Origin of the sequence: Faecalibacterium sp. Marseille-Q4896, assembly GCF_017377615.1 — a bacterium.
In the GTDB taxonomy this organism is placed as follows: domain Bacteria; phylum Bacillota; class Clostridia; order Oscillospirales; family Ruminococcaceae; genus Faecalibacterium; species Faecalibacterium taiwanense.
This window is the reverse complement of the sequence record NZ_JAFREG010000003.1, coordinates 227946-343288: the sequence shown is the minus strand read 5'-3', so window position 1 is coordinate 343288 and position 115343 is coordinate 227946. Positions and strand designations below refer to the sequence as shown.

The 115343-nt window shown below is 56.8% G+C and carries 107 protein-coding genes, 2 tRNA genes, 2 pseudogenes and 2 other annotated features (2 of these 113 cut by a window edge); of the genes and pseudogenes, 69 read left to right on the top strand and 42 right to left on the bottom strand.

Going from position 1 to position 115343, the window contains the following annotated elements; genetic code table 11:
• From feoB to J3348_RS07815, 5 genes are all read left to right on the top strand, one after another.
• Positions 1-1886, top strand: the 3' portion of a protein-coding gene (gene feoB, locus J3348_RS07835) for a ferrous iron transport protein B (protein WP_207698705.1). Its footprint begins 301 nt before the window's first position; only the last 1886 of its 2187 coding nucleotides appear in the window; its start codon lies beyond the left edge, outside the window; its stop codon occupies positions 1884-1886.
• A 36-nt stretch (positions 1887-1922) separates the two neighbouring features.
• The gene (locus tag J3348_RS07830) at positions 1923-2105 is read left to right on the top strand and encodes a FeoB-associated Cys-rich membrane protein (RefSeq protein WP_044954063.1); all 183 of its coding nucleotides are present in this window, start codon (positions 1923-1925) and stop codon (positions 2103-2105) included.
• A 118-nt stretch (positions 2106-2223) separates the two neighbouring features.
• The gene (locus J3348_RS07825) at positions 2224-2628 is read left to right on the top strand and encodes a MarR family transcriptional regulator (protein ID WP_097781549.1); all 405 of its coding nucleotides are present in this window, start codon (positions 2224-2226) and stop codon (positions 2626-2628) included.
• Complete coding sequence (locus tag J3348_RS07820) at positions 2625-4355, top strand: ABC transporter ATP-binding protein/permease (protein WP_207698704.1); 1731 nt, start codon at positions 2625-2627, stop codon at positions 4353-4355. Before J3348_RS07825 ends, J3348_RS07820 begins: the two co-directional genes overlap by 4 nt.
• A gap of 2 nt (positions 4356-4357) precedes the next feature.
• Positions 4358-6028, top strand: coding sequence for an ABC transporter ATP-binding protein (locus tag J3348_RS07815; protein WP_207698703.1), 1671 nt, complete (start codon positions 4358-4360; stop codon positions 6026-6028).
• Between the two features lie 63 nt (positions 6029-6091).
• On the opposite strand, the gene J3348_RS07810 is transcribed toward J3348_RS07815, so the two are convergent.
• From J3348_RS07810 to glgB, 11 genes are all read right to left on the bottom strand, one after another.
• Positions 6092-7129, bottom strand: a complete 1038-nt coding sequence (locus J3348_RS07810) for a GDSL-type esterase/lipase family protein (RefSeq protein ID WP_207698702.1) — start codon at positions 7127-7129, stop codon at positions 6092-6094.
• Positions 7130-7334: 205 nt separating this feature from the next.
• Positions 7335-9071, bottom strand: a complete 1737-nt coding sequence (locus J3348_RS07805) for a class I adenylate-forming enzyme family protein (RefSeq protein ID WP_207698701.1) — start codon at positions 9069-9071, stop codon at positions 7335-7337.
• A gap of 221 nt (positions 9072-9292) precedes the next feature.
• Positions 9293-10222 carry an ATP-binding cassette domain-containing protein gene (locus J3348_RS07800; RefSeq protein WP_207698700.1) on the bottom strand — a complete coding sequence of 310 codons (930 nt, stop codon included), beginning with the start codon at positions 10220-10222 and terminating at the stop codon, positions 9293-9295.
• 1 nt (position 10223) lies between these two features.
• Positions 10224-11276: an ABC transporter ATP-binding protein gene (locus J3348_RS07795; protein ID WP_207698699.1), complete on the bottom strand. Its 1053-nt coding sequence runs from the start codon at positions 11274-11276 to the stop codon at positions 10224-10226.
• A gap of 12 nt (positions 11277-11288) precedes the next feature.
• Positions 11289-12320 (bottom strand): ABC transporter permease, encoded by a 1032-nt coding sequence (locus J3348_RS07790; protein WP_005944541.1) that lies wholly within the window; start codon positions 12318-12320, stop codon positions 11289-11291.
• Positions 12320-13261, bottom strand: a complete 942-nt coding sequence (locus J3348_RS07785; protein WP_207698698.1) for an ABC transporter permease — start codon at positions 13259-13261, stop codon at positions 12320-12322. Before J3348_RS07785 ends, J3348_RS07790 begins: the two co-directional genes overlap by 1 nt.
• A 256-nt stretch (positions 13262-13517) precedes the next feature.
• A complete protein-coding gene (locus tag J3348_RS07780) occupies positions 13518-15551 on the bottom strand; it encodes an ABC transporter substrate-binding protein (RefSeq protein ID WP_242702915.1) in 2034 nt (677 codons plus the stop codon).
• Positions 15552-15705: 154 nt separating this feature from the next.
• The gene (locus J3348_RS14385) at positions 15706-17055 is read right to left on the bottom strand and encodes a 4Fe-4S dicluster domain-containing protein (protein ID WP_207698696.1); all 1350 of its coding nucleotides are present in this window, start codon (positions 17053-17055) and stop codon (positions 15706-15708) included.
• A gap of 3 nt (positions 17056-17058) precedes the next feature.
• Positions 17059-18033 carry a trigger factor gene (tig, locus tag J3348_RS07770; protein ID WP_005944537.1) on the bottom strand — a complete coding sequence of 325 codons (975 nt, stop codon included), beginning with the start codon at positions 18031-18033 and terminating at the stop codon, positions 17059-17061.
• Between the two features lie 36 nt (positions 18034-18069).
• Entirely contained in the window at positions 18070-19989 is a 1920-nt protein-coding gene (locus J3348_RS07765) for a mechanosensitive ion channel family protein (protein ID WP_207698695.1), read from the bottom strand.
• A 135-nt stretch (positions 19990-20124) separates the two neighbouring features.
• Positions 20125-22074: a 1,4-alpha-glucan branching protein GlgB gene (gene glgB, locus J3348_RS07760; protein WP_207698694.1), complete on the bottom strand. Its 1950-nt coding sequence runs from the start codon at positions 22072-22074 to the stop codon at positions 20125-20127.
• A 235-nt stretch (positions 22075-22309) separates the two neighbouring features.
• Here glgB and J3348_RS07755 point away from each other — a divergent pair, with 235 nt between their 5' ends.
• The 3 genes from J3348_RS07755 (at position 22310) to J3348_RS07745 (ending at position 24914) form a co-directional block, all read left to right on the top strand.
• Positions 22310-23668 carry an alpha-amylase family glycosyl hydrolase gene (locus tag J3348_RS07755; protein WP_154255608.1) on the top strand — a complete coding sequence of 453 codons (1359 nt, stop codon included), beginning with the start codon at positions 22310-22312 and terminating at the stop codon, positions 23666-23668.
• Between the two features lie 79 nt (positions 23669-23747).
• Positions 23748-24266: a transcription repressor NadR gene (locus tag J3348_RS07750; RefSeq protein WP_005944532.1), complete on the top strand. Its 519-nt coding sequence runs from the start codon at positions 23748-23750 to the stop codon at positions 24264-24266.
• Positions 24267-24362: 96 nt separating this feature from the next.
• Positions 24363-24914 carry a TetR family transcriptional regulator gene (locus tag J3348_RS07745; protein ID WP_097776457.1) on the top strand — a complete coding sequence of 184 codons (552 nt, stop codon included), beginning with the start codon at positions 24363-24365 and terminating at the stop codon, positions 24912-24914.
• Positions 24915-25464: 550 nt separating this feature from the next.
• Here J3348_RS07745 and asnB read toward each other — a convergent pair.
• Positions 25465-27039, bottom strand: a complete 1575-nt coding sequence (asnB, locus tag J3348_RS07740) for an asparagine synthase B (protein WP_207698727.1) — start codon at positions 27037-27039, stop codon at positions 25465-25467.
• Between the two features lie 64 nt (positions 27040-27103).
• Positions 27104-27366: a binding site (T-box leader), on the bottom strand.
• A gap of 14 nt (positions 27367-27380) precedes the next feature.
• Positions 27381-27866: a transcriptional repressor gene (locus tag J3348_RS07735; RefSeq protein WP_207698693.1), complete on the bottom strand. Its 486-nt coding sequence runs from the start codon at positions 27864-27866 to the stop codon at positions 27381-27383.
• A 344-nt stretch (positions 27867-28210) separates the two neighbouring features.
• Here J3348_RS07735 and J3348_RS07730 point away from each other — a divergent pair, with 344 nt between their 5' ends.
• Positions 28211-28870 (top strand): GntR family transcriptional regulator, encoded by a 660-nt coding sequence (locus tag J3348_RS07730; RefSeq protein ID WP_207698692.1) that lies wholly within the window; start codon positions 28211-28213, stop codon positions 28868-28870.
• Positions 28871-29026: 156 nt separating this feature from the next.
• Here the strand turns inward: J3348_RS07730 and J3348_RS07725 are convergent, their stop codons facing one another.
• The 8 genes from J3348_RS07725 to rpmG all read right to left on the bottom strand — a co-directional run bounded on the left by J3348_RS07725 (position 29027) and on the right by rpmG (position 34147).
• A complete protein-coding gene (locus tag J3348_RS07725; protein WP_097775184.1) occupies positions 29027-30163 on the bottom strand; it encodes an aldo/keto reductase in 1137 nt (378 codons plus the stop codon).
• Positions 30164-30612: 449 nt separating this feature from the next.
• On the bottom strand, positions 30613-30987 hold the full coding sequence (rplL, locus tag J3348_RS07720; protein WP_005944525.1) for a 50S ribosomal protein L7/L12: 375 nt from the start codon (positions 30985-30987) through the stop codon (positions 30613-30615).
• A 73-nt stretch (positions 30988-31060) separates the two neighbouring features.
• Entirely contained in the window at positions 31061-31576 is a 516-nt protein-coding gene (gene rplJ / locus J3348_RS07715) for a 50S ribosomal protein L10 (RefSeq protein WP_005944524.1), read from the bottom strand.
• A gap of 277 nt (positions 31577-31853) precedes the next feature.
• Positions 31854-32546, bottom strand: a complete 693-nt coding sequence (gene rplA / locus J3348_RS07710; protein WP_005920494.1) for a 50S ribosomal protein L1 — start codon at positions 32544-32546, stop codon at positions 31854-31856.
• Between the two features lie 57 nt (positions 32547-32603).
• On the bottom strand, positions 32604-33029 hold the full coding sequence (gene rplK / locus J3348_RS07705; protein WP_005920496.1) for a 50S ribosomal protein L11: 426 nt from the start codon (positions 33027-33029) through the stop codon (positions 32604-32606).
• A gap of 136 nt (positions 33030-33165) precedes the next feature.
• Positions 33166-33699 (bottom strand): transcription termination/antitermination protein NusG, encoded by a 534-nt coding sequence (gene nusG / locus J3348_RS07700; protein ID WP_005944521.1) that lies wholly within the window; start codon positions 33697-33699, stop codon positions 33166-33168.
• Between the two features lie 30 nt (positions 33700-33729).
• Positions 33730-33981: a preprotein translocase subunit SecE gene (gene secE / locus J3348_RS07695; protein WP_097776462.1), complete on the bottom strand. Its 252-nt coding sequence runs from the start codon at positions 33979-33981 to the stop codon at positions 33730-33732.
• Between the two features lie 16 nt (positions 33982-33997).
• The gene (gene rpmG / locus J3348_RS07690) at positions 33998-34147 is read right to left on the bottom strand and encodes a 50S ribosomal protein L33 (protein ID WP_005920501.1); all 150 of its coding nucleotides are present in this window, start codon (positions 34145-34147) and stop codon (positions 33998-34000) included.
• 308 nt (positions 34148-34455) lie between these two features.
• Here rpmG and J3348_RS07685 point away from each other — a divergent pair, with 308 nt between their 5' ends.
• The 5 genes from J3348_RS07685 to dusB all read left to right on the top strand — a co-directional run bounded on the left by J3348_RS07685 (position 34456) and on the right by dusB (position 39966).
• Positions 34456-35547: a D-alanine--D-alanine ligase family protein gene (locus J3348_RS07685; protein ID WP_097775185.1), complete on the top strand. Its 1092-nt coding sequence runs from the start codon at positions 34456-34458 to the stop codon at positions 35545-35547.
• Positions 35540-36367 (top strand): glutamate racemase, encoded by an 828-nt coding sequence (murI, locus tag J3348_RS07680; protein ID WP_097775186.1) that lies wholly within the window; start codon positions 35540-35542, stop codon positions 36365-36367. Before J3348_RS07685 ends, murI begins: the two co-directional genes overlap by 8 nt.
• Before the next feature lie 15 nt (positions 36368-36382).
• Positions 36383-36859 (top strand): DUF1934 domain-containing protein, encoded by a 477-nt coding sequence (locus J3348_RS07675; RefSeq protein ID WP_097775187.1) that lies wholly within the window; start codon positions 36383-36385, stop codon positions 36857-36859.
• Between the two features lie 33 nt (positions 36860-36892).
• The gene (argS, locus tag J3348_RS07670) at positions 36893-38707 is read left to right on the top strand and encodes an arginine--tRNA ligase (protein WP_207698691.1); all 1815 of its coding nucleotides are present in this window, start codon (positions 36893-36895) and stop codon (positions 38705-38707) included.
• A gap of 239 nt (positions 38708-38946) precedes the next feature.
• Positions 38947-39966 (top strand): tRNA dihydrouridine synthase DusB, encoded by a 1020-nt coding sequence (gene dusB / locus J3348_RS07665; RefSeq protein ID WP_044954051.1) that lies wholly within the window; start codon positions 38947-38949, stop codon positions 39964-39966.
• Between the two features lie 8 nt (positions 39967-39974).
• On the opposite strand, the gene yfbR is transcribed toward dusB, so the two are convergent.
• On the bottom strand, positions 39975-40565 hold the full coding sequence (gene yfbR, locus J3348_RS07660) for a 5'-deoxynucleotidase (protein ID WP_005944511.1): 591 nt from the start codon (positions 40563-40565) through the stop codon (positions 39975-39977).
• A 131-nt stretch (positions 40566-40696) separates the two neighbouring features.
• Between yfbR and J3348_RS07655 the strand changes: the two genes are divergently transcribed.
• From J3348_RS07655 to J3348_RS07640, 4 genes are all read left to right on the top strand, one after another.
• Positions 40697-43084 carry a YfhO family protein gene (locus J3348_RS07655; RefSeq protein ID WP_207698690.1) on the top strand — a complete coding sequence of 796 codons (2388 nt, stop codon included), beginning with the start codon at positions 40697-40699 and terminating at the stop codon, positions 43082-43084.
• 446 nt (positions 43085-43530) lie between these two features.
• Positions 43531-44628: an ABC transporter substrate-binding protein gene (locus J3348_RS07650; RefSeq protein ID WP_097775189.1), complete on the top strand. Its 1098-nt coding sequence runs from the start codon at positions 43531-43533 to the stop codon at positions 44626-44628.
• Between the two features lie 453 nt (positions 44629-45081).
• Positions 45082-46026, top strand: coding sequence for an ABC transporter permease (locus tag J3348_RS07645; protein ID WP_005944507.1), 945 nt, complete (start codon positions 45082-45084; stop codon positions 46024-46026).
• Positions 46027-46033: 7 nt separating this feature from the next.
• Positions 46034-46846, top strand: coding sequence for an ATP-binding cassette domain-containing protein (locus J3348_RS07640; protein ID WP_347565375.1), 813 nt, complete (start codon positions 46034-46036; stop codon positions 46844-46846).
• A 146-nt stretch (positions 46847-46992) separates the two neighbouring features.
• Here J3348_RS07640 and J3348_RS07635 read toward each other — a convergent pair whose 3' ends face one another.
• From J3348_RS07635 to J3348_RS07600, 8 genes are all read right to left on the bottom strand, one after another.
• Positions 46993-47226 (bottom strand): hypothetical protein, encoded by a 234-nt coding sequence (locus J3348_RS07635; RefSeq protein WP_005944505.1) that lies wholly within the window; start codon positions 47224-47226, stop codon positions 46993-46995.
• A gap of 88 nt (positions 47227-47314) precedes the next feature.
• Positions 47315-48130, bottom strand: coding sequence for a TatD family hydrolase (locus J3348_RS07630; RefSeq protein ID WP_207698688.1), 816 nt, complete (start codon positions 48128-48130; stop codon positions 47315-47317).
• Positions 48127-49089 (bottom strand): EamA family transporter, encoded by a 963-nt coding sequence (locus J3348_RS07625; protein ID WP_207698687.1) that lies wholly within the window; start codon positions 49087-49089, stop codon positions 48127-48129. The genes J3348_RS07630 and J3348_RS07625 overlap by 4 nt, the downstream gene beginning before the upstream one ends.
• A 6-nt stretch (positions 49090-49095) precedes the next feature.
• The gene (gene metG, locus J3348_RS07620) at positions 49096-51093 is read right to left on the bottom strand and encodes a methionine--tRNA ligase (protein ID WP_154259075.1); all 1998 of its coding nucleotides are present in this window, start codon (positions 51091-51093) and stop codon (positions 49096-49098) included.
• Positions 51094-51162: 69 nt separating this feature from the next.
• Positions 51163-51404, bottom strand: a binding site (T-box leader).
• A 45-nt stretch (positions 51405-51449) separates the two neighbouring features.
• Complete coding sequence (locus J3348_RS07615; protein WP_207698686.1) at positions 51450-51752, bottom strand: Dabb family protein; 303 nt, start codon at positions 51750-51752, stop codon at positions 51450-51452.
• Positions 51753-51828: 76 nt separating this feature from the next.
• Entirely contained in the window at positions 51829-52050 is a 222-nt protein-coding gene (locus J3348_RS07610) for a hypothetical protein (protein WP_207698685.1), read from the bottom strand.
• 9 nt (positions 52051-52059) lie between these two features.
• Entirely contained in the window at positions 52060-52371 is a 312-nt protein-coding gene (locus J3348_RS07605) for a hypothetical protein (RefSeq protein ID WP_207698684.1), read from the bottom strand.
• 19 nt (positions 52372-52390) lie between these two features.
• Entirely contained in the window at positions 52391-52708 is a 318-nt protein-coding gene (locus J3348_RS07600) for a hypothetical protein (protein WP_207698683.1), read from the bottom strand.
• A 1164-nt stretch (positions 52709-53872) separates the two neighbouring features.
• Between J3348_RS07600 and J3348_RS07595 the strand changes: the two genes are divergently transcribed.
• The 9 genes and pseudogenes from J3348_RS07595 (at position 53873) to J3348_RS07555 (ending at position 61783) form a co-directional block, all read left to right on the top strand.
• The gene (locus J3348_RS07595) at positions 53873-54337 is read left to right on the top strand and encodes a hypothetical protein (RefSeq protein WP_005944492.1); all 465 of its coding nucleotides are present in this window, start codon (positions 53873-53875) and stop codon (positions 54335-54337) included.
• A gap of 504 nt (positions 54338-54841) precedes the next feature.
• Positions 54842-55525, top strand: coding sequence for a F0F1 ATP synthase subunit A (locus tag J3348_RS07590; RefSeq protein ID WP_180806657.1), 684 nt, complete (start codon positions 54842-54844; stop codon positions 55523-55525).
• Between the two features lie 39 nt (positions 55526-55564).
• Positions 55565-55791: pseudogene (atpE, locus tag J3348_RS07585) on the top strand (ATP synthase F0 subunit C).
• 15 nt (positions 55792-55806) lie between these two features.
• A complete protein-coding gene (locus tag J3348_RS07580) occupies positions 55807-56298 on the top strand; it encodes an ATP synthase F0 subunit B (RefSeq protein ID WP_005944489.1) in 492 nt (163 codons plus the stop codon).
• A complete protein-coding gene (atpA, locus tag J3348_RS07575) occupies positions 56288-58042 on the top strand; it encodes a F0F1 ATP synthase subunit alpha (protein WP_005944488.1) in 1755 nt (584 codons plus the stop codon). The genes J3348_RS07580 and atpA overlap by 11 nt, the downstream gene beginning before the upstream one ends.
• Entirely contained in the window at positions 58029-58910 is an 882-nt protein-coding gene (atpG, locus tag J3348_RS07570; RefSeq protein ID WP_097781573.1) for an ATP synthase F1 subunit gamma, read from the top strand. The genes atpA and atpG overlap by 14 nt, the downstream gene beginning before the upstream one ends.
• A gap of 33 nt (positions 58911-58943) precedes the next feature.
• Positions 58944-60356 carry a F0F1 ATP synthase subunit beta gene (gene atpD / locus J3348_RS07565; RefSeq protein ID WP_097775203.1) on the top strand — a complete coding sequence of 471 codons (1413 nt, stop codon included), beginning with the start codon at positions 58944-58946 and terminating at the stop codon, positions 60354-60356.
• Positions 60356-60763 carry an ATP synthase F1 subunit epsilon gene (gene atpC / locus J3348_RS07560; protein ID WP_154259085.1) on the top strand — a complete coding sequence of 136 codons (408 nt, stop codon included), beginning with the start codon at positions 60356-60358 and terminating at the stop codon, positions 60761-60763. The genes atpD and atpC overlap by 1 nt, the downstream gene beginning before the upstream one ends.
• A 171-nt stretch (positions 60764-60934) precedes the next feature.
• Positions 60935-61783 (top strand): sugar phosphate isomerase/epimerase family protein, encoded by an 849-nt coding sequence (locus J3348_RS07555; protein WP_207698682.1) that lies wholly within the window; start codon positions 60935-60937, stop codon positions 61781-61783.
• A 161-nt stretch (positions 61784-61944) separates the two neighbouring features.
• On the opposite strand, the gene J3348_RS07550 is transcribed toward J3348_RS07555, so the two are convergent.
• The 3 genes from J3348_RS07550 to J3348_RS07540 are packed head-to-tail and all read right to left on the bottom strand — an operon-like array spanning position 61945 to position 63822.
• Positions 61945-62757 (bottom strand): ABC-2 transporter permease, encoded by an 813-nt coding sequence (locus J3348_RS07550; protein ID WP_207698681.1) that lies wholly within the window; start codon positions 62755-62757, stop codon positions 61945-61947.
• Positions 62751-63452, bottom strand: coding sequence for an ABC transporter ATP-binding protein (locus tag J3348_RS07545; protein ID WP_207698680.1), 702 nt, complete (start codon positions 63450-63452; stop codon positions 62751-62753). The genes J3348_RS07550 and J3348_RS07545 overlap by 7 nt, the downstream gene beginning before the upstream one ends.
• Positions 63445-63822: a GntR family transcriptional regulator gene (locus J3348_RS07540; RefSeq protein WP_120081203.1), complete on the bottom strand. Its 378-nt coding sequence runs from the start codon at positions 63820-63822 to the stop codon at positions 63445-63447. The genes J3348_RS07545 and J3348_RS07540 overlap by 8 nt, the downstream gene beginning before the upstream one ends.
• 259 nt (positions 63823-64081) lie before the next feature.
• Here J3348_RS07540 and fucO point away from each other — a divergent pair, with 259 nt between their 5' ends.
• From fucO to J3348_RS07525, 3 genes are all read left to right on the top strand, one after another.
• Positions 64082-65230 carry a lactaldehyde reductase gene (fucO, locus tag J3348_RS07535; protein ID WP_112090254.1) on the top strand — a complete coding sequence of 383 codons (1149 nt, stop codon included), beginning with the start codon at positions 64082-64084 and terminating at the stop codon, positions 65228-65230.
• Positions 65231-65466: 236 nt separating this feature from the next.
• The gene (locus J3348_RS07530; RefSeq protein WP_207698679.1) at positions 65467-66774 is read left to right on the top strand and encodes a putative ABC transporter permease; all 1308 of its coding nucleotides are present in this window, start codon (positions 65467-65469) and stop codon (positions 66772-66774) included.
• Between the two features lie 239 nt (positions 66775-67013).
• Complete coding sequence (locus J3348_RS07525; RefSeq protein WP_207698678.1) at positions 67014-67976, top strand: calcium/sodium antiporter; 963 nt, start codon at positions 67014-67016, stop codon at positions 67974-67976.
• A gap of 54 nt (positions 67977-68030) precedes the next feature.
• On the opposite strand, the gene J3348_RS07520 is transcribed toward J3348_RS07525, so the two are convergent.
• Both J3348_RS07520 and J3348_RS07515 read right to left on the bottom strand, forming a co-directional pair.
• Positions 68031-69113: an FAD:protein FMN transferase gene (locus J3348_RS07520; RefSeq protein ID WP_005944473.1), complete on the bottom strand. Its 1083-nt coding sequence runs from the start codon at positions 69111-69113 to the stop codon at positions 68031-68033.
• Positions 69110-69532, bottom strand: coding sequence for a DUF3783 domain-containing protein (locus tag J3348_RS07515; RefSeq protein WP_207698677.1), 423 nt, complete (start codon positions 69530-69532; stop codon positions 69110-69112). The genes J3348_RS07520 and J3348_RS07515 overlap by 4 nt, the downstream gene beginning before the upstream one ends.
• A 412-nt stretch (positions 69533-69944) precedes the next feature.
• On the opposite strand from J3348_RS07515, the gene J3348_RS07510 reads away from it, so the two are divergent.
• Complete coding sequence (locus J3348_RS07510) at positions 69945-71759, top strand: carbohydrate-binding domain-containing protein (protein WP_207698676.1); 1815 nt, start codon at positions 69945-69947, stop codon at positions 71757-71759.
• Positions 71760-71937: 178 nt separating this feature from the next.
• Here J3348_RS07510 and aroF read toward each other — a convergent pair whose 3' ends face one another.
• Positions 71938-72951: a 3-deoxy-7-phosphoheptulonate synthase gene (aroF, locus tag J3348_RS07505; RefSeq protein ID WP_005944470.1), complete on the bottom strand. Its 1014-nt coding sequence runs from the start codon at positions 72949-72951 to the stop codon at positions 71938-71940.
• A gap of 397 nt (positions 72952-73348) precedes the next feature.
• Between aroF and ybaK the strand changes: the two genes are divergently transcribed.
• The 20 genes from ybaK to J3348_RS07405 all read left to right on the top strand — a co-directional run bounded on the left by ybaK (position 73349) and on the right by J3348_RS07405 (position 96145).
• Positions 73349-73831 (top strand): Cys-tRNA(Pro) deacylase, encoded by a 483-nt coding sequence (gene ybaK / locus J3348_RS07500; protein ID WP_005944468.1) that lies wholly within the window; start codon positions 73349-73351, stop codon positions 73829-73831.
• A 446-nt stretch (positions 73832-74277) separates the two neighbouring features.
• A complete protein-coding gene (gene purE / locus J3348_RS07495) occupies positions 74278-74778 on the top strand; it encodes a 5-(carboxyamino)imidazole ribonucleotide mutase (protein ID WP_097775213.1) in 501 nt (166 codons plus the stop codon).
• Between the two features lie 10 nt (positions 74779-74788).
• On the top strand, positions 74789-76267 hold the full coding sequence (purF, locus tag J3348_RS07490; protein WP_005944463.1) for an amidophosphoribosyltransferase: 1479 nt from the start codon (positions 74789-74791) through the stop codon (positions 76265-76267).
• Positions 76268-76271: 4 nt separating this feature from the next.
• Positions 76272-77318, top strand: a complete 1047-nt coding sequence (gene purM, locus J3348_RS07485; RefSeq protein ID WP_097775215.1) for a phosphoribosylformylglycinamidine cyclo-ligase — start codon at positions 76272-76274, stop codon at positions 77316-77318.
• Positions 77312-77908: a phosphoribosylglycinamide formyltransferase gene (gene purN / locus J3348_RS07480; RefSeq protein WP_207698675.1), complete on the top strand. Its 597-nt coding sequence runs from the start codon at positions 77312-77314 to the stop codon at positions 77906-77908. The genes purM and purN overlap by 7 nt, the downstream gene beginning before the upstream one ends.
• 120 nt (positions 77909-78028) lie before the next feature.
• Positions 78029-78835, top strand: a complete 807-nt coding sequence (locus J3348_RS07475; RefSeq protein ID WP_097775216.1) for an IMP cyclohydrolase — start codon at positions 78029-78031, stop codon at positions 78833-78835.
• Between the two features lie 29 nt (positions 78836-78864).
• A complete protein-coding gene (locus J3348_RS07470) occupies positions 78865-80046 on the top strand; it encodes a phosphoribosylaminoimidazolecarboxamide formyltransferase (protein WP_207698674.1) in 1182 nt (393 codons plus the stop codon).
• 146 nt (positions 80047-80192) lie between these two features.
• Positions 80193-81497 carry a phosphoribosylamine--glycine ligase gene (gene purD / locus J3348_RS07465; protein WP_207698673.1) on the top strand — a complete coding sequence of 435 codons (1305 nt, stop codon included), beginning with the start codon at positions 80193-80195 and terminating at the stop codon, positions 81495-81497.
• 202 nt (positions 81498-81699) lie between these two features.
• Positions 81700-85392: a phosphoribosylformylglycinamidine synthase gene (locus J3348_RS07460; RefSeq protein ID WP_207698672.1), complete on the top strand. Its 3693-nt coding sequence runs from the start codon at positions 81700-81702 to the stop codon at positions 85390-85392.
• 140 nt (positions 85393-85532) lie between these two features.
• On the top strand, positions 85533-86978 hold the full coding sequence (gene purB / locus J3348_RS07455; protein WP_097775220.1) for an adenylosuccinate lyase: 1446 nt from the start codon (positions 85533-85535) through the stop codon (positions 86976-86978).
• Between the two features lie 373 nt (positions 86979-87351).
• Entirely contained in the window at positions 87352-88053 is a 702-nt protein-coding gene (locus J3348_RS07450; RefSeq protein ID WP_207698671.1) for a pseudouridine synthase, read from the top strand.
• 264 nt (positions 88054-88317) lie between these two features.
• On the top strand, positions 88318-89403 hold the full coding sequence (locus J3348_RS07445) for a helix-turn-helix domain-containing protein (RefSeq protein WP_005944450.1): 1086 nt from the start codon (positions 88318-88320) through the stop codon (positions 89401-89403).
• Positions 89404-89511: 108 nt separating this feature from the next.
• Entirely contained in the window at positions 89512-90279 is a 768-nt protein-coding gene (gene ftsE, locus J3348_RS07440; RefSeq protein WP_097781588.1) for a cell division ATP-binding protein FtsE, read from the top strand.
• Positions 90276-91184, top strand: coding sequence for a permease-like cell division protein FtsX (locus J3348_RS07435; RefSeq protein ID WP_005944448.1), 909 nt, complete (start codon positions 90276-90278; stop codon positions 91182-91184). The genes ftsE and J3348_RS07435 overlap by 4 nt, the downstream gene beginning before the upstream one ends.
• Positions 91185-91200: 16 nt before the next feature.
• Positions 91201-92517, top strand: coding sequence for a M23 family metallopeptidase (locus J3348_RS07430; protein ID WP_097781589.1), 1317 nt, complete (start codon positions 91201-91203; stop codon positions 92515-92517).
• A 150-nt stretch (positions 92518-92667) separates the two neighbouring features.
• Positions 92668-94029 carry a S41 family peptidase gene (locus J3348_RS07425; protein ID WP_207698670.1) on the top strand — a complete coding sequence of 454 codons (1362 nt, stop codon included), beginning with the start codon at positions 92668-92670 and terminating at the stop codon, positions 94027-94029.
• 219 nt (positions 94030-94248) lie between these two features.
• Positions 94249-95103, top strand: coding sequence for a 16S rRNA (adenine(1518)-N(6)/adenine(1519)-N(6))-dimethyltransferase RsmA (gene rsmA, locus J3348_RS07420; RefSeq protein WP_207698669.1), 855 nt, complete (start codon positions 94249-94251; stop codon positions 95101-95103).
• A 324-nt stretch (positions 95104-95427) separates the two neighbouring features.
• Positions 95428-95502, top strand: a tRNA-Thr gene (locus J3348_RS07415).
• A 154-nt stretch (positions 95503-95656) separates the two neighbouring features.
• Positions 95657-95741: transfer RNA gene (locus J3348_RS07410), tRNA-Tyr, on the top strand.
• A 152-nt stretch (positions 95742-95893) separates the two neighbouring features.
• Positions 95894-96145, top strand: a complete 252-nt coding sequence (locus tag J3348_RS07405) for a DUF6061 family protein (RefSeq protein WP_097839680.1) — start codon at positions 95894-95896, stop codon at positions 96143-96145.
• A gap of 99 nt (positions 96146-96244) precedes the next feature.
• Here the strand turns inward: J3348_RS07405 and J3348_RS07400 are convergent, their stop codons facing one another.
• From J3348_RS07400 to J3348_RS07385, 4 genes are all read right to left on the bottom strand, one after another.
• Positions 96245-96421, bottom strand: a complete 177-nt coding sequence (locus J3348_RS07400; protein WP_223387700.1) for a hypothetical protein — start codon at positions 96419-96421, stop codon at positions 96245-96247.
• Between the two features lie 17 nt (positions 96422-96438).
• The gene (locus J3348_RS07395) at positions 96439-97704 is read right to left on the bottom strand and encodes a plasmid recombination protein (protein WP_207698668.1); all 1266 of its coding nucleotides are present in this window, start codon (positions 97702-97704) and stop codon (positions 96439-96441) included.
• A gap of 364 nt (positions 97705-98068) precedes the next feature.
• Positions 98069-99385: a phage/plasmid primase, P4 family gene (locus J3348_RS07390; protein WP_207698667.1), complete on the bottom strand. Its 1317-nt coding sequence runs from the start codon at positions 99383-99385 to the stop codon at positions 98069-98071.
• A gap of 73 nt (positions 99386-99458) precedes the next feature.
• A complete protein-coding gene (locus tag J3348_RS07385; protein ID WP_207698666.1) occupies positions 99459-100067 on the bottom strand; it encodes a CHC2 zinc finger domain-containing protein in 609 nt (202 codons plus the stop codon).
• 249 nt (positions 100068-100316) lie between these two features.
• On the opposite strand from J3348_RS07385, the gene J3348_RS07380 reads away from it, so the two are divergent.
• From J3348_RS07380 to J3348_RS07315, 15 genes and pseudogenes are all read left to right on the top strand, one after another.
• Positions 100317-101147 (top strand): helix-turn-helix transcriptional regulator, encoded by an 831-nt coding sequence (locus tag J3348_RS07380; protein WP_207698665.1) that lies wholly within the window; start codon positions 100317-100319, stop codon positions 101145-101147.
• Positions 101131-101499 carry a sigma factor gene (locus J3348_RS14230; RefSeq protein WP_242702914.1) on the top strand — a complete coding sequence of 123 codons (369 nt, stop codon included), beginning with the start codon at positions 101131-101133 and terminating at the stop codon, positions 101497-101499. Before J3348_RS07380 ends, J3348_RS14230 begins: the two co-directional genes overlap by 17 nt.
• Before the next feature lie 76 nt (positions 101500-101575).
• The gene (locus tag J3348_RS14225) at positions 101576-101797 is read left to right on the top strand and encodes a sigma factor-like helix-turn-helix DNA-binding protein (protein WP_242702913.1); all 222 of its coding nucleotides are present in this window, start codon (positions 101576-101578) and stop codon (positions 101795-101797) included.
• A gap of 180 nt (positions 101798-101977) precedes the next feature.
• Complete coding sequence (locus J3348_RS07370; protein ID WP_015538140.1) at positions 101978-102442, top strand: DUF3592 domain-containing protein; 465 nt, start codon at positions 101978-101980, stop codon at positions 102440-102442.
• 281 nt (positions 102443-102723) lie between these two features.
• Complete coding sequence (locus J3348_RS07365) at positions 102724-103113, top strand: hypothetical protein (protein WP_005923150.1); 390 nt, start codon at positions 102724-102726, stop codon at positions 103111-103113.
• A gap of 188 nt (positions 103114-103301) precedes the next feature.
• Entirely contained in the window at positions 103302-103712 is a 411-nt protein-coding gene (locus tag J3348_RS07360; protein ID WP_015564578.1) for a hypothetical protein, read from the top strand.
• A 438-nt stretch (positions 103713-104150) separates the two neighbouring features.
• On the top strand, positions 104151-104591 hold the full coding sequence (locus J3348_RS07355) for a hypothetical protein (RefSeq protein WP_005929376.1): 441 nt from the start codon (positions 104151-104153) through the stop codon (positions 104589-104591).
• 164 nt (positions 104592-104755) lie between these two features.
• Positions 104756-104890 (top strand): annotated as a pseudogene (locus J3348_RS14380) (DUF4367 domain-containing protein); the annotation flags it as partial.
• Between the two features lie 628 nt (positions 104891-105518).
• Positions 105519-105905, top strand: a complete 387-nt coding sequence (locus tag J3348_RS07345; RefSeq protein WP_223382614.1) for a hypothetical protein — start codon at positions 105519-105521, stop codon at positions 105903-105905.
• 9 nt (positions 105906-105914) lie between these two features.
• Complete coding sequence (locus J3348_RS07340; RefSeq protein WP_097775233.1) at positions 105915-106454, top strand: hypothetical protein; 540 nt, start codon at positions 105915-105917, stop codon at positions 106452-106454.
• A 90-nt stretch (positions 106455-106544) separates the two neighbouring features.
• Complete coding sequence (locus J3348_RS07335) at positions 106545-106883, top strand: hypothetical protein (protein WP_133300805.1); 339 nt, start codon at positions 106545-106547, stop codon at positions 106881-106883.
• 48 nt (positions 106884-106931) lie between these two features.
• The gene (locus tag J3348_RS07330; RefSeq protein WP_097775234.1) at positions 106932-107141 is read left to right on the top strand and encodes a hypothetical protein; all 210 of its coding nucleotides are present in this window, start codon (positions 106932-106934) and stop codon (positions 107139-107141) included.
• Positions 107142-107378: 237 nt separating this feature from the next.
• Positions 107379-107684 (top strand): type II toxin-antitoxin system RelB/DinJ family antitoxin, encoded by a 306-nt coding sequence (locus J3348_RS07325; protein ID WP_035393314.1) that lies wholly within the window; start codon positions 107379-107381, stop codon positions 107682-107684.
• On the top strand, positions 107681-108001 hold the full coding sequence (locus J3348_RS07320; protein ID WP_207698664.1) for a type II toxin-antitoxin system RelE/ParE family toxin: 321 nt from the start codon (positions 107681-107683) through the stop codon (positions 107999-108001). The genes J3348_RS07325 and J3348_RS07320 overlap by 4 nt, the downstream gene beginning before the upstream one ends.
• 13 nt (positions 108002-108014) lie before the next feature.
• Positions 108015-109511 (top strand): recombinase family protein, encoded by a 1497-nt coding sequence (locus J3348_RS07315; protein ID WP_207698663.1) that lies wholly within the window; start codon positions 108015-108017, stop codon positions 109509-109511.
• 624 nt (positions 109512-110135) lie between these two features.
• On the opposite strand, the gene J3348_RS07310 is transcribed toward J3348_RS07315, so the two are convergent.
• Complete coding sequence (locus J3348_RS07310; protein ID WP_005944439.1) at positions 110136-111005, bottom strand: patatin family protein; 870 nt, start codon at positions 111003-111005, stop codon at positions 110136-110138.
• Between the two features lie 228 nt (positions 111006-111233).
• Between J3348_RS07310 and J3348_RS07305 the strand changes: the two genes are divergently transcribed.
• Entirely contained in the window at positions 111234-111827 is a 594-nt protein-coding gene (locus J3348_RS07305; RefSeq protein WP_005944437.1) for a xanthine phosphoribosyltransferase, read from the top strand.
• 58 nt (positions 111828-111885) lie between these two features.
• Here the strand turns inward: J3348_RS07305 and J3348_RS07300 are convergent, their stop codons facing one another.
• Positions 111886-113775, bottom strand: coding sequence for a penicillin-binding transpeptidase domain-containing protein (locus J3348_RS07300; protein ID WP_207698662.1), 1890 nt, complete (start codon positions 113773-113775; stop codon positions 111886-111888).
• A 102-nt stretch (positions 113776-113877) separates the two neighbouring features.
• On the opposite strand from J3348_RS07300, the gene J3348_RS07295 reads away from it, so the two are divergent.
• Entirely contained in the window at positions 113878-115017 is a 1140-nt protein-coding gene (locus tag J3348_RS07295; RefSeq protein WP_207698661.1) for a putative peptidoglycan glycosyltransferase FtsW, read from the top strand.
• Between the two features lie 153 nt (positions 115018-115170).
• Positions 115171-115343 carry the start of a UDP-N-acetylglucosamine 1-carboxyvinyltransferase gene (locus J3348_RS07290; protein ID WP_207698660.1) on the top strand. The gene runs 1132 nt beyond the window's last position, so 173 of the gene's 1305 nt are visible here — the first part of the coding sequence; the start codon lies at positions 115171-115173; its stop codon lies beyond the right edge, outside the window.

Below are 115343 nucleotides of genomic sequence, written 5' to 3'. Positions count from 1 at the left end.
AGCTGATCGAGCTGGGTATCCCGGTGGTCATGGCTGTGAACATGATCGATCTGGTGCGTAAGAACGGTGATAAGATCGACCTGAAGAAGCTGAGCGCAGAGCTGGGCTGTCAGGCTGTTGAAATCAGCGCACTGAAGGGCGAGGGCACCGAGGCCGCTGCAAAGGCTGCTGTGGCTGCTGCAAAGGCTACCAAGGCTGCTGAGCTGCCCCATGTGTTCACCGGCAGCGTGGAGCACGCCATTGCCCACATCGAAGAGTCCATTCAGGGCAAGGTGGATGACCGCTTCCTGCGCTGGTATGCCGTCAAGCTGTTCGAGCGCGACGAGAAGGTCATGGACGAGCTGAAGCTCGACAAGAGCCTGACCGACCACATCGACCAGCACATCAAGGACTGCGAAGCTGAGATGGACGATGACGCTGAGAGCATCATCACCAACCAGCGCTATGCATATATCAACACCGTCGTGGGCAAAGCTGTTAAGAAAAAGGCCCGCGTGGAGCACCTGACCGTTTCCGATAAGATCGACCAGATCGTGACCAACCGTATTCTGGCTCTGCCCATCTTCGCACTGGTCATGTTCCTGATGTACTCCCTGTCCATGGGCACCTCCATTGCAGACGGCGGCTGGGCCATTGGTACCTTTGCCACCGACTGGACCAACGATGTCCTGTTCGGTGAGATCGTGCCGGGTGCTCTGGGCGGTTTTCTGGAGAGCATCGGCGTGGCAGGCTGGCTGTACGGTCTGATCATGGACGGCATCGTTGCCGGTGTCGGCGCAGTTCTGGGCTTCGTTCCCCAGATGCTGGTGTTGTTCTTCCTGCTGTCCATTCTGGAGGATGTGGGCTATATGTCCCGTGTCGCCTTCATCATGGACCGTATCTTCCGCAAGTTCGGCCTGTCCGGTAAGAGCTTCATCCCTGTTCTGGTGGGCACCGGCTGCGGCGTCCCGGGCGTCATGGCATCCCGTACCATCGAGAACGAGCGCGACCGCCGCATGACCATCATGACCACCTGCTTCATCCCCTGCGGCGCAAAGATGCCCATCATCGGCCTCATCGCAGGTGCGATGTTCGGCGGTTCTTCTCTGGTGGCTGTCTCTGCTTACTTCATTGGCATGGCTGCCATCATCTGCTCCGGCGTGATCCTGAAGAAGACCAAGCTCTTCGCAGGTGATCCCGCTCCCTTCGTGATGGAGCTGCCCGCTTACCATGTGCCTGCATGGGGCAACGTGTTCCGCGCAACCTGGGAGCGCGGCTGGTCCTTCATCAAGCGTGCTGGTTCCGTCATTCTGGCCGCTACCGTTGTGCTGTGGTTCCTGCAGGGCTTCGGCTTCGAGAACGGTGTCTTCGGCATGGTCGAGGATCAGGACAACTCCGTGCTGGCTGCGATCGCTACCAAGGTCGCATGGATCTTTGCACCTCTGGGCTTCGGCAACTGGCGTGCAACTGTCGCTTCCGTCTCCGGCCTGATCGCAAAGGAGAACGTGGTTGGTACCTTCGGTGTTCTGTATCACTTCGGCGGCGAGCTGTCTGAGAACGGCGATGAGATCTGGGCTGCTGTTGCGCAGGACTACACCGCTCTGTCGGCTTATGCTTTCATGATCTTCAACCTGCTGTGCGCTCCCTGCTTTGCTGCTATGGGCGCGATCAAGCGCGAGATGAACAACGGCAAGTGGACGGCCATCGCCATTGGCTATATGTGCGCACTGGCTTACTGCTCTGCTTTGGTCGTGTACCAGCTGGGCGGCCTGATCACCGGTGAGATTGGCTTCAACTTCTTCACCATCGTGGCTGCTGTTGTTCTGGTGGCCTTCATCTACCTGATGGTGCGTCCCAACAAGTACGCGGGCAACAACGAAGTCAAGATCGACGTGACCAAGATCTGATCGAACCGCATGACATTGTGAAAGGGTGTGTTTTGTATGATGGAATTCCTCGCTGCAAATTTTAATCTGCCCACGATCATTGTGGCAGTCATCGTGTTTGGCGGTGTGGGCTGGATCACATGGCACTCCCACAAGCATGGCGGCGGCTGCAGTGGGTGCAGCGGCTGCGGCGAAGGCGGCTGCAATGGCAGCTGCAGCGGTTGCAGCGGCTGTCACTGAGCATTGAAATGATCCGCAAAGGGCGCGGGCTGGAACATTCGGCTCGCGCCCTTTTTTCAAAAACAAAAAGTTAGCTTTGGATAACATTGGAAATTCAGAACGAAAGAGAGTGATCGGGATGGAACTTACGTCGGCGCATCTGCGCTATCTGCTGGCGATCTACGAAGTCTCACAGACCCATCTGGATATCAGCTCCCGCAGCATTGCCGAAAAGCTGGGGGTGACCAAACCCTCGGTGGTGCGTATCATGAATCTGCTCATGGAGCGCGGCATGATCGTAAAGGAGCACTACGGCAAGATCTATATGACAGACCGGGGCATCTGGGTGGCAAAACAGGTGGATCGGGAGCTGAAAACGATCCTGACCCATTTCCCGCCGGTCGGTGAGCCGCTGAGCGAAGAAGAGCGCTTTACCGCTGCCCTTGCCATGACCAGTGCACTGCCGGAGCGCATCTTTACCGGCGAATATGAGCGTCTGTTTGGCAGTGATGCAGAAAAAGCAGAAACGGAGAAAGCCCAGTGATCAATAAAAAATTGCTGTCCTTTGACCGCGGTGCGCTGCGGTATGTGGGAGCCAATGTGGCTTTCCAATGGCTGGGGATGCTGTGCAACGTGATCTTTGTGCGGGCCATTGCCCGGCTGGTGGGCGCAGCCTTTGCGGGCAGCCTGACCAGTGCACAGCTGTGGCAGAACCTTGTGCTCTGCCTTGCCACGGTGCCCATGCGCTTTGCCTTTACCATGCTGGCATCGGCCATGAGCGATCAGGCTTCCAAGGATGTCAAGCGCACCCTGCGCAGCAGCATCTACGCAAAGCTTGCCCGCCTTGGCCCCAACTACACCGAGACGGCGGCCACCAGCGAGGTGGTGATGCTGGCCAGCGAAGGGGTGGAGCAGATCGACACCTACTTTGCAAAATACCTGCCGCAGCTGTTTTACAGCCTGCTGGCACCCGTTACCCTGTTTGTGCTGCTGGTGGGTGTGCACGCACGGTCGGCCATCATCCTGCTGTGCTGCGTGCCGCTGATCCCCATGTCCATTGTGGCAGTGCAGAAGTTTGCCAAAAAGCTGCTGGCAAACTACTGGGGCGAATACACCACCCTTGGCGACAGCTTCCTTGAGAACATTCAGGGCCTGACCACCCTGAAAATTTATCAGGCCGACGGCTGGAAGCACGAGCAGATGAACGCGCAGGCTGAGCGCTTCCGCAGGATCACCATGAAGGTGCTCACCATGCAGCTGAACTCGGTGACACTGATGGACCTGATGGCTTACGGCGGTGCGGGCCTTGGCATCATCAGCGCGGTGGCTGCATTTGCGGAAGGCCGGCTGACCCTGACCGCCACATTGACCATCGTGCTGCTGGCGGCGGACTTTTTCCTGCCGCTGCGGCTGCTGGGCAGCTACTTCCACATTGCCATGAACGGTGCCGCTTCGGCAGAGAAGATCTTCAAGCTTCTGGCAGCGGAAGAGCCTGCCGATGGTGACCGCGTGCCCGGAGAGAATACGACTCTGAAGTTTGAGCATGTCACCTTTGGCTACGAGAAGGACCGCACCATCCTGAACGATGTCTCCTTTACCATTCCGCAGGGCAGCTTTGTCTCGCTGGTGGGTGAGAGCGGCTGCGGCAAAAGCACCATTGCGGCGCTGCTGTCCGGCAGCCGCACCGGCTATACCGGCAGCGTGACGCTGGGCGGCGTGCCGGTGCAGGAGCTGCAGCAGGAACAGCGTCTGCGCACCCTGACGCTGGTGCCCCACAACGCCGCCATCTTCAAGGGTACGGTGGAGAGCAACCTGCGCATGGCAAAGTCGGACGCGGACGAGGCACAGCTCTGGGCGGCATTGGAACAGGTGAATCTGGCCGATTTCTGCCGCAGCCAGAACGGCCTGCAGACCGCTCTGCATGAGGGCGGCAGCAATCTTTCCGGCGGCCAGCGCCAGCGCCTTGCCATGGCCCGCGCCCTGCTGCATGATACGCCCATCTACCTGTTTGACGAAGCCACTTCCAATGTGGATGCCGAGAGCGAGAACGATATCATGCAGGCCATCCACAGTCTGGCCGGAAAAAAGACGATCATCCTGATCTCCCACCGTCTGGCAAACGTGGTGCACAGCGACTGCATCTATGCAATGAGCAATGGCCGTGTGATCGAGCAGGGCACACACGCCGAGCTGCTGGCAAAGCAGGGGGCTTACAGCCGCCTGTATCTGGCACAGCGGCAGCTGGAAACACTGGAAGAGGAGGATGCCTGAGCATGAACAAGAGCAATCATCGCAGCCCCTTTGCCATTGTGAGACGGCTGATCGTGCTGGTAAAGCCCATGCTGCCCATCATGCTGGCAGCGATCGTGATGGGGGTGGCAGGCCATTTCTGCGCCACCTTCATTACCATCTTCGGCGGTTTTGGCATCCTGCGTGCGCTGGGCCTTGCCAGTCCGCTCAAAACCGTGAGCACAGCCTTTGCATGTATTCTGGTGTTTGCCCTGCTGCGCGGCGTTCTGCGTTACGCAGAGCAGGCGTCCAATCACTATATCGCCTTCAAGCTGCTGGCCCTGATCCGCGATAAGGTGTTCGGTGCCTTGCGCCGTCTGACCCCGGCAAAGCTGGAAGGCCGTGACCGCGGTGACCTGATCTCGCTCATCACCGCCGATATCGAAGCGCTGGAGGTGTTCTATGCCCACACCATTTCGCCCATCTGCATCGCGTGCATCTTCGTCATCGGCATGACGGGCTTTGTGGGCAGCTGGCACGTCCTGCCTGCGCTGGTGCTGCTGGCGGGCTATCTGCTGGTGGGCGTGGCCCTGCCGGTGTGGAGCGCAAAGCGCGGCGACCGTGCCGCCCGGGAGTACCGTCAGGCACTGGCCGATACCAACAGCTATGTGCTGGAAAGCCTGCGCGGCCTGAAGGATACCCTGCAGTATCAGGACACCGCAGCCCGCGCCGAGGGCATCACGGCCCACAGTGAGATGCTGGGCGAAAAGCAGAAGGCGATGAAATACCGCGAGGGCCTGACCGTGGCCATCACGAACACCTTGATCCTGCTCACGGTGCTGGCCGTGCTGGGTGTGAGCCTGAACCTTTACCAGAGCGGTAAAATGGGCGTGGAGGGCGTACTGGTGTGCACCCTTTCGGCCCTCAGCTCCTTTGGCCCGGTGGTGGCGCTGGCAAACCTTGGTGCCAGCCTGACGCAGGTGTTCGCCAGCGCAGACCGCGTGCTGGACCTGCTGGACGAACAGCCCGTCACCGCCGATGTGACCGACGGCACAGACACCGCATTTGCAGGTGCTGCGGCAGAGCATGTGAACTTTGCCTATGCCAATGAGGAGGTGCTGCATGACCTGAGCCTGACCATTCCGGAAAAGAAGATCGTGGGCATCACCGGCCGCTCCGGCAGCGGAAAGTCTACCTTCCTGCGGCTGCTGATGCGCTTCTGGGATGTATCCAGCGGCAGCATCCGCTTTGGCGCAGAGGATATCCGCCGCGTGAACACCGCCGCCCTGCGCGAACAGGAAAGCCTTGTGACGCAGGAGACCGAGCTGTTCGACGATACCATTGAGAACAACATCCGCATTGCAAAGCGGGATGCCACCCGGGAAGAGGTGGAAGCAGCCTGCAAAAAGGCTGCGCTGGACGGCTTTATCCACAGCCTGCCCAAGGGCTATGATACCCCGGTGGGTGAGCTGGGCGGTGCACTTTCCGGCGGCGAGCGCCAGCGCATCGGTGTGGCGCGTGCCTTCCTGCATGATGCACCCTTCCTGCTGCTGGACGAGCCTACCTCCAATCTGGACAGCCTGAATGAGGGCGTGATCCTCAAGGCTGTGCGGGCAGAGTGCAAAGACAAAACGGTGCTGTTGGTCTCCCACCGAAAGTCTACCATGGCTGCGGCAGATATCAGCTTTTCGGTGGAAAGCGGCCGGCTGAGCTGAAAACAGAACAACGCAAAAAAAGCCTGTCTCGCAAAAATGAGACAGGCTTTTTTGATGGAAAGCTCACTTCAGAGCATTCAAAATCTGGTTTGCAATGTACTGGTGGCCCTTAACGGTGGGGTGGCCGTCGGCAGCGGTCTGCGCACGGGGAATGTCCACATAGATCAAGCCTTCCTGTGTGGCAAGGTCTTTGGCAAAGCGGTTCAATTTGCTGAAATAGCGGTTCCATGCGGGCAGCAGAGGCACCGGATTGGTGTAACCCAGCAGCACGATTTTGGCATCCGGGTTCAGTGCACGGATACTGGCCACGATCTGCGGCAGGCTGGCGGTCACATTGGTATAGGCCTGATCGCAGATCTCATCCATGCCGCGGAACAGCAGGCGGTTGGTGGCGCGGCTCTCGTCAAAGGTAAGGGTCATACGGTTCAGCGCTTCGAGGAAGAGCCCCAGCTTCTGGAAGTTGAAATCACGCAGGGCACCGCTGACCATCAGTGCGGCAAGCTGCTCGCTCTTCCAGTTGGTGGCCTCGCCCAGACCCACGATGCAGGGCACCAGCGCGTCGTTGGAACCGATCTGGATGGAAATGATATCGGCCTTGCGCAGATACTCCTGATATTCCGGGTAGACGTAATATGCGCCGGAAGCCTGATTCATCTTGGGCATGGCGCTGTTCTGCACCATATCCAGCATGTCAGGGCTCATCAGGCCGGGCAGGCCCAGATTGATCGCGTGCTGGCGGTCCAGCCCAAGGCCCTTGCCCACAAGGGCGGTGTAGCATTGGGAAGGGTAGCCCTCAAAGTTCGGCTGCAGATCGTAGCCGATCTGGGCGATGTTGTATTTCATATCGGCAAGGCCGACACCGGAGGTGATGCTGTCGCCCAGCGCCACATAGGTGAGCTGCTGCTCCGGTTCGCCGGCTGTCTGGGCATCGGCGGGCAGGGCGGTCTCCTGCTCGGCAGGCGCTGCGGTCTGCTCCTGCTGCACCTCTGCTGCTTCGGCGGCAGGCAACTCCGTCTGTTCGTCGGCAGCAAATGCAGGCATGGCCAGCAGCACAAGCGCTGCCGCTGCGGCCAGAAAGCTGGCAAACTTTTTGTTTTTCATTGTAATTCCTTCTTTCTGGAATGACTGCACCTGTGCGGCACAGCTGTTGTCTCTATGATAAAATGGAAAGTAAAAATTGTCAACTGACAAAATTCAAAAAATTGCGGCCATCGCTGCGTCCGTATTCTGCGGTTCCTTCCATACAAAAAAGCTCTCCCTTTCGGGAGAGCTCAGTGTCTGAAAAATTACAGGGTGAAGTTCAGGATCAGTAATCGCGGGGAGTGATCTCTTCTTCCAGCTTGCGGTAGTCCACCTTGCCAACAGGGGTAAAGGGCATTTCGGAGATGAACTTGTAGCCCACCGGCTGCACATACTCCGGCAGCTCTTCATTGCACAGCTGGCGCAGTTCCCGCACGATCTGGCGCTTTTTCTTGTCGCCTTCCGGGTCCAGCACCACGTAGACGAAGGGCAGGCGGCCCTGCACATGGTCCTTATCGGTGCAGCCCACCACCGAGCACTGATGCACGGCCGGGTGGCGGCTGATGACGTTCTCGATCATGGACGGGAACACCTTGAAGCCATCGTGACGGATGATCATGCGCTTGATGCGGGAATCCAGATACACAAAGCCGTCCTCGTCCATGTAGCCGACATCGCCGGTGTGTGCCCAGATCTGGCCGTCTGCATGGCGGCGCAGGATCATGTCGGTCTCCTCGGGCTTATTGTAGTAGCCCTTCATGACGGTGGGGGTGCAGATGCAGATCTCGCCGCGCTCACCGATGGGCAGTTCGGTCTCGGTGCCAGGCTCAAAAATGGACACCACCGTGTTCAGCATGGGAATGCCCACGCTGCCGGGCTTGGTCACGTTGCCGGCGGCAACGGTAGCGGCAGAGGCAACCTCGGTCATGCCGTAGCCCTTGGCCAACGGATATTCCACGTTGTGCGCCTTCAGGAACTCGTTCACAGTCAGCTCAGCGCCCAGCGGCAGCGAGTCGCCGCCGGCGGCATAGTTGCGGATGAAGGAGAGATCCTTCTTCTTCTTGAGCAGCGGAGAAGCTGCCATCTGCTGGTAGTGGGCCGGAACGCCGAACATGTGCTCGGGCTTGTGCTTCCAGATCAGTGCGCCCAGCTTGTCGGGGTCCAGATTGGGGATGATGACGACGTGCAGGCCCATGACCAGCGGCATGTGCACGCCGCAGGCATAGCCGTAGGCAATGAACGGAGGCATGACGTTCATCAGCTTCTGGCCGCGGCAGAACAGGTTGCTCTGGGCGATGAATTCGTGGGCCAGAGAGTTAAAGCAGTCGTCGGTCAGCATAACGCCCTTGGGAGAACCGGTGGTGCCGCCGGTGTGCACCACCACGCAGGCGTGCTGCGGGTCGTAGGGTTCGGCGTTCATGCTCTGATCCTTGCCCTGTGCAATAAAGTCCTTCCAGTGGATCACATTGGACTTGTAGCGGTTCTTATCGGGGTTGGTCAGCTTGTAGCCGACGGCCAGATGCAGCGGCAGAGAGTCTGCGGGGCTGATGACCAGAACGCGCTCCACATTGGTGCGCTTTTCTGCCTTGTGGCAGCGCTCATAGGTCACATTCAGGCAGATCAGCAGGCGGGAATCCACCTCTTCGATGTACTCGTGGATGCCCTCAACGCTGTAGCGCGGGTCCACCAGATTCAGCGTTGCGCCGATCATATCGACAGCGTAGAAGGCATAGATCACCTCGGGGGTCATCACACTGACAACGGTGATGATGTCGCCCTTCTTCACGCCGAGAGCACGGAAGGCGGCCGCGGTTTTCTTGATATTCACAAAGAGGTCTGCAAAGGTGAATTTGCGGCCATAATACTCCAGAGCGGTCTCGCTCAGGTGGTTTTTGTTCTGATGGCAGAGATACTCAAAGGCGCTGCACTTGGGCAGGGGCATGTCGATGTATTTCTGGTCATAGTACTTCAGCCAGGGCTTCGCAGTGGACGCATAGAGCGGTTCACGCTGTTCAGTAGTCATAGAATAAAGTCCTCTTTTCTTTCTTCTTCTTTTCATTGCCAAAAGCCGACAACTTTGCAAAGAAGATGAAAGCCGCCGGTCAGAACACGCTAATAACTCAAAAATCAGAATCAATGATGCAGATTCTATTGTAGTGGAGCTGCCGGAGAATGTCAAGAAATAAACTTTGAATGTTGCGTAAAAGAGCCGTAAAACAACGATTCAGCCCGAAATGTCGGGGGTCAGCGCGGCAGCCACTGTTCGGCTTCGGCAGCGCTGCACAGTACAAAATGCTCAGGCCGCAGTTCGCGCCACTGGGGGGCCTCTCTGGAGTAGTCGTGCATGGCGGGGTCGTACACCAGCAGCTTTTTCTGCCGCTCCCTGCGGGGGTCCGGCATGGGAATGGCGGAAAGCAGGCTGCGGGTATAGGGGTGGATGGCGTGGGCTGTCAACTCTTCGGCCCCGGCCAGCTCCACGATGCGGCCCTTGTGGATGACGGCGATGCGGTCGGAGATGTAGCGCATCACGGAAAGATCGTGGGCGATGAACAGGTAGGTGATGCCGCGTTCCTTCTGCAGGCGGCGCAGCAGGTTCAGCACCTGTGCACGGATGGACATATCCAGTGCGCTGATGGGCTCATCGGCAACGATGAACTCCGGCTCCACGATCAGGGCCCGGGCAATGCCGATGCGCTGGCGCTGTCCGCCGGAAAATTCGTGGGGGAAGCGGGAGGCAAATTCCGGCAGCAGACCCACGTCCAGCAGAGCCTGACGCACCTTTTCCTCCTGCTGGGCGGTGGAAAGATCAGGCCGGACGTTCTGCAGGCCTTCGCCCACGATGTAGCTCACCTTGGCGCGCTCGTTCAGCGAGGACTGCGGGTCCTGAAAGATCATCTGGATCTCTTTGATGATCTGCCTGTCCAGCTGGCGGGAAATTCTGCCGTTGATCTTCTGGCCCTTATAGAGGATCTCGCCGCCGGAAGTTGGCAGGATGCGCAGGATGGCGCGGCCAATGGTAGTTTTGCCGCTGCCGCTTTCGCCTACAAGGCCGAAGGTCTCGCCCTTATAAATTTTAAAGTTGGCATCCTGCACAGCTTCATATGCTTTTTTGCCGGAGACGTAGGTTACGTTCAGGTGGTTCACTTCCAAAAGAACTTCGCGTTCATTTTCCATCTTACAGCCCCTCCTCTCGCAGCATTTTTACCGCAGCAGGCGGCTCGATCTTGGGTGCCCGGGGGTCCAGCAGCCATGTTTTGGCCTTGTGGGTGGGCGTTACCTCAAAGTAAGGCGGGCGCTTGACAAAATCGATCTTCAGCGCCTGCGGGTTGCGGGGTGCAAAAGCGTCGCCGCGAATTTCCGCAAACAGGTTTGGCGGTGTGCCCACGATGTTGAACAGGTCCTCGCCCTTCACGCCCATCTGCGGCATACTGGAAAGCAGCGCCCATGTGTAGGGGTGGCGGGGATCGTAATAAATTTCGTCAGCAGTGCCGATCTCCACAATGTCGCCTGCGTACATCACAGCTACGCGGTCTGCAATGTTTGCCACAACGCCCAGATCGTGGGTGATCATGACGATGGTCAGATCGTACTTGAACCGCATTTCCTTCAAAAGCTGCAAAATCTGGGCTTGAATGGTCACGTCCAGTGCGGTGGTAGGCTCGTCGCAGATCAGGATCTTGGGGCTGCAGGCCACCGCAATGGCAATGACCACACGCTGGCGCATGCCGCCGGAGAACTCGTGCGGGTACTGCTTAAAGCGCTTTTCCGGGTCAGAGATGCCCACATCCCGCAGGTATTCCAGCGTTTTTTCCTTGGCGGCAGCACCCTTTAAGCCCTGATGCAGGGCAACGGCTTCCATGATCTGTGCCCCGATGGTCTTCAGCGGGTTCAGGCTGGTCATGGGGTCCTGCATGACCATGGCGATCTCTCGGCCACGTACCCGTAGCCAGTCCTTTTCGGTTCTGAGGCCAGAAAGGCGCAGCGGCTTGCCGTCCGCCATGCCGTAGTAATCAATGGTGCCGCTGGTAATGGAGCCGTTGGCATCCAGCAGGCCCATGAAGCTCTTGGTAAAAACGCTCTTGCCGGAGCCGCTCTCGCCTACGATGGCAAGCACCTCTCCCTGATAGAGGTCAAGATCGATGCCACGGATGGCGTGCAGCACTTTTCCACGCAGGTTGAACTGGATGTTGACATCTTTTGCGGAGAGAATGAGCTGGTTGTGTTCCATGATGTCCCCTCCTTACTGCAGATGGTTCTTCGGATCGGCAGCATCCGAGAAGGCGTTGCCGATCAGATAGAACGCAATGGTAACAAAGCTCAGGATGAGGGTGGGGTACAGCAGCTGGTAGCGCAGCCCGGCTTGCATCATCACCTTGCGGCCGTCGTTGACCAGGTTGCCCAGCGAGGGGGTCTCCACGGACAGGCCCAGACCGATGTAGGTGATGAACACCTCGTTGCCAATGGCTTCCGGGATGGTGAGGGCCATGCGCAGCATGATGACCGAGACGAGGTAGGGCAGCAGGTTGCGCAGCACGATGCGGATGGTGGGCGTGCCGATGCAGCGGGAAGCCACATTATAATCCCGGTCGCGGATGATGAGGATCTGGTTGCGGATGAAGCGTGCCATTTCAATCCAGCCCTTGATGGCCATGCCAAGGACCATGGTCCAGATGCTGGGGGTGGCTACATAGGAAATGAGGATCAGCACGATGGCGGTGGGAATGTTATCGAAGATGTTGTACAGCTCGGTGAACACAAAGTCCAGCCCGCGCACATAGCCCCACAGCACACCGGCGGTAATGCCCACCACAGCTTCGATGAGGGCCACGAAGAAGGCGATAGTCAGACTGGTGCGTGCACCGGCCCAGATGCGTGCCCACAGGTCCTGACCGATGGAGTTGGAACCCCAGATAAAGCCGTCCTGCCCGGGGGCGATGTTGCGGTACTGGATGCCGGTCACAGGGTCCACGGCGCACAGGTTCGGGTCTGCCTGACCGGGCAGGTGGGGCTGGATGAAGGCAAAGGCAACCACGACCACCAGCGCGATCAGCAGGGCCACGGCGAACTTGTTCTTGAAAAAGGCACGGAAGGTGCTGCCCCAGTAGCTGTAGTTGGAGCTGGCGGTGGCTTCGGCCTGTTCCTCACTGAACCCGGCGGGGGTGAACAGCTCATCCTCCGGCAGATTTTCCCAGCCGGTGCGGCGCTGTGCCTGAGCAGCATTCAGCTGATCCTCCAGCTGCTTCGATTTTTCGCGTTTCAGAAAAGAGAGCATCAGCGTCCACCTTCTTTCTTGCCAAAGTTGATGCGGGGGTCAATGAGCACCATGAGCACATCGCCCAAAATCAGGCCGATGATGCCCACGCAGGCGTACAGCAGCACGATGCCCTGCACCATGGTGTTGTCGTGGCGCTGCACACAGGTGACCAGCAGGCCGCCCATGCCCGGGATGCTGTACAGGCTTTCGATGTAGATGGAGCCGACGACGGTGTTCAGGAATGCGGAGGGAATGTACTGCACCAGCGGCACCATGGCGTTGCGGAATACGTGGTGCAGGGCGATATTGTTCTCGCTCACGCCCTTGGCGCGGGCCAGCTTGACGTAGTCCTTGTTGCTCTCGTCCACCATATAGCGGCGCAGCCACATGGCGTAGAACGCAAGGTTTGCAAGGCTCATGCTGCACACCGGCAGCACCCAATAGCGCCAGTTGGCGGCATCGAACAGCAGGCCCACGCCCATGGCGGTGGTGCCGTACATCTGGATATACAAAAAGTACACTGCCGCAGGCACCGCCTGAATGAGCACGATGAATGCCGTGCCCAGCTTATCCGGCCAGCAGCCCTTATAACGGCCCATGACAAGGCCCAGCGGGATGCCCAGCACAAGGCTCAGCAGCATGGCCAGCACACCCATTTCGATGGAAATGGGCAGCTTCTGGGCAAGGATCCTGGTCACGGGAGCGTTGAGCTTATAAATGTGGCTCACGCCCAGATCACCGTGCAGCGCATCCCGCCAGAAATGGCCGATCTGCACCGGCAGCGGGTCCAGCAGGCCCATGGACTGCAGCCCGGCCTGGATCTGTGCCTCGGTCATTTTTTCGTAGTTTGCAAAGTAGCCTTCCACCGGCATGAGCCGCAGCAGGCAGAACACCAGCGTCACAATGACGAACAGGGTCAGAATGGAGCGCCCGATGCGTTTTGCGAGATATTGCACCATAGCCGTGCACCTCTCTTTTCTTTATAAATACAGATAAGTATAGAATAACGCAAAATCTTACGTTTGGAAAGTGATTTGTGAGTTTTTGCGGGAAAAATGAGGAGCAAACAAAAACTCCCTCAGCCTTTGCTGCGCAAAGCCAGCTCCCTCGGGGAGGGAGCCCTTGGCATGACGGGAAAGTTTCCGGTTTCGCCAGAGGCCCCATCCCAGAGGGGGCTGTCTGCGCAGCAGACTGGGGGAGTTTCCGATTCAGTTTTTACCGCGCATCCCGGTTGGCGTTATACTCCTCCATGGAAACGTAATGGTCGAGGATGTGCACGCCCTTCAGTCGGTTGGTGGAAAGGCCTGTGGGCGCGTACTGGCCCTCCCACAGGTTCAGACGGGTGGCAATGTAGGGCGGCACCGGCATCCCCAGCGGGATGACCAGTGCGTTCTCAATGAGGAAGGCTTCGGCATCCGCAAAGGCTTCGTACCGGGCATCCAGATCCTCGGTGATGGTCTTGGCGTTCTCCACCATGGACATGTACTGCATCACGAGGTCGGCGGTCTCGCCGGTCACGATGCCGTCCTCCACGCCGGTGCGCAGGAAGCTGTAGCAGGTGCCGCGGTCGCCGGCTTCCTGATAGAAGGGGTACACCTCGGTCTCGGGGTCGGAGTAATCGGCACCCCAGTAGTAGGACATCAGCTGGTAGGCACCCACCCGGCGCACCGCGTTCAGAAAGTTGTCGGACGGACCCTGCGTGATGATGATGCTGATGAAGTCGAAGCCGTCGTTCAGCACGGCTTCCACCTGCTGCTTGAACACCTGACACTGCTTGTCCCAGTCCACCACAGCGGGGTTGTACGGATACTGGATCTTGATGGGGAAGGTGACACCGGCGGCGGTCAGCTCTTCCGCGGCGGCATCACGGTACTCTTTGGCCTTGGCTTCGTCAAAGAAGTCAGAGAGGTTTGCAAGGCCGCCGCACTCAGTATAATCCACGCCTTTGCTGTTGGCACAGAAGGACGGCGGAGTGATGGTGTGCAGCTTGTAGTTATCGTAGCCTTCCGGCGCGGTGACGGCCAGCGTCACAGACGGATTGATGGCATACAGGAAAGCCCTGCGGAAGTTGGTGGAGTTGATGGCCTTGGCCCAATTGTCCGGCTCGTACTGGGCATCCACGCCGGTCACGGTCCAGTTGGAAAATTCGTGGCGGTAGGGCAGGAAGTTGAAGATGTAGAAGTAGCTCTTGCCGGTTTCCGGGCGCTCCATAGAAACCATGTCCTTGGTGGTGTCGTCGGCCAGCCAGCTGTCCAGAATGTCGGAGCTGATGGTAGCCTGATCGATCTCGCCGCGCTTGACCATCTCCGGGCCGCTGATCAGCTCTTCCTGATTGTAGATGTAGCGCACCGTGTCGATGTAAACGCTGTCGGCATCGTAGTTTTCGGGGTTCTTCTTCATCACCCAGTTTTCCAGCGGAGTGTACTCGGCCAGATAGAACGCGCCGCAGCTGCAGGCGGTCTCGGCACTGGTGCAGAACTGGTCGGCAAACTCCTCCAGCAGCGGGCCGTAGGCAGGCTCGTAGGGAGCGTAGCTCAACAGGCTGAGGAAGCCGGGAAAGTCGAAGTTCAACGTGTAGGTCAGGGTGTGGTCGTCCACAGCCTTCACGCCCACGGTGGAAAAATCCACAGCCGGGTATTCGGTGGTGGTGCCGTCGGCGGCAGCGGCGGTCACGGTGCCGTTGGCATCAATGGCGTAGGTAGTGCCGTCCTCGGCCACGGTGCCGTTATTGGCGTTGTTGCGGTAAACGCAGTAGTTATAGTAGTCGTCCGCACCGGCCACATAGGGGGTGACAAGGCTTGCAGTAGAGGAAGCGTAGTCCGGGTTCAGCACATAGGCCAGCGCATCCACAAAGTCCTGCGCGGTCACAGGGCCAAGCACCTCGCCGTTGCAGTCCACCCAGTTCTCATCCCGCAGGTGGAACGTCCATGTCAGGCTGTCGGCATCCCACTCCCAAGCAGTGGCAAGGCCCTCCCGGATCTTGCCGCGGTTGTCGTACTCCACCAGCGTGTCGATGCACTGAGTGCCGTGGTAAAGGTCCGGGTCAGCTGAGCAGACCAGATAGTTCAGGGTGGCGGGCTGACGGGAATACAGCACGGTGTAGGTGGAGCTGCTGCCGGCAGCGCCGGTGCTGCCGCCATTGGAAGCGGAAGAGCCGCCGCAGCTGCTCAGCAGACCAGCCGCTGCTACAGAAAGGGCGGCTGCGCCGCTGCCTTGCAGGAACTGGCGGCGGGAGATGGAATGAGCCATAGTAAAATCCTTCTTTCGTAAGATCTTGGCAAAAGCTTGCTTCGTGCTTTGGGATAAGAAAGGGGTAACGGAAATAGCTCCGTTACCCCTTTGTAACAGTCGGTGGCCACGGTGCGTGGTCTTATGGTCAGTATAGCATTGAATCTGTGCGCCGTCAATCGTTTTTCGGTGTGTCGGGCACATCCTTTTCTGCGGTGTTTTCCGGTGCGGCAGCAGGGGTTTCGTCCAGCGCGGCGGGGGCTGCTTTTTCCGGGGTCAGTGCTGTGATCACGGAACCGGCCGCAGCGGTTTCTGCGGGGGCGGCAGCCGTCTGTACAGCTGTCTCAGCAGCGTCGGCACCGGCTTCGGCTGCTGCCTTGGCGGCTTCCTCTGCAGCCTTTTTGGCTTCGCGCTCCTCACGCAGCTGCTTTGCCTTGGCAGCGGCTTCTTCCTGCCGCTTTTTGGTGCGGGCCTTGATGCGGCACACGGTGCACACACCATCCACACTGCCCGGCGCAATGGGCTTGCCGCATTCCTTGCACAGGGTCTTGGTGCATTTGTGTACACTTACCGGGCCAAGGGTGGTGAGCTGGCGCAGCTTCATGCCGTTGATGCCATGGTTGGAGCAGGAGGCCACGCACACCCCGCACTCGCTGCACTTCCACGGCGTGATGACGATGCGGGTCTGGCCGTCGGGCAGGTCCTCCAGCTTCAGCGCACCGGCGCGGCAGGCCTTTTCGCACTTGCCGCAGCCAAAGCATTTATCGGTAAAGTTGGGCAGGTAGTAGCCGTACTTCAGCGGCGTTTCCATGGATGCCTTCAGCTGCTTTGTGCGCTGGTGCAGCAAAAGGCGGAAATCCACACCGCCGTCGTCCTCGCTGTGCAGGCCGGGCAGCATCTGCAGCAGCTTTTTGGTGCCACTTTTGGAGCCGTGGCTCACCTGCTCAAACATTTCGCGGCGGCTCAGCTCCTTTACGTGGTAGAGCGCTTCGTCCGGCTCGTAGGCCAGAGTGAACCGTGCCTCGAACATGGGCTGGCCAAAGAAATCCACAAGCCTTGTCAGCTCCTTGCGCAGCTGGGCGGCGCACAGGTCGTTCTCACATTCACCGCAGGGGGTCAGGTCCAGCACGATCTTTTTGTTCAGGGCAAGGTAGGCCAGTGTCTCCCATGTGAGGGCCGCAATGCAGGTGCGCACCATGGAATTTTTGCGGGTGGACTTTTCGCAGCCGATCCAGATGGTGTCATTGTCGGTATCGGCGGCAGAGGTGTCCCGCTGCACCTGCTCCGGCGAAGGGATGATGCAGCCGCTGCGGCAGGCAGAGACGCACAGGCCGCACTCGGTACAGGGGTCCCAGTCCTTCACAAGGTTCGGGCGGGTAAAGATCTGTTCGCCATAGGGGCAGATATCCTTGCACTCGGTGCAGGGCTTGCGATGGGGATGCAGGTTCCAGCACTGGCGGCGGTTGATCTCGGGATGGGTAGTTTTCATCAGCATATCCATCGCGGTGCGTGTAAAAAAGCCCATAGTTTACTCCTTTTCCACAACCGAAGTGATGTTTGCGTGGTCGATCAGGAAACGCTGCACCTTCTGAGTGGTCACGGCAGAGGCCACAGCGTCCCGGCTGAGCACATTGCGGATCTCGGCTTCCGGGGTATCGTGCAGCTTGGAAAGGCGGACGTACTCGGCATCCACCTCTGCGTTGGACACGGTGATCTGTTCGGCCTTGGCTATGGCCTGCACCGCAAGGATGCTGCGCATCTTGCGCTCGGCATCCCGGCGGAAGGCGGCGCGCACCTCGTCCGGTGTGGTCTGGCCTGCCTTGCAGTACAGCTCCATGGTCATTTTGCTGCGGCGCAGCCGTTCGCGCAGGGCGTTCATGTCATGGTCGGCATTCTGGTCCAGAATGGCGTTATCCAGCTCCGCCGTCAGGTTGGCACCGGCCATGCCCAGCAGGGCGGCTCCGGCAATTCGGTCGGCGTTGGCCTCGTGGGAGCGGCGCTTTTTCTCGCGGATGCTCTCCTTCAGGGCATCCACCGTATCAAAGCCCAGTGTCTTGGCAAAGGCATCGTCCAGCGGTACAGGCTGCTTTTGCTCCACGGTGTGCAGGGTGATGGCGAATTGCGCCGTCTTGCCGGAAAGCTCCGGCACCCGGAACTCGGCGGGATAGGTAAAATCGAACCGGAAGCTCTCGCCTGCTTTGTGGCCGTACACAGCATCCTCGGCGGCGGGCATCAGCTGACCGGTGCCCAGCACCACGGTCACATTTTCCATTTTGCTTTCCGGGATGGGTGCGCCGTCCATGAAGCCCTCAAAATCCAGCGTGACGCGCATCCCGCGCGCGGCGGACTTTTCCACCGGTGCAAAGGGGGCGTGGGTGCGAGTGAGGTTCGCCGCCTCCAGCTCCACGGCCTTTTCCGATACCGGGCGCACCCGGCGGGTGAATTCCAGCCCCTTGTATTGGCCCAGCGTGACCTTGGGCAGGGCGTTTGCATTCTGTTCCATGGGAAATACTCCTTTTATATCCAAAGCGTTTGCAGTTTAAAGTCCATGTCCGGCAAGCCAGGCTTCCGCCACCTGCGAGAACATTTCGGGGTAGAGGGCATCCTCCTGCGCGAAGGCATCCAGATAATACTCCACCTCAGCCCGGTCGGCAGGCTCGGTGCGCTCCCACACGGTGAACACGGTGCCATTGCCCATGTCAAAGCTGGCGGCCTGCGTAAAGTGCTCATCCCGCGCGGCGCAGAAGAGGGCATTCCACCGGCCGGAGAGCTCGCCACCGCTGACAAAGGTCTGGGGGAGCGGCTCTGCAGTGAGCACGTACTTCGCCTCAAAGAACCGCACCGGGAACTCGTGGGTGCCCGGGATGGAGATGCCGGCGGCCAGCTTGCCCTGCAGCTGGATGTCCGGCAGGGCGGCGTACTGGAATATGTCCGAGTTATACAGCATATCGTGGGGGATCATGTAGGCGAACTCGCCCTTTTCCGCATCGCAGTGGGCATCGATCCAGTCGTCCACGCGCTGGATCTGGGCGGCATCGGTGCGGTCGTAGGTGAGCTTGTCCAGCTGGACGAATTCTGACACGGCCTTGAGGGGAAAATGATCCACCACAAAGCCCGGCAGAGCAACGGTGGTCAGCGGCGAGCAGCGCACGGACACCGCAAACACCATGGTAAAGCCCCAGTAGCAGAGCTTGACGGCGGTGTGCTTTTTCAGGCCGTCGGCCAGTGCGGCGGAACCAACGAGGAACAGCAACAGCCACCCCGGCATGAACAGCAGCATCTGGTGGGAGCCGGTGTTCTGTACCCGGGTAAACAGCACAAGGCTCACCAGCAGCTCTGTCCCTGCAAGGCAGGGCAGGGCAGGCAGACGGCGCTTTGTGGCAAACCACAGCCCCATTCCGATGAGGATGAAGTTCAGCAAACCGATGCGCAGTGTCTGTGCGGCCAGCTCCAGCGTGATGCCGCCGAAGTTGTAGTAAGAGTAGCGCCCAGCGTAGTCAAAGCTTAAAATTTTGCGCACCATGGGCAGAAGCAGCAGCACCATGGCCCCGGCCGCACACAGGCCGAACACCACCAGCCGTACCATGCGGTGCACAGCGCGGCTGGGTTGGCCATCTTTTGCCAGCCGGATGCTGGAAACTGCCAGCAGCAGCACGTAGGCAAAGCAGTAGCCCACCACAAAATATAAGTACCAGCGCCGGGTGAGGATGATGCCCGCCGTGGCGGCGAAGATGAGCAGATAGCGGGGCAGGTCGATGCCGTCAAAGCGGTAGTCCAGTGTGAGCAGCATGAGCATGAAGGCAAAGATCAGCCCGAACCAGTCCGGCTGGCCCAGCACCGCCGACATGCGCACGAACGGGAAGGTAGCGCACCACGAAAAGCCGATGAGGAAATACCAGAACCGGTTCTTTACCCGTAGCATCCGGCCCACCTTGACCGTCAGGCCCGCCAGCAGCACCAGCAGGCTGGGCAGTACGCTGAATACCTGACAGAATGCGTAGTCGTCGCCGGTCTTGCCGCTCAGGCAGAACGGGAACTCGGTGAACAGGGTGATGAAATTCGTATAGTCCTCGGTGATGGAATCGAGGAGAAACCGGAAGCCTGCGCCTGTGCTCTGGGCAAAGGCGGCTTCGGCATGATACTGCTTTAGAATGTAGTTTACGTAGTCCCAGTGGTAGAGGAAGGTGCGGCTGCCGAGGGTCCAGTAAAAGTAAAGCACGGCCGCTGCCCACAGGCCCACCAGAACCGCCTTGTGGAACAGGTCCAGCTCCACACCGGCCCGGCGCAGCACCAGCAGCGCCAATGCAAACAGTGCTGCATTGCACCACAGGCTCACCAGCGGGAAAAACAGGCTGCTGCCCGATGCGGCAAGGCAAAATATTATAAGCGCCATCGCTCCGGCAGCAAGGCCCAGCCAGACCTTGCCAAGGACAGACAGACGGGAAACGATTCCACTCATCCCAAAAACCTCTCAGCTGCAGAATATCACAGCTACAGTATAGCAAGCAAAATCTGCACTGTCCAGCCGCTGTGCACGGAAAACAACAAAATGTCCCGCCGCTTTGAACGCAGACGGGACATTTTGAAACGAATATTACTTGCTGGAATTGGCTGCGGCCTTTGTGCTGCGGGCAGCGCGGCGCTTTGCGTTCAGGGCTTTGTTGGCGCTGATGCGGGCCGCATCGGGGTTCGGGGCCTCCGGCGCAAGGCGCAGCAGGCAGCTGCCCATGGCAGGCAGGTCCACTGTAAGGGTATAGTCCCGACCAAACACACCGCCATCGGTGGTGTGAAGCTTTGTCTTGCGGCGGCTCTTCAGTGCACCGCCCCACTCGGGGGATTCGGTGTTCAGCACCTCCTCGGCACTGCAGGGAAAGCGTAGATACAGCGGGAACTTTTTGTGGGCGTGGTCCTGCGTGTTCATGATGCACAGCAGGTTTTCGCCCCGGCCCTTGCGCAGCCATGCGTACACGCCCTCGTTGCGGCTCTCGCAGGCCACCCACTCAAAGCAGTCGGGGTTGTACTCGCCATCGTAGAGTGCAGGCTCAGTGGAATACACCCGGCACAGGTGGGCAAAGTATTTCTGGAACGCATCGTGGAAGGGGTATTTCAGCAGGTCCCAGTCCAGCTCCCGTTTTTCGTCCCACTCCCGGAAGTGTCCCATTTCGTTGCCCATGAAGTTCAGCTTCTTGCCCGGGTGCATGTACATATAAAAATAGAGGGTGCGCAGCTGGGCGCATTTTTCCGCATAGGTGCCCCACAGCTTATCAATGATGGTCTTTTTGCCGTGCACCACCTCGTCGTGGCTCAAGGCCAGCAGATACAGCTCGTTGTAGAAGTAGTGCATGCTGAAAACAATCTTGCCGTAGGCATTTGGCCGCTCACCGAAGGGGGTAGCAAAATAGTCCAGCGTATCATGCATCCAGCCCATATCCCACTTGTAGTCGAAGCCCACGCCGTCGTAGCGGGTGGGAGCTGTCACCTTGAGGAAGTTGGTGGAGTCCTCGGCAGTGTAGATGCCGGTGGGCCAGCGCTCGTTCAGGCCGTGGTTCAAGCTGCGCAGAAAGTTCACGGCACCCTCGTTCACGCCGCGGTTCGGGTCGCCCTGCCAGTACAGCGCGCGGGAGATGGCATCCATACGGATACCGTCGCAGTGGTATACGTCCATCCACAGGGCGGCAGCGCTGTTCAAAAAGCTGCACACCTCGCGGCGGTAGTAGTTGAAGTTGCAGGTGCCCCACTCGCTGTGGCCCACATCGCTGTCGTACTCGTAGAGGTGGGTGCCGTCAAACTTTGCCAGAGCGTCGGCGTTGGCGGCAAAGTGCACCGGCACAAAGTCCATGATGACGCCGATGCCCATGCGGTGGCAGGCGTTGACGAAGCCGGCAAACTGGGCGGGGGTGCCGTAGCGGCTGGTAACGGAAAAGTAGCCGGTGGTCTGGTAGCCCCAGCTGCCATCGAAGGGATGTTCGGCCAGCGGCAGCAGCTCCACATGGGTAAAGTGATGATCCAGCAGCCATGGGATCAGCTCCTTGGCCAGCTCCTCATAGTTGTACCAGCCGTCGGAGCCATCGGCCTCCTTGCTGCCGGGCTTGTGCCGCCAGCTGCCAACGTGCATCTCGTAGATGTTCAGCGGGCGGTTGCGGCATTTGTCGCGGCGCTCCATCCATGCGCTGTCGTCAAAGTGGAAGTCCAGCTTTGCCAGACGGCTGGCCGTGCCCGGCCGCAGCTCGGTGGAAAATGCGTAGGGGTCGCTGCGCATCACCACACTGCCGTCGGCACCATGCACCCGGTATTTATAAAGGTCGCCCTCTGCAAGGCCAGGGACGAATGCGCTCCACACGCCGGTATCGGCTTTTTCCATGGGCACGCCTGCCTCCCAGCCGTCGAAGCCGCCGCAGACTTCCACTGCCGTGGCACCGGGGGCCCACACCGCAAAGCGCCACCCTTCGGTGCCGTTGTCAGAGCAGGGATGCGCACCAAGGATGCGGTAGGCATCAAAGCAGTCTCCATTGAAGAATTCACGGGGAATGGCGGGGTAATTCATGCAAAGATCTCCTTACATTCTATGATAGGCAGCGCCCGGCGGCACTGCATGTGACACAGGTGTTTGGGCAATATATCCAATAAAAACAAGACGAAATGGGGCATAGTGGCTGATATTCTTGTCGATTCTTGACAAAAATCGGTAAAAATTAACATGTTTTACAGATTCTGTGCTATACTATTCCTGCCGCCGCAGTGGGCGGAGGCTGATTTTTTGTATGGGAGCGGTATGAACAATGGCTTGGTATGACAACGCGGTATTTTATCACATCTATCCTCTGGGGCTGTGCGGCTGTGCACACGAGAACGATGGGCAGGCGGTGCCCGGCGCGTTTAATAAACTGAACGCATGGGCTGAGCACGCAGCGGACATCGGCTGCACGGCCATTTATATCGGCCCGCTGTTCGAGAGCGGTTCCCATGGCTACGACACCATCGATTACCGGCTGGTAGACCGCCGCCTTGGCACGAACGCAGAGTTCAAGGACTTTGTGGCCCGGTGCCATGCCCGGGGCCAGAAGGTGATCGTGGACGGCGTGTTCAACCATGTGGGCCGCGATTTCTTTGCGTTTCAGGACCTGAAGGCAAACCGCGAGAACGCCCGCTATAAGGACTGGTTCTGCGATGTGAATTTCTGGGGCAACAACGAGTACAACGACGGCTTTTCCTACGGAAACTGGGGCGGCTTCAATCTGCTGGTCAAGCTGAACCAGCGCAACCCGGAGGTGCAGAACTACCACTACGATACCATCCGCTTCTGGGTGGATGAATTTGACATTGACGGCATCCGTCTGGACGCAGCCGATGTGCTGGACTTTGACTTTATGCGCGGTCTGCGCCGCCTTGCCAACGAGGTAAAGCCAGAGTTCTGGCTCATGGGCGAGGTGATCCACGGCGATTACAGCCGCTGGGCAAACCCGGAGATGCTGCACTCGGTGACCAACTACGAGCTGCACAAGGGCCTGTGGAGCGGCCACAACGACCACAACTATTTCGAGATCGCCCACACCATGCGCCGTCTGCAGGGCCTGTGCCACGATACCCGGCTGTATCTGTTCTCGGACAACCACGATGTGGAGCGCCTGCCCAACAAGCTGCGCAACCGGGAGCACATCCGCCACATTGCAATTCTAGTATATACGCTTTGGGGCATTCCGTCCATCTATTATGGCTCAGAATTTGGCATTGAAGGCAAAAAAGAGTGGGGAAGCGATTGGCCGCTGCGCCCCTGCCTGGAACTTTCCGACTTCAGGGACGCTGAGACCACCAACCCTGTCACCAGCGTGTATGCCGCACTGGGCAGACTGAAGGCGGAGCTGCCGGAGCTGACCGACGGCGAGGTGAAAGAGCTGCAGCTCACCACCCAGTGCTATGCCTTTGCCCGGGTGCTGGATGGAAAGGCCTGCGTCGTGGTGCTGAACAACGGCGACAGTCCCGCACAGCTGGAATTTCAGCTGCCGGTGGAGGCATCCTCTGCAAAGGACCTGTTGGCCGACACGGTGGGCGCACAGCCCGTTTTGACCAGCATGGAGTGGGGCCGCATGAAAGTGCAGCTGCCCTCCAATTATGCTACCATCCTGCAGCTGGAAAAGTAAACGCATTCTTGCATGATCCGCCGTCTTTTGCTACAATAAGAGCATAATACCGTAAAGCGGAAAGGAAGCTTTGAAAACCATGAATGCAGCGCAGCGCAGAGAATCCATTCTGAAACGGCTCAGCGGGGCCGAAGCACCGGTCAGTGCCAGCGCACTGGCGGCTTTGCTGGGGGTCTCGCGCCAGATCGTGGTGGGGGATGTGGCTCTGCTGCGGGCAGGCGGTGCGCAGATCGATGCAACGCCCCGGGGCTATCAGCTGCACCCAGCGGAAAAAGGCTATACCGCCATTCTGGCCTGCGTGCACAGCACCGAGGACGAGATGCGCACCGAGCTGTACACCGTGGTGGATCAGGGCGGCATCGTGGTGGATGTGGCCGTGGAGAACAGCCTGTATGGCGAGCTGCGCGGCAACCTGAACCTTGCCAGCCGCTACGATGTGGACAACTTCATCCAGCAGGCCAAGGACACGCCGGAAGCACTTTTGAGCCGCATGACCGGCGGCGTGCATCTGCACACCCTGCACTGCCCGGATGCCGGGAGCTTTGAGCGCATCAAAAAAGAGCTGGAAGAAAAAGGCATCCTGTACCGCAAGGAGTGATGCGGATGGGGACAGACCCAGTATAAAAAAGGCTGAGGGCCTTGTCTATCCGCAAAACAGGAAAATGGTTGGATAATCAACGAAAAAGCAAAAGAGGTGGGTTTTCTGGATATTCGCATTGAAAAAACGGAGCGTGCCATCAAGCAGGCATTCATGGAGCTGCGGGCGCAGAAACCGCTGGAAAAGATCAAGGTCAAGGAACTGTGCGATCTGGCCTGCATCAATAAGTCCACCTTTTATGCGCATTATCAGGATATCTATGCGCTGGCCAACGCCATGGAGGACGAAATGGTGGAGGTGGTGGTGGAAAGCCTGCCGCAGTTGACCGCCCGTGATGTAAGCGAGCGCACCGAGTGGCTGACCCGGGAAATGTTCCGGGCGTTTACCCGGAATCAGACCGAGATCGGCATTCTGTTTTCCGGCTCCCGTCAGGGACTGTTCATCAACCGCGTGGAAGCTGCAATGAGCAAATGCATCTCGGAGAGCGACCCCTCGTTTGATGCCGACGTGGTACGTAAGATCGTGCTTTCCTTCTGCGTGCAGGGCTGCTACTACACCTTCACCAGCTACTGCGGCCAGATGGACGAAAAGCGGCTGGTGGCTCTGCTTGCGTCCATTGCACGCGCGGCACAAAAAATCAGGATGTAACACAACAATTTAGAATGTCCGCCGCGTGCGCTTTGGGCATGAATAGCGGAAAAATAATTTTAATAGAGCAGTGCCGGGCGGTCTGCGGACCGCCCGGCATTGCATTTTCACAGATGGAGCTTGGACGGCAAGGGGCGGATGCCGCGCCTGCTTCCTATGGAAGCGGCGGCGCAGCGGGGGAAGAGCTAGCCCTCTCAGCCTCGCTCCGCTCGGCAGCTCTCCCAAAGGGAGAGCCCTTGGCATGGCGGCAAGGTTTCCAGCTCAACTGCGAAGTTTCCAGCTTCGCCAGAGCCTCTCCCTTTGGGAGAGGTGTCACCGCAGGTGACGGAGAGGGCGAGGACGCTTGCGAAGGACAAGCCGTTTTCGTCCTTGCGGCTTTGACTGGAGATGTCCCGTCTCCCATTGCCGCGTAGTGATGACGGAGAGGGTTCCCTCTCGTGAAAAAGTAGATCGGGAAAATCCGCAGATTTTCCCGATCTACAAATTATAGAATATTCTTTCCGCTATTCATGCGCAAAGCAAAGCGGAGCGCATTCAAAATGGTCTGGCATTACACGCCGGAAGCACCGTAGTTTGCCAGCACACGGGCAGAGGGGTCGTTGACGTTGCAGTTCGGCCATGCCTTGTTGGGCATCCAGAAGCCCACGATGGTGCGGCTCTGGTCGTGGTAGTACTTCTCAAAAATTTCGCGGTAGAACAGGCTTTCCTTGGTGAACGGCATGCAGTGGGCCGAATAGTTTGCCCGGCGCAGCTGGAACTCCTCGTCGGTGTAAAGGCTTTCGGCATACTCTTTGATATCGTCCACCATGCTGTGGCCTACAGCATCCGAGAAGGCGGCCTTTTCGCGCCACAGGATCTCCGGCGGCAGCCAATCGCCCTCAAAGGCCTTGCGCAGCAGATACTTGCCCTTGCCGTAGCTGTTCAGCTTCTTTTCCGGGTCAATGGCCATGACGTAACGCACAAAATCCAGATCCCCAAAGGGCACGCGGGCCTCGATGCTGTTGGAGGAGATGCAGCGGTCGGCGCGCAGCACATCGTACATGTACAGCTCACGGATGCGCTTCTGGCTCTCCTGCTGGAAGGCATCGGCGGTGGGGGCGTAGTCGGTGTACTTGTAGCCGAACAGCTCATCGGAAATCTCGCCGGTCAGCAGCACCCGGACATCGGTCTGCTCGTGGATGGCCTTGCACAGCAGGTACATGCCCATGCTGGCGCGGATGGTGGTGATGTCCCAGGTGCCCAGCAGGCGGATGACCTCTTCCAGACTGTTGATGACCATATCCCGGTTGATGATGATCTCGTGGTGCTCGCTGCCCAGATATTCTGCGGTCTGGCGCGCATATTTCAGATCAATGGCATCGGTGTCCATGCCAATGGCAAAGGTGCGGATGGGTTTGCCAAGCTTCTTGGTGGCAATGGAGCACACCAGCGAGGAATCCAGACCGCCGGAGAGCAGGAAGCCCACAGGGGCATCTGCGTCCAGACGCTTCTCTACGCCTGCGATCAGCTTTTCGCGGATGTTCCGCAGCACGGTGTCCATGTCGTCCTGCATGGGGGCGGGCACATCGGCAATGTCCTCATAGCGGACGAAGCGGCCATCGCAGTAGTAGCTGCCAATGGGGAAGGGCCGGATGTCGTCGCACCAGCCAATGAGGTTCTGCATCTCGGAGGCGAATGCGATCTGGTGGCTGGACTTGGAGTAGCCGTAGAACAGCGGACGGATGCCGATGGGGTCGCGGGCGGCGATGAGCCGGTCCTTGCGGGAATCGTACATGATAAGCGCGAACTCGGAGTCCATGTGGCGGAACATATCCAGACCGTACTCATAGTACAGCGGCAGCAGGATCTCGCAGTCGCAGTCGGACTGGAACTTGTAGCCGCGGCGCTTGAGGATCTCTTTCTCAAAGCGGAAGCCGTACAGCTCGCCGTTGCACACCACACAGTCGGCACCGCGGTAGAAGGGCTGCATGCCTTCCGGCGTCAGGCCCATGATGGCTAGACGGCCAAAGCCCATCAGACCAAAAGGCCCTTCCACCACACGTTGGTCGTCCGGGCCGCGCATGACCGTGCGCAGCAGGTATTCCTTGAATTTGGCGGCACTCAGATCGTGCCCGGTATAGCCCATAACACAACACATATTTCTTACCCCTCTTTTTAAATAAAAAATACGGCAGCTCATTCATCCCAATCGCTAGGACGAATATGCTGCCGTATCCGTGGTGCCACCTAAATTACCGGCATAAAACCATGCCAGTCACTTTTGTGCGCTCTCCCCGTTGAAAGCACTGCCGCGATAACGAGCGGCGCACGTCGGCCCCTACTGCTGCACAAACAGGTTCAGGGTGAAGCTTGCGGGTGTTCGTTCGGGTTTCGCTCTCTGCGCGGCTTCCACCTACCCGCACTCTCTGAAAGAGGACATTGAAACCTTACTTTTCCCGGTCAACGCTTTTTCTTGCATGCATTGTATCACGGCTTTTTGTCCGTGTCAACACAGCAGGCGCATTTTTGTGCGGTTTGACCATCAGAGTCGGACTGTTCCTCTTTTTGGGCGCAGTGGCGGCACAAACCATACAGAACGCTGCCCTCGCACTGCAGGGTAAAGCCATGCTCTGCCATCAGGTGGGAGCGCACCTCGTCCATGAAGTGGCAGTCCAGATGATAGATGCGCCCGCACTGTACGCATTTGAGGTGCAGATGCTCCCGGCAGTGGCGGCCCTCGTCCACGTACTGGAACACGGCTTTTTCGCCCTTGTCGGCAACGTATTTCATGATGCGCTGCTCCCCGGCCAGCTTGTCCAGATAGCGGTACACCGTGGTGGGGTTGGGGCTTGCGCCCTGCTCTTCCAGATGCTCCAGAATGTTGGAAGCACTCACCGCGTGCTGCCGGTTGTTGATGAGATAATCTAAAATCAGTTGACGGGTCTTGGTATTGTAGCCGTCGCTTCGTGCCATAAGAGAGATCCACACCCTTTTCAATATTTTTTACATTGTAGCATATTTTTGCATTGGATGCAAAAGAACCGGGCCAAAAGAAGCGGTATTGGCTACAAGCACAAAAAAACTTGTTGATTTTGGCAAAAATGGGATATAAAAATTAGATAAAACATAAAACGCGCCAAAGTTCACAAAAAAGTATTGTAATAATTGCCCTATTATGAAATAATAGAACTGGAATACTACTTGGATTGCAGCAAGAATACAAGATGCTTTGAAGTTAGAAAGCATGCGCCCCAGAGTATTATAGGAGAAGAACCTTTTCCTTTGCAAGGGAAAAGGGAATAGGAGTTGTGCAGAACATGAAAGAAATGGAGTCGCAGACCAAACCGAGCCTGAAGCTGCAGGCATACCAGTACCTTAAGACCAAGATCCTGAACTGCGAGTACCGGCCCAACGAGTTTTTGAACGAGCAGAAGCTTTGTGCCGAGATGGGCAACATCAGCCGCACCCCCATGCGGGATGCTCTTGGCCGTTTGGAGCAGGAAGGCCTGATCACCATTCTGCCCAAGAAGGGCCTGATGGTTTCCGGCATCACCGAGGAGGACGTGCACAGCATGTTCGAGATGCGCCTGCTGGTGGAGCCTTACGCCCTGCGTACTTATGGCAGCGGCATCCCGCGGGAACAGCTGGAGACATTTGCCGAGTTGATGCATCACCCGGACAGCATCAACGACTTCTGCGAGTCGGACGATGAGTTCCACGAACTGCTCATGAGCACTTTGCCCAACAAGTACCTGCGTTCGGCGTATGACCGCATCACCGGTCTGAACACCCGCTTCCGCATCATGACCGGCAAGGTGAGCATGATCAATCAGGAGCAGACCTGTGACGAACATCTGGAAATTTTGGATGCCGCTCTGGCCGACAACTGGGACAGTGCTGCAGATTCCCTGCAGCACCATCTGGAGCTGGCCCGCGATAAGGCTGAAAGCGTGATCAAGGTCATCCGGCTGTGGTAAGAACTGCATAAAAAAGACCGTTGCACGAAAAACGTGTGACGGTCTTTTTTGTTATGAAACTCCCCCAGCCGCCTGCGGCGACAGCCCCCTCAGAGATGGGGCCTTAAGGCCTCCCTCTTTGAGGGAGGTGGCATCGCGCAGCGATGACGGAAGGAGTTACAGTGCGTCCAGCTCCTTTTGCAGTTGTGCCAGAGAATCGCGGATGGGCAGCTTCTGCGGGCAGACGGCTTCGCACTTACCACAGCGCACACAGTGCAGGGCCTTTTCGCTGTCCGGGAAGCAGGTGGTCCACTGGGCTTTGATGGCATCCTTCTGCCCGAACATGCCCAGCTTGTTCCAGATGCTGAAATTGTCCGGGATGTCCACCCCCATGGGGCAGGGCATACAGTACCGGCAGCCGGTGCAGCCGATCTTGATGCGGCGGTGCAGCTCGTTGGCTACGCTTTCCACAGCGGCATTCTCGGCGGGGGAAAGCGGTTCAAAATGGTCAAAGGTGGCAAGGTTGTCGGTCAGCTGATCCTCAGCACTCATGCCGGAGAGGATCACATGCACGTTTTTGTGGCTGCCCACCCAGCGCAGTGCCCAAGAGGCATCGGTGGCATCCGGACGCAGGGCGTGCAGCGGTGCGGCGGCGTCTGCAGGCAGGGATGCCAGCGTGCCGCCCTTGATGGGCTCCATGATGATAAGCGGTACGCCGCATTCTTCGGTCAGCTGATAGCCCCGGTCACCGCTGATCTCCTCGGCACGGTCGTCCCGGTCCAGATAATTGTATTGCAGCTGGCAGAAATCCCACGGCTGGTCGCGCAGAATATACTCAAATCCGGCAGAGTTGTCATGGCAGGAAAACCCAAAGTTCCGGATGCGTCCTGCGGCCTTCTGCTGCCACAGCCAGTCCACAAGGCCCATGGCTTTTGCCTTTTCGTACCGGGCCTTGTGCAGGGAGTGCAGCAGGTAGAAGTCGATGTAGTCCACGCCCAGCCGCTGCAGTTGCTCTTCAAAAATGCGCTTGGCATCGTCCAGGCTTTTGCATTTCCACAGCGGCATTTTGGTGGCAAGATAAAAGCTGCTGCGGTCCCATTTGGCGATCACGCGGCCCACAAACGGCTCACTCTGGCCGTTGTGATAGGGATAGGCAGTATCGAAGTAGTTGACACCGGCGGCCTTAGCGGTGTTCAGCAAAGCTTCGGCGCGCTCTTCGTCAATGGTGCCGTCGGCTTTGGTGGGAAAACGCATACAGCCGTAACCCAAAAGGGAAGTGCGGATGTTGTTTTTGTTCCAGTTGCGGTGTTCCATAAACTCTTTTTTTGCGGCAGAGGGGGGTGAAGGCTCTGCCGTTCCTCCTGTTGAGAACAGTATAGCATAGTTTTTGAATGCAGAAAAGATACGACGATGACGATTTAAAATGCCCTCCGCTTCGCTCTGGGCATAAACAGCGGAAATCATATTTGCAGCTCCGAAACGACTGCGGTCGTTTCGGAGCTGTTTTTTCACCATAGAGTCGTAGCGTCAAATGCATTTTCCTACCGCACAGATGCCACTTGCCTTTACCGCCCCTCCTGTGAAAAAGTGTTCAGAAAATGTCCGCAGACATTTTCTGAACACAAATTAAAAATAATAATTCATCTAAACATGCCTAGAGCGCAGCGGAGGGCATTCCAATCATCAAACAAAAAAAGATGCCCGCACCTTTCGGTACGGACACCTCATTGTTCAAGAATGAACGACTCTCAGAAGAGGTTCAATTACTTGACCTCGACCTTAGCGCCAGCCTCGGTCAGCTTCTTCTGGATGTCCTCAGCCTCAGCCTTGGAGACCTTCTCCTTGACAGCCTTGGGAGCGCCATCGACGATAGCCTTAGCTTCCTTCAGGCCCAGACCGGTGATCTCCTTCACCAGCTTGATGACCTGCATCTTGGTAGCGCCAGCCTCAGCCAGGATGACGTCGAACTCAGTCTTCTCTTCCTCAGCGGCAGCAGCAGCGCCAGCAGCAGCGGGAGCAGCAGCAGCAACAGCGGAAACACCGAACTCTTCGCAGTAAGCGTCGATCAGTTCCTTCAGCTCCAGAACGGACAGCTCCTTAACGGAGTCGATGATGGCAGTAATCTTCTCAGAAGCCATAGTAGTAACCCTCCAATATCAATGGTTTTGTTTGTTAGTTTCTTGTTTTGTTTAAGCAGCGGTCATGCAGCAATCAGGCTGCAGGCTCCTCCTGCTTGTCGGCATAAGCCTGCATTGCAACGGCCAGACCAGACAGAGTGCTGGTGAGGGCGCCTGCGAACATGGACAGCATGCCTTCGCGGTTGGGCAGCTTTGCGATTGCGTTGGTCTCGGCAGCGTCCATGACCTTGCCTTCCATGAAGCCAGCCTTCACGACGAACTTCTTGGACTTATCGCCATCCTGATACTTGCACAGGATGCGGGCAGCGGACATGGGATCCGCTTCGTGAGCAAAAGCGATAGCAGTATCGCCCTTGAACTGCTCAGCCAGGCCCTCCAGAGAGGTACCCTTGACAGCCAGACGCAGCATGGTGTTCTTCACGACCATGTAATCGACGCCTGCCTCACGCAGCTCCTTACGGAGCTTGGTGTCGTTCTCGACGTTAATGCCGCCGTAAGCGACGACGCAGCCGGAAACCGCACTCTCAAACTTTGCCTTCAGATCAGCGACATAAGCCTGCTTTTCAGAAAGAATCTTTGCACTGGGCATTCGGTTTCACCTCGTTTCAAAAACTTGTATCGAAAACCGGAGCAAGTATGAAAAAAGCCTCTTTCCCGCACTTGGTCGAGAAAGAGGCATAAAACAACTTTACGCACGTTTCTCGGCAGGCGGCATAGCCTTACACTGGACTCCAGTACCTGCTGTCTCAAAAACAGCATGATTATTTTACCGCAGACGTGCGGAGTTGTCAAGTCTTTTTTGAAATTTTCTGACAAAATTTTTCTGCCGCCCATACGAACGGCAGAAAAACGATCAGAACTTCAAATCAGACACCGTACTTCAGGGTGTTCAGACGGATGCCAGGGCCCATGGTGGTGGCGATGGTAGCGCTCTTGAAGTAGGTACCCTTTGCTGCAGCGGGCTTTGCCTTGGCAATAGCCTCCATCACAGTGTCCAGGTTGGTGTACAGCTTCTCTGCACCGAAAGAAGCCTTGCCCACGGGCACATGGATGATGTTCTGCTTGTCCAGACGGTACTCGATCTTACCAGCCTTGGCCTCGGAAACAGCCTTGCCCAGGTCGGGAGCAACGGTGCCGGCCTTGGGGTTCGGCATCAGGCCGCGGGGGCCCAGGACCTTACCGAGACGGCCAACGCGGCCCATCATATCGGGAGTGGTCACGACAACGTCGAAATCCATGAAGCCGCCGGCGATCTTTGCGATCAGCTCGTCATCACCGACGATATCAGCGCCAGCAGCCTCAGCAGCGGCAGCTGCGGGACCCTTGGCGATTGCGCAGACGCGGACGGTCTTGCCGGTGCCGTTGGGCAGAACGACAGCGCCGCGGACCTGCTGGTCAGCGTGACGGCCGTCAACGCCCAGACGGACGTGCAGCTCAACGGTCTCGTCGAACTTGGCAGAAGCGGTCTTGCAAGCCAGCTCCAGAGCCTCGTTCACATCATATGCCTTAGTAGAATCGACCAGCTTTGCAGCGTCGACATAGTGCTTGCCATGTTTCATTGTATATCCTCCTGTGTGGTCATGCGGGCAGTTTTATGCCCTCCCACTGTTTATGTCTCAGCCCTCGACGGTGACACCCATGGAACGGCAGGTGCCGCGAACCATGCTGCATGCAGCTTCCAGAGAAGCAGCGTTCAGGTCGGGCATCTTGGTCTTGGCGATCTCTTCCACCTGAGCGGCGGTCAGGGAAGCGACCTTTTCCTTGTTGGGCTTGCCGGAAGCGGTGTTGATGCCAGCTGCCTTCTTGATCAGAACGGCTGCCGGAGGAGTCTTGGTGATGAAGCTGAAGGAGCGGTCAGCATACACAGTGATGACGACGGGGATCACATAACCCATCTGGTTCTTGGTACGCTCGTTGAACTCCTTGGTGAATGCCATGATGTTGACACCCTTCTGACCCAGAGCAGGGCCAACAGGGGGAGCCGGAGTTGCCTTGCCGGCCTCGATCTGCAGCTTAATGTAGCCAGTAACTTTCTGTGCCATAATAAATGCACCTCCAAAAATCTGTGGTGAGTTGCGGCACGGTGTCTCCGTGCCTCCCACGAGCATGTGCACAGTGCACACGCTCTATAAGAACCGCACTGCGGTCTTACCTTGGTAAACGATTTGTGCCGGTTGATTACGGCAGCTCGACCTGACCGATCTCCACCTCTGCGGGGGTCTCGCGGCCGAACATGTTGACCTTGAGCTTCACTTTGAAGTTCTCGGTATCGATCTCCTCCACAAGGCCCATAAAGCCTTCCAGAGGACCGGCGGTGATCTGCACGGTGTCGCCGACGTTGAAGTCGACGGCCAGAGGTGCAGCCTTTTCCACGCCCATCTTCTCTACTTCTTCAGCAGAGAGGGGAACGGGCTTGGATGCGGGGCCGACGAAGCCGGTGCAGCCGCGCGTATTGCGCACCACGTACCAGGTATCGTCGTTCATCACCATTTTGACCAGAACGTAGCCGGGGAAGAGCTTGTGCTCCACCATCTTCTGCTTGCCGTTCTTGTCAATTTCGGGAACCATCTCGACGGGAACCTTGATATCGCAGATCAGATCCTGCAGATGACGGTTCTCCACCATGGTCTGCAGGTCGTTCGCGACCTTGTTCTCATAGCCGGAATAGGTATGCACTACATACCAAAGTGCCTCATTGGATTGTTCTTCCATTTTGGTCTGCCCTCCGTTTCAAGATGATTCTCAGGCGCCGATGATCAAGCCCAGGATGCCGCCGAAGATGGCATCCAGCAGGATCATCACGACCGCTGCGATGGCGACGGTCACGAGCACGACGATGGTGTTGGTCTTAACGTCCTCTTTGGACGGCCACACCACCTTCTTCAGCTCGCTCTTGGTGTCGCGGAAGAACTTGGCACACTTGCCAAAGAAGTTCTTCACAGCGGCCTTTGCTCTGGCCACAAAGCCCGGCTTGTTCTCGGTTTTGTCTGCCATGATGCGTCCGCCTTTCTTACTTGGTTTCGCGATGAACGGTGTGCTTCTTGCAGAAACGGCAATACTTCTTCATCTCGAGACGATCGGGGTTGTTCTTCTTGTTCTTCGTGGTGTTGTAGTTGCGCTGCTTGCACTCGGTGCAGGCCAGAGTGATTTTAACGGTCATTTGTTGACACCTCCATTATAACGGTTGTTTTGAACCTCCCTCGGGTTGCGGGTGGTACCTGTAAAACAGGCGCACTTAATAACCCCGCAAAAGAGGTGATATCATTGTACCACGCACTTTTCCATCCGTCAAGCGGAAACCTTCGATTTTTGGAAAGTTTTTTTGAAAAATATCTCTTTTACCCACCGGCAGCTTTTTGGCATTCTGCTTGCATCGCGCGCATAGATATTGTATAATAAGCCAGAACGGCATTTTTACCGGTTATATCCCACCCAGGTCTTGGGCTTTATAAATAGGAGAGAGTTATCATGCAGTCTGAAAAAATGTGCGTTGTGCTGCTGTTCGGCGGTATGTCCAGTGAGCACGAGGTCAGCCGCGTTTCTGTGGGCAACTTCGTCAACAACATTGACCGTGAAAAATATGAGGTGCTCACTGTGGGCATCACCAAGGAGGGCCGCTGGCTGTACACCGAGGCCACGGCCGCCCAGATGGCCGATGGCAGCTGGGAAGAGCTGGCAGGCAACATGGCCTGCGTCATCAGTCCGGACCGCGCCGACCACGGCATGATCCTGTTCACCCCGGAAGGCCATGTGGAAAAAGTGCATGTGGATGTGGTCATCCCGGTGCTCCATGGCCTGTGGGGCGAGGATGGCACGGTGCAGGGCCTGCTGGAGCTGGCCGGCATCCCCTACGTGGGCTGCGGCGTGCTGGCAAGCGCGGTGTGCATGGACAAAGCCGTGGCCAATGCTCTGTTCGAGGCCAACGGTGTGCCCCACACCAGATGGCTGGCTGCCGACCGCTGGGAGATCGAGTCCGATCTGGAAGGCGTGTGCGAGGGCGTGGAAAAGAAGCTGGGCTGGCCCGTGTTCGTCAAGCCCGCAAACGCCGGTTCCAGCGTGGGCATCTCCAAGGTGTCCAGCCGTGACGAGCTGAAAAAGGCCATCGACCTTGCACTGGAAAACGACCGCAAGGTGGTGTTTGAAGCCTTTGTGGACGGACAGGAAGTGGAGTGCGCCGTGATCGGCTCCGACCCCGCCGTGGCTACCCGTCCGGGCGAGATCCTTGCCGGTGCCGAGTTCTATACCTACGACGACAAGTACAAGAACGGCGTGAGCCAGACCGTCATCCCGGCTCACCTGCCGGAAGCAAAGCTGGACGAGGTGAAGACCTACGCTGCCATGGCCTACACTGCCCTGAACTGCGAGGGCCTTGCCCGCTGCGATTTCTTTGTGGAAAAGGGTACTGGCCGGGTGCTGATCAACGAGATCAACACCTTCCCGGGCTTCACGTCCATCAGCATGTACCCCAAGCTGATGGAGCACGAGGGCCTGCCGGTGCCGCAGCTCATCGACCGGCTGATCGCGCTGGCGCTGGAAAGGAAGGAAAAGCAGCATGGATAACCGCCCGATCGGCGTATTCGACAGCGGCCTTGGCGGCCTGACCGGTGTGCGGGAGCTGCGCAAGCGCCTGCCCCACGAGGAGATCATCTATTTTGGCGATACCGGCCGCGTGCCCTATGGCAGCCGCAGCCCGGAGACCATCCTGCAGTATGCCCGTCAGGACGTGGCATTCCTGCTTTCTAAAAATGTAAAGTGCATCATGGCGGCCTGCGGCACCGTGTCCAGTACCTACCCGGCTGCAGAAGCGGCAAAGCTGCCGGTGCCCTATCTGGGTGTGGTGGATGCTGCCGCCCGGGAAGCAGCCTTTGCTACCCGCAACCGCCGCATCGGCGTGATCGGCACCGCTGCCACCATCCGCTCCCGCAGCTACGAAAAGCTGCTGCGTCAGCTGGTGCCGGGGGTAGAGATTACCGCGCAGGCCTGCCCGCTGTTCGTGCCGCTGGTGGAGGCCGGTTACGTGGACCACAGCGAGGAGAGCCGACAGCAGGTGACGAAGCTGGTGATCGCTCAGTATCTGACCGAGGTGCGTGAGGCCGGTGTGGACACCCTGATTTTGGGCTGCACCCACTACCCGCTGCTCAAGACCATGATCGGCGAGTTCATGGGCCAGAGCGTGACGCTGGTGGATCCGGCCAAGACCGCCGCCCACCATCTGGAACAGATGCTCTCCGAGCGCGGCCTGCGCGCTGCACAGGAGCACGAGGGTCAGGCGCACTTCTACGTGAGCGATGTGCCGGACAGCTTTGTGCAGACGGCAGACCTGTTCCTGGGCGAGTACAAGGGCGGCCCGGTGGATCAGATCGCCATTGATAAATATTGATAAGGACAGAAAAACGTGAGCAAACCGCTGAAGGAAGATTATATCATCCGCATCAAGAGCCGCATTGAGCAGCATGTGAAAGAGCCTGTGGAGCAGGAAGAAAAGGAAGAGTTTGTGGAGCTGATGACCCGCGGCCAGTTCGTGCAGAAGGGCGGCAGCTACTACATTACCTATAAAGAGACCGAGACCACCGGCTACGAGGGCTGCACCACCACCCTGAAAATTGCCGCCGACGGAAGCCGCGTGGCGATGCTGCGGTTTGGCAAGGGCGGCGGGGCCGGTACCCAGCTGCTGATCGAAAAAGGCAAGCGCAACCTCTGCCACTACGAGACAGGCTACGGCTCCATGACGCTGGGCGTGACCGCCGACGAGATCGAGTGCGGCCTGACCGAGAAGGGCGGCACCGCAAAGTTCGGCTACCTGCTGGATGCCAACAGCGCCGAGCTTGTGAGCCGCAACCGCCTTGAAGTGACCGTGACCCACGTAAACTGAGATATTTCCCAGACTGTGAAAGGAACCAGACCAATGACTGAATTTGAAAAGACCTACCAGAACTATAACCCCCGTCAGGCTGCGCTGGACGAGGCACGCGCTCTGCTGACCGCTGCCGCCAAGGCCGCCATGGCCGATGGTGCTCTGCCGGAAGCTGAGCTGCCCGCCTTCATCGTGGAGATCCCCGCCGATACCAAGAACGGCGATATCGCCTCCAACATCGCCATGGCCGGTGCACGCAGCTGGCGTAAGGCTCCCAAGATGATCGCGGATGCGCTGCTGGCACATCTGCCCTCCATCGAGAACAGTGTGTTTGCCAAGGTGGAAGTGGCTGGCCCCGGCTTCATCAACCTGTTTTTGGCTCCGTCCTTCTGGGCCAGTGTGGTGCTGGGTGCCTGCTCCAACAAGGAGTATGGCCGCACCGATCACGGCAAGGGCGCCAAGTACAATGTGGAATTTGTTTCCGCCAACCCCACCGGTCCCATGCACATGGGCAACGCCCGCGGCGGCGCTCTGGGCGACTGTCTGTCCGCTGTGCTGGACTGGTCCGGCTATGATGTGACCCGTGAGTTCTATATCAACGATGCCGGCAACCAAATCCAGAAGTTCGGCAAGAGCCTTGCCGTGCGCTACCTGCAGAAGTACTGCGGCGAGGAAGCCTATCCGCTGCCCGCCGAGTGCTATCAGGGCGGCGACATCAAGGTGCTGGCCGGTGAGTTTGCCGAGCTGAACGGCGACAAGTACGTTGCCGCTTGCAAGGGAATGGATGAGGAGACTCTGTTCGAGAGCGAGGCTTTTGCTGCCCTGAAGGACGCACTGGTGGCCTACGCTCTGCCCAAGAACATTGCTGCCCTCAAGCGCGATCTGGGCAAGTACCGCATCGACTACGATGTGTGGTTCCATGAGAGCACCCTGCACGAGTCCGGCGCGGTGAAGGCCGTGGTGGATAAGCTGCTGGAGCTGGGCGCATGCTATAAGGCGGAAGACGGTGCCATCATGTACCGCAGCGCCCAGTACGCTGCCAAGTACGGCACGGTGAACAAGAAAAAGACCGAGGACGGAACCGAGGAGGAAGCCAAGGACGAAGTGCTCGTCCGCGCCAACGGCATCCCTACCTACTTTGCCGCCGATATCGCCTACCACTACAACAAGCTGGCCACCCGCGGCTTTGCCAAGGCCATCGATGTCTGGGGTGCAGACCATCACGGCCATGTGGCCCGCATGAAGGGTGCCATGGATGCCATCGGCCTGAACGGCGAAGATCTGGACGTTGTGCTGATGCAGATGGTCAACCTGATGCGCGACGGCCAGCCTGTGCGGATGTCCAAGCGCACCGGCAATGCCATCACTCTGACCGACCTGCTGGAAGAGGTGCCCATCGACAGCGCACGCTTCCTGTTCAATATGCACGACGCAGGTAGCGGCATCGATTTTGACCTCGATCAGGCTGTCAAGACCGACAACGATAACCCGGTGTACTATGTGCAGTATGCCCATGCCCGCATCTGCTCCATCCTGAAAAAGATGGAGAGCGAGGGCGTGCAGTTTGCCGGTGCCGAGAAGGTGGATGCCACCCTGCTCACCGAGCCTTCCGAGATGGATCTGATCCGGATGCTGGCAGCCTTCCCGCAGGAGATCGTCATGGCGGCCGAGAAGTACGACCCCAGCCGCATCAACCGTTTTGTCATTGATCTGGCCAGCGCCTTCCACCGCTTCTACGGCAGCTGCCGCATTCAGGGCGCAGACCCCGCTGTGCAGCAGGCACGTCTGGCCCTGTGCATTGGCGTGAAGAATGCCATCTTCAACGTGCTGACCATGTTCAAGATCAACGTGCCGGAGAAGATGTAACATGCAAAAACCCTCTCAGTCAAAACCTTACGGTTTTGCCAGCTCTCCCGAAGGGCGAGCTTTATGCGCTATGAAGATAAACGATTTCTTCACCCGCAAGAAGCCTGTTTCGGGCAGATGAAAAGGCTCCCCCTTTCGGGGGAGCTGGCACGGCGCAAGCCGTGACTGAGAGGGTTCGTACCCCAAAAATCTGGCTCCCCTGCGGGGGAGCTTTTTTCGATAACAGCGAGGAACAACCAATGGAACCTTTGAAAATCGGCAATATCATCCTGCCGCACCGGGCGGTGTTCGGCCCGATGGCGGGCTTTACGGATGCACCCTGCCGCCGCCTGATGGCCCAGCACGGTGCAGGCTTTACTGTGAGCGAAATGGTGTCCAGCCGGGCGCTGGTGTACGGCGACCACAAGACGGTGAGCCTGCTCAAGGCCGAACCCAACGGTGCACCCTATGGCGTGCAGATCTTTGGCGAAGTGCCCGAGATCATGGGCGAAGCCACCGCCGCCATCGAACAGTACGAGTTCGACTTTGTGGATATCAACATGGGCTGCCCGGCCCCCAAGATCGTGTCCGGCGGCGCAGGCAGCAAGCTGATGCTGGACCCGGACCGCTGCGGGCGCATCGTGGAGCAGGTTGTGGCAAATACAAAACGGCCTGTCACCGTGAAAATGCGCAAGGGCTGGGATGCCGACCACATCACTGCAGTGGAGTGTGCCAAGGCCTGTGAGCAGGCCGGCGCAGCCCTCATTGCGGTGCATGCCCGTACCCGGGAGCAGATGTACACCCCCGGCATCGACCCGGAGATCATTGCCCGGGTGAAGGATGCCGTCAGAGTGCCGGTGCTGGGCAACGGCGACATCCACTCGGCAGAGGATGCAGTGGAGATGATGCAGGCCACCGGCTGTGACGGCGTGATGATCGCCCGGGGCGCGCTGGGCGACCCGTGGCTCTTTGAGCGGGTGAACGCCGCCATTGAAGGCTTGCCCGCACCCAAGGCACCCAACCTGCAGGCCCGCATGAATGCGCTGCGCCGTCAGGTGGAGGAGATGGTGGAGCAGAAGGGCGAGTTCGTCGCCATGCCGCAGGCCCGCTCTCAGACCATGCACTATATGAAGGGGCTGAAAGGTGCGGCCAATCTGCGCCGCTACTGCTGCACCCTGACCCATCTGGAAGATCTGGACGAGCTGATCGATGCTGTTTTTGAAGAGCAGCGCAAAGCGGGCATCGACCCGGACGACGTGCGCGAGGTGCCGTTTCCGTAAGGGGAATATTACTGCTGCCGGGTCAGCTCATCCAGATTCTGGGTGTAACAGGGCAGACAGTGCTCTATGAACCAGTCGGCTTCCGGGCAGTGCATGGCCTGCAGGGCCGCTTTCTGCTGGGCCAGCGCCGCGTCAAACTCGTGGTTGCCGCTGCGCTGCTCCTCCGTGCATTTGATGAGGGCGCTCAGCCGGTCGGCGGCCTTCAGCAGGCGCTTTTCCTCGGCGGTGAGCAGTTCCCCGGAGATGAACGGGGACAGCTCTTCGCTCAACTCGTCCGGCAGAAGGCCGGTCATGCAGCGCACGCTCTCAGTTTCCAACGCCTTGTAGGCATCCCGCAGGGTGGGGCTGCTGTACTTGACCGGTGTGGGCATGTCGCCGGTAATGATCTCCGGCGCGTCGTGGTACAGCGCCGCCACTGCTACCGTTTTGGGGCGGCAGGGCGTGCCGGTGTACCGCCGTGCGATCAGGCAAAGCATGTGGGCCAGCAGGGCGGTATCGCAGGTGTGCTCGCTGAGAGATTCGGCCCGGGTGGAGTGCATCAGGCTCCAGCGGGTAATATATTTCATGCGCGCCAGCAGGGCGCTGAACGGGTACAGCATGGCAGCTTCCTCCTTTTTTCTCCAACATACCTGTCCGGCAGAGCGTTGTCAAGCCCTTTTTTCTGCGCAGTGTTCGTGCTATACTAGAACAAACCAACTTTCTGCCGCTTTGGCAGAGAAAAGAGGAAACCATGGAGCGGTCTGGTACTGCCCGGCAGCCGCAGCTGCTGGGACAAAAAAAGGATAAATTCTGGCTGACGGTGGGCCTGTGTGCCCTCACGGCGGCCCTGTTCTTTCTGCCGTTTTATATCATCGACGGCGGCTTTTTCCACTATGCAGGCGATTTCAACAGCCAGCAGATCAGCTTTTACCGCTATATGAACGGCTTTATCAAGGGCGCAGGCTACCCGGACAGTGCGTTCACCTCGGTGCACAATACCTTCTCATGGGCTACCGACCTTGGCAGCGGCGTGATGAACGCCTATTCGTTCTACCTGTACGGCTCGCCGTTCTTCTGGTTCTCGCTGCTCTTCCCGCAGGGGTGGCTGCCCTACCTCATGGTACCGCTGCTGGTGCTCAAGTTTGCCGTGGCGGGCGGCGGTGCGTACCTGTATCTGCGCCGCTACGTCAAAAATATCGACTACGCCGTGCTGGGAGCCTGCCTGTATACCTTCTCCGGCTTTACGGTATACAATGTGTTCTTCAACCACTTTGTAGATGTGGTGGCGCTGTTCCCGTATCTGCTGTGGTCGCTGGACGAGGCCCTTTACAACGACCGCCGCAGCTGGTTTGCGTTCTGGGTGGCGGTGAACCTTGTCAACAACTACTTCTTTTTCATCGGTCAGGTGGTATTTCTGGCCATCTACTTCATCTGCAAGCTCAGCACAAGGGACTTCCGTCTCACTGCAAAAAAGTTCGGGCTGCTGGCCTTTGAAAGCCTGCTGGGCGTTGCCATGGGCAGCATCCTGCTGGTGCCTGCGGTGCTCTCCATTTTGCAGAACCCGCGCACCATCGACCTTTCCTCCGGCTGGGGCTTTCTGACCTACAGCAAGGTGCAGCAGTACCTTGCAATTCTCGTCAGCTGGATCATGCCGCCGGATTCTCCCTACCTCACATCCATCTGGTCGGAGGGCGTGATCAAATGGACCAGCATGTCGGCCTATCTGCCGCTGTGCAGTCTGGCCGGTGCCGTGGCCTACTGGAAAGCAAAGTGCGGCGACAGTAAAAAGCGCATCGTGGGCACCTGCGCCGTGTTCGCACTGGTGCCCATCCTGAACAGTGCGTTCTACGCCCTCAATTCCAGCTACTATGCGCGCTGGTACTATATGCCGGTGCTGGTGCTGGCCGCAATGACCGTGAACGCGCTGGAAGACCACAACACCGATCTGGACAGCCCGGCCCGCGGCATCAGCTGGCTGATGATCGCCACGGTGGCCTTTGCGGTGGTGCCGGTGCAGGACAGCGACACCGGCAGCTGGTCGTTCGGCGTGCTCAAGAACCCCGGTCAGTACTGTGCGGTGCTGGGCTTTGGCATGCTGGGCCTGCTGTTGTACCGCTATCTCTGCCAGAAGTGGCGGGGCGACAGCCGCTTTGCCCAGCGCCTGACGGCGGCAGTGCTGGCGTTTGCCTTCCTGTTCAGCGTGGTGCACATCGGCATTGGCAAGTTTGGCCAGTGGTATACCGACAGCGACCTTGTGAAGCAGGACACCAACGCCCTGCTGTTGAAAAACGACCTGCCCGAAGGCGATTACCGCATCGACACTTACAAGATCCACGACAACATCGGTATGTGGCTGGATAAGAGCTGCCTGCAGTATTTTGGCAGCACGGCGGCCCCCAGTATCCTCAGCTTCTACCCGGCGCTGGGGGTCAAGCGGGATGTGCGCAGTGAGCCGGAGCTTTCCAATTATGCACTGCGGGGCCTTTTGAGTGTGGAGTACCTTATCACCACGCCGGAAAAGCAGACCGACTTTGAAAACGAAGCCGACGACGGCTGGGAATATGCCTTTGCAAAGGACGGCTATGCGGTCTACCGCAACACGAACTACGTGCCCATGGGCTTTGCCTATGACTATTACCTCACCCAGACCGAGTACGAAGAAACAGCCAAGGCCACCCGCGCAAACCTCCTGATGCGTGCACTGGTGCTTACCGACGAGGATGCTGCAGTCTACGGCAAGTACCTCACCCATCTGCCGGAAGGCAGACGGGAGGAGCTGTACTATGAGTCCTACGTGCAGGACTGCCGCGAGCGCCGCGCCACGGCTGCCAGTGTGTTCCAGATGAACAATTCGGGCTTCCACGCCGAGATCACGCTGGAAAAAGAGAACCTCGTGTTCTTCTCCGTGCCTTACGATGACGGCTTTACGGCCTATGTCAACGGGCAGGAGGCCGACATTGTGGAGGTGGATGAGGGATTGATGGCTGTGCTGTGCCCGGCAGGTGAAAACAGCATCGATTTTGTCTACCAGCCCGACGGCATCCGGCTGAGCCGTGCGCTGACTTTGGGCGGCATTGTGGTATGGCTGGCGTACACGGCGTACTTCGTCTGGCGCAAGCGCCGCACAAAGCGGGCCTGATGCACGGAAGAATGACTTTGTGCTGTAGAAAAAAGAAATTTTTGAAATTTCCTCTTGACTTTATGCCAATAAAGTGTATAATGCAATCAAACCGATGAGGCGGAAGAGAACCTGCACAGCGCATCTTCAGTGAGCCCGGACAGTGAAAACGGGCGAGAGCGGGGCAGAGCTTCGTGGGCCGCCGAGGGCCGGGCAAACGGGTAGCAAGCCTTAGTAGCTTTGGACGGAAGTCTCCGTTACAGGACAGGGGAGTGTTGGCTCTCCGTGAGAGGCTCTGCAGTTTGCAAAGCAGGGCAAGCAAGGTGGCACCGCAGAATCGAACTTTACCGATCCTGTCCTTGTGGATAACACACAGGGACAGGGTCGTTTTTATTTGTAAGACCCGTCCCGCAAGGGGAGCGGGTCTTTTACTTTTGCCGCCCGCTCCGGGAAAGGAGTTTACTGTTATGAAAAACGTTACCATGATCTCCCGCCGCAGCTTCCTCAAGGCCGCTATGGCTGCTTCCGCCGTTTCTGCACTGGCATTCACCGGCTGCGGCGGCTCCGCTTCCAGCACCGTGGCTGCATCTTCCACCGCTTCTTCCGCTGCCGCTTCCGCAGCAGCCGAGGGTGGCCAGACCTTCAAGGTTGGCATCGTCAACTATGTGGATCATGCTTCCCTCAACCAGATCGTGGAATCTGTGGAGAGCCGTCTGGATGAGCTGGGGGCAGAGAAGGGCGTTACCTTCGACTACGCCGACTACTACGCAAATGCACAGGCTGACCAGTCCAACCTGAACCAGATCGGTGCCGACCTCGTAGGGGACGGCGTGGATGTGATCGTGGCTGTGGCTACCCCCACCGCCGCAACCATGCTGGCCGCTGTGGAGGATACTGATATCCCCGTTGTCTACTCTGCTGTCACCGACCCCGCTGCTGCAGGCTTTGACGGCGAGGAGAACATCACCGGCACCTCCGACGCACTGAACACCGAGGCCATCATGAAGCTGATCACCGCTGTCAACCCGGATATTGACACCATCGGCCTGCTGTACGACCTGAGTCAGGATGCCTCCACCCAGGCCATTGCCGATGCCAAGGCTTTCTGTGATGCCAACGGCATCAAGTACATTGAGAAGAACGGCACCACCACCGCTGAGGTGCAGATGGCGGCTGAGGCTCTGATCGCCGCCGGTGTCAAGGCCGTGTTCACCCCCACCGATAACACCGTGATGACCGCAGAGCTGTCCATCTACGAGACCTTTACCGAGGCAGGCGTGCAGCACTACACCGGTGCCGACAGCTTTGCACTGAACGGGGCCTTTGTGGGCTACGGCGTGGATTACGTCCAGCTGGGCGAAGCCACTGCCGATATGGTGGCAGAGCTGCTGTGCGAGGGCAAGACTACCGCAGACCTGCCCTACCAGACCTTTGATAACGGTATCGTCACCATCAACACCGAGACATGCGAAGCGCTGGGCCTTGACCTCGACACCGTGAAGGAGGCCTTCAAGCCCTACTGCACCGAGATCGTGGAAGTGACCACCGCAGAGAACTTCTCTTAAAAAAGTACCCTCTCAGTCAAAACCTGACGGTTTTGCCAGCTCCCCCGAAGGGGGGAGCTTTTGGCGGTTCTGAGGAAGTGTTTTGCTGCCCACAGTGCACCGCATCACAAGAAGCTAAATTAAATAAGTCCGGTATCTTCGTGGTTAGCAGGCTCGCCCTCTCAGTCAAATCCTACGGATTTGCCAGCTCCCCCAAAGTGGGAGCCTTTGGCAGTCCACGTAAAGTTCATCTTTCTGCCAAGGCCTCTCCCTTTGGGAGAGGTGTCACCGTAGGTGACGGAGAGGGCGAGCCTGCTTTCCGTCACGACCCTTCCCGTGAAAATGGAATACCGGAGCGTCCGCAGACGCTCCGGTATTCCGAAATAAAAACTGATTCCTTAAATTATGGCCAGAGCAAAAGCGGAGGCCATTTTAAATCGTCCAATCAAAAAGAAACATAAAAGGAGCACACACATGCTGGCGAGTATCTTTTCGCTCAACGTCCTACAGACGGCGCTGGAACTGGGCTGTATCTATGCCCTGGTGGCGCTGGCACTGTTCCTGAGCTATTCCATCCTGAACATCGCAGACCTTTCCACTGACGGCTGCTTCACGCTGGGCTGCGCCGTGGCCTGTCAGGTAGCACTGACCGGCCACCCCATTCTGGCCCTGTTCGCAGCCATGGCGGCAGGTGTGTGCTCCGGCTTTGTTACGGCTTTTCTGCAGACCCGCCTTGGGGTGGAGAGCATCATGGCAGGCATCATCGTCAACACCGGCCTTTACACCATCAATCTGGCCGTGATGGGCTTTTCCTCCACCATGTCGCTGGTCAAGACCGACACTGTTTTCTCGCTGGCAAAGGGCTCACTGAGCTTCCTTGGCGGCTGGTATAAGCTGGCCATCGCGCTGGCCATGATCCTGCTTGCCGGTGCGGCGATGCTGGGCTTTCTGGGCACCCGGCTAGGCCTGTCCATCCGCGCCACCGGTGACAACGCTGCCATGGTGCGTGCTTCCAGCATTAACCCGGCTTTCACCATCACGGTGGGCCTGTGCATTTCCGGCGCATTGTGCGCCCTCTCCGGCGGCCTGCTGGCACAGTATCAGAAGAGCTGCGATATCAATGTGGGCACCGGCATGGTGACCATCGCACTGGCTTCCCTCATCATCGGCGAGACTCTGCTTGGTAAGCGCACCATGCTGCGCCGGATCATCGGCGTGGTGTTCGGCAGCTGCCTGTACCGTTTTATCGTGGCTGTGGCCCTGCGCTTCAATGTGCCTGCCGCCGCCATGAAGCTGGTGTCCGCCATCATCGTGGCCATCGCCATTTCGATGCCGGCCATCAAGGAAAAAATCGCCTTTGAGCAGCGCAAGCATGGGGCCTGCCGCCGCCGCGTGACCACCGGCAAGGAGGGAAAGTAAGATGGAAATGCTTCAGCTGAACGATCTGCACAAGACTTTCAACCCCGGCACGGTCAATGAAAAAGTGGCCCTGAACGGTGTCAGCCTGCACATGGAAGCCGGGGACTTTGCCACCATCGTGGGCTCCAACGGCGCGGGCAAATCCACCCTGTTCAACGCCATCACCGGCGGCTTCATCGCGGATGAGGGCAGCATCCTGCTGGGCGGACAGGATATCACCTTTGCGCCGGAGCACCAGCGCAGCAAGGTCATCGGCCACCTGTTTCAGGACCCGCTCAAGGGCACGGCACCCAACATGACCATTGAGGAAAACCTTGCACTGGCCTATCTGCGTGCCGGCACCGCGCCCCACGCCATCTTCTCCCGCATCTCCCGCAAGGACAAGGAAGTGTTCCGCGAAAAGCTGGCGCTGCTGGATATGGGCCTTGAGGACCGCATGAAGCAGCCGGTGGGACTGCTTTCCGGCGGCCAGCGGCAGGCGCTGACCCTGCTCATGGCCACCCTCGTCACCCCCAAGCTGCTGCTGCTGGACGAGCACACCGCAGCGCTGGACCCCGCCACCGCCGAAAAGGTACTGGAGCTGACCAAGAGCATCGTGGCTGAAAAGAAGATCACCTGCCTGATGGTCACCCACAACATGCATCAGGCACTGGAGCTGGGCAACCGCACCCTGATGATGGATTCCGGCCGCATCGTCTTTGACGTGAAGGGCGAGAAACGCAGCCGGATGACTGTGGACGACCTGCTTGAAAAGTTCCGCGAGAACGCAGGCAAGAATCTGGACAACGACCGCATCCTGCTGAGTAAAGTGGAAAAGTGACCCGGACAGAAAAGCACAGCCCCGACAGACCATGCAGTCTGCCGGGGCTGTATTTTTGCGGGGAAGCGCACCGTAGGGAAAAGCGGTTCCCCAAACAGCAAATCCCCCCTGCGCAGATGCACAGAGGGGATTTTAAATATCAGAAATTACTGAACGTATTCAACTGTGTACTCGAAGCCGTACTCTTCCTGCAGCTTCTTCACCTCGGCCTCGCAGTCCTCGATGAAGGTGGGGGCGTAGACAGAAGCGCCATTGTGGGCCTTCTTGTAGTCCTCAACGATCTGCTGCAGCTTTGCCCAGCCCTCGTTGGCCTTGTTCTGGTCGATGCTGTCGGGGAAGTTGATGATGAACTCGCGGTGCTTAGGAATACGTGCTTTCATGGTAGGTTCTCCTTATAACAGTTTGGATTTTGATTGTTGATTTATACAGAAGCACAGAGAAAAACCTGTGCAACTTGCGAAAAACGGATCACAGCCCGTATACCCGGCGGGCATTTTCGGCTGTGGTGCGGAACACCTCTTCGGCAGAGAGGCCCCGCAGCTGGGCGATATACTCGCCCACATAGCGGATGAGGGAGCTGTCACAGCGGGTGCCGCGCACCGGCTCCGGTGCCATGTAGGGGCAGTCGGTCTCTAGTACGATGCTTTCCAGCGGCAGGGCGCTGATGGCTTTTGCCGCCCGCTTGGCACCCTTGAAGGTGCACGCCCCGCCAAAACCGATGAACAGTCCCTGCTTTGCCAGCCACACTGCATCGTCGGCACTGCCGGAATAGCAGTGGACGATGCCCTTGGGCTGGTATTTTTTGAGCAGGGCGTAAACGTCGGCGTGGGCGTTGCGGTCGTGCACGATGATGGGCTTGTCCAGTTCCAGCGCCAGCCGGATGTGTGCCTCAAACATGGCCAGCTGGGCATCCTTGGGCACAGGCCAGTGGTAGTCCAGCCCGCACTCCCCCACAGCTACCACCTTGGGGTCCTCGTAATACGGGGCCAGAGCGCGCATCTCTGCGGCCCAGTCCCCGCCGTACACCGAGACCGTAGGAGCCGGGCCTTCCTCGCCGCAGTCGGCGGCGGGCAGCAGGCTTTCCGGATGGATGCCAACAGCTGCCACCACCCACGGGTAGCGGTGCGCCAGCTCCATCACCCGGGGTGCATCCCCGGAGTGGGTGGCCTGTTCACACACGCCCACCACGCCTTTGCCGGGCAGGCTGCCCAGCAGGAAATCGCGGTCTGCGTCAAAAGCGCGGGCACTGTAGTGCGCGTGGGTGTCAAAAATGGGGCCGGTCATTTGCCCTCCTTTTTGGCGGGGGCCTTGTTCACCAGCCAGATGCCCACACACACGAACACCAGAGCCGCCAGATACTGCCAGCGGAACAGGGGTTCGCCGTTGAGCACGGCGCTCAGCAGTACGTTGACCACCGGGTTCACGAAGCCAAAGATGGCAATGCGGCTGACCGGGTTGTTCTTCATCAGCAGGGCCCACAGCACATAGCCTGCCCCGCAGATGAAGGCCAGATACAGCATGACCACCACCGCCAGTGCGCTCTGCACATGGAGACTGCCGCCCAGCACAGTGCCCAGCACGAACAGTGCCAGACCGCCCACGAACAGGTTGATGAAGCAGACGGCAAAGCTGTCTGCTTTTTTGGTCACGGATTTGTTCCACGGGCCGGACAGGGTAAAGATGATGGTAGCGGCCATCATGCAGAACACGCCCCAGCCGCTGCCGCTGCCGTGGTTTCCCAGCGTGCCGATGAGCACGCCTGCAAAGCCGATGACACAGCCCAGCGTTTTGGCAGGGGTCATGCGGTCGGCGTTGCCGTAGATGAAATGGGCAAAGATCACGCCCAGAAAGCTCTGGGTGCTGTTCAGGATGCCGCCAAAGGCACCCGTGAGCATGGCAACAGCGATGTAATAGAATGCGTACTGGATCGTGGTCTGCCACAGGCCCAGAGCACAGCACTCCGCTGCCACTTTGCCGTGGGGAAACTTGGGCAGGCGGCTCTGCAACAGAACACTGCCCAGAAGCACCAGAAAGCTGCCCAGCATGAACCGCACACCGGCAAAGCAGAAGATGGAGGCGGTGTTGCTGGTCTCAATGGAGAACAGCCGGTAGCCCAGCTTGATGAAGGGGAAGGCCGAGCCCCACAGCACATTGCAGAAGATGGCCAGCAGCACGGCGAACACCGGCGTGCCGAAGATCTTATCCAGCCATTCCGCGCGGGAAAGCGTTTTGTTTTCCTGCATGGCGGCTCAGTGGATGCGGCTGCCTACGGGGGTGTCGTCGCCGTAGAAAGCGATGGAGCAGCCGCCGTCGGCGGTATCAGCAGCAAAGATCATGCCCTCGCTGACATACTTGCCCTTCATCATGGGGCGAGGTGCCAGATTGCACACAATGCCGATCTTCTTACCGATCAGGTCTTCCGGCTTGAACCACTTTGCAATGCCGGAAAGGATGCAGCGCTCCCGCTCGCCGTCAAACACGGTCAGGTGCAGCAGCTTCTTGCTTTCCTTCAGGTTCTCGCAGGCGCGCACTTCGGCCACGCGCAGTTCCACCTTGCAGAAGGTGTCAAAGTCGATCTCTTCCTCGTGGGTAAAGTCCACGGTGCTCTCCTCGGCGGGGGCGGCAGCCTTCTTCTCAGCTTCAGCCTTGGCCTTGTTGGCAGCTTCGGCAGCGGCCTTGCGCTTCTCGTCCTCTTCCTTCAGGTGGGCAATTTCCTTTGCCACATCGATGCGGGGGAACAGTGCCTCGCCCTTGTGCACAGTGTAGGTCTCCTGTACGCCGTAGGTGGTCTTGGTCAGGTCCAGAGCAGATGCGTCCAGACCCAGCTGTTCCATCATCTTGGGTGCGGTGGTGGGCAGGTATGCGTTCAGCAGGATGCCGCACACGCGCAGTGCCTCGCACAGGTGGTACAGAACGCTCTCCAGACGGGCCTTGTTGGCCTCGTCCTTGGCCAGTGCCCAGGGAGCGGTCTCGTCGATGTACTTGTTGGCGCGCTGGATGACCGCAAAGATCTCCATCAGGGCCTGCGGGATGGTCAGGCTGTCCATGTCGGCCGTGACCTTGGCGGTCAGCTCGTTGACCATGGTCTCCAGCTCGGTGTCAATGGCTTCGGTACCGGCCACATTGTGCACGGTGCCGCCGAAGTACTTCTCGCACATAGCGACCGTGCGGCTGAGCAGGTTGCCCAAATCGTTCGCCAAATCGCTGTTGATGCGGGTGATCAGGGCTTCGTTGGTGAACATGCCATCGTTGCCAAAGGGAATCTCACGCAGCAGGAAGTAGCGGATGGCATCCACGCCGTAGCGGTCGCACAGGATCACGGGATCCACCACGTTGCCCACGGACTTGGACATCTTGCCGCCGTTCATCAGCAGCCAGCCGTGGCCGAACACCCGTTTGGGCAGGGGCAGATCCAGAGCCATCAGCATGGCGGGCCACAGAATGGTGTGGAAACGCAGGATCTCCTTGCCCACCATGTGAAGGTCGGCGGGCCAGAACTTGTCGTAGTCGTGATATTTTTCGTTACCGTAGCCCAGCGCGGAGATATAGTTGCTCAGGGCATCCACCCACACATACATGGTGTGCTTGGGGTCGAAGGGCACGGGGATGCCCCACTTCACGGAGGTGCGGGACACGCAGGTGTCCTGCAAGCCCTGCTTGATGAAGGCAATCATCTCGTTCTTGCGGCTCTCAGGCTGGATGAACTGGGGGTTCTCCTCGTAGAGCTTCAGCAGGCGGTCGGCATACTTGCTGGTCTTGAAGAAGTAGGCTTCCTCGTGTGCGTCGTACACTTCGCGGCCGCAGTCGGGGCACTTGCCGTCCACCAGCTGGCTGTCGGTCCAGAAGCTCTCGCAGGGCTTGCAGTAGTGGCCGATGTACTCGCCCTTGTAGATGTCGCCCTGCTCATACAGCTTGGTGAAAATTTTCTGGCAGGACTCCATGTGGTAGTCGTCGGTGGTGCGGATGAAGCGGTCGTAGCTGACGTCCAGCAGCTTCCACAGATCCTTGACAGTGGCTACGATCTTGTCCACATACTCCTTGGGGGTCACACCGGCATCGGCAGCCTTGTCCTGAATTTTCTGGCCGTGCTCATCGGTGCCGGTCAGGAACATGACGTCATAGCCCTGCATCCGCTTGAAGCGTGCCAGTGCGTCGCAGGCGACAGTGGTATAGCTGTGGCCGATGTGCAGTTTGTCGCTGGGGTAGTAGATGGGAGTGGTGATGTAGAATGTCTTGTGCTCACTCATAGGTTGATACTCTTCCTTTCCTGATTTGGCGGGGAACGAAAAAAGCCCTCATCCTGCCGGACTGAGCCGGACAAGGACGAGAGCCTGAAACTTTCGTGGTACCACCTTGCTTCGCCGCACCCTTGCGGGCGCAGCCTTTTGCCGGGCCAAAAAGCACGGCGCAGCGCGGTAACGGGCGCACCCGTCGCAGGCTCAATTTTCACCTGCGCAGCTCCGAGACCATCTTCGGCATCGCGCGGCCTGCCCGGTTCCATCCTTCGGGCTTTCTGTCAGGCGCAGACGGTGCGTACTCTTCTCTTCACAGCCAATTTACATTGTTATGTCTATAATACGCAAAAACGGTGGGTTTGTCAACATTAAATCTCGTAATCCAGACAGAACCGTGCCTTGGTGTAGGGCCGCACCTTGCCGTCGGCCACAGCCACATGGGCGGGATGGACGGAGTAGCCCTTGAGGGCCTCGGCGCTTTCAAAGGTGGTGTCCAGCATCAGGTCGGCGGTGGAAGAGGGGAGACCGTTGATGTTGACATGCACTTCCACAAGGCCCGGAATTTTGCCTGCCAGACCTTCCAGCCCCTCTTTGATGCCTGCCTTGACGGCGGCTTTTTCGGCATCGGACAGCTCGTCCTTCAGCTGCCACAGGATCACATGCTTGACCATAATAAAAAAACCTCCTGCGTTTTTTTCTCATTGTAACAGGGTGAGAAAAAATCCGCAAGAGGAAAGCTGCAAAGTATTATTGGGGTGCGAACAGCAGAACCACCAGAAGCACGGCACAGAGCACCGAAAGTCCGATGCCCTCCAGCCGGGTCAATTTGATGTACTCTTCTGTGGGCTCAGGTACCTGCGTGTACCGCCCACGGTCATGCAGGGCAATGGCATCCTCCGGCTGCAGCGCCATAAAAATGCCGAACCCGATGCCGAAAAGTGCGGCTAAGATCGCACAGATGACTTCCATAGCAACCCCTCACTTTTTGGTTTTGTCGCTCCTACTCAGGGCATAGCACAGATACGAGATCAGCAGGGCAGTGCACAACACGAGCGCTGCCACCATCAAAATGGAGTGCAGCGGCTCGACCTTTGGCAGAAAAATGTTGACCAGCAAGAACGCGCCGCCGATGGTCGAAGCAATGCCGTAAAACTTGCGGAAGTGTTTCTTTTCGTCCTCGGTGCTCCATCCGGTGCCGGTGCCATTGTACAGATCCCGGATGCCGCGGTACAAAAACAGCACACCCAGCGCGGCGTTCAGCCAATCCCAGCCCGAAAGATTCAAATTCATAGTGGCTCCTTTCCGGCTGTCAATCCGCACTATGGTTCCAGCTTTCGTAAGCGACAAGATAAAGAAGGTCTCCCACAATGGCGATGCCGAAGATGATACGGTAGAGCAGCGATGTAACAGGTGTGAAGGCTAAGATCAGAAAGGCGATGCTGTTGAGCATGTAAAACACGCCGTTCTTTTTCTGCCAGAAGGCGCGGTACTCCGGGTCACGATTATACTGGTTGAACGGCAGATTGATGAACGGGTCTTTGCCTTGAAGATCCCGAATGCCGGAGATGAACCAGATAACGGTCAGCACAAGGTTGAACAGAGTGGAAACCGAAACGAACGACTCCATGAAATGAACCTCCCATCTTTTTCCACAGTATACCACAGAAAAGTGCAAAAACACAAGGACGGTATTCAACCGCGCAGCATAAAATTTGCACAAATCGGGCGTTGACTGTTGGTGAAAACAGCACAAAATAAAACCAGCCGGACGAGGCGGTTGCAAGCCCTCGTCCGGCTGGATACTTACTTCTTCGGAGTCATAAGCCTCTTCTCCTTGTGGTTCCTCATTTTCGGAGTAAACGTTTCATAGGGTGACTCTCCTTAGAAACTACTGGAAACTGAGAATCTATTTCAAGGGGACTGATTACTTAGTACATTGGATTGACCCTTCTCTTAACTGATGGAGTGCGGCACCGAGATTCGGAAGATGAATTTCATATTACCACATTCTTTCGAGTTAGATTCGCCAGGGGCAAACTACTTAGTACATTGGTAGAACTCCTTTTTTGCTATTCAAATAATGTTCTCCGTACAAAAGATACCTTCATAGGAATCATCTCCGGCGGATCTATTTGAATCGCTGGGGGTTAAGTTTATCGACAGGTTGTCGTGTAATCGCATTTTTGATGCTCAAGACTGGCTCATTTTTGTTGTGTTTTTATACGGGGGAAACATCCCGTCTGTGGTGAGCCTCTATTTTGCTTCTCAGCGAATCCCGACAGCCTGTCCCTGCTGTGCGGGTTCCATATCGACCATCGGTCTCGCTCCTTTCTGCTTCAAGTCAGCGGGATTAGCTCTCTCTTGAGCTTCTGCTGTACTTCTCTGGTTTCTGGCTTTATTATACATATTCCTGATTGATTTGTCTATTCGCAGAGTGCACAAGGATATAAATATAAAATTGTGCAGTTCTTGAAAAACAGCAGATGGAACGTGCAAAATGCCGCTTTCTGTGCGGTGTGCCCGGGCAATCGGGCCCTTTGGGGAGGAACTCTGTGCCCTGCAGGGAGGGCTGACGAGGAAGTCAACAGCAAAGCTGCCCAGAAGTTCCGGGCCGTTTGTGGAGGATTTTGCGCAAAACGGGAGAAAGTGTCCACAGGGTATTATGCGTCAGATCGATTTGTGCTAAAATAGCGTCAATGAATGGTAGTCGCCGCCGCCCCGCGAGATGAAAGTTTCGCGGGGCGGCTTTTTTGCGGCAAAAATTTAGACACAAAAGAAACGGAGAATCAAAATGTCTAAAACTTTACCGGAACGTATCTTCTTTACCATTGTCATGGCTGCAATTATGGTCTATGGCATGATCGTTTACAATGTGGCGCTGAACACAGGCGGTGTCACCAATGCCAACTTTGTTATGGCTCTGCACGAGATGCCGATCATGGTTCCCATTGCCTGCGTGCTGGAATTTTTCGTGGTGGAGAAACTGGCCACCGGATTGGCGTTTATGTTCATGCGGCCCACAGATCGTCCGCAGTTCATCACCTATGCCATCTCGCTGATGATCGTGTGCATCATGTGCCCGGTGATGAGCCTGATCGCAACGGTGCTGTTTAAAGAACCCGGCTTTGGCACTTGGGTGCATACATGGGGCTGCAATATGCCCATGGCCCTGTGCTGGCAGATGCTGTACTGCGGGCCGCTTGCCCGTGCCATCTTCCGGCTGGTGTTCCGCCGCGGCGCAAAACAGGCGGACTGACAGATTTTAGATATGCAGTTATAATAAATATGTATAGGAGCGGGTGTAATACCGGACGAGACGCCTATACGAATTTTATATATCGGGCATATAAAGTATGTACAATGGGGCATTTTTGATGGAAATATTCCCCGGAATGCCCTGAAAAAGCCATTGAAACCTAAGAATTGGCTAAGAAATTTGTGGAAAAAGTACATGTGAAGAACGTTTTATTGGACAAGATGCACAACTTTTTTTGTATATCAATGCAGTAGAACCACCTAAAATGTAGAATGTGCACAAAGCCACTTGCCAATTTTCGTCAATCGTACTATCATACACAACGAAAAAAGACGAAGTGACCCGTGCAGGAGGGAGGGTGTGACCGGACAGAGCCGAACACCTTCCTTACTTTTTTCACAAAGCTGCGCCTTTTCTTCGAGCGATAAGAAGGACGCTGCGCCGCCGGGGCGGTGCGGCGGTCTTACCCCCGGAACCCTATTCTTCAGGAAGGAGGAAAAACAATTGAATAATCTGACCAAAGCATTGATGGAAGAGCTGACCGTCGAATACGTCAAGGTCGGCCCGCTGCAGATCCCGGAATCCGTGGTCATCAGCTGGGTGATCCTGGCCATCGTTACCATCGGCTCGATCCTGCTTACCAGAAACCTGAAGGTGGACCACATCAGCAAGCGTCAGGCCGTGCTGGAAATGGCCTACCTCGCAGGCACCAATTTCTTTGAAGGTCTGCTGGGCGAAAAGGGCAGGCGCTATGTGCCTTACCTGATGACCGTGGCCATCTACATCGCCTTCAGCAACCTGATTGGCGTGTTCGGTGTCAAGCCCCCCACGAAGGATCTGGACGTGACCGCAGCGCTGGCGCTGATGAGCATCATCCTGATCGAGGGTGCAGGCATCCGTGCACGCGGCGGCGTGGGCTTCCTCAAGAGTCTGTCTGCCCCCACTCCGGTCATGACCCCTATGAACATCCTCGAGATCGCCATCCGCCCCACCAGCCTGTGCATGCGACTGTTCGGCAACGTGCTGGGTGCATTCGTCATCATGGAGCTGATCAAGCTCGTGGTGCCTGTGTTCGTCCCGGCGGTGTTCAGCCTGTATTTTGACCTGTTCGATGGTCTGATCCAGACCTACGTGTTCGTGTTCCTGACTTCACTGTTCATGAAAGAGACCATGGGCGGAGAAGACTGATCCATTGATATTTACTGAATTTAAAAGGAGATTATTACTATGAATGGTTTGATTGCTCTGGGCGCTGGCATTGCAGCGCTGACCGGCATTGGCGGCGGTATCGGCATCGGCATCGCAACGGGAAGGCAACGGAGGCAATCTCCCGTCAGCCCGAGGCATCCGGCAAGATCCAGACCAACCTGCTGCTGGGCGCTGCTCTGGCAGAAGGTACTGCAATTTTCGGCTTCGTCGTTGCACTGCTGATCATCCTGTTCCTGGGTCAGTAACGGAGGCGCAGACGAATGCTGAAGTTGGATATTAACCTGCTGTGGACCGTCGTGAACGTCCTCGTCATGTATGCGGTGCTGCGCAAGTTCCTGTTCAAGCCTGTTCAGGACGTGATCGCAAAGCGCCAGCAGATGGTGGACGCAAACCTGGCCGATGCGGAGACCTCCAAGAAGGAAGCCGCAGAGACCATGAACGCCGCACAGGAAAAACTGCGCAATGTGGACAATGAGGCCGCTGCCCGCCGCGAAGCCTACGAAAAGCAGGCTGAGGTCGAAAAGCAGCAGCTGCTGGCAGATGCCCGCAAGCAGGCAGACGCCATCGTGGCCGCCGGCAAGGCGAGCGCCGAGGCCGAACGCCAGAGCAAGCTGCGGGAAGCCGATGCCCAGACCACGGCACTGGCCCGTGCGATGTGCGAGAAGCTGCTGGCCCGCAATCTGACCGCCCAGGACGACGCACGTCTGCTGGACGATCTGCTGGAGAAAGCAGGTGCAGGCAATGGCAACTGAATTCAGTCGTGAATTTTTTGCGGACAACCGCATCGTCAAGGCCGAGCTGCGCAGCGCCCGCAAGCCCCGGGAAGAGGAGCTGAACCGGATCCGCGCCGAGGTACGCAAGCTGTATGATGCCACCGAGGTCATCCTGAACGTGACGGTGGACGAGAGCCTGCTGTCCGGCTATGTCCTGCAGGTGGGCGACCGCGTGTTCGATAACTCCGGCCGTCATCAGCTGGACAAGATGATGGAGGGTAAGCCCTCGCTGGCTACCCTCAAGACCCGCATTGAGGACTACAAGCCCGCCGAGACCTCTGCCGAGGGCGGTGTGGTCATCTCCTCTGCCGACGGCATCGTGCACGTCGAGGGCATGAACCGCGCCGTGTACGGCGAGATCGTCACCTTCGACAACGGTGCCAAGGGTATGGTGGAGAGCGTGGACCCCGAACAGCTGGGCATCATGCTGTTCGACGGAGCTGAGACCGTCGGTGTGGGCACCATGGTGACCCGCAGCGGCAAGCGTGCCGGCATCCCGGTGGGCGATGCCTTCCTGGGCCGTGTCATCAGCCCGCTGGGCGAGCCCATCGATGGCAAGGGCCCCATTGAAGCTGTGGGCTACAACCCCATCGAAAAGCAGGCCCCCGGCATTCTGGAACGTCAGAGCGTGGATACCCCGCTCCACACCGGCATCCTCGCCATCGATTCCATGTTCCCCATCGGCCGCGGCCAGCGTGAGCTGATCATCGGCGACCGCCAGACCGGCAAGACCTCCATCGCCACGGACGCCATCCTGAACCAGAAAAACACCGGTGTGCTGTGCATTTATGTGGCCATCGGCCAGAAGGCTTCTTCCATTGCCCGCGTGGCAGGCGATCTGCAGAAGCACGGTGCCATGAGCTACACCACCATCGTGGCGGCTACTGCTTCGGATTCCGCTCCCCTGCAGTACATCGCACCCTATGCCGGCACCGCACTGGCCGAGTACTTCATGAGTCAGGGCAAGAGCGTGCTGATCGTTTACGACGATCTGTCCAAGCATGCAGTGGCCTACCGTGCCATTTCTCTGCTGCTGCGCCGCTCTCCGGGCCGTGAGGCTTACCCCGGCGATGTGTTCTATCTGCACTCCCGTCTGCTGGAGCGCTCCTGCCGGATGCGCGACGATCTGGGCGGCGGTTCCATCACCGCACTGCCTATCGTAGAGACGCAGGCAGGCGACGTTTCGGCCTACATCCCCACCAATGTCATTTCCATCACCGATGGTCAGATCTTCCTCGAGAGCGCCCTGTTCAATGCAGGCAACCGCCCGGCCGTCAATGTGGGTCTGTCGGTGTCCCGTGTGGGCGGCGCTGCCCAGACCAAGGCCATGAAAAAGGCCAACGCCAACCTGCGTATCGAGCTGGCACAGTACAAGGATATGGAGTCCTTTGCACAGTTCAGCTCGGATCTGGACGCGGAGACCCGCCGCCAGCTGGATCACGGCAAGGCTCTGATGGAAATGCTCAAGCAGCCGCTGTATCAGCCCAAGTCCGACGCCGAGCAGGTGGTCACGCTGGTGCTGGCTTCCCACGGCGTGCTGGACGAACTGCCCACTGCCGAGCTGCGCGCCAAAACTTCCGCATTTGTGCGTCAGTTCCGCGCGGATGTGTCCGGTACGATGGATAAGATCACCGCCACCGGCAAGCTGGAACCTGAAATGGTCGATGCCATCCTGAACGCCTGGAAAGCTTATGCGGGAGGCGACAGCCATGCCGTCCAGTAAGCTGCTGAAGGAGCGCATCGAGAGCATTCAGGACACCATGAAGATCACGAACGCCATGTACCTGATCTCCTCGTCCAAGCTGCGCAAGGCACGTAAGAACTACCAGAATGTATCGCCCTACTTCAACCGTATGCGCGATACCATTTCCCGCGTGGTGCCCCACCTGCCGGAAGAGCCGGTGCATCCGTTCTTCCACGAGCGTAATATCGCAAACCCCAAGCGGGCCTACATTGTGCTGACGGCAGATAAGGGCATGGCAGGCGCTTACAACCAGAACATCATCAAGTTCCTCAAGGAAAATGCGGATGAGAACGACCGGTTCTATGTGATCGGCCAGACCGGCTACCGCGCCCTGTACCACAAGGACCCGCGGCTGGTGGAGGATTTCCACTACGGTGCCACGGAGCCTACGCTGCAGCGTGCCCGCGATATCACGATGGACGCCATCGATGATTTCAAGACCGGCAAGCTGGATGAGATCTATCTCATCTATACCCGCATCGAGAATGCATTGACCAGCGAGCCCACCATGGTGCGTCTGCTGCCGCTGGACCGCGCCCATCTGCAGCCTGCCCCCAAGGGTCTGGGCGATCCGAAGGGCGATGTGGAGATGTTCCCGTCTGCATGGACGGTGTTTGAACAAATCGCGCCCATTTATATGCACGGCATGATCTTTGGTGCCATGACCGAGAGCTTCTGCGCAGAGCAGAGCGCCCGCATGACTGCCATGGATTCCGCCACCAAGAACGCCAACGATATGATCCGGGAGCTGCAACTGGAATACAACCGCACCCGTCAGGGCTCCATTACACAGGAAATCACCGAAATCATCGGCGGTGCGGCTGCCGTGCAGAACCGGGCGGAATAAAACGTATTTACAAATTAGTATAGAGGCAATCGTATGATACAGGGAACTATTATTCGCGTAGCCGGCCCTGTGGTGGACGTGCAGTTCACCGCAGGCAAGCTGCCTGCCCTGCAGGAAGCGCTTACCGTGACCGCCGAGGGCACCGAGCGCACGATGGAAGTGACACAGCATGTCAACGAGACCACTGTGCGCTGCATCATGCTTTCCGCCAGCGAGGGTCTGGGCAAGGGCATGACCGTGACCGCTACCGGCCACGGCCTGACCGCACCGGTGGGCGAAGCCACGCTGGGCCGCATGTTCGACCCGCTGGGCAGACCCATCGACGGCAAGGGCTCTGTGGATGATGTGCCGCATTGGCCCATCCACCGCAAGGCCCCCAGCTTTGCGGAGCAGAAGCCCGCGACCGAGATCCTGGAGACCGGCATCAAGGTCATCGACCTGCTGGCCCCCTATGCAAAGGGCGGCAAGATCGGTCTGTTCGGCGGTGCAGGCGTCGGCAAGACCGTGCTGATCCAGGAACTGATCCATAACGTGGCCACCGAGCACGGCGGCTACTCCATCTTCACCGGCGTCGGCGAGCGCTCCCGCGAGGGCTGCGACCTTTGGGGCGAGATGAACGAGTCCGGTGTTCTGAATAAGACCGCACTGGTCTTTGGTCAGATGAACGAGCCCCCAGGAGCACGTATGCGTGTTGCCGAGACCGGCCTGACCATGGCAGAGTACTTCCGTGAGGAGACCCACAAGGACGTGCTGCTGTTCATTGATAACATCTTCCGTTTCGTGCAGGCAGGCTCCGAGGTGTCCGCCCTGATGGGCCGTATGCCTTCTGCTGTGGGCTACCAGCCCACTCTGGCCAACGAGCTGGGCGCTCTGCAGGAGCGCATCACCTCCACCAAGGAAGGCTCCATCACCTCGGTGCAGGCCGTCTACGTCCCCGCCGACGACCTGACCGACCCGGCCCCTGCTACCACCTTTGCACATCTGGACGCCACCACCGTGCTGTCCCGTAAGATCGTGGAGCAGGGCATTTACCCGGCCGTGGACCCGCTGGCATCCACCTCCCGCATTCTGGAAGCGGATATCGTGGGCGAGGAGCACTATCGCGTGGCCCGCAAGGTGCAGTCCATTCTGCAGCGCTATCAGGAACTGCAGGACATCATCGCCATTCTGGGCATGGACGAGCTGGACGAGAACGACAAGCTCACCGTCGCCCGCGCCCGCAAGCTGCAGAAGTTCCTCTCCCAGCCCTTTGCCGTGGCCGAGAACTTTACCGGCCTGAAGGGCAAGTATGTGCCCCTGCAGGATACCGTGCGCGGCTTTGCCGCCATTGTGGACGGCGAGGCCGACGACCTGCCGGAGTGGGCGTTCTTCAACGTTGGTACGCTGGAAGATGCCCGCCAGAAGGCGGCGGAAAAGCTGGCTGAGGAAAAGGGCGGTGCCGTCTGATGAACAAGTTCATGCTGAACATCACTGCGTCCAGCGGTGAGTACTATCAGGGCGATTGCGAAGACCTTGTGCTGCCCATCAGCGATGGCGTGTACGGCATACAGGCCGGACACAGCCCGGTGCTGGTGGCCATCCACATGGGCATCCTGCACTTTGAGGTGAACGGTGAAAGCCAGGACATCCTGGTAGGCGATGGCATTGCCGAGGTGACGCCTGCCTACGTGATGGTGCTGGTGGACAGCGCCGAGCGTCCGGAGGATATCGACAAGAACCGTGCCGAGGCTGCCCGCATCCGTGCCGAGGAGCGTTTGCAGCATCAGCAGAGCATGCATGAATATTATCAGAGCAAGATCGCGCTCGACCGTGCGATGCAGCGCCTGCAGGCCGCTGCAAAGTACCGGCGCTGAGAATGAGCCGCATCTGCCAGGACCAGATCTGAAAAAAGAGCATCATTTGTATCCGGTGAGGGTGCAAAGTGATGCTCTTTTTTGTTTCAGGCTGTTCCATGGAACGCAGCTTTCGTGTATAATAAAGTCAATGCAACCCCGCGTGTTGTGCGGGAAAGGAGGAGGTTTTCCATGATCCAATTCGGCCTGCGTCTGCATGACGCGGAAAAGCTGCCCGTTGAACAGGTGCTGCCGCTGGTGCGCCAGAAAGGCTTTACCTGCGCCCATGTGGCTCTGAGCAAATCCTTCAAGGAGCTGCCCTGCACCCCCAGCGCCCTGACCCCCGGCTATGCGATGTATCTGCGGCATCTGTTTGAGAAAAACGGCATCGACATTGCCGTGCTGGGCAACTACCTGAACCTTGCCCACCCGGATGCGGATGCCCTGCACGCCATTCAGGAAAAATACTATGCGCACATCCGCTTTGCAAGCCTGCTGGGCTGCGGCATGGTGGGCACCGAGACCGGTGCGCCCAACGCGGAGTACAAATTCTGTCCGGAGTGCCGCAGCGACGAAGCCCTTGCTACTTTTATCCGGAACTTCAAGCCAGTGGTGCGCTGTGCCGAGCAGTACGGCGTGACCATTGCCATTGAGCCGGTGGTCAAGCACATCGTGTACGATGCCAGACGCGCCCGCATCGTGCTGGACGAGATCGGCAGCCCGAACCTGCAGATCCTGTTCGACCCCGTCAACCTGCTGAACATGGAAAATGTGGACCGCCGCGAGGAAGTGTTCGCCGAGGCCATCGAGCTTCTGGGGAAGGATATCGCCATGATCCACTTCAAGGATTTCCTGCGCAAGGATGCAGGCGGCCAGCTGGCTGCTACGGGTGCAGGGCAGGGAGGCATGGAGGACTACCGCACCATCCTGCGCTTTGCAAAGCAGGAAAAGCCCTATATCTTTGCAACGCTGGAGAACACCACCCCGGAAAACGCGGTGGAATGCCTGAACTACCTGAAAAAGCAGTACGACGAGTGCTGAACACTTTATAACAAGAAAAACATCTGCAAGCTTTGCCCGGAATGGGGCAGCTTGCAGATGTTTTTTGTATCAGATGAAGTTTATGGTTCGGCCTTTTACAAATTGCAATTAAGAAGTAGTTTCGCTGAAAATGCCCAGAACGAAAGCGGAGGACATTAAGATCATTCCAGATTCAGCTTATGTTCCATCAGCCAGCGGGTCAGCAGAAAGTATCCTGCGGCAAAGGCGATGCTGACCGCCAGCCCGAACAGGGTGGTGAACGCACTGGGCGCAGCAATAGAAACATCTACACCGCCAAGGGTGGGATCGGAAACAGCCTGCAGCATGTCGGCACTGCTGACACCGGAGCTCAGCCAGTTCTGCAGGAAGGACAGCAGGAAAAATGCCAGAATACCGGCCGGGACCATGTGCTTTTTGAACTGGTGGCCGATCATGCAAGCGGCATAGATGCACAGGATGCTGGACACCAGTGCCACCAGCCCGTTCAGCGTTTCAAAGACCAGCCAGAGCCACCCGGAGCTGCCGGTCATGCGGAAGATCTCTCGGAAGATCTCTACCACTTTCTGCCACAGCTCCGGCAGCTGCTGCAGGGCCGCGCTGTTCAGAGACAGAGCCAGCAGCATCACCGCAAAGGAGAAAATACCCACGATGCTGCTGCAAAGCATCCACACCACGCTGGAGATCAGCTTGGAAAGGATGAGCTGGCTTTCCGTCACCGGCAGGGTGTGCATCAGGTAGCCTTCGCGGCCCAGCAGATTGCGGGTGAAGCGGGTCACAATGGTCATCACGGACACCACTGCCACTGCAACGGCTACGACCATGTAGGCGAACAGCAGCAGAGATGCAAAGTTGTCCTTGGAAGAGCTGCGCAGGGAAAAGCCGCTCAGCACTGCCAGCGCAACAAGGGCCAGATACAGCCCGCCGTAGGTGCGGCCGGTGGCCTTGAATTCATATTTTAACAGCTGTTTCAGCATTTGAATACCTCCCGGAAATATGCATCCACGCTCATGCCCTCGGTCTCGCGCAGCTCTTCGGCATTGCGGTGGGCGAACACCCGGCCATCCTTCAAAAAGACAGCTTCGTCCAGAATTGGCTCGATATCGCCGATGAGGTGGGTGGAAAGAATGACGGTCGCATCCCGGCTGTAGTTGTTCAGGATGGTGCTCAGGATATAGTCCCGGGCGGCAGGGTCCACGCCGCCAATGGGCTCATCCAGCAGGTAGAGCTTTGCGGCGCGGCTCATGGCCAGGATCAGCTGCACCTTTTCCTTGCTGCCCTTGGAGAGGGTCTTGAGCCGCGCCTTCGGTTCCAGTTCCAGCCGGGCCAGCATTTCGTTTGCCTTAGCGGGGTCAAAATCGGCATAGAATTCGCGGAACATTTCCACCAGCTGCTCCACACGCATCCAGTCCGGCAGCCAGTCGGCGTCCGGCAGATAGGACACGATGGCTTTGGTGTCCGGCCCGGGGGTCATGCCGGCGATCCGGATGCTGCCTGCACTGGGCTGCAGCAGACCGTTCGCCAGCTTGATGAGGGTGGTCTTGCCGCTGCCGTTGGGGCCAAGCAGCCCCACGATGCGGCCAAAGCCGATGTGCAGGTCTATATTTTCCAGTGCGGTCTTATCCTTCTGATAGCACTTGGTCAGTGCTTCACAGCTCAAAAGTTCACTCATTGCGGTCCTCCTTTGCGTCCCAGTGTTCCAAAAGCGCGGCTGTCTGTGCGGGACTGTAGCCGATGCCGCGCATCTTTTCCAGAAAATCCGACGCCAGCGTCCGGGCGGTGTCGGCGCGAAGCTGTTCGATCAATGCAGTATCCTCCGTAACATAGCGGCCTGCGGTGCGTTCGGTGCGCACCAGCCCTTCCGTCTCCAGCTGGGCAAGGGCCCGCTGCATCGTGTTCGGGTTCACCCCGGCGGCTGCGGCCAGATCACGCACCGAATCCAGATGCCCGCCCGGCGGGTAGGTGCCGGCTAGGATCCGGGCCTTCAGCCGTTCCACAAGCTGGGCATAGATCGGGCGGCTGGCATCAAACTGTTCGCCCATGGTATCATCTCCTTGTCTTGCTGTATTAAGCACTTGATACAATAATACACGATTTGCGCTGTTTGTCAAGGGGAAAAAGAAAAAACACCATAAAACTGTGGGAAATTGGAAAAGTGCCCATAAAACACTGCACATTGATAAAAAATTACAATAGATTCAAACAATTTCACATTGCAAAGCTTTTGACACTGTGCTATGCTGAAAAACAAAGAGCTCCGCCCGGAAAGCGGCGGAAAAGAGATTTGGAGGAAAAATAACTATGGCTGACCGCATCGTTCTGAATACCATCTCCTACCATGGCCACGGTGCCATTGAGAACATCGTTCCTGAACTGACCGCCCGCGGCTACAAGAAGGCATTCGTCTGCTCCGATCCCGACCTGATCAAGTTCGGCGTCACCAAGAAGGTCACCGACCTGCTGGATGCTGCAAACTTTGCCTACGCTGTTTACAGCGAGATCAAGCCCAACCCCACCATCGCCAACGTGCAGGACGGCGTGGCCGCTTTCAAGGCTGCTGAAGCTGACTGCATCGTGACCATCGGCGGCGGCTCCTCCATGGATACCGCAAAGGCCATCGGCATCATCATCAACAACCCCGAGTTTGCGGATGTCCGCTCTCTGGAAGGTGTTGCTCCCACCAAGAAGCACGCTGTGTTCACCATCGCTGTTCCCACCACCGCCGGTACTGCTGCCGAGGTCACCATCAACTACGTCATCACCGATGTGGAGAAGAAGCGCAAGTTCGTCTGCGTGGATACCAACGATATCCCCGAGATCGCCGTGGTCGATCCCGATATGATGTCCTCCATGCCCAAGGGCTTGACCGCCGCCACCGGCATGGACGCTCTGACCCACGCTATCGAGGGCTACATCACCAAGGGTCACTGCGTCATCTCCGATATGTTCCATCTGGAAGCCATCAAGCTCATCAGCCAGAGCCTGCGCGGCGCAGTGCAGAACACCCCGGAAGGCCGCGAGGGCATGGCTCTGGGCCAGTACATCGCCGGCATGGGCTTCTCCAATGTGGGTCTGGGCATCGTCCACTCCATGGCACACGGCCTGTCCGCTCTGTACGACACCCCGCACGGTGTGGCCTGCGCCATCCTGCTGCCGGTGGGTCTGGAGTACAACAAGAGCGTTGCCGGTGAGCGCTACCGCGCCGTGGGCAAGGCCATGGGCGTTATGGGCATCGACGAGATGAACGATGTGGAAGCCGCCGATGCAACCATCGCCGCCGTCAAGCAGCTGAGCGCAGACGTGGGCATCCCCACAAATCTGCACGGCATCCTGAAGGAAGAGGATATCCAGTTCCTCGCCGAGTCCGCATTTGCGGATGCCTGCCGTCCCGGCAACCCCCGCGATACCAGCGTGGAGGAGATCGTGGAGCTGTATAAGAGCCAGCTGTGATTCCGCTCTGTAAATTCAAGCTGTAATTTTGAGCCCTGCTGTCCTTCGGGATGGCAGGGCCTTTTTCTAAGATGTATCTGAAAACAAAGCAACAGGCTGGATCTTCGTCTTTTCAGAGATGCCCGGAGAGCCTGCCTCGTCGCAGAGTGACAAAATTTCTGCACGGCTCTTGTACACAGCGCCCAAAACAGGTACAATCAATGCAGTAAGAAAAAACTGGAAGCGAAAGGAACCTTATGACGCTGAACTTCTATACTCTGGGTGTTATTTATCTAGTATATTCCTTTCTGGGCTGGGTGGCTGAGACGGTAGTCGCGACCATCCGGGGCGGAAGGTTTGCCAACCGCGGTGCGGCGGCAGGCCCGTTCTGCTTTATCTACGGTACCACCGGCGTGCTGCTGGCCGTGAGTTTCGGCGATCTGCGCACCGAGCCGGTCTACCTGTTCTTTGCCTGTATGATGGCGGCAACGGTGATGGAATGGATCACCGCCAAGCTGCTGGAACGCCTGCACCGCCGCAAGTGGTGGGACTATTCCGGCAAAAAATTCAATCTGAATGGCTATGTGTGCCTGCAGTATTCGCTGCTGTGGGGTGCACTGGGCACGGCAAGTGTGCTGTGGGGCAATAATGTGCTGCTGCGGCTGTGTGCGCATATCCCGGTCTGGCTGCTGCGTCCGGCAGTATGGGTCTCGCTGACGGTGGCGGTGCTGGACCAGATCGGTTCGGCGGTGCTGGTGCAGCGGTATGCGGCCCGGCACCCGATGCTGGAGCAGCTCAACCAGAGACTGGGGGAGCGGTCGGATACGCTGCGCCGCAGGATCGCGCTTTACATTGAAAAACGCATCCAGTATGCTTACCCGGCTGCGGCCCGGCAGGAGCAGACTGCGCTCCGGAAGGGGGAAAAGAACTTTCTCAGCGTGTCCGACCTGCTGTGGCTGTTCGTGATCGGCGCGTTTCTGGGCGACATGGTGGAGACGGTGTTCTGCCGCGTGACCGCCGGGGTCTGGATGAGCCGCTCCAGTCTGGTCTGGGGGCCGTTCAGCGTGGTGTGGGGTCTGGCGCTGGTGCTGGCAACGGTGCTGCTGCGTCAGGAAAAGGACCGGAGCGACCGCTACCTGTTCGCCTTCGGCACCGTCATGGGCGGTGTGTACGAATACGTATGCAGCGCCGTCACCGAGCTGCTGTTCGGCACCGTGTTCTGGGACTACAGCAAGTTCAAGTTCAATCTGGGCGGGCGCATCAACCTGCTGTACTGCTTTTTCTGGGGCATTGCGGCGGTGGTATGGATGCGCTACGGCTATCCGCTGGTGCTCAGAGGCATGGAGAAGGTGCGCAGCCGCGTCCGCCCATGGATGACCGCCCTGCTGGCAGTGTTCATGGCGGCGAACATGCTCACCAGTGCGCTGGCGCTGGCCCGCTACGATGCCCGCACCAGCGGTGAAGCGCCCAAAAGCAGCATCGATATGCTGCTGGATGCGCATTTTGACGATGCCCGCATGGAGCGCATTTATCCCAACGCGAAGAAAGTAGCCAAGGCCGGATGAAATTTCAACGCTCCTCTTGCACTTTGGTGCAAAAACCGGTATAATATTTTCCGGATAAAAGGGAGTAAAGGGCGCTCGTTTTGCAAAAACGGTGCGCTGTGGCGCAGCGACATCCCGGCAGAAATGCCCGCTGTGTCACCGGAAGCTTGAGACTTTTATTACACTTTCCCGTTTCTGGGCAGGATGTAATAAAGGCCTCTTTTTTATTGCTGCTCTGCCAAAAACAAAAGGAGAAAACTATGCTCATTCCTGTTTTGCTGTTCATCGTGGGCCTGCTGTGCCTCATCAAGGGCGGTGACTGGTTCGTGGATGGTGCCACGGGCATTGCCCGCCGCTTCCATGTGCCGGAGCTGCTTATCGGTGCCACCGTGGTGTCCATCGGCACCACCCTGCCGGAGGTGATGGTCTCCACCACCTCGGCCTTTACCGGCCACGGCGAGATCGCCTATGGCAACGCCATCGGTTCGATCATCTGCAATGCATCGCTCATTGCGGCCCTCACCATTGCGGTAAAGCCGGGCAAGGTAGACCCCAAGAGCCTGCGCACGCCGGTGCTGTTCTTCTTTGTGGCAGCGGCCTTCTATGCCGGTGTGGCCTACACCACCGGCTACTTCTCCCGCCCGGTGGGCCTGATCCTTCTGGCCATGTTCGCAGCGTATATCATCTGCAACGTGATGGCCATGAAGAACGCCCCCGCCCCGGAAGAAGAGGAAGAACCGGAAGAAAATGCATCCTTTGCCAAGGAGCTGGGTCTGCTGGCCGTGGGCGCGGTGCTCATTGCCGTGGGTGCCAACCTGCTGGTGGACAACGGCACCCTGATCGCACAGGCACTGGGCGTGCCGGAGTCGGTGATCGCGCTCACCTTCGTGGCACTGGGCACCTCGCTGCCGGAGCTGGTCACGGCCATCACCTCGCTGGCAAAGGGCCACGGTGCACTTTCGCTGGGCAATGTCATTGGTGCAAACGTGTTCAATCTGGTGCTGGTGAGCGGTGTTTCCGCCACGGTGGCACCCTTTACCATCCCGCAGAACTCCCTGCTCTTCGGCCACAATGCATCGCTGGTGCTGGAGTTCCCGGTCATGTTCGCCGTGATGCTGCTGCTCACCCTGCCCGCTCTCTTCAAGGGCAAGCTGAGCCGCCCGCAGGGCATTGCGCTGCTGTGCATCTACGCGGCATTCTGTGTGGTGCAGTTCACCATCTGATAAAACAGCAAAAGGCCGACGCAGCACTGCGTCGGCCTTTTGCCGTTTTAAGGGTTACTTTTTCAAATGGGAATCCCAGCCGGAAGAGGTGATGACCTGCTGATCCGGTGTGCACCACATGGCTTCCACGCCGTCCAGACTTTCCACGATCTTCATCCCGTCCTCCAGCGGCTGGCAGAACAGGCCGGTGGTCAGGCAGTCGGCAAGGCCGGAGTCGCTGCACAGCACGGTCACGCCGTTAAAGTAGGCGGCGGGGAACAGGGTGTCCGGGTCGATCAGGTGGTGGTAGCGCTTGCCGTCCACCACGTAGTAGCGCTGGTAGTCGCCGCTGGTCACAAGGGCCATATCGCTCATGTTGATGGCACCGTCCAGCATGGAATCCGAAGTGTATACATCCGAAGAGCTCCACGGGTTTTCCACGCCGCCGGTCCACTGGCTGCCGTCCGGTTTTACACCAATGGCGCGCAGATTGCCGCCCACGCTCACCAGAGCGCTGGTCAGGCCGCGGGCCTCGGCAGCCTGACACACCATTTCCACGGCGTAGCCCTTGCCCACGCTGCCCACATCCAGCAACATTTCCGGGTCGGCCAGATAAACGGTCTTGGCATCCGCGTCGATGATCACGTTGTTGATATCACAGTGCTGGGCGGCTGCTTCCAGCTCTTCCATGGTGGGCAGCTTGTTGTCGGCATCCGTCTCGGCGGCTTCGGCAGCTTCGCGGTAATTGTGCCAGATATTCAGCACGCTGCCCATGGCAATGTTCAGCTTGCCGTTGGTGGTCTGGTACATCTGGTCGGCCAGCTCCAGCATGGAGAGGATGCGGTCGTCCACCTCCACCGGAGCGCTGCCGGCATTGTCGTTGATGGTCTTGACGTTGGTCACGCCGGGGTAATCGTTGTAGATATCATACAGCTGGTTATAGGTAATAAGGTCTGCGTGCAGGGCATCCATCTGGGTGTTGAATTCTTCCTCGCTCTCGCAGTAGGCGATCACCTGCGTTACAGTATCGAACACATCATAAAAAACGGTGGAATAGCGGGTAAGCTCTTTCTTTTTGGAGGCACAGCCTGCCAGCAGGCTCAGGCAGAGCACCCCGGCCAGCAGGGCGCTGACGAAACGTTTTGCGCGGGTCTTCATACGGTGCGGTTCTCCTTTGCGGCGGTAAAGGCGGCGTGCTCCTCCTGCAGGTGGGCCAGCAGATCGCCGAACACCCAGCTGCGGTTGGAGGGAGTCACAACGGCCTTGAGCGGAATGATAACCTGTGCCTGCTTCATCAGATCCAGCAGGGTGTCCACATCCTTCTCCTTGAAGTTGGCCAGAACCACTGCCGGCGGGTAGGCACCCGGTTCCAGCACCAGCGTGCGGGCGGCCTTGGTCTCCACCTCGCCCAGCAGCTGGGCCACGGTCTTGCCCGCATCGGCAGGGGAGACGAGCAGCAGCTTCATGCCAAAAGCAGGAGCCATGCCTTCCAGCTTGCCGCGGTCGGCGGGGGAAAGATTCCAGCCCAGAACCAGCGGGACACCGGCGTTCTGGTTGCGTGCGATATGTGCTTTCATAAAAAAACCTCATTTCAGGGTGGATTGCAAATACACTATAGTATAACACAAATACGCAAAAAATGGAATGCCGGGGGGGGCGGTACTACCGGGAGAAGTTTCGGAAAATTTCGAGCAAAGGCAACAAAAATTAGAAGAAATTACAAGGCGAATTTCAGTGCAGGTGAAGATTGTATGCAGAAAATAGAGGTGCTATACTAAAAATGCAAGACATAAGTCTTAGAAATTTAACAGAAAGCAGAGGTTTTGAGGATGAAAAAACAGAAGATGCGGTTCATCAGTGCAGTGCTTGCGGCATGCATGATGACATCTGTCCTTCCGGTCAATGCACTTGCTCTGGGGGGGTACGCCTGAAAATGGCATAACTGCGCAGGAAAACGCGGAAACGGCCACGACGATCCCCACTACGGGCATGAAAATCACCAAGGGCGGTGATTATGAGATAAAGGGAGACACTTATACGGGAGGCATTACCGTTAATGCCAGCGATAATGATGAAGTGACGATTCACATTGCTAGTAACGTGAAGTTTACGCGGGATAATCAGGTCTTTATCTGGGTGGAAAATGCAAAACTGGTGACGATTGAAAACACCGATAATCACACGGTGACACTGAACGGACAGCATTTTTACGACCTAAGTACTGCAAGCAATGGTGTGGAGAGCGTTATAAATGGCGGCACCTATATAGCACCGGGTCGAAACATGATCATGGTCCAGGGAACGAACAACACTCTTACCCTGAATAATGTTAATATACAGACGAACACCGGGTATGCCGTGACGACGGACTCTAATACGGTGTATGTCAACGGTGGAACATTTACCAAAACGTCATCGCTCTATAGTGAGTTCAAAAACCAGGGACACCTGACGCTGACAGATGTTACGGTTACACCGCAAGTTGCCGTCGACGGCAAGACGAGTACTATCGTTGAAAATTATACCGGTGCAGTTGTTGAAATCAACGGCGGAAACTATAAAACGACAAACCAAAGCTGCATTGTTAACAATGGAACGGTAACAATCAATAATGGCACTTTGGAATCTGAGGGGGCAAGCTGCATCCAAAACAACTGGGGTCGTGTGGAGATCAACGGCGGCACCATTACCTCGGATGCAGAAAGCACCATTCGTAACCGTGGCACGCTGCGCATGACCGACGGTACGGTGACCAACACGAATGCAGCCGGTGCTGCCATTGATATTTCCGGCAATTTCGGCGATATCAAGCTCATCGGCGGCACGATCAAAGGCATCAAAGACGGCATTTATGTGCAGGACCTTGTCAGCTCGGAAGTGACCCTGGAGCAGGTGAAGTTCGAAAACAACACCAACGATATCCATCTGGGTGAGGGTCAGACGATCAACATCAAAAAGACCTTTACCGGTACGGCAACGATCCTGACCGATGATCCAAGCCGCGGCCGTCATATCACGCTGGAAAACGAGGATCTCAGCTATCAGAACAAGCTGAAACTCTTCAGCATGAATTCTGGCTACATCATCGGCTATAAGCGCGGCGATGATGGCGTGGAATACCGCTATCTGGCAGATGCCAACGGCAACATCGTCAACGCTGTAAATGCGAAGGCAACCGCTGACCTCGGTGCCGGGGAGCAGGAGCTGGATACTGCCACCGTTGTGCCGGAAAACACCCTCGTGACCGTGACGGCAAACCTCCCGGAGGGCGCAGAGGGCGCAGAGTTCCTCGGCTGGAGCGCCGTGCGTGACGATGGCAAAGAGCTGGATCTGGGCGATGATCAGACTGCACAGTTTAAGATGCCCGGTTGCAACGTGACCGTCGAAGCGCTGTATCAGGGCGGAAATGTTGACCCTGTCAATCCCGGCGGCGGCAGCAGCAGCGATGTGGTGGCCGGCATTGCGGCTGTTGCGCTGACCGGTGCAGCCGTGTGGGGCATTTACGAAACCGGAACCGGCATCTATCGTGTGCTGAATATGCCCGACGTCCCCATGCCCTCCAACCGCGCCGGTCTGGCGACCCTGATCTGGGAAAAGGCCGGCTGCCCGGAACCGCAGACGGTGAAGAGCTTCAGCGACATCGATGATGCCGACCTTCATCTGCGGCAGGCTGCCAGCTGGATGGAAGAGCAGGGTCTGATGGACGATGTGAAGGAAAACGAGTTCCGCCCCTATCGCTATGTGACCAAGCTCCAAACCTGCCTTGTCTGGGATAAGGCCAAGGAAAAGAGCCTGATCTCCTGAAAAAGTAGATCATTCTTGTAACAACCCCGGGGTGACCGCAAGCGCCCCGGGGTTGTTTTTTCACAGGAAAAGGGGCAGAACCGGAAGATGCAGTGTGAAAAAGCAACGAGGAAGATCCCGCAGGATCTTCCTCGTTGCAAACACAAAATAATAATTCCGCAGAGGATAGTTCAAATCATCAGTTCAGCTTCTTGCCGAAGAACTCCACTTCCTTGCCGATGAACTGCATCAGCTCATCGAACTGGTCGGGGGTCAGGCTCTGGGCACCATCGCACTTTGCCTTGGCGGGGTTGTTGTGCACCTCGATCATCAGGCCGTCGGCACCGGCAGCAACAGCGGCCTTTGCCAGATCCGGCACCATCCATGCGTGGCCGCAGGCGTGGCTGGGGTCCACAATAACGGGCAGGTGGGTCATCTTGTGCAGCATCACCACACCGGCAAGGTCGAGGGTGTTGCGCATGCTGGTCTCAAAGGTGCGGATGCCGCGCTCGCAGAGGATGACGTTCTCGTTGCCCTCAGCCATGATGTACTCGGCGCTCATCACGAACTCTTCCAGCGTATTGGCAAGGCCGCGCTTGAGCAGCACCGGCTTCTTCTGACGGCCGACGGCCTTGAGCAGCTCAAAGTTCTGCATGTTGCGGGCACCCACCTGAATGAGGTCCACATTCTCGAACAGGGGCAGGTGCTCGGTGTTCATGATCTCGGTCACGATGGGAGCACCGGTGGCGCGGCGTGCCAGCTTGAGCAGGTCGAGGCCTTCGCTGCGCATACCCTGAAAGGAGTAGGGCGAGGTGCGGGGCTTGAATGCGCCGCCGCGCAGCAGGGAAGCACCCGCAGCCTTCACGCGCTGTGCGCAGTAGGTGATCTGCTCCTCGCTCTCAATGCTGCAGGGGCCGGCAATGACCGCAAAGTTTCCGCCGCCGATCTTTACGCCGTCCACATCGATCACGCTGTCGTCCGGGTGGAACTTGCGGTTGGCCTTCTTATAAGGCTCGGTCACGCGGCGGCAGGTCTCCACCACCGGGTTTGCCAGCACCCAGCTCTCGGCCACGGCCTTGGTGTCGCCGATCAGGCCCAGAATGTGGCTCTCACTGCCCTTGGAATCGTTGATCTGCAGGCCCATATCCTGCAGTTCGTGGCAGAACTCGCGTACCTGTACCTCAGGTGCGTCCTGTTTGAGTACGATGATCATAGTGCTTTGTCTCCTTTGCCTTATCGTGTGAAACGGCGAGGGAGACCGGCTCCTTTGCCGCAGCTTGCAGTGTCAAACTTCAGGGTTCTGAAGTGTGTGACGCTATGATATCACTTCAGGAAACTGAAGTCAAGAGAATTTTGAATTTTTTTGAAGAAAGTGGTAGAATGGGGGCAGGAAAAGGAAAAGCAGGCTCGCCCTCTCAGCTTCGCTTGCGCTCAGCAGCTCCCCCAAAGGGGGAGCCCTTGGCAAAAACGGAAACTTTGCGTGGATTGCCAAAGCCTCTCACTTTGGGAGAGGTGGCATTGCGTTAGCAATGACGGAGAGGGCGAGGACGCTGACCCAATGCCATCATACTTAAGAATAGAACCAGCTAAATATAAAGGGGAATACTACAATGGGAAAAGAAGCAAAAACCAATGCCATGCGCATTCTGGAGCGCGAGAAGGTGCCCTACACCGCCCACGAGTACGCTCATGAAGAGGGCGTTGCCGTGGCAGGTGTGGATGTGGCAGGCAGCATGGGCGAAGACCCTGCCTGCGTGTATAAGACGCTGGTGACGCAGGGCAATAGCAAAAACTATTTTGTGTTCGTCATTCCGGTGGCAGCAGAGCTGGATCTGAAAGCCGCTGCCCGCAGTGTGGGCGAAAAAAGCGTTGCCATGATCCATGTGGCCGATATCAACAAGGTCACCGGCTATGTGCGCGGTGGCTGCAGCCCGGTAGGCATGAAAAAGCAGTATAAGACTGTGTTCGATGAGAGCGTGCTGACGCAGGAGAAGGTCTATGTCTCCGGCGGGCGCATCGGCACGCAGGTGTGCTGTGCCCCGGCGGACCTCATCCGCGCTGCACGGGCAATTACAGCAAAAATTATTTTTTAAAAAAGTCCGTCTATTGTACAAAAAGTTAACGCATCCTATTTACATAAAATATACTTAAACTATAAGTCATACTTAAAAAGAAAAACAATGTCGAAACTGCACAAAACTTTTGAAAGTTTTTTGACGGCATGAAAACACAAGGTAGAATTTGTGGGAACACTCTTTTCAAAGATGTTTTTTTGCCGTAAACTGTATGTAGTACAGGGACGGCGGCCCGCAGAAAGGGCTTTTCCGCCGCCTGAAAACGCAAGCACAAGGAACTGCGGAGGAGAACTTCAATGATGAAGATGCTGCCGGGTCTCATGGGTCGAAACAACATTCGGGCATGTCAGGGGCATCGTGCAACTTTGTGCAAAGCGTCGGGAGAGCATACGCAGAATTAAAGGCCGTGGTACGGGTGTACCGCAGCCTTTTTTGTTTGTCGGTTGAGAAAGAGAGGTTTGGATATGGTTCGTAAAGTGGCTGTGATCATGGGTTCTGACAGCGATTGGCCGGTGGTAAAGGGCGCATGTGCCCAGCTGAAAGCGCTGGACATCCCTTTTGAGGCGCACATCCTTTCGGCACACCGCACCCCTGCCGGGGCAGCGGAGTTTGCCAAAAGCGCCCGTGCCAACGGCTTCGGCGTGATCCTGTGCGCAGCAGGCATGGCAGCACATCTGGCGGGTGCCTTTGCTGCCAACACCACCCTGCCGGTGATCGGCATTCCCATGAAGGGCGGTGCCATGGACGGCATGGATGCCCTGCTTGCCACGGTGCAGATGCCCAGCGGCATCCCGGTGGCAACGGTGGCTCTGAACGGTGCCAAGAACGCCGCATGGCTGGCTGCGGAAATTCTGGCTTTGAGCGACGACGCTCTGGCCGAAAAGCTGGCAGCAGAGCGCACCGCCATGGCCGCACAGATCGCTGCCAAAGAGGAAAAGCTGCAGGCTGAGATCGCCCAGCTGTAAAGGAGAACCAATGTCTGATTTTGCATATCCGCTGCACGAAGAATGCGGCGTTTTCGGCATTTACGACCGTGCCGGTACCGAGGATGTGGCCGCTGCGGCCTACTCGGCTCTGTATGCCCTGCAGCACCGTGGTCAGGAGAGCTGCGGCATCGCCGTGAACGATGATGGCGTGATCAACGGCCACCGCGACCTCGGCCTTGTGAACGAGGTGTTCACCCCGGCGGTGCTGGCAAGTCTGGCAAACCCCAATGCGCACATGGCTACCGGCCATGTGCGCTACGCCACTGCTGGCAGCCGCGTGCGGGCCAACGCACAGCCCATGATCGTGCGCCATGGCCGCGGCACCATGGCACTGTGCCACAACGGCAACCTGACCAACGCCATCGAGCTGCGCCGCCAGCTGGAAAATGAAGGTGCCATCTTCCACGGCTCCTCCGATACCGAGGTGATCTGCTACCTGATCACCCGCAACCGCCTGCGCATGGGCAGCATCGAGACCGCCATCAGCAAGACGATGGATGTGCTGGAAGGTGCCTACAGTCTGGTGATCATGTCGGCCACCAAGCTGATCGCCGTGCGCGACCCCCGCGGCTATCGGCCCCTGTGCATCGGCACCCTGCCCGGCGGCGGCTACGTATTTGCCAGCGAGAGCTGTGCACTGGATGCCGCCGGTGCCACCCTGCTGCGGGATGTGGAGCCCGGCGAGATCGTGGTGGCAGACGCAAAAACCGGTGAGCTGCGCAGCATCAAGGATCACTGCGGTCGGCCGGACACCCAGATGTGCGTGTTCGAGTTCATTTATTTCTCCCGTCCGGACAGCATCATCGAGGGCAGCTCGGTGCACGAGGCCCGCAAGCAGGCTGGCCGGTTCCTTGCACAGGAACACCCCGTGGAAGCGGACGTGGTCATCGGCGTGCCGGATTCCGGTCTGGATGCAGCTCTCGGCTACTCGCAGGAGAGCGGCATCCCCTATGGCATCGGCTTTATTAAGAATAAGTACATCGGACGCACTTTCATTCAGGGCAGCCAGAAGCAGCGCGAGAACAGCGTGCGCATCAAGCTGAACGTCGTTTCCAGCACGGTCAAGGGCAAGCGCGTGGTGCTGGTGGATGATTCCATCGTGCGCGGCACCACATCTGCCCGCATCATCAAGCTGCTGCGGGATGCCGGTGCCACCGAGGTGCACTTTATGGTGTCGGCACCGCCGTTCAAGTACCCCTGCTACTTCGGCACTGACATCCCGGATCAGAAGCTGCTTGTGGCCACCGGCCGCACGGTCGAGCAGATCAATGAAGTGATCGGGGCCGATACGCTGGGCTACCTTTCCACTGAGCATGTTGTCCAGCTTGCAAAGAACGCAAAATGCGGATTCTGCACCGCCTGCTTTACCGGCGAATATGCCGTGAAGCCGGACGAGGTGCTTTCCACCGATATTCACGAACGCCACCTGAACGACCGTCCCAAGGACGAGAAAAAGTTAGGAGAGTAAGACCATGGAAAAAAGCTATTCTGAAAGCTATGCAGCCGCCGGTGTGGATATCACCGCCGGTTATCGCTCTGTTGAACTGATGAAGCAGTATGTGGCCCGCACCATGAACGAGCACTGCATTGGCGGTCTGGGCGGCTTTGGTGGCCTGTTTGAGCTGGACTGCACCGGCTACAAGCACCCGGTGCTGATCTCCGGCACCGACGGCGTGGGCACCAAGCTGAAAATTGCCATGATCATGGACAAGCACGATACCATCGGCATCGACTGCGTGGCTATGTGCGTGAACGATGTCATCTGCGCCGGTGCAAAGCCGCTGGTGTTCCTGGATTACATCGCCTGCGGCCGCAACATTCCCGAGAAGATCGCAGAGATCGTCAAGGGTGTGGCTGAGGGCTGCGTGCAGGCCGACTGCTCTCTGGTGGGCGGCGAGACTGCCGAGCACCCGGGTATGATGCCGGAGGAGGAGTACGATCTGGCCGGTTTCACCGTGGGTGTCGTGGATAAGGAAAAGATCCTGAGCAATGAGACCATGGCAGCCGGTGATGTGATCCTTGCCCTGCCTTCCACCGGTGTGCACTCCAACGGTTTCTCGCTGGTGCGCAAGATCTTTGACATTGACGCAAACCCCGATGTGCTGCACACTGCCCCTGCAGAGCTGGGCGGCAAGACGCTGGGCGAGGCCCTGCTGGCTCCCACCAAGATCTACGTCAAGCCTGTGCTCAAGGTGCTGGAAGAGGTGGATGTGAAGGGCATTTCCCACATCACCGGCGGCGGCTTCTACGAGAACATTCCCCGCAGCCTGAAAAAGGGCTGCTGCGCACGCATCAACAAGGCAGATGTCCGCACCCCGGCTCTGTTCCAGCTGATGCAGAAGACCGGCAATATCTCCGAGCACGATATGTTCAACACCTTCAACATGGGCGTTGGCATGGTGCTCACCGTCCCCGCAGAGCAGGCCGACAAGGCGCTGGACATCCTGCACGCAAATGGCGAGCCGGAAGCTTACCGTCTGGGCGTCATTGCAGAAGGTGAGGGCGTGGAGCTGTGCTGAACATTGCAGTTTTAGTCTCCGGCGGCGGCACCAACCTGCAGGCTCTGCTGGACAGCGAAGCCCGAGGCGAGAACCCCAACGGCAGGATCACCCTTGTGATGGCCTCCAAGCCCGGTGTATATGCGCTGGAACGGGCCGCAAAGGCCGGTGTGGAAGGCTGCGTGGTGCGCCGCAAGGATTACGCCAGTAGTGAGGATTTTGACGCAGCTCTGCTGAAAACGTTGAAAGACCACAACATCGATCTGGTGGTGCTGGCAGGCTTTCTGTCCGTGCTGGGGCCCAGTGTCATTGAAGCGTATCCCCGCCGCATCCTGAATGTGCACCCGGCACTCATCCCGTCTTTCTGCGGGCCCGGCATGTACGGTCTGCGTCCGCATGAGGCGGCTCTGGCCCGGGGCTGCAAGGTGACCGGTGCCACCGTCCACTTCGTGAACGAAGAGTGCGACGGCGGGCCCATCCTGCTGCAGAAGGCCGTGGACATCCTGCCCGGCGACACCCCCGAGGTGTTGCAGAAGCGTGTGATGGAGCAGGCCGAGTGGAAGCTGCTGCCCAAGGCTGTGGCTATGGTGTGCAGCGGAGAGATCGAGTGAAAACTCCTTCCGTCACGCCTGACGGCGTGCCACCTCCCTCAAGGAGGGAGGCAAGGCTCCCTCTCCGAGGGGGCTGTCGCCGCAGGCGACTGGGGGAGTTCCGTAATAGGAGAATTTGACATGGAAAAGATCAACCTGAACGAGTATCTGGCATCCAACGAGTACCCCGGCCGCGGCATTGCTGTGGCAATGGCTCCGGATGGCCGCCAGATGTTCATTGGCTACTTTATCATGGGCCGCAGCGAGAACAGCCGCAACCGCGTGTTCGACCCCGTGCCCGAGCGCGGCGGCATCTGCACCATCGCAGCGGACCCCGCAAAACTGGAGGACCCCAGCCTCATTATTTACAATCCGGTGCTGACGCTGGGCAAGACCCATATCGTGACCAACGGCGACCAGACCGATACCATTTATGACCTGATGAGTCAGGGCAAGAGCTTTGCCGATGCCCTGCGCACCCGCACCTTTGAGCCGGACGGCCCCAACTACACCCCCCGCATCTCCGCTGTGGTGTACGCCGACGGCAGCTATCAGATGAGCATTCTCAAGTCTGCGGACGGCAATGGCGACAGCGTGCAGCGCTATTTCTTTGATTACCCGCAACCCGTTGCAGGCGAGGGCCATTTCATCAGCACCTACAAACACAACGGAAATCCCATCCCCAGCTTTGAGGGTGAGCCGCTGCGCTTTGCCTGCCCCCGCACCATCGGCGATTTTGCACAGGGTCTGTGGAGCAGCCTGAACCCGGACAACAAGGTGAGCCTGTTTGCCCGGGTCATTGATCTGGACTCCGGCGAGACCGGCGACATGATCTTTAACAAGTACGATGCCGTGTGCAGCGATCTGGACGACCCCGAAGAGCCGGAGCTGCTGCCTGAGGAGCTGGAACTGCTCAAAAAGCTTGACGCAGAGGAAAAACAGGACTAAAACAATAGAGAAATAAGGAGGATGCACCAATGAACGAACTGGCACTGAAGTACGGCTGCAACCCCAACCAGAAGCCCAGCCGCATTTATATGGAAGATGGCTCTGACCTGCCGGTCACTGTGCTGAACGGCAAGCCCGGCTACATCAATTTTCTGGACGCGTTCAACTCCATCCAGCTGGTCAAGGAGCTGAAAGCTGCCTGTGGTCTGCCCGCAGCAGCTTCCTTCAAGCACGTTTCCCCGGCAGGCGCAGCGCTGGGCCTGCCGCTCACCGATGTGGAACGCAAGATGTACCACATTGCCCCGGATATGGAGCTGTCGCCGCTGGCAAATGCCTATGCCCGTGCACGCGGTGCGGACCGCATGTCCTCCTTTGGCGACTGGATCGCCCTTTCGGACATCTGCGATGTGCCCACCGCAAAGCTGATCCAGCACGAGGTGTCCGACGGCATCATCGCCCCGGGCTACGAGCCGGAGGCACTGGCTATCCTGTCCGGCAAGAAAAAGGGCAACTACAATGTGGTCGCCATCGACCCGGCCTACAAGCCCGCTCCCATCGAGCACAAGCAGGTGTACGGCATCACCTTTGAGCAGGGCCGCAACGAGCTGGTCATCAACGCCGACACCATGCTGAACAACTGGGTCACTGAGAACAAGGATGTGACCGAAGAGCAGAAGCGTGATCTGGTCATTGCACTTATCACCCTGAAGTATACTCAGTCCAACAGCGTGTGCTACACCTACCACGGCCAGACCATCGGCGTGGGCGCAGGCCAGCAGAGCCGCATCCACTGCACCCGTCTGGCAGGCCAGAAGGCCGACAACTGGCAGCTGCGCCACATGGATAAGGTGCTCAACCTGCCCTTCCGCGACGATGTGGCAAAGCCCAACCGCGACAACGCCATTGATGTTTACATCGGCGATACGCCCGAGGATGTGATTGGCGACGATGTGTGGGCCGAGACCTTTACCGAGCAGCCCGCCCCGCTGACCGCTGAGGAAAAGAAGGAATATCTGAGCAAAGTGACCGGCGTGTGCCTTGGCTCGGATGCTTTCTTCCCCTTCGGCGACAACATCGAGCGTGCCCGCCGCTCCGGCGTGACCGCCATCGTGCAGCCCGGCGGCTCCATCCGCGACCAGCAGGTCATTGACACCTGCAACAAGTACGGCATCGCAATGGCCTTCTGCGGCCTGCGGCTGTTCCATCACTGATAGTACGGCACAGCGGAAGCTTCCTCCTCGGACACGAATCGGGCCATTCCATCGCCCGCCCTGCGGCCTGCGGCGGCAGGGTCCAACCCCAGCGGACGGTCCTCGGAGAAACTTCCGCCGTGCCGATGCATAGAGAAGGTGCAATTATGAAGAAAAAAATTCTGGTTGTCGGCGGCGGTGGCCGCGAGCACGCCATCATCAAGGCACTGAAAAAGAGCCCTGACTGCGGCGAGATCTGGTGCGCACCCGGCAACGGCGGCATCAGCTATGACGCAAAGTGCAAAAACATCAAGTCTACCGATGTGGACACCATGGTGGGCTTTGCCGTAGAAGAAAAGTTCGATTACGTTGTGGTGGCGCAGGACGACCCGCTGGCTCTGGGCATGGTGGATGCGCTGGCAGCAGTGGGCATCCCGGCCTTTGGCCCGGATAAGGCCGCTGCCCGCATCGAGGCCTCCAAGGTGTTCTCCAAGGACCTGATGAAGAAATACGGCATCCCCACCGCAAAGTACGAGACCTTTGACGACCCCGCCAAGGTCATGGAGTACATCAAGGCCGAGGGCAAGTACCCGGTGGTCATCAAGGCCGACGGTCTGGCACTGGGCAAGGGCGTGCTGATCTGCGAAAACGAGCAGCAGGCTGCGGACGGCGTGAAGGAGATCATGCTGGATAAGAAATTCGGCGCATCCGGCAACCATGTGGTGGTGGAGGAATTCCTCACCGGCCCCGAGGTCAGTGTGCTGAGCTTTACGGACGGCAAGGTGGTCAAGCCCATGGTGTCCAGCATGGACCACAAGCGTGCCAACGACCACGACACCGGCCTGAACACCGGCGGCATGGGCACCATTGCTCCCAACCCCTACTACACCCCGGAAGTGGCCGCTGAGTGCATGGAGAAAATTTTCCTGCCCACCATCAAGGCCATGAACGCCGAGGGCTGCCCCTTCAAGGGCTGCCTCTACTTCGGCCTGATGCTCACTCCGGACGGCCCGAAGGTCATCGAGTACAACTGCCGCTTTGGTGACCCGGAAACGCAGGTGGTGCTGCCCCTGCTGGAAGGCGACCTGCTGCACATCATGCAGGCCTGCACCAACGGCACGCTGGAAAACGAGGAGGTCAAGTTCTCGGACGGTGCTGCCGCCTGCGTCATTCTGGCTTCCGGCGGCTACCCGGTGGCTTACGAGAAGGGCAAGCCCATCACAGGCCTTGTGGACGGCCAGCTGCCCGGCGAGGAGAATGTGACGGTCTACCACTCCGGCACCGCCATCACCGAGGACGGCGCCCTTGTCACGGCCGGCGGCCGTGTGCTGGGTGTCACCGCCACCGGCCCGCGGCTGACCAATGCGCTGAGCCATGCCTATGAGGCGGCAGAGAAGATCAGCTTTGAAAAGCTGCACAAGCGCAGCGATATCGGCCTGCGAGCCCTGAAGGCACTGGCAGAGAAGCAGTAAGAAAGAAAACCCTCTCAGTCGCCTGGCGGCGACAGCTCCCCCGAAGGGGGAGCTTTATGCGGGAAAATGGGCAAGCCGATGCTTTCCATCGAACGCGGTACTTTCCGCCAGCAGAAAAAGCTCCCCCTTTCGGGGGAGCTGGCACGGCGTAAGCCGTGACTGAGAGGGTCGGTTCAAAGAATACAAAGGGGGAACCTACCCAATGGTCTATCGTATTTATGTGGAAAAAAAGCCCGGCTTTGATGTGGAAGCCACCGGCCTGAAAAATGAGCTCACCAGCCTGCTGGGCATCCAGTCGCTTACCGGTCTGCGTCTGCTGAACCGCTACGATGTGGAAGGCATCGACGAAGAACTGTTCAACCAGTGTGCAAACACCGTGTTCAGTGAGCCGCCGGTGGATAACACCTATGCCGAGCTGCCCGCCAGCGACGGCGTGTCCTTTGCAGTGGAGTATCTGCCCGGCCAGTTCGACCAGCGCGCAGACTCTGCTGCCGAGTGCATCCAGCTCATCAGTCAGGGCGAGCGCCCGCTGGTGCGCTCTGCCCGCGTCTATCTGCTGGAAGGCACCCTGACTGACGAGCAGGTGGCCGAGATCAAGAAATACGTCATCAACCCGGTGGAGGCCCGCGAGGCTTCGCTGGACACCAAGCAGACCCTGAAAATGGAGTACCCCGTGCCCGCCCCGGTCAAGGTGCTGGAGGGCTTCAACCAGCTGGACGAAGAGCAGCTGAAAAAGTTCATTGCGGACAACGGTCTTGCCATGGATCTTGGCGATATCGAGTTCTGCCAGAAGTATTTCCGCTCGGAGCACCGCGACCCCACCATCACCGAGATCAAGATGATCGACACCTACTGGTCCGATCACTGCCGCCACACCACCTTCGGCACCATTCTGGACGATGTGCAGATCGACGATGCCGTGGTGCAGAAGGCCTTTGACCGCTACATGGCCATGCGCGCCGATCTGGGCCGCGAGAACAAGCCCCGCTGCATGATGGATCTTGCCACCATCGGCGCCAAGGAGCTGAAGAAGCAGGGCATCCTGAAAAATCTGGACGAGTCCGACGAGATCAACGCCTGCACCGTCAAGATCAAGTGCGATGTGAACGGTAAGGATGAGGACTGGCTGTTCCTGTTCAAGAACGAGACCCACAATCACCCCACCGAGATCGAGCCCTTCGGCGGTGCAGCTACCTGCATCGGCGGTGCCATCCGTGACCCGCTGTCCGGCCGCAGCTACGTCTATCAGGCCATGCGCGTTACCGGCGCAGGCGACCCGCTCAAGCCGGTCAGTGAGACGTTGCCCGGCAAGCTGCCCCAGCGCAAGCTGGTGACCACTGCTGCCGCAGGCTATTCCTCCTACGGCAACCAGATCGGCCTTGCTACCGGTCAGGTGGACGAGATCTATCATCCCGGCTATGTGGCAAAGCGCATGGAGATCGGTGCCGTTGTAGGCGCTACCCCCGCTTCCCACGTCCGCCGCGAGTGCCCCGCCCCCGGCGATGTCATCGTTCTGCTGGGCGGCCGCACCGGCCGTGATGGTGTGGGCGGTGCTACCGGCTCCTCCAAGGCCCACAAGCTGGACAGCCTTGAGCACTGCGGTGCCGAGGTGCAGAAGGGCAATGCTCCCATCGAGCGCAAGCTGCAGCGCCTGTTCCGCCGCGAGGATGCCTGCAGGATGATCAAGCGCTGCAACGACTTTGGTGCAGGCGGTGTGTCCGTTGCCATCGGTGAGCTGGCCGACGGCCTGTACATCGACCTGAACAAGGTCACCAAGAAGTACGAGGGTCTGGACGGCACCGAGCTGGCCATCAGCGAGAGCCAGGAGCGCATGGCTGTGGCGCTGGCCCCCGAGGACGTGGACAAGTTCATTGCTCTCGCCAACGAAGAGAACCTTGAGGCTACTCCGGTGGCAAAGGTGACGGCTGAGCCCCGCCTGAACATGGTGTGGAACGGCATGTCCATCGTGAACATCAGCCGCGAGTTCCTGAACTCCAACGGTGCCGAGAAGCACCAGAAGGTCCATGTGGAAAAGGCCACGGTCTGGCAGCCCCAGTGGGAGGGCCTGACCTTCAGCCAGAAGATGAAGAACATGGTGGGCGATTTGAACATCTGCAGCAAGAAGGGCCTGTCTGAGCGGTTCGACTCCACCATTGGTGCCGCCACCGTGCTCATGCCCTTTGGCGGTGCCTATCAGCTGACCCCGCAGAACGCCATGGTGGCAAAGCTGCCGGTGGACGGCGAGACCAGCACCTGCTCCGGCATGGCATGGGGCTTCAACCCCTTCCTGATGAGCGCAGACCAGTACAAGGGCGCTCAGATGGCTGTCATCGAGAGCGTTACCAAGCTGGTGGCCTCCGGCTTCCGCTATGAGGATGCTTACCTCACCTTCCAGGAATATTTCGAGCGTCTGGGCACCGCCCCGGAGCGCTGGGGCAAGCCGCTGGCCGCTCTGCTGGGTGCACTGGATGCTCAGATGGGTCTGGGCATTGCATCCATCGGCGGCAAGGACAGCATGTCCGGCTCCTTTGAAAAGCTGGATGTACCTCCCACGCTGGTCTCCTTTGCCACTGCCATCGGCAAGGCAAACAAGGTGGTGTCCACCGAGTTCAAGAAGCCGGAGAGCACGGTGGTGCTGGTACGGCCTATCATCGACCCCGAGACCGGCTGCCCCAACTTCTTCTCCCTGAAGGCCAACTACAAGATCGTGGAGGACATGATCGAAGAGGGCATGGTGGCATCCGCCTGCTCTGTGGGCTACGGCGGCATTGCCGAGGCTCTGTTCAAGATGGGCCTTGGCAACCACATTGGCTTCAAGATGCGTGCGGATAAGACCACCCATGAGATGTTCCAGCCCATGTATGGCTCCATCGTTCTGGAAATGGTGTCCGATTCGCCCGCCGGTGAGATCCTGGGCGAGACCACCAAGGAATACGTCTTTGAAGCCTGCGGCGAAAAGCTGGATATGGCCCAGCTGCAGGAGATCTGGGAAGGCAAGCTGGAGCCGGTGTACCCCTACCGCAAGGCAGGCCCCACCGTGGAAAAGATCAACGGCAAGTTGACCGCACCCGCCGCACCCAAGATCGGTGTGGCAAAGCCCAAGGTCATCATTCCGGTGTTCCCGGGCACCAACTGCGAGTACGACACCGCCAAGGCCTTTGCCCGCGCCGGTGCCGACCCGGAGATTTTGGTCATCCGCAACCTGACCCCCGCCGACGTGGCCGAGAGCTGCAAGGCACTGGTCAAGGCCATCGATAACAGCCAGATCGTCATGCTGCCCGGCGGCTTCTCCGGCGGCGATGAGCCGGACGGCAGCGCAAAGTTCATTGCATCCTTCTTCCGCAACCCGGAAGTCACCGAGGCGGTGCGCCGTCTGCTGCAGCAGCGCGACGGCCTGATGCTGGGCATCTGCAACGGCTTCCAGGCCCTCATCAAGCTGGGTCTGGTCCCCTACGGCGATATCCGCCCCATCACCGCTTACGATCCCACCCTGACCTTCAACACCATCGGCCGCCACCAGAGCATGCTGGTGCGCACCCGCATTGCATCCACCGGCAGCCCGTGGCTGTCCAAGTGCGAGGTGGGCGAACAGTTCACCGTTGCCATCAGCCACGGCGAGGGCCGCTTCGTGGCTCCGCAGGAGGTGCTGGACACCCTCATGAAGAATGGCCAGATCGCCACCCAGTATGTGGACATCGAGGGCGATCCCACCATGGATCAGCGCTATAACCCCAACGGCTCTGTGCTGGCAATCGAAGGCATCACTAGCCCGGATGGTCGTGTGTTCGGCAAGATGGGCCACTCGGAGCGCAGCGGCGAATACCTGTACAAGAACGTTACCGGTGACAAATATCAGCCGATCTTTGAGGGCGGCGTGGACTATTTCAAGATTTGATGGTAGAATAGAGAAAAACTCCTTCCGTCATCGCTGGTGCGATGCCACCTCCCTCGGAAAGGGAGGCTGAAAGGCCCCCTCCCCGAGGGGGCTGTCGCCGGAAGGCGACTGGGGGAGTCACTTTCAGGAGGAAACAATCAATGTCTCAGCATGATCGTTATATCAGCCCCTTTTCCACCCGCTATTCCTCGGACGAGATGCAGTATATCTTCTCGGACGATAACAAGTTCCGCACATGGCGCCGCCTGTGGGTGGCGCTGGCCCGGGCCGAAATGGAGCAGGGCCTGACCAACATCACCCCCGATATGGTGGCTGAGCTGGAAGCCCATGTGGACGATATCAACTATGAAGTGGCCATCGAGCGCGAAAAGCTGGTGCGCCACGACGTGATGAGCCATGTGTACGCCTACGGCCAGCAGTGCCCCAAGGCGGCCGGCATCATCCATCTGGGTGCCACCAGCTGCTATGTGGGCGACAACACCGACATCATCGTGATGCGTCAGGGTCTGGAACTGGTGCGCAAAAAGCTAATCGGTGTGTTGGCAAAGCTGGGCCGCTTCGCCGAGGAATACAAGGACATGCCCTGCATGGCCTACACTCACTGCCAGCCCGCTCAGCCCACCACCGTGGGCAAGCGCGCCACCCTGTGGGCCAACGAGCTGGTGATGGACCTGCAGGAGATCGACCACCGTCTTGCTGTTCTGCAGCTGCGCGGTGTCAAGGGTACCACCGGCACGCAGGCTTCCTTTATGGAGCTGTTCAAGGGCGATGCCGATAAGATCCGCGCCGTGGATGCTTCCATCGCCAAGGAGATGGGCTTTGCGCCCGAAGCGGTCATCCCCGTGTCCGGCCAGACCTACAGCCGCAAGGTGGATGCCTTCATCCTGAACGCCCTTGCCGGCATTGGCCAGAGCTGCATGAAGTTTGCCACCGACCTGCGTCTGCTGGCTAACTTCAAGGAGATGGAAGAGCCGTTTGAAAAGAACCAGATCGGTTCCTCCGCCATGCCTTACAAGCGCAACCCCATGCGCTGCGAGCGTATCTGCGCACTGAGCCGCTACCTGATGGTAGATGTGCTGAACCCCAGCTTCACCACCGGCACCCAGTGGTTTGAGCGCACGCTGGACGACAGCGCCAACAAGCGTGTCGCCATGGCTGAGGGCTTCCTTGCCACCGACGCTATCCTGAACATCATGCTCAACGTCACCGACGGCATCGTGGTGTATCCCAAGGTGGTGCGCAGCCGTCTGATGGCAGAGCTGCCCTTCATGGCCAGCGAGAACATCATGATGCAGGCTGTGGAAAAGGGCGGCAACCGTCAGGAGCTGCACGAGCGTCTGCGCCAGCACGCCATCGCCGCCGGCAAGCAGGTCAAGGAAGAGGGCCTGCCCAACGATATGGTGGACCGTATTGCTGCCGACCCTGCCTTTGGCCTGACCCGCGAGGAGATCGTGGCGGGCCTTGTGCCGGAGAACTTTGTGGGCCGTGCACCGCAGCAGGTGGAGGAGTTCATCGCCAATGTGCTCAAGCCCATCTTCGATGCTAACCCCGACGCCGTGGAGCAGCACGCATCTTTGAGTGTTTGATTTTAAATGCTCTCCGCTTACGCTCTGAGCATAAACAGCGGAAGTTACAGTTTGTTTTGCAAGAAGGAGAAGCCTGCGGGCTTCTCCTTCTTGCTTTTTCACGAAAAGGGCCGGAAAGAAAAACTCCTTCAGCTGCACTTCGTGCGTCAGCCGTTCCCCTTTTTGTCACCTTTCGGTGACATCTTCCCCCGACCGGGGGAAGTCTTTCTCAAAGAGGGAGCCTCTGACGAAGAGGAAGAGTTTACCGTACGGCCAAAGCCTCCCTAATAAAGGAAGGTGGCATTGCGCAGCGATGACGGAAGGAGTTCTCTTGCGCAAATCATTTTATCATGTTACACTAAAACTCCAAACCTATGTAAAAGGAGAACCGCGTATGCGATTGGATAAATACTTAGCCGAGACGGCCCAGTGCACCCGCAGCGAAGCTAAGGCGCTGCTTTCCAAAGGGCGGGTGCAGGTGAACGGTACTGTCTGCAAAAAAGGGGACACCCAGCTCAGGGAAACCGATACGGTGGCCGTGGACGGCAAAGCCCTGAATTATCGGCAGTTCGTGTACATCATGCTCAACAAGCCCGAGGGCGTGGTGAGCGCTTCCACCGACAAGCGTGACACCACCGTGGTCGATCTGGTGGGGGATGCCTATCCCCGGCGGCAGCTGTTCCCGGCGGGAAGGCTGGACAAGACCAGCACCGGCTTTGTGCTGCTGACCGATGACGGCACCTTTGCCCACGACATCCTTGCTCCAAAGCGCCACGTCTCCAAGACCTACACCGTGGTGTTGGACACGCCGCTGACCGAGCAGATGCGCACCGGCTTTGCGGCGGGCGTGACCCTTGCCGACGGCACCGCACTTTCGCCTGCGGAGGTCACGGCCCTTTCTGCCGATGGCTGCACTGTGCGGGTGGTGCTCAAGCAGGGCGTATACCACCAGATCAAGCGGATGTTCGGCGTGTATGGCGCAGGCGTGAACGGCCTGCACCGGGATGCCATCGGCGGCCTTGCACTCGACCCGGCCCTTGCACCGGGCCAGTGGCGGGAGCTTTCTGCCGAAGAAGTGTCAAAAATTTCCAGCTGACAGGGTCGGCTTTTCACCCGAATTTCAAAAAAGCAACACATTTTTCCGGTAGAATAGGGGGCAGAACCACGCAAAAAGGCACTTTTTTGGTTCAGAATGGCCCCTGAAGATAATATTCACAAGAAAAAACTATCTTTTTTGTTGAAATATGTTGCAAAAGTAAATTCTTTTGTGTAAAATATAAAATGTAATGCAGCTAAATTGTTAAAAATCACGACCGGCTGCCGCTGCGGTTTGCACAAACGAGGAAAAGGGGTATCCATTATGGCCAATAGAGTATTTCAAAGCGTGATCTACCAGATGAAAGACGCGATCAACCGGGTGGTCGGCGTGGTGGATGAGACCGGCGCTGTTATTTCCTGCTCGGAACTGAACCTGATCGGCGAGGTGCGCGAGGGTTTCATGGCGGAGCGTCTGACCGCGGGCGACCGCTTTGTGCGCGATGGCTACACCTATCAGCAGTTCTCCAGCGCCAAGCATAATGATTATGCAGTATTCGTGGAAGGCGTGGACGAGACGGCTGGTCAGTTTGCCGCCATGCTGTCCATCAGCCTGCAGAGCATCAAGCAGTACCACGACGAAAAGTTTGATAAGTCCAACTTTATCAAGAATGTGGTGCTGGATAACATCCTGCCCGGCGATATCTATGCCAAGGCCCGTGAGCTGCACTTTGCCACCGATGTTTCCCGCGTGGTGTTCATCGTGCGTGTTACCAGCGGCGGCGATATCTCCGCCTACGATGTGGTCAGCAGCCTGTTCCCCGACAAGCAGAAAGACTTTGTGTTCAATATCAGCGAGACGGATACCGTGCTGGTCAAGGAGATCCGCAAGGGCATCGACCGCACCGATATGGAAAAGCTGGCTGCCAGCATCGTGGATACCCTGTCCGGCGAGCATTACATCAAGGCTGTGGTGGGCATCGGCACCCCCATCTCCAACGTGAAGGATCTGGCTACCTCCTTTAAGGAAGCACAGATCGCCATGGAAGTGAGCAAGGTGTTCGACACCGAAAAGCAGATCATCCGCTACGATAATCTGGGCATTGCACGCCTGATCTATCAGCTGCCCACCACCGTGTGCGAGATGTTCCTGCGCGAGGTGTTCAAGCAGGGCAGCATCGAAAGCCTGGATCAGGAGACCCTGTTCACCATCCAGCGCTTCTTCGAGAATAACCTGAATGTGTCTGAAACCAGCCGCGGCCTGTTTGTGCACCGCAACACGCTGGTGTATCGTCTGGAAAAGATCAAAAAGCTGACTGGCCTGGATCTGCGTGAGTTCGACGATGCTATCGTCTTTAAGGTAGCACTGATGGTCAAGAAGTACCTGTCCAACAATCCGGCCAAATACTAATAAGCTGCAGGCTCTGCCTGCAGTGCAGAACCGGCCGCTCGAAACCGATGCTGGCCGGTTCTTTTTGCTGTGAAAACAGATTTTAATGTCAGGAGCTAATATTACCCTATGATCGATTTAGAACACGTTTCCAAGGAATATAAACGGGGCGGACCGCTGGCACTGGACGATATCAACCTCCATGTGGACGACGGCGAGTTCGTGTTCCTGCTGGGCCATTCCGGCGCAGGCAAATCCACCCTGCTCAAGCTGCTGCTGCGCGAAGAGCTGCCCAGTGAGGGCAAGGTGACCGTGCTGGGCAAGGATGTTGCCAGCCTGCACCGCCATCAGGTGCCGTATCTGCGCCGTCAGATGGGCATTATCTTTCAGGATTTCCGGCTGATCCCCACCATGACTGTGTACGAAAACATCGCCTTTGCCATGCATGTGACCAACGTCAAGCGCCGGGAGATCAGCGACCGTGTGGAGTACATGCTGGAGCTGGTGCATCTGGAGGATAAGGCCAAGGCCTATCCGGACACCCTTTCCGGCGGTGAACAGCAGCGCGTGGCTGTGGCCCGCGCCCTTGCCCACGGCCCCAAGCTGGTCATTGCGGACGAGCCCACCGGCAACATCGACCCGGAATTGAGCCTGGAAATGATGGAGCTGCTGGAGCGGGTGAGCGAAACGGGCATCACCGTGGTGGTCGTTACCCATGAGCACGAGCTGGTGCGCCAGTTCCACCAGCGCGTCGTCACCCTGAAAAAGGGCCGCATCATTTCGGATGTGCCTGCCGACAAGGAAGCCATCCGCGCACGCGCAGAGCGCAAAGAACGCCTGTTCGAGACCGAGCTGGAACCTGCTGACACTGCAGAAAAGGAGGCGGCCACCGTATGATGAGACCTTCTACCTTCTTTTTTCTGGTCCGGCGCGGTATCCGCAATCTGGGCAAGCACTGGGCCATGACCTTTGTGTGCATCCTGTCCCTCAGTGTCTGTATGACCCTGAACACCTTTGCAAGTCTTGCCGAGGTGAACGTGGACAGCATGGTGAACTATCTGGGCAGCCAGAACGAGACCGTGGTCTATCTGGACCCGGAGTGTGATGATGCCACTGCGCAGGCCGTGGGCGAAAAGCTGGCGGCAATGCCCGGCGTGACCAATGTGCAGTTCGTCTCCAAGCAGGACGTGCTGAACACCTACCGCAATTACATGGAAGATTACTCCTCCCTGTGGGATGAGTTTGAAAATGACAACCCCTTCAAGGCCAACTACCGCGTTTCCATCGCGGATCTGAGCCAGATGGAGAGCATGAGCAAGCAGATGCAGGCCATTCAGGGCGTGTACAGCGTTACCGCCCCGGTGGAAATGACCAACGTCTTTGTGCAGGTGCAGCGCTCTGTTACCAAAGTGGGCCGCGGCATCGTGCTGGTGCTGATGGTCGTCAGCATCATCACGGTGGGCAGCACCATCCGCCTGAGCGTGTTTGCGCGCCGCCGCGAAATTGAGATCATGAAGTACGTGGGTGCCACCAACGGCTTGGTCACTCTGCCCTTCGTTGTGGAAGGTCTGGCCATGGGCCTGATCTCCGGCGTGCTCACTGCAGCAATCAGTTTGGGCGGCTACTCCTACATGGTGCAGGCCTCCGACGGTCTGGGCGGCGTGTGGGAAATGATCATGGGTCAGGCACTGGTGCCGGTGAGCGCCGTCTGGTCCACTATCATCCCGTACAGCCTCATCGGCGGTGCCGTTGTGGGTGGTCTGGGCAGTATGTTCTCCATCCGCAAGCACCTGAACGTGTGATCGAAAGGAGCCGCACATGAAAAAAGCACTTCATGCAAAGCCCTTCCGCCTGCAGATGCCCGGCCATACGCCGCGCCATGCACGGCCGGAGCCTGCCCGCAGCAAGCTGCTGCGCGGCGTGAGTCTGTGCCTGGCGGCGGTATGTCTTGCGGCAAGCGTCAGCTTCCAGCCGGCTACGGCAGCCACCAGCATGGCCAGCCTGCAGAACAAGCTGAACAGCCTTTCCAAATCCATCGACCAGCACAAGAAGGAGCTTTCGGACGCAAAGAAAAAGGAAGCTGCTGCAAAAGCGCTGGAAAGTGAGCTGAAGGAGCGCGTGGGGGTCATTCAGGATCAGATCAGCGTGCTGAGCACCCAGATCGCTGCTGTGCAGAACAACATTGGCCAGACCGAGCAGAAAATCACCGCCAAGGAAGGCGAGATCACCCAGAAGCAGGCCGAGATCGACAGCCAGTGGGGCGATTTTAAAAAGCACATGGCTGCCATGCAGGAGCTGCGCGACGGCGGCAGCGTGGCCATGCTGAGCGCAGTGAACGACCTGTATGAGCTGCTCACCTTCAACGAGGTCATGCAGGATATCTCCATCAAAGATACCGAGATCATGGACAACATGAAGGCGGCCAAGTCCGAACTGGAAGCGGACAAGGTGGAGCTGGAGGCCCAGCGCAAGGAACTGCAGAGCCAGAAGGCGGAGCTGGATACCCAGAACTACCAGATGAAGGCAAAGCAGAGCGAGCTGAACAGCAGCATTTCTGCGGCGCAGCTTTCTGCACAGGATGCCCAGAAGGCCCAGCAGACGGCACAGGCCGCTATTGAATCGGACGAGCTGAACTATGAGGCCGTCAAGAAAGAGATCCAGAAGCTGATCGCGGCCGCTGCATCCAGCAAGCCGCAGCTGAGCTTTACCGGCTTTGCCTGCCCGCTGAAGAGCTATACCCGCGTTTCTAGCGAGTACGGCTGGCGTAAGAATCCGGTGTCCGGCGTCAACAGGCTGCATGCCGGCATCGATCTGGCTGCGCCGGGCGGTACCCCCATCTACGCAGCCGCCAGTGGCTATGTGCAGGTGGCAGGCTGGTCCAGCGGCGGCTATGGCAACTACGTCATCATCTATCACGGCAGCATGTCGGACGGCAATGCCTACAGCACCCTGTACGGCCACATGAGGTCGGTCGCCACCAGCGCAGGCAAGTATGTCAAGCAGGGCGAGTTGATCGGCTACGTTGGCTCTACCGGCAACTCTACCGGCAACCACCTGCATCTGGAGGTCTGGAAGGGCGGCAAAAAGGCCAATGCGGTCAATCCGCGCGGTTATATCCCGTTCCCGCACAACTGAGTGTGTTTATAAGGAGTCTGGTATTCTATGAACGAACAAAAACACAAGCGCTGGCTGCGTATCGGCTGCCTTGTTCTGGCAGGCGTGTTTGCACTCTCGCTGCTGAGCAGTGTGATCATGATGCTGCTGTATTAACAGGGAGGGGCAAGCATGAACCGTAAAATCTCTGTGGGCATGGCTGTCACCATTGTGATCCTTGCCATGACCGTGACCTTTTCCATTACCATGCTCATTGCCATGCGTCTGTTTGACAGCACGGTGAGCAGCGTGAAGGAAAAGGAGAGCATGTACAACAAAGTGGCCGAGGTGGACCGCTATGTGCGCAGCAACGACTACTACACCATTGATGAAACGATGCTGTACGATCGCCTGACCGCAGGCTACCTGCTGGGTACCGGCGACAAGTACGCCCGTTACTACACCGCCAACGCCTACACCGAGCTGATGAACCAGCAGAGCGGCAAGGTGATGGGCATTGGCGTGGAGCTTGGCATGGACCAGACCGGCTATGCCAGAGTGACAAGGGTGTATGAGGACTCGCCTGCGCAGGAAGCCGGTATCGTGGTGGGCGATTACATCACTGCTATTGACGGCACCGATGTGAAGAGCCTTTCCGGGGTGGATGCCGTGCAGTCCCGCCTGCAGGGCGAAGCCGGCACCATCGTCAATGTTACATGGCTCGACAGCAAGGCTGCTTCCCGGACGACGGACCTGACCCACTCCGGCTACACCAGCACCACCGTGGACTACCAGATGCTGGACAGCGTGGGTTACATCAAGATCCGCCAGTTCGACGGCAGCACGCCCAGCGAGCTGGACTATGCCATCCGGTCTCTCACTACCAGCGGTGCCCAGAGCCTTGTGTTCGACCTGCGCGATAACGGCGGCGGCGTGTTGGATGATGCCATCAGCTGCATCGACCTGATCGCCCCGGAAGGCACTGTGGCCTATGCCGAGGATAAGAACGGAAACCGCACCATCATTGGCAGCAGCGACGATGAGAGCAAGGTGGAGCTGCCCATCGTCTGTCTGGTCAACGGCAACACCGCCAGCGCAGCAGAGCTGTTTGCTGCCAGCCTGCGCACCATGAACGGCGCACGTCTGGTGGGCACCACTACCATGGGCAAGGGAACCATCCAGAGCAGCCCGCAGCGCCTTTCGGATGGCAGCGCCGTGAGCATCACGGTGGCAAAGCTCATCTGCGGCGACGGCTCCTGCTTTGATGGCACCGGCCTGAGCGTGGATGTGGAGCGTGCCCTCAGTGCCGAAGAGACCACGAATTTCTACGATTATACCCCCGAGGATGACCCGCAGATCCAGCGTGCGGTCAGCGCAGCACAGCAGCTGAGCGGTACCACGACTCTGGGCGGTGTCAACGAAGCAGCTTCTTCGGCTGCTGCTTCCGAAGAAGCCGACAGCGCTGCCACTGAGCCGGAGAACACTTCCTCTGAGGAAACGGCTTCCTCCACCGAAGCAGAAGCCGGCGGCGAAGCAGCATCCAGCGCAGAATAAAGGGTAAAACCGGCAGAAATGCTGCATGGGCTTCTTTTTGTAAAAAGAGACCCGGTTTATTGCGGTGCTGTTTGCCGTACTGATCCCTTCTCGTGAAAATGCAACCCAGCCAGACCCGCAGGTCTGGCTGGGTTGCCATATTATAATAATATTTCCGCTGAATATGCCCAAAGCGACGCGGAGGGCATTCAAATCGTACTATGAAAAAGGATGGAATCTATGCCCGAACTGACCGACCTCTCGGTGATCCGCGCCCTGTGTGAAAAATACGATTTTGCACTCTCCAAGGGTTTTGGACAGAACTTTATCATCAACCCGGGTCTGCCGCCCAAGATCGTGGATGCCAGCGGCGTGGATAAGCGCTATGGTGTCATTGAGATCGGCCCCGGCATCGGTGTGCTGACCCGGGAACTGGCAAAGCGCGCCGCCAAGGTGGTGTCCATTGAAGTGGACGAACGCCTGCCGCCGCTGCTGGCCGAAACGATGGCCGGAGTGGACAATTTTAAACTGATATTACAGGATGTACTGAAAGTTGACCTGAAGGCTCTTATTGCGGAAGAGTTCCCCGGTATGCCGGTGGCTGTGTGCGCCAACCTGCCCTACTACATCACCAGTCCCATCGTCATGAAGCTGCTGGGCGACCGCCTGCCCATTGAAAGCCTGACCGTCATGGTACAGAAGGAAGCTGCCGACCGTCTGGCTGCTGCGCCCGGCACCCGTGCATCCAGCGCCATCAGCTGCGCGGTGAGCTACTATGCCACCTCCAAAATGATGTTCACCGCTGCGCCCGGCAGTTTTTACCCGGCCCCCAAGGTGACCAGCGCCGTGGTGCGCATGGAGATCCGTCCGCAGCCCGCTGTGCAGGTGGAGGACGAAGAAGGCTATTTTGCGCTGGTGCGTGCCGCCTTCGGACAGCGCCGCAAAACGGCTGCAAACGCCATTGCCAGCGGCCTGGGGATGCCCAAGGACGCGGTGACAGCCGCCATTGAAGCCGCCGGTTTTGATGCCCGCATCCGCCCGGAAGCCCTCACACTGGAGGATTTTGCAAAGATCCAGCAGGCCCTTGCCCGCTGAAGCAGCCCGCTGCTCAAAAAAGAATACAACAGACTTTGAACCCCACAGGAGCCGTCCGCGGTTCCTGTGGGGTTTTTATGATAATAGAATCGAATGGTTCGATTTTATTATCGATGTATTGCGTTGAAAATTCCTGGTATCAAAACGTGATACAACAGAAAAGAATGCTAAAAGCAGACGAAAGTATGAACTGATGGCAATGGCACCTCATTTGTTAAACGGTATAGTATACTGCTTGGGGAATGGGTTGTTTTTTTGCGCGCCAAGAAGATATTGACAAGCCGCGCGTTTTTTGGTATTCTATCAAAAGACCGCTTGGTCCATGCTGGTGTGGCGCAATGGCAGCGCAACTGATTTGTAATCAGTGGGTTGCAGGTTCAACTCCTGTCACCAGCTCCAAAAAGCCGCTCAGGAACGTTGATTTCTGGGCGGCTTTTGCTTTTGTGTTTTTGCTTTCGGCACAAAAATCCAAAAATTCCGCAAAAGATGTTGACAAACTACCATCCGGGTGGTAATATATACAGGCAATCCATGGACTGCAAAAACTGAATATGGGCGTGTTCCCGAGTGGCCAATGGGGACAGACTGTAAATCTGCTGCTTTCAGCTTCGGTGGTTCGAATCCACCCGCGCCCACCAAACAAGAAAAATCCGAACCTGTTTCCGATTGGAGAAGGGTTCGGATTTTTCGTTTTCTTTGGGTACAGCAATGAAGGCTCCCGTGGACGGCGCAAAACTCCGATACCTTGTCATAGACCGTAAGCCAATAACAAGATTTGGAGGGTATGATTATGAAGTACGATGAAAGAGCCTGCAAGTTTAACATGGATACCGGGTGTGTGGAGTTGACTCTCCAAGATGGGAGAAAAATTTCCATTGACTGCACCGGGGTTGAGGATGCTCTGGATGTTACCATGGAGCAGAGGTCAGAACTGGACTACCTCATCTACAATGACCCGCTGGGCTATGCGGACTTGATTTTGAATGGCGACCCAGAGGAATATTTGAAGAATGTAGCAGGGAGCCATGGGTTAGAAGATTAAGGACAAAAAATAAGAGTTGTGTCCAACTGGACACAACTCGGTGAGATACATCTATATAAGGCAGGGCGTTCCCTCTTTACTGGGAGCGTCCTGCTGTTTTTATGCGGCAACAGGCAAGGCTTGCAGAGCTTCCTGCTCTTTCAGCCATTCCTCATATTCACGCTGGCCTTCCTCACTGTTGAAAAACTCAACCATGGAGGGATAAAAGCAACGCGCAAGGGTCTTGATTGCTTCATCCGGGTAGCCGGATTTGTTCGACTTCTTCTTTTTGTTCAAATGGTATCCTCCGAAAATCAAAGTTCCATATCCTGCCCACGCTTGCGGTTTCGCTGCGGCACATTCATGGTGCGCTCCTGCTTGGGGGCAAGAATCTTTTCCAGAAAGCCGCGCACCAGTTCGGGCGCACGGTGGAGAGCATCCAGATAGGGTTTCACGTCGTACCACAGGTCGTGGTACTTGTTGCTCCAACGAACGGCCTCTTTCTTGGCGGTGGAAAGTTCTTCTTTCAAGCGGCGGTTCTCCACGTCCATCATATAGCCGTGGTCGGCTTGCTTTTTCAGTTTGGAGAATTCTTCTTCGGTCAGCGAATAGTTGCCGAGGAAGGTTCGCTTACCGATATAATCCAGATCGCGCGCGTGAATGAGGGCTTCTTTTGTGAGCGTGGCCTTTTTCTGAACAGCGGCAAGTTCCTTCTCCTTTTTGGAGAGAGCGGTGCTGGTTCGGGCAAGCGACTGTTCTTTCTGGTCGATTTGAGAAGTCAGGCTGTCCAGACGCTCCTGCTCCCGCTGGACTTTGAACTGGGTGACGGTCAGGTGTTCTTCGGTGCTACCGCGCTCACCGCGTTCTACGTCGGTGTACCCGGCGTTGCGCATATAGTGGAAGAAATCGTCTTGCAGGACGCTGTACGACTTCTTCAGGACTGGCTTGCCGTTCTTTTGCAGCACGGGCTTTCCGGCATCGTCCAGCAGGGGCTTGGATGCCCACTTCTTGCTCCGGCTGACCTGCATGACGGTCTCCTTGACTGTGCCGACCAATGCCTTGTCTTTGCAGCGTTTCGACCACAGGATTTGCTTTTCCACGACAGGCACATAGACCACATGGAGGTGGTAGTGGTAAACTTCCCGGCCTAATGCTTCGGTCATGGCACGGTTGGTCTCATCGGCGTGCATGACAGCCGAGAGGATATACTGCTCACCGCCCACGATTTGAACGGCTGCTTTGTAGGCATCCTCATAGAACTGCTTGGCGAACTCATAGCCGCCGTGGTTGTCAAAGTAGGCCGAGTTGACATCAAAGACAAGCTCACAGTAGTGGGTGGCATCCGGCTTCAGGCCGCGCGTGGAGATGGTTCCATCGGCTTCCAGTTGGGCGAACAGGTCGGTGTAGCTGGCGGTTGGCTTCTTGAAATGGACGTTCCATGCAGCGCGCTGGGGGATAATGTCGGGGTTTCGATAGCTATCCTTTTCGCGCTCGTTGTGCTGCTGGGTGTTGCCAACGGCCTTGTCCGAAACGGCGAGATTCCGGACACTGGTGCGGTCAACGCCATCGTTTCTTGCCAAAGGGCATCCCTCCTTTCAAGGTTCATCGAGAGGTGACGGGGAACGGAGATGCACTTCTGCGGAAGTGTAATAACCCACTATGACACTTTCATCCCTATGGTCTGCAAAGTGTAGTGGGCTCTCCGAGGGGGAACGTCTCCTGCGGGAGAGCTACGATCAAGTTCGCACAATGCGAACTTGATTGCTCCGTACGCATCTGAAAAAATTGCGTACGGACTTCAAATAACCCGTACGGTCTGTACGACGTACGAAAATCTAAAATAAAAACGATAACACGTTTTAATTTGTCTCGATTTGCCGTACAGGTGCGTACAAGTACAGACCGTACAGGTTGTACGAACTTCTTCCGTGAAAAATGCACTTTTTACGGGCAGGGGTGGACAAGCGGCTCGATGCCTACAAAGCCCCGCACCCTGCGGCCACCGGGCAGGTAGATGTTGTTGGTGGCTTCAAGGTTGTAGCGGCGGTCATTCTGGCGCAGTTCTGCGCTGAAACGGATCGCCGATACGCTGTGACAGGCGTTATCCTCGCACCACTGTTTATAAATGTCATAGAACTCCTTGGAGCTGATGGAGTAGTCCGCCTTAAAGCGGAAGTAACCCTCGGACTCCATGAAGTCGATGACATTGTTGCTGCTGCGTTTGATGGTGTCCACGTTGGCGGCGGCTCGTTCGCTGACCGTGAAGCGGAAATCGTTCTGCACCAGCCGGTGCAGTCCTTCCAGACACCACAGCAGGATGCCTTCCAACTCGGCGCACATCTTCTCCACAAGGAAGGGATCATCCGTGCGGTCGGCAGGCTTGTCTTTGGTGGTCAGGATGAGCTGACGGCGGAAGAAGCCATCCGAATGGTCGTACAGCGAGGTCAGCGCACCGTTGCCGAAACAGAGGAATCGGGCGTAAATATCCCGCTGGTAGCTCTGGACACCCTTGCGCTCCAAGTCCAGCTTGGCTTCGGCGGTGACGATGGTCTTGATATAGTTGGTCTTGGGCAGGGCGTTCATGTCCATATCATCGTCGATCATCAGCAGGCGGCGTTCCAGATCGGCGCGGGCAAAACGGTTATTCTCCACTTTCTGGACGCTGCCATTGCTGGCGGCATCTCCCATGAGCCGTTTCAGTACCAGCCCGATGCGAGACTTGCCCTCGCCGCCCTTGCCAACGATGAGCATCATCTTCTGTCCCTTGGTGCTGGGGATCAGGCAGTAGCCCAGATATTCCTGCAAGGTGGGGATGTCGGCATCGTCCAGCAGCTCGTGCAGAAAGGTCAGCCAGCGTTCCGGGTTGGCGGCTTTCGGGTCATACCTCACAGGCAGGCGGTTCTGGCAGAACAGGCGGCTCTCCTGAAAAGAGCCGTCCGGCAGATGGTACACGCCGTTCTGGAGATGGATGCAGTCCTGTTCGATGGGAAACGGGTCGGAAAAGGCCAGCAGCTTGATGGTCTCCAGAATGTTGGTGACCTTTTTGGACAGGCCGGAGGTGACATATTCCTCGATGTTCTCCAAGATGCGCTGCTTGATCTCGCTCTCGTCCTCCACCGGGCCGTCCAGCGTGTACAGCGTTCCGTTGACGCATTTCAGCGGCCACTGCTCCAGAAAGGCACGGCCAAACTGGACTTCATCGATCTTCTTGCCGTTGTACCAGTCCGGCCATAAGGGGTTGCGGGAAATGTTTTTCTTCATAGGGTAATTCTCCTTTAAAAAAGTAAAGTGGTGATTATCATAATGATAATCACCACTTTAGGTGAATGAATCGTCAGGCGCACTTTGCCAGAGCAAGGCGGTCGGTGCGCTCCTCCAGCATCAGCAGGTACGACCCGGACAGCAGCCGTGCAGCGGCATCGGCCTTCTGCTGGGGTGTTCCAAATGCAACGCAGTCCGTCAGGTGCTCGATGGTCTCGGTCGTGTGGAGGGCTTCTTCAAACCGTGGGTCATGCGGTTCCTCCGGGGTGGCAGGCTTGTAGCACTCCTGCCAGTCGTGCAACAGGTCGAGATAATCGGTCAGCACCCGCAGGCAGTAGGCGATGTCTGCCCACTGCTCGTCCGTCAGGCCACGCTTGGGCGGCGTAAGGGCGATGGCATTGGCGGGCGGCTTGTCCGGGTCAAGCCCGAAGTCGTGTATCAGCTTCTCGGCGGCTTGCCGGGGGTTCAGGTCGAACAGCTTGGCGGTGAGGTCGATGGCATCTCCATTGGCCCCGCAAGCGAAACAGTAATAGTAGGATTCGTTCAGCATCATACTGGGGTGGTTGTCGGAGTGGAACGGACAGCACACCATGCCATGGCGGTCGGGCTCCATGCCGTACATCTCTCCCACCTGCCGAACGGTGATGGCGGACTTGACAGTTTGATACAGGCTCAAGGGCATTCCTCCTTTGTTTCGTGCGTTGCACCAGAGTACCCCAAAGTGGGAACTCTGGTGTTTTTTGTTTCCTGCCTGAATATACGGGGAATTTTGCAGAAAGAGCAAAAAAGCGGCAAAACTGCAACGGAAAAAGAAAAAAGCCCTCACTGGTTGCAGGACTGCAACAGCAAGGGCGGAGAGGTAACCGTATATTGAACAAAACGGCAGAGCGTATTATAATGAGGAAAAAGATCAAAAAGGAGGGCCGACCACATGGCACAGGAATATCTGCCCGCACCATCCAACGTCCGTCTTGCGGACTTGATGAAAAAGCACAACATCAGCCAACCAGAGCTTGCCAAGGAAATCGGCTGCTCCAAGAGCACTATCAGCCGCTTTATCAGTGGTGCGAAAGGAACCCTGACTCATCAGCAAGTGCTGAAAATTGCAAGGCTGTTCAACGTGTCCACGGATTTTCTGCTGGGAGAAACCAACATCCCCGACCGCAAGAACTACGACATTGCCGAACTGGGCTTGTCCGTAGAAGCCGCAAAGAACCTCTACACGGGGCGCGTCAATGCAGAGGTAGTCAACCTGCTGCTGGAAAACGCCCGCTTTGCAGAGCTTACTTACCGCATAGCGCAGTATTTTGATGATACTTTTGCGTCTGGCATCGCAGCACAGAACGCCATGCTCACGACATTGAGCACCCTGCTGCGCACAAAGGTCAAGACCCCGGAAGCAGCCAAAGCCGCAAAGGACATCAGCCTTCGGAGAAAACCGGTGTACCAAGGCGACCTTGATGACATTGAGATGTACTTCATGGCGGCGGTCAAGGAAATCAAAAAGGGTATCGGGAGCCACTACGCTGAACAGGAAGCCATGAGCAAGAAAGTGGCAGAGAAGATGTTCACCGAATTGACCAAAGGGCAGGATGTGCAGCACCCAACGATTACGGCAGAGCAGTTGACGGATGCAATGTTGGACAGCGTTTCGGGTATGGAAGGAGCCACGCCGGAAGCACTGGAACAGCTGCGAAGCGGTCTGTTGGGAATCTTGCAGTCTGCCGCAGAGCAGGAAAACGCCCATGAAGCAGACGAATGAACGGCTTTGTGCGCTGGCACAGAAAGGGGACGCCACCGCACTGGACAGCCTGATCGACAACAACAAGTCCTTTATTGGCAAGGTGGCAAATGACCTTTTCCGCAGCATGAATCTGGCACAGTCCGGCCTGAACCTTGACACGGACGATTTGAAACAGGCAGGGAATATGGGCTTGTGGAAGGCCGTGCCGAAGTTCGATGCAGCGCGCGGCATGAAGTTCCTGACCTATGCGGCTCCTGCCATTCATAACGCCATGATGGACATGGTGCGGGATGCCTTTGCTGCTTTTGAGCAGCGGATGGTGACAGAGGACAAGGACGGTATTCTGCTACCAGCGTGTTTCGCTGGATGATGTTCTGCCGGGAGAGGAACAACTACGGCGCATCGAAGCCATAGCCGACCCCTACGCCATGCAGCCGCAGAGTATTATGGAAGAACAGGAATCGCGCCGGGAACTGTACGATGCTCTGAAACGGCTGAGCCAGCGGGAGCAGACCTATCTTCTGTACCGCTATGGCTTCACCGATGGCGAGGAGCATCCTCTGATCGGCACGGCGATATACTTTCACCTGACAAAAGGCCGCGCAAAAAAGACGGAGAAACAGGCCATGGATAACCTTTGGCTGGAACTGCCGTGGTGGTTTATCTGAATGAAAAGAAAAAATCGTGATTGTGCTACAAGCTTTATGGGGATTTATGTGCAACTATACGATTTTGAGAAATTTTGTAGACGGATGAAACAAAATAGGATTAAATCTAAGTATCTAAGGAACGTTGATTTCACGGAGCCGCTGATTACCGACTGTAGGATTTGAGGAGGATGCCGTTTTATGAAAATTACACGAGATAAAATGTTTTTTTCAAAAGATCTTATTCATACAATGGCATATGTCGGAATGTTCGTGGCGGCAATTATATCGGTTGGAGCGTGTAAGTCTGGTATTTGGGTGGCTGCGATATTAGCATGGATTGTAGCAGGTATAATTATCGGATTGGCGATTATTTCTGACTATAAAAAGGCAGAACTTTTGAAAAATGGAACAAGAATCATCGGAAAGGTTACAGCAACAAAACGGGTACATATAAAATTTCATATGAGTACCTACCACCTTGCCGATGAGGATGTAATCTATCCATATGTGGTACATTATCAGTATAAAGTTAAAGGTGAAACCTATAATGGAAAGTCGCAGTGGTTTTGGTTCAATCCATGTATTCCGAAAGGGGCACCAATAAAAATTCTAGTAGACCCAAAGAATCCGGCCCGAAGTACAGTTCTCAAACCAGAAAGCTAAAGATGGCTTTCAATCGAGGTAAAACAAAAAGTTTATCCTTATAGCGTGTTTATTTAAAAGAAGATTGCGATTGTGCTACAAATTTTCAGGAAGTTTATGTGCATCTATACGATTTTGAAAAATTTTGTGGACAAACGAAATAAATCAGGCTTAAATTTCGTTATCTAAACAAAAAAGCAAGGCGGGAAGGTTTGATGATTTGTAAAAAATGAGGGCATAAAAATAAAGTAGGCGTTTGATATTTCCAGCAATGTGGGCAGTAGTGAAAGAAGGTATAGAAAATGAAGAAAACTTTATATACATTTTTGGTTTGGAATTTTCTGTTGTTTGTAGCTGGTTTAAGTGATATTGTTTTTTATAGAAATCTTACATCGGTAGAAGGTATGACAATAAGCTGGACCCAGCCAGCGCTTGTAAGTATTACTTCATTTTTAATATTGCTTTCAATATATTATGGGATGCACCAGCTCCTTTTCGGGAAAAATTTTTATTTGAAACTGGAAATCAAGCAGGAAGACATAGATAAATTGCGAAATTCAATTTATGATTTTCTGAAAAAAGGCGAAATTGACCCCGAAAAATTGCAGCAACACTTGAAGTGTTTGATAATTGCTGAAGTTGTTTTGTGGGGTGGATTCATCGTTTACTTATTTATATCAAAGGGCTACTAATTTTCAATTCTAATAATGGGGTAAAGTGGTACGAATGAAAAAGATACAGAACTTTTTCTCGACGATTTTGCAAAAGCTGTGGAAAAGTTCGATAACTATCGTTTAGCATTAAAAACTACGGAAGCTTTACGCTGAAAGCTGTAACTTTAAGCAGGCCGGAAAGCTTATAATGAGGGTAGAACAGAAATATGACCAACGAAGATACCACTGATTTTGACGAGCACTTCGCTAAAATTTCGTCCTATATTGTGGACACATTGCACGGCGTTCCACTTGAGATGACCGAGGATGAAAAAGAACAATTTCGCATACAGGTTATTTCAAATCAGTATGCAGAACGGTTGCTAAGTGAAGCCGAAAAGACAGAAACGTATAGAGGTTTATCAAAAATTGATATTCTCCATACAGTTTCTATCCCTCAACTGGCTAGAACAATCCCACTTAAAGGTTTGAATCTCAGTTTAGAAAAATACAGAATGCCGGATGGTGTAATAATAGAGGTTGAGAGTTCGTCACATTATTTGGGGTCATTTAGTGAGAAAAATGATTCTTCCACAAATTGGATAGAAAAGATCATGGAGGGTGTCGGTATTCACTAGATGGATTCTCAAGAAGCATAAACAGCCCGCTATTTGCAGAGAATTCTGGAAGAAAATTGAAGAAAGCATCCTTCCGGCAACAGCACCCCGGACGTTTGTGAACTCTCACAACAGAGATCAAGAACCAATCCCTGCTTTGCGCTTACACCGTTTTGGTGACATTTTTTCTCCGTCTTGCTACAATATTGTGGATTTTTTCTATTTGTGCTTTGCTATTATCAACATCTAAAATGGAAACCGTGATGGAGGTGATTCCAATGCAGATAATTTCCTTGAAAACAAATTGAATGCTTTGGCAAACGGTGGCCAGTTCTCCATTTCCTACGACATCACGATTCCGTAATAAAAGCATTAGATAATGGGTATAAAAGCCACGATTCTTTAGAGTCGAAAGAAAAGAATCGTGGCTTTGTACGTTTGAATTATGGAGCAAGCCAAATGAATAAGAAATTGGAATTTTTTAGCAGTATGGCGGTTGCCTTTATAGTTTTGATATTGGTCTTTCTTTGCATTCGTTTTTCAGGTCAGGGAAAATTTGCTACACATGGAGGAACCAATCCGTCTGATGTAAAATGTATTTATACTTCAGTTTGGCCGGATAATGAATACACTAGGCTTATTTGTGAGCCGGAAAGTGGAACGATAGAATATATATTGGATGGTTCTAATGCTGGGTATTATGCAATCTTTTATAATAATATCTCTGAAGAAGAAATACAAAAATATATTGACCAATTGAAAACCTTAGGATACGCTGAAGAGGCATCGGCTTCAGAAAGCGTTTCGACAGGCGTTTTGCTAAGAAAAGATGAAACATGGATAAGCATTGCATACTCAGAGGGAGGATTTGGAATCCGGATTTCAGTAGAAAAATCCTGAATAAAAGAGATGCTGGGGAATCCCGGTTATCCCTATGATGCAGTGGAAAGAAAATGGATTGCTCAATATTGGAGGCTCCAACCACAGCTTCTTTGTTGAAATGTTAATCAGTTAGATACCGCCAGACGGTTTATTTAGAACGAGGTTAAGTTGGAACAGCCGATGCCACACTCGGAACAAACAATAGCGGAGGCCGTACAAGATATGTGCTAGTATGGGAGAAAGATGGCATATCACATACGATCATTGGAAAGATACCGCGTGAAGAGATTCTAAAAATTGCAGAGAGCATTTCCTAACTGGCTGAATTTTTGCCCACACGCTTGTAATTATTTACAAATGTGTGGACACTTTTTCGTTGAAGCGTCCAAAGCTGACAAGATTTTGAACTTTTTTCAAAAAAGCTGTCACAAACGCAGTGTGAGCAACGTTGACTAAGCAAAAGCTCCTGGGGGAGTGTACAAAATGGAGGTTATTCATTAATCAAAATGACGAAAGAAGAAATCATTTCCATGCTATCAAAGGAATTGAACAGTGAATGGACGAATGGAGTCACATGTTTGATGGTGGAAAATTCCGATAGCTATATTCCAGTAATAGTTCATCACAATAAAAATGAACTTATTGTTGAAGTAGGAGAACAAGACAAGAAGATTTACCGCATCGGACGAAATGAGCTAAATAAAACATCTTAGTCATCACCAAAAAAATCATTGAAATCAGTCACAATTTGACGCATAGAATATGAATTCAAACTTGATATGAGGTGATTCCAATGCAGAAAAAATAGAACACATATTTCGAAAATATTGCTACCATCAAACTGTCAAAGAATACAAGTCAAACGGTTCTTTGATTCGTTCTAAAACGGATTACTATCAGGCTATTGGTGGTTAAGTCACTCCGTTTGTAAGGAAAGGGTTGAAAATGGATTTTCTTAAACAAAAAGGGCCATTAGCAAGAGAATTCTGCAACACGTTGATTTACATTATTTCGTTAGTGTCATTAAAGCCTTCAAGCCTTCAGAGGGTGTTGACAGAACTTCAATGGAATGGGATGTGGTTCTTTTCTCTGGCATTTTTCGCTGTCATCTTTATGGAAATGCTGTCCGATTTTTTGCTGGTTACAGATCGCTGCACTGCATGGAAAGCATTAAATGGAAATGTCAGCGAAGCCGAATTTCACAATCTTCAGCAGATTGTCCTATGCGAAAATCAGAAAGTTTCCATTGAGAAGAAACTTGCAAGTACGATACTACTGGTTCTGATGATATGTGCAACTGCTGCATTTGTGTGGTTTACCTTTTTGGTATAAGGTTTTGTTATGAAAGAGATAATTATTATACCACATATTGGAATTGGACAATTAAAATTAGGTATGGCACCAGATGAGCTAGAAAATGCTCTTCTACAAATGAAGAAACAGTGGTCGAATTCTTCTGATGAAGCAATGCAAATGGAGCGTTGTGCTGAAACTGGTGATCCTAATTTGATAACAGGACGATATATGGATAATGATTCGTTCTTTCTGGTGCAGTATCGGAACGGAAAAGCTACTGAAATCGGCATCCAGAGAGAGTTGTCTAAAGTGGCATCAATAAAATTGTTCGGGCTGGATATGTTTAATACAACCGCCGAGTGTATTATTGATAGCTTAATGAAAAAGGACAACGTTGTTTGCAACGAAAAGGACTTGCAACTGGGAACGGAATATCTTTTCCCTGAAATTGGAGTCCGACTTTGGAGAGAGCGAGCATTTCATCTCAAACTGTTGAAAGACCCGTTATACATGGAAGAGATGCAGGCTGTATTAGAAGACGAATATCAGTATCAATACTTCCAGATGGTTACTGTGATGGGTTGAATTGCTAACGATCAATGGGATTTGATATAACTTTTCCGCTTGTAGTACATAGCGATGACCACAGCTATCTGCTAATACGGGTGAACTAATTTGAAGTATTTTATTGACGAAGATCAAAGAAAAGCCTCACACAGCAGCTGCTACTTGGAATTTCAACAAGGGCAGTATCATGACAAGTGCTGGCTTGACACATCTATTAGCATCAGTGATGAAGTATGGAATAGCCGCCATGTTTCAGATCTGATTCTTGAAGTGATTCCAGAGTTTGACTTTTATGGAATAACAATCGTTACAAAAGTACAATGGGATAATATTTTAACAAAAAGTCAATCGGATGGATGTACTTGCAAAGAGATTATTGCAGAAGCAGTTCCTTGGGCAGCAAAGTGTTTTGAAACGAATGATGTGTTCACTATCATAGGGATGTGAGTCGAACTTTCTCGGAGAATAACAGTGATACACAAAGGAGAGTGTAACATGAAAAAAATTCTTACAGCAATCGTATCGGTAAGCATATTTATTGTTGGAATTTTGCTTATACTTTGTGCGGACACTAATTTTTTATGGTATGCCTTTAATCAAAATGTTCGCCTTACAGTAGTTGCAGGGATTCTCATTGCACTTGTTGGTGGCGTTGGTGTGATAATGAATCTTTGGTGTATTCTAAAAGAATTGTACAGTAAATAGTTTATTGAAGGTTAAACTTCCAGTCTGCCATGGTCGCAGCCAAGAGAGATAATATTCAAACTTACTACTCAGCAAAAGCTAGGCACACTCCAAGAATTTATTATAGAGGGTGAATATCCCGCGCTTTGAACAATTTAACGATGAATATATTGTGCGATATGGAGAATTTCATTTGCGCGTTCACCTCGAATTGACTTGCAACGCAAAATACGTTACAATAAGACCGAGGTGATAACCATGGAAAAAACGATGACACTCAATCTTCGTGTCAACCCCACCGTTAAGCAGCAAGCCGAGGATGTGCTGAAGCAGCTCGGCATCCCGATGGCAACCGCCATTGATATGTACCTGCGCCAGATCACCCTGACTGGCGGCATCCCCTTTTCTCTGTCCCTGCCGAAAGCTCCTGCGGCTCTGAATGCTGACACCATGACCGATGATCAGCTTCATGCAGCCTTGCAGGTAGGCATTAAGGAAATTCAGAACGGTGATACCGTGGATGCGGCAAGCGCATTCGCACAGTTCAGGGAACAGCACAGATGAAGCAGTATGACGTGAAAATTTCTCGTGCAGCCCTCAGCGATATGGAGCAGATTTACAGCTATATTGCTGACCGTCTGCTGGAGCCTGACACGGCTATGGGGCAGTATAATCGTATTGCAGAAGCCATCCAATCCCTGAACATCCTGCCAGAGCGCTGTGCGCTAGTGGAAAGTGAGCCGGAGCGCACTCAAGGGCTGCGGCAGATGCTGGTGGACAACTACTCGGTGTTCTACTTTGTGGGCGGGGATGCTGTTTCGGTGGCTCGTGTGCTGTACAGCGCATCCGACCTTGTGCGCCGCCTGCGGAGAATGAAGTGAAAGGGGTGTTTGCATGACCGCCGTGATTTACGCCCGCTATTCCAGCGATAACCAGCGTGAAGAATCCATCGAAGGTCAGATTCGCGAGTGTACGGCCTACGCCGAAAAGAACGGCATTACCGTGGTCAAGCACTACATTGACCGCGCCCTTTCCGCCAAAACCGACAACCGCCCGGATTTCCAGCAGATGATCAAGGACAGCGAAAAGCGGTTGTTTGATATCGTGTTGGTCTGGAAGCTCGACCGCTTTGCCCGGAACCGCTACGATTCTGCACATTATGAGTACCAGTTGGAACGAAATCATGTCAAGCTGGTATCTGCCACGGAGCCTATCTCTGACAGCCCTGCGGGTATCATGGTCAAGAGTATGCTGACCGGCATGGCTGAATACTATTCCGCAGAACTTTCTGAAAAAGTTGTGCGCGGCATGACTGAGAATGTTCTGAAGGGCAAGTACAACGGCGGCACGATTCCCATTGGTTTTAAGGTGGACGAGGAGAAGTTCTTTCAAATCGACCCGCTGAAAGCTCCCTTTGTGGTAGAAGCCTTTCAGCGGTATAACGATGGCGCGACCATGAAAGAACTGATGAACTGGCTGAACGACAGTGGCGTGACCACCAACCGCAACCAAAAGTTCACCTACAACAGTGTTCAGAAGCTGCTGACGAACAAACGGTACATCGGAGAAAACCACTTCAAGGACATTGTGATGCCCGACAGCATCCCGGCCATCGTGGACAAGGACTTGTTTGAAGAAGTGCAGCAAAAAATCAAGAAGAACAGCCGCGCTCCTGCCCGTCACAAGGCCGAGGATGATTACTTGCTCACCACCAAGCTGTTCTGTGGAATGTGCGGCGCGATGATGTTCGGCGAGTGCGGTACGGGTAGAAACAAGGTCGTTCATCATTATTATAAGTGCGCCACCGCGAAGCGTTTCAAGACCTGCAAGAAAAAGACCGTCCGTAAGGAATGGCTGGAAGATTTGGTCGTGGCTGAAACCATGAAGCTGATTCAGGACGATGCCGTGATTGATGCCATCGTTGCAGAAGTGATGGAGTTGCAGGATCAGGAAAACACCACGCTCCCTTTGCTGGAAAAGCAGATGCGCGAGGTGGAGAACGGCATTGAGAATATGCTGAACGCTATCCAAGCGGGTGTGCTGACCAACTCCACCAAATCGCGTTTGGATAAGCTGGAAGCCCAGCAGAAAGAACTTGAGATTCGGATTGCCGAAGAAAAAATCGCTCGGCCACGGTTAAGCGAAAATCAGGTTCGTTTCTGGCTGACCCGGTTCCGCAAGCTCGACCCGAACGTAAAAAGCCACCGGGAAACGCTTATCAATACCTTCGTGAACGCCGTTTATCTCTATGATGAAAAAGTTTTGATTACATTCAACTACAAAGACGGCACAAAAACCATCACTTTCGATGAAATTGCCGCCAAAGATGCCCCAGAGGGCAATGGTTCGGATTTAGGTTGCTTCGCTCCACCAAAAAGCCTCAACGTATGAAAGTACGCTGAGGTTTTTGTTTTGCTGCAAAGCCAGACTCACTGGGCGGGCGGATTCGAACAGCATCGGCCCGCCGAATAGTCCGGAGGGCAAAAAAGCCCCTGCGGGGCTTTTTTAGATGCGCGGCTCGCGACATCCACCCGCGCCCACCAAAAAAACCTCAACGTATGCAAGTACGCTGAGGTTTTTGTATTACTGCAAAGCCAGACTTATTGGGCGGGCGGATTCGAACAGCATCGGCCCGCCGAATAGCCCGGAGGGCAAAAAAGCCCCTACGGGGCTTTTTTAGATGCGCGGCTCGCGACATCCACCCGCGCCCACCCCAAAAAGCTCTAGCGTATTTAGTACGTTAGAGCTTTTTATTTTGCTTGTGCGTGGGGCTCATAAATGCAGGTGGATTCGAACAGCTGCGGCGATGTCGTTGAAGACGGCGCAAAAACAGCCCCGATGGACCGTCAGGTTCACCGGGGCTGCTGCTATACCATGATTTTGTTGACGTTAACATTTTCGTGGTGCCGCGAAAACATCACATGTAGACCTTCTGGCTGCGCACCTGCGCTTCGATCAAAAGAGCTGCTTCCCCGTGGGGGCTATGCACATGCAGGATATCTGTTTGTGCCGCCGTTACTCTTCCGCTGCAGCTTTGGATTCGTTCACAAAGGCGGCAATCTTATCCACCTGAATTTCGGCAACGGCACGGCCGGTCTCGTAGACGCGGCGCAGCTGGACCGGATCGCGCTCCATGGAGCCGATCTCCAGCGGGATGGGCGGGCGGATGACGAACGCCTTGCCGGTCTGCTCCAGCATGGCAATGTGATCCAGCGTTTCGTTGTAGCGTTCGTGACGGTCGGCAACGGCTTCCACGAAAGCGGGGTAGCGCAGGTAGCGTGCCCGGATGACGGGCAGCATCTTGTTCTTCTTTTTCACAAAGCCCTTGGGCTGGGTCAGCACAATGAGGTTGCGTTTGTAGCCGATGGACTCGAAGAACCGCACGGGGATGGAATCGGCAATGCCGCCGTCCAGCAGCTGATAATGGCCGATCTTTACGATCTTGGCCGCCAGCGGCATGGAAGCGGATGCCTGCATCCACTGGATATCCTCGGCATCGCCGGTGCGGCATTTGTGATAGATGGGGTCGCCGGTACGCACATCGGTGCACACCACAAAAAAATCCATGGGGTTCTCTGCAAATGCCTTTGCGTCGAACACGTCCAGCTTTTCCGGCACGGTGTGGTAGCAGAACTGCTCACTGTACAGGTTGCCGGTGCGCAGCAGGTTGCCGAAGCTTGCGTAGCGCTTATCGTTGCAATACTGGGTGTTGTAGCGGATCACACGGCCGATCTGATGGGACTTGTAGTTGCAGCCGAACACCGCACCGGCCGAAACGCCAATGGCACCATCCAGCACGATGCCATGCTCCATCAATACATCCAGAACACCGGCGGTAAACATGCCGCGCATGGCACCGCCTTCCAGCACAAGACCCGTTTTCATATATGCTCTCCCCTCCTGTGTGCCGGTGCACAGATGCCGGACACACCTTATATTAACTACAGTATACTCGAATCTGTAAAAAGTACAAGAGCGGAAAACCTATAAATTTATCAAGAAAACCTCTTGCCAAAGGAAAGAGCATCCGGTATACTAAGTGAAATAAAAAGAGAAATATGCGCTGCAAACGCATGGGCATGGAAAAGATCAGGTTGGAGGAACTGCTGCACTATGAAGATGCTGGAAGATCGTATTCGCAAAGATGGTATCGTACGCGAGGGCAATGTGCTCAAGGTGGATAGCTTTATCAACCACCAGATGGACATTCCGCTGTTCCGGGAGATGGCAAAGGAGTGGAAGCGCCTGTTTGCAGGCAAGCCCATCAACAAGGTGCTCACCATCGAGGCCAGCGGCATTGGCATTGCAGCCATCGTGGCCAGCGAGTTCAACGTGCCGGTGGTATTTGCCAAAAAGTCCATGAGCATCAATCTGGACTACAACAACTACGAAACCAAGATCCAGTCCTTCACCCACAAAAAGATCTACAATGTGATCGTCTCCAAAAAGTTCCTCACCCCGGAAGACCATGTGCTGATCATTGACGATTTCCTTGCCAACGGCTGTGCCCTGATGGGCCTGCTGGATCTGGCCCAGGAGGCCGGCGCCACAGTGGAGGGCATCGGCATTGCCGTGGAAAAGGGCTTCCAGCAGGGCGGCGAGCTGATCCGCAGCAAGGGCATCCAGCTGGAGAGCCTTGCCATTGTGGAGTCCATGAACAGCGAGACCGGCGAGATCGTCTTCCGCGAGCAGCCGCAGCAGAATTAAACAAAAAAACATTGCAGCCCCGGGAAAGTCGGAAGACCTTTCCGGGGCCGTTTTTTGCTTACGCCCCGTCAAAGCTGTCACCGTCGGCGGGCAGGTCGGCAGCGGTCTGGGCGGGATCGGTATCGGTTTCCGGTTCCACGGCGCGGGGCACGCCCTTGTACACCAGCGTCTGTTCCAGAACCTCGGCGCACACCGGGGCTGAAAGGCTGCCGCCGGCAGTCGTCCAGCTGTGGGGTTCGTCCAAGCACACCAGACACAAAAACTGCGGGTCGTCGATGGGAGCCACGGCCACAAAGCTGGCAATACGGGCTTTTTCGTCGGCGCTGTCCAGCTTCTGGCTGGTGCCGCTCTTGCCGCCCACCCGGTAGCCTTGGATGCGGGCATTGCGCCCGCCGCCGTAGAGCACCACGGCTTCCATCATCTCACGCATGGTTTCAGAAGTTTCCGGTTTGATCACCTGCCGCCTGCACACCGGCTCTGTGTGCTGAAGAATGCTGCCGTCCGGGTTCAGGATATCGCTGACAAGATAAGGCTGCATCAGCCTGCCGCCGTTCACCACAGCGCACACGGCTGCGGCCATTTCCATATAGGAGATCTTGCTGCTCTGGCCGAAGGCGCAGGAGGCCAGCTCCACCGGCCCCATGCGGTCGGCGGTGTAGTACAGACTCTTTTTGGGTTCGGCGGGCAGATCGACCCCGGTTGGCTCCCGCAGGCCGAAAGCGGCAAAGTAATCGCAGAAGGCTTCCTTGCCCAGCCGCGCGCCGATCTGGATAAAGCTCTGGTTGCAGGAATTTTCCAGCGCCTGGGTCACGGTCTGGCTGCCGTGGCGCTTGTGGTTGGCGCAGTGGAACCGTGTGCCCGCCACCGAGATGGACTCGCCGCAGTAAAAGGTGGAGTTTTTGCTCACAGCCCCGGCATCCAGCGCGGCGGCGCAGGTGATGAGCTTGAACACGCTGCCCGGCTCGTACAGGTCGCTGACGGCCTTGTTGCGCCACTGGGTCTGCTGGGCCAGCTGCAGGGCGGCAGCGCGCTCGCTGCCGGTAAGGGCATCCACGGCCTTGCGGGCGGCTGCATCGTAGATCACGCGCGGCTGGTTCGGGTCGTAGGCGGGCGTGGTGGACATGGCCAGCACGGCCCCGGTGTTCACGTCCATCACGATGCCCACGGCGCGCGCCGCCACATGATGCTCCTTGACCGCATAATCCAGCGCGTTTTCAAGGTAATGCTGGATGTTGGCATCGACAGTCAGCCGCAGGCCGCTGCCTTCCAAGGGCACTTTTTCGGTCTCGTAGCTCTGCTCCAGTGTGTAGCCCCAAGCGTTGACGGCGGTGAGCACCACACCATTCTGCCCGGTGAGCACATCGTTATATTTCAGCTCCAGCCCGCTCACACCGGCGTTGTCTACATTGGTAAAGCCCAGCACGCTGGCCAGAAATTCCCCCTCCGGGTACCAGCGCTTGGAGTCCTGATTGATGCGGATGCCGGTGATACTGTTCTCTTCACAAAAATCCCGCACGCGGTCGGCGGTGTCGCGCTCCACGCGGTAGCGCAAAAGGCAATCGTTGGAGGTGCGGTCACTGAATTTTTCCAGCAGCTTCGCTTCGTCCAGCTCCAATATTTCCGCAAGGCCCTGCGCGGCAAGGCTGAGCTTTTCCTCCGGCATCTCGCGCGGGGAGGCCCGCAATGTCCAGCAGCTGCTGTTGGCGGCAAGCAGTACACCGTCGGCGCTGTAGATACGGCCCCGGTCGGCAGGCACCACAGTATCGCGCAATTGCTGGCCGAGGGCACGGCTCGTATACCAGTCGCCTGAAAACAGCTGCAGATACGCCAGCCGCGCGGCAAGCCCCGCAAAGCAGACGCAGCACATCAACGCGGCCACCAGCCGTGCCCGGGCATGGAATGTCCGTTCCGGCAGGGTGCGCAAGGGGCGCGGCTCCGGTTTTGGCATGGCAGGCACCTCCTTCTCTGGGCAAGTGTATGCGCCGGTGCGCCGGGGATATGACTAACCGGCACCGCCGCCGCGTACAATAAAGGAACGGAGGTGATACGGATGCACAAAGCTGCTGCCCATGCAAAGCGCGGCCTGCCGCTGCGGCATCTGCCGGCCATGGACCTGCCGTTTCTGGTGCTGGTGCTCACGCTGGTGGGCTTTGGCCTTGTAATGCTGGGCAGTGCCAGCAGTGCAGTGGCGCTGTACCGGCGGGGCGATGCCTTTGCCTACCTGCGGCCGCAGCTGCTGTATGCTGCGCTGGGCATCGGGGCCATGTGGGTGGCAAGCCGGGTGGACTACCATGTTTACCACAAACTGGCATGGCCGCTGCTGGCGCTTTCAATGGTACTGCTGACGGCGGTGCTGTTCATGCCGGAGTACAACGGCTGCAAGCGCTGGCTGGTGCTGCCGGGCCTGGGCACACTGCAGCCCAGCGAGATCGCCAAATTTGCGGTGGTGCTGGTGTTTGCGCATATCATTGCGCTCAACCACGACCGCATGGGCAGCTTTGCGGTGGGGGTGCTGCCCTTTGCACTGGTGCTGGGAGCGGTGGCGGTGCTCATGCTGCTGGAACCGCACCTTTCCGGCACCGTGCTCATTTTGGGCATCGGCGCGGTGCTCATGTTCGTGGGCGGCACCGGCCTCAAGTGGTTCGTGCTGGCCGGGGCGGGCGGTGCAGCGGCCATTGGAGCTGCCATCATCATTATGCCGGACCTTGTGCCCTACGCGACCAGCCGTCTCAGCTCATGGCTGGATCCCTTTGCCGATCCGCTGGGCGACGGCCACCAGACCATCCAGAGCCTGTATGCCATCGGCTCCGGGGGCGCGGCGGGCCTTGGCCTTGGCAGCAGCCGCCAGAAGCACCTGTTCGTGCCCGAACCGCAGAACGACTTCATCTTTTCCATCCTGTGCGAGGAGCTTGGCTTTGTGGGGGCCTGCGCGGTGATCCTGCTGTTTGCGCTGCTGCTGTGGCGGGGCATCACGCTGGCGGCGCATGCACCGGATCGGTTCGGTGCGCTGCTGGTAGTGGGCTTTGTGGTGCAGGTGGCCCTGCAGGCAGTGCTGAATATGGCGGTAGTCACCAACACCATCCCCAATACCGGCATCAGCCTGCCGTTTTTTTCCTCCGGCGGCACCAGTCTGATGATGCTGCTGGGCGAAATGGGCATCGTGCTGTCGGTGTCCCGCGGGGAGACATAAAACCGGGCGTTCCCTGCCATAAAACGACAGCATCCTCTGCCGGTGCAGCCACAAATGACCGGACAAACAAATGGCACAACTGCAGACAAAATAAACAAAAAGCCTTCGCGCCGCATAGCATGAGGTATCTTTTGCGGAACGGGGGCTTTTTGCATGGGCGGAGATCTTATCATCACAGGCGGCATGCCGCTGAACGGCACAGTACAAATCCCGGCAGCCAAAAACAGCGTGCTGCCGCTGCTGGCAGCGGCCCTTTTGTGCAATGGCACGGTGCGTTTTCTGCAGGTGCCGCATCTTGCGGATGTGGACACCAGCGTGGAGCTTTT

Coding starts and splice junctions, on each gene's coding strand:
- J3348_RS07830 (WP_044954063.1), top strand. CDS start 1,923: ATGATGGAATTCCTCGCTGCAAATTTTAATCTGCCCACGATCATTGTG.
- J3348_RS07825 (WP_097781549.1), top strand. CDS start 2,224: ATGGAACTTACGTCGGCGCATCTGCGCTATCTGCTGGCGATCTACGAA.
- J3348_RS07815 (WP_207698703.1), top strand. CDS start 4,358: ATGAACAAGAGCAATCATCGCAGCCCCTTTGCCATTGTGAGACGGCTG.
- J3348_RS07810 (WP_207698702.1), bottom strand. CDS start 7,129: ATGAAAAACAAAAAGTTTGCCAGCTTTCTGGCCGCAGCGGCAGCGCTT.
- J3348_RS07805 (WP_207698701.1), bottom strand. CDS start 9,071: ATGACTACTGAACAGCGTGAACCGCTCTATGCGTCCACTGCGAAGCCC.
- J3348_RS07800 (WP_207698700.1), bottom strand. CDS start 10,222: ATGGAAAATGAACGCGAAGTTCTTTTGGAAGTGAACCACCTGAACGTA.
- J3348_RS07795 (WP_207698699.1), bottom strand. CDS start 11,276: ATGGAACACAACCAGCTCATTCTCTCCGCAAAAGATGTCAACATCCAG.
- J3348_RS07790 (WP_005944541.1), bottom strand. CDS start 12,320: ATGCTCTCTTTTCTGAAACGCGAAAAATCGAAGCAGCTGGAGGATCAG.
- J3348_RS07785 (WP_207698698.1), bottom strand. CDS start 13,261: ATGGTGCAATATCTCGCAAAACGCATCGGGCGCTCCATTCTGACCCTG.
- J3348_RS07780 (WP_242702915.1), bottom strand. CDS start 15,551: ATGGCTCATTCCATCTCCCGCCGCCAGTTCCTGCAAGGCAGCGGCGCA.
- J3348_RS14385 (WP_207698696.1), bottom strand. CDS start 17,055: ATGGGCTTTTTTACACGCACCGCGATGGATATGCTGATGAAAACTACC.
- tig (WP_005944537.1), bottom strand. CDS start 18,033: ATGGAACAGAATGCAAACGCCCTGCCCAAGGTCACGCTGGGCCAATAC.
- J3348_RS07765 (WP_207698695.1), bottom strand. CDS start 19,989: ATGAGTGGAATCGTTTCCCGTCTGTCTGTCCTTGGCAAGGTCTGGCTG.
- glgB (WP_207698694.1), bottom strand. CDS start 22,074: ATGAATTACCCCGCCATTCCCCGTGAATTCTTCAATGGAGACTGCTTT.
- J3348_RS07755 (WP_154255608.1), top strand. CDS start 22,310: ATGGCTTGGTATGACAACGCGGTATTTTATCACATCTATCCTCTGGGG.
- J3348_RS07750 (WP_005944532.1), top strand. CDS start 23,748: ATGAATGCAGCGCAGCGCAGAGAATCCATTCTGAAACGGCTCAGCGGG.
- asnB (WP_207698727.1), bottom strand. CDS start 27,039: ATGGGCTATACCGGGCACGATCTGAGTGCCGCCAAATTCAAGGAATAC.
- J3348_RS07735 (WP_207698693.1), bottom strand. CDS start 27,866: ATGGCACGAAGCGACGGCTACAATACCAAGACCCGTCAACTGATTTTA.
- J3348_RS07730 (WP_207698692.1), top strand. CDS start 28,211: ATGAAAGAAATGGAGTCGCAGACCAAACCGAGCCTGAAGCTGCAGGCA.
- J3348_RS07725 (WP_097775184.1), bottom strand. CDS start 30,163: ATGGAACACCGCAACTGGAACAAAAACAACATCCGCACTTCCCTTTTG.
- rplL (WP_005944525.1), bottom strand. CDS start 30,987: ATGGCTTCTGAGAAGATTACTGCCATCATCGACTCCGTTAAGGAGCTG.
- rplJ (WP_005944524.1), bottom strand. CDS start 31,576: ATGCCCAGTGCAAAGATTCTTTCTGAAAAGCAGGCTTATGTCGCTGAT.
- rplA (WP_005920494.1), bottom strand. CDS start 32,546: ATGAAACATGGCAAGCACTATGTCGACGCTGCAAAGCTGGTCGATTCT.
- rplK (WP_005920496.1), bottom strand. CDS start 33,029: ATGGCACAGAAAGTTACTGGCTACATTAAGCTGCAGATCGAGGCCGGC.
- nusG (WP_005944521.1), bottom strand. CDS start 33,699: ATGGAAGAACAATCCAATGAGGCACTTTGGTATGTAGTGCATACCTAT.
- secE (WP_097776462.1), bottom strand. CDS start 33,981: ATGGCAGACAAAACCGAGAACAAGCCGGGCTTTGTGGCCAGAGCAAAG.
- rpmG (WP_005920501.1), bottom strand. CDS start 34,147: ATGACCGTTAAAATCACTCTGGCCTGCACCGAGTGCAAGCAGCGCAAC.
- J3348_RS07685 (WP_097775185.1), top strand. CDS start 34,456: ATGCAGTCTGAAAAAATGTGCGTTGTGCTGCTGTTCGGCGGTATGTCC.
- murI (WP_097775186.1), top strand. CDS start 35,540: ATGGATAACCGCCCGATCGGCGTATTCGACAGCGGCCTTGGCGGCCTG.
- argS (WP_207698691.1), top strand. CDS start 36,893: ATGACTGAATTTGAAAAGACCTACCAGAACTATAACCCCCGTCAGGCT.
- dusB (WP_044954051.1), top strand. CDS start 38,947: ATGGAACCTTTGAAAATCGGCAATATCATCCTGCCGCACCGGGCGGTG.
- yfbR (WP_005944511.1), bottom strand. CDS start 40,565: ATGCTGTACCCGTTCAGCGCCCTGCTGGCGCGCATGAAATATATTACC.
- J3348_RS07655 (WP_207698690.1), top strand. CDS start 40,697: ATGGAGCGGTCTGGTACTGCCCGGCAGCCGCAGCTGCTGGGACAAAAA.
- J3348_RS07650 (WP_097775189.1), top strand. CDS start 43,531: ATGAAAAACGTTACCATGATCTCCCGCCGCAGCTTCCTCAAGGCCGCT.
- J3348_RS07645 (WP_005944507.1), top strand. CDS start 45,082: ATGCTGGCGAGTATCTTTTCGCTCAACGTCCTACAGACGGCGCTGGAA.
- J3348_RS07640 (WP_347565375.1), top strand. CDS start 46,034: ATGCTTCAGCTGAACGATCTGCACAAGACTTTCAACCCCGGCACGGTC.
- J3348_RS07635 (WP_005944505.1), bottom strand. CDS start 47,226: ATGAAAGCACGTATTCCTAAGCACCGCGAGTTCATCATCAACTTCCCC.
- J3348_RS07630 (WP_207698688.1), bottom strand. CDS start 48,130: ATGACCGGCCCCATTTTTGACACCCACGCGCACTACAGTGCCCGCGCT.
- J3348_RS07625 (WP_207698687.1), bottom strand. CDS start 49,089: ATGCAGGAAAACAAAACGCTTTCCCGCGCGGAATGGCTGGATAAGATC.
- metG (WP_154259075.1), bottom strand. CDS start 51,093: ATGAGTGAGCACAAGACATTCTACATCACCACTCCCATCTACTACCCC.
- J3348_RS07615 (WP_207698686.1), bottom strand. CDS start 51,752: ATGGTCAAGCATGTGATCCTGTGGCAGCTGAAGGACGAGCTGTCCGAT.
- J3348_RS07610 (WP_207698685.1), bottom strand. CDS start 52,050: ATGGAAGTCATCTGTGCGATCTTAGCCGCACTTTTCGGCATCGGGTTC.
- J3348_RS07605 (WP_207698684.1), bottom strand. CDS start 52,371: ATGAATTTGAATCTTTCGGGCTGGGATTGGCTGAACGCCGCGCTGGGT.
- J3348_RS07600 (WP_207698683.1), bottom strand. CDS start 52,708: ATGGAGTCGTTCGTTTCGGTTTCCACTCTGTTCAACCTTGTGCTGACC.
- J3348_RS07595 (WP_005944492.1), top strand. CDS start 53,873: ATGTCTAAAACTTTACCGGAACGTATCTTCTTTACCATTGTCATGGCT.
- J3348_RS07580 (WP_005944489.1), top strand. CDS start 55,807: ATGCTGAAGTTGGATATTAACCTGCTGTGGACCGTCGTGAACGTCCTC.
- atpA (WP_005944488.1), top strand. CDS start 56,288: ATGGCAACTGAATTCAGTCGTGAATTTTTTGCGGACAACCGCATCGTC.
- atpG (WP_097781573.1), top strand. CDS start 58,029: ATGCCGTCCAGTAAGCTGCTGAAGGAGCGCATCGAGAGCATTCAGGAC.
- atpD (WP_097775203.1), top strand. CDS start 58,944: ATGATACAGGGAACTATTATTCGCGTAGCCGGCCCTGTGGTGGACGTG.
- atpC (WP_154259085.1), top strand. CDS start 60,356: ATGAACAAGTTCATGCTGAACATCACTGCGTCCAGCGGTGAGTACTAT.
- J3348_RS07555 (WP_207698682.1), top strand. CDS start 60,935: ATGATCCAATTCGGCCTGCGTCTGCATGACGCGGAAAAGCTGCCCGTT.
- J3348_RS07550 (WP_207698681.1), bottom strand. CDS start 62,757: ATGCTGAAACAGCTGTTAAAATATGAATTCAAGGCCACCGGCCGCACC.
- J3348_RS07545 (WP_207698680.1), bottom strand. CDS start 63,452: ATGAGTGAACTTTTGAGCTGTGAAGCACTGACCAAGTGCTATCAGAAG.
- J3348_RS07540 (WP_120081203.1), bottom strand. CDS start 63,822: ATGGGCGAACAGTTTGATGCCAGCCGCCCGATCTATGCCCAGCTTGTG.
- fucO (WP_112090254.1), top strand. CDS start 64,082: ATGGCTGACCGCATCGTTCTGAATACCATCTCCTACCATGGCCACGGT.
- J3348_RS07530 (WP_207698679.1), top strand. CDS start 65,467: ATGACGCTGAACTTCTATACTCTGGGTGTTATTTATCTAGTATATTCC.
- J3348_RS07525 (WP_207698678.1), top strand. CDS start 67,014: ATGCTCATTCCTGTTTTGCTGTTCATCGTGGGCCTGCTGTGCCTCATC.
- J3348_RS07520 (WP_005944473.1), bottom strand. CDS start 69,113: ATGAAGACCCGCGCAAAACGTTTCGTCAGCGCCCTGCTGGCCGGGGTG.
- J3348_RS07515 (WP_207698677.1), bottom strand. CDS start 69,532: ATGAAAGCACATATCGCACGCAACCAGAACGCCGGTGTCCCGCTGGTT.
- J3348_RS07510 (WP_207698676.1), top strand. CDS start 69,945: ATGAAAATCACCAAGGGCGGTGATTATGAGATAAAGGGAGACACTTAT.
- aroF (WP_005944470.1), bottom strand. CDS start 72,951: ATGATCATCGTACTCAAACAGGACGCACCTGAGGTACAGGTACGCGAG.
- ybaK (WP_005944468.1), top strand. CDS start 73,349: ATGGGAAAAGAAGCAAAAACCAATGCCATGCGCATTCTGGAGCGCGAG.
- purE (WP_097775213.1), top strand. CDS start 74,278: ATGGTTCGTAAAGTGGCTGTGATCATGGGTTCTGACAGCGATTGGCCG.
- purF (WP_005944463.1), top strand. CDS start 74,789: ATGTCTGATTTTGCATATCCGCTGCACGAAGAATGCGGCGTTTTCGGC.
- purM (WP_097775215.1), top strand. CDS start 76,272: ATGGAAAAAAGCTATTCTGAAAGCTATGCAGCCGCCGGTGTGGATATC.
- J3348_RS07475 (WP_097775216.1), top strand. CDS start 78,029: ATGGAAAAGATCAACCTGAACGAGTATCTGGCATCCAACGAGTACCCC.
- J3348_RS07470 (WP_207698674.1), top strand. CDS start 78,865: ATGAACGAACTGGCACTGAAGTACGGCTGCAACCCCAACCAGAAGCCC.
- purD (WP_207698673.1), top strand. CDS start 80,193: ATGAAGAAAAAAATTCTGGTTGTCGGCGGCGGTGGCCGCGAGCACGCC.
- J3348_RS07460 (WP_207698672.1), top strand. CDS start 81,700: ATGGTCTATCGTATTTATGTGGAAAAAAAGCCCGGCTTTGATGTGGAA.
- purB (WP_097775220.1), top strand. CDS start 85,533: ATGTCTCAGCATGATCGTTATATCAGCCCCTTTTCCACCCGCTATTCC.
- J3348_RS07450 (WP_207698671.1), top strand. CDS start 87,352: ATGCGATTGGATAAATACTTAGCCGAGACGGCCCAGTGCACCCGCAGC.
- J3348_RS07445 (WP_005944450.1), top strand. CDS start 88,318: ATGGCCAATAGAGTATTTCAAAGCGTGATCTACCAGATGAAAGACGCG.
- ftsE (WP_097781588.1), top strand. CDS start 89,512: ATGATCGATTTAGAACACGTTTCCAAGGAATATAAACGGGGCGGACCG.
- J3348_RS07435 (WP_005944448.1), top strand. CDS start 90,276: ATGATGAGACCTTCTACCTTCTTTTTTCTGGTCCGGCGCGGTATCCGC.
- J3348_RS07430 (WP_097781589.1), top strand. CDS start 91,201: ATGAAAAAAGCACTTCATGCAAAGCCCTTCCGCCTGCAGATGCCCGGC.
- J3348_RS07425 (WP_207698670.1), top strand. CDS start 92,668: ATGAACCGTAAAATCTCTGTGGGCATGGCTGTCACCATTGTGATCCTT.
- rsmA (WP_207698669.1), top strand. CDS start 94,249: ATGCCCGAACTGACCGACCTCTCGGTGATCCGCGCCCTGTGTGAAAAA.
- J3348_RS07405 (WP_097839680.1), top strand. CDS start 95,894: ATGAAGTACGATGAAAGAGCCTGCAAGTTTAACATGGATACCGGGTGT.
- J3348_RS07390 (WP_207698667.1), bottom strand. CDS start 99,385: ATGAAGAAAAACATTTCCCGCAACCCCTTATGGCCGGACTGGTACAAC.
- J3348_RS07385 (WP_207698666.1), bottom strand. CDS start 100,067: ATGCCCTTGAGCCTGTATCAAACTGTCAAGTCCGCCATCACCGTTCGG.
- J3348_RS07380 (WP_207698665.1), top strand. CDS start 100,317: ATGGCACAGGAATATCTGCCCGCACCATCCAACGTCCGTCTTGCGGAC.
- J3348_RS14230 (WP_242702914.1), top strand. CDS start 101,131: ATGAAGCAGACGAATGAACGGCTTTGTGCGCTGGCACAGAAAGGGGAC.
- J3348_RS14225 (WP_242702913.1), top strand. CDS start 101,576: ATGGAAGAACAGGAATCGCGCCGGGAACTGTACGATGCTCTGAAACGG.
- J3348_RS07370 (WP_015538140.1), top strand. CDS start 101,978: ATGAAAATTACACGAGATAAAATGTTTTTTTCAAAAGATCTTATTCAT.
- J3348_RS07365 (WP_005923150.1), top strand. CDS start 102,724: ATGAAGAAAACTTTATATACATTTTTGGTTTGGAATTTTCTGTTGTTT.
- J3348_RS07360 (WP_015564578.1), top strand. CDS start 103,302: ATGACCAACGAAGATACCACTGATTTTGACGAGCACTTCGCTAAAATT.
- J3348_RS07355 (WP_005929376.1), top strand. CDS start 104,151: ATGAATAAGAAATTGGAATTTTTTAGCAGTATGGCGGTTGCCTTTATA.
- J3348_RS07345 (WP_223382614.1), top strand. CDS start 105,519: ATGGATTTTCTTAAACAAAAAGGGCCATTAGCAAGAGAATTCTGCAAC.
- J3348_RS07340 (WP_097775233.1), top strand. CDS start 105,915: ATGAAAGAGATAATTATTATACCACATATTGGAATTGGACAATTAAAA.
- J3348_RS07330 (WP_097775234.1), top strand. CDS start 106,932: ATGAAAAAAATTCTTACAGCAATCGTATCGGTAAGCATATTTATTGTT.
- J3348_RS07325 (WP_035393314.1), top strand. CDS start 107,379: ATGGAAAAAACGATGACACTCAATCTTCGTGTCAACCCCACCGTTAAG.
- J3348_RS07320 (WP_207698664.1), top strand. CDS start 107,681: ATGAAGCAGTATGACGTGAAAATTTCTCGTGCAGCCCTCAGCGATATG.
- J3348_RS07315 (WP_207698663.1), top strand. CDS start 108,015: ATGACCGCCGTGATTTACGCCCGCTATTCCAGCGATAACCAGCGTGAA.
- J3348_RS07310 (WP_005944439.1), bottom strand. CDS start 111,005: ATGAAAACGGGTCTTGTGCTGGAAGGCGGTGCCATGCGCGGCATGTTT.
- J3348_RS07305 (WP_005944437.1), top strand. CDS start 111,234: ATGAAGATGCTGGAAGATCGTATTCGCAAAGATGGTATCGTACGCGAG.
- J3348_RS07300 (WP_207698662.1), bottom strand. CDS start 113,775: ATGCCAAAACCGGAGCCGCGCCCCTTGCGCACCCTGCCGGAACGGACA.
- J3348_RS07295 (WP_207698661.1), top strand. CDS start 113,878: ATGCACAAAGCTGCTGCCCATGCAAAGCGCGGCCTGCCGCTGCGGCAT.